The sequence below is a fragment of the Alkalibacterium putridalgicola genome, assembly GCF_900109825.1.
Classification (GTDB): Bacteria; Bacillota; Bacilli; order Lactobacillales; family Carnobacteriaceae_A; genus Alkalibacterium; species Alkalibacterium putridalgicola.
Genome location: NZ_FOBL01000001.1, coordinates 1 through 115343, shown reverse-complemented (window position 1 = coordinate 115343; position 115343 = coordinate 1). Strand labels below are relative to the sequence as shown.

The window sequence follows — 115343 nt, the reverse complement described above, 5'->3', positions numbered from 1 at the left end:
ATGGCTGCTGAACAGGCTACGGACGTCATTGAAGCCGAAGCTGCCGTTGTTCCTACACGCACCATTCAGCAGGGACTGACAGCCATGCTGGGGTATAACCCGGGACAGGACCTTGAAGCGAATAAATCAGCCATGTCTGATGAAATCGAGATGGTCAAATCCGGTCAGGTGACGTTTGCGGTCAGAGATACTGAGTTGAATGGATTGACTATCAAAAAAGATGATTACATGGGAATCATTGATGGAGATATCAAAGTAACGGCTCCCGAACTCTTTGAAGTCACTTTAGAGACAGTTAGAGCGATGCTGGACGACGAAAGCGAAATCGTGACTGTGCTGATAGGCGAAGAAGGTTCTGAGGAAGACGCGGAAAAATTAGCTGAAATCCTGGAAGATGAATTTTCTGATATCGAAGTGGAGATCCATCAGGGTGGACAGCCGGTCTATCCTTATCTTATTTCTGTAGAATAAAAGGAGACAAATAGAGAAACGACTTGAACGTCCGTTGTTTTCTCTATTTTTCTTTATTTAAAAAGAAAGGAGGAGCCTATGACTCTGTCGATGGAAGATTCGGTTGCACGTTTGAGCGGAGTCGGAGAAAAAAGAGTGGAAGCGTTGAATGAGCTGGGAATAATCACAATCCTCGATCTGCTGACGTATTATCCTTTCCGCTTTGAAGATCTGACAGCTAAAGCGATCGAAGAGATCGAAGACAATGAAAAAGTCGTTCTGGAAGGAACAGCAATATCGGAAGGAACAGTTTCTTATTTTGGCAGAAAAAGAAACAGGCTGACTTTCCGGATGAACTGTGATCATGTCATCGTCTCGGTCACCTTCTTCAATCAGCCTTATCTTAAAAAGCAGATCGAAGCGGGGAAGGAAATCAAGGTCTTCGGTAAATGGGATGGGCATAGAAAGCAGCTGAGCGGAATCAAGATCCTTTCTTCCGACTCTGCGAATGACCAGGAAGCTATCTATCATTCCTCGAAAAAAATCAGACAGTCTACGATCTTTAAATTGATCGAAAAGGCCTGGGAAATTTACAAGGACATCATACCGGAAGATATGCCCGTGCCCCTTCGCCGGCAGCACAACCTCCTGTCACGCAGAGAAATGATCTATCACATGCATTTTCCTTCTGACAGTAGAGAGCTGGAGGAGGCCAGATATTCTGTGATCTTCAGGGAGTTCTTCATTTATCAGTTAAGGATGGCCTGGATAAAACGACAGACTAAACTGACACAGAACGGACTGACGATCGATTATGATGTCAGACAGTTGAAGGCATTTTTTGATACACTCCCATATGAGCTGACCCAGGCTCAAAAGCGGGTCGTGAATGAAGTATGCAAAGATTTGAAAATACCAGGACAGATGTTCAGACTCCTCCAGGGAGATGTAGGGAGCGGGAAAACGGTCGTTGCAGCTTCAGCTATACTGGCAGCCAAGACAGCAGGGAAACAGTCAGCTTTGATGGCACCGACAGAAATCCTGGCAACCCAGCATAAACAGTCACTGGATGAGATGTTCGAAAAAACGGCAATCAATGTGGAACTGCTGACTGGATCGACCAAACGCAAAGAACGGGAGAAGATTTTAGAAAGGTTGAGAACAGGTGATATCGATTGTATCATCGGTACACATGCTCTGATCCAGGAAGATGTCGTGTTTCACTCGCTGGCTTTAGTGATCACGGATGAACAGCACCGGTTTGGGGTCAACCAGCGCAGAACACTGAGAGAAAAAGGCTTGAACCCTGATGTGCTGTTTATGACAGCCACGCCGATCCCCCGAACCCTTTCCATTACCGCATACGGGGAAATGGATGTCTCGGTCATCGATGAGATGCCTCTTGGAAGGAAGCCGATCTCGACTTACTGGATCAGGCCGAAGCACTTTGACCGAATGACCGGTTTTTTGAAGAAAGAGCTGGCAAAAGGACATCAGGTTTATGTCATCAGCCCGCTGATCGAAGAGTCGGAAATGATGGATCTGGAAAATGTCACAGCACTTTATCACACTTATAAGGAAATCCTTGGCGATTCATTTACCGTCGGGCTGCTCCATGGGAAAATGTCTGCTGCAGAAAAAGAAGCGACCATGGACGAGTTTCAGCGTAATGCTATCCAAGTGCTTGTGTCCACAACAGTTATTGAAGTAGGTGTCAACGTCCCGAATGCGACGCTGATGATCATTCATGATGCCGACCGCTTTGGACTGGCCCAGCTTCATCAGCTGAGAGGACGCGTCGGACGAGGGGAGCAGGAATCCTACTGTATTCTAATCGCGGATCCCAAAGGTGAAAAAGGGGCAGAACGAATGCAGATCATTACCGAAACCTCAGACGGCTTTGCCTTGAGTCAGCGGGATCTGGAAATGCGCGGACCGGGTAATATTTTCGGCAAAAAACAATCGGGTCTCCCTGAATTTAAAGTGGCGGATATCGTTGAAGATTTCAGTATACTTGAAGAAGCCAGGATGTCAGCCCAGCAGGTGATCCAATCTTCAGAGTTTTTCCAGAACACTGAGTTTGAACCGCTGAGAACCAGTCTGGGTATCACTGGAGAAAACGAAATGATACTGGACTAGAATATATCGAGGAGGAAAATAATATGAGAATAGCCGTAGATGCGATGGGTGGAGACAATGCCCCATCAGAAATCGTAAAAGGGTGTGTAAAGGCCGCCCGTGAATTTAGTGATGTCACGCTGGTATTATATGGAAAAGAAGACCTTATCCGTAAAGAATTGGATGAGTCACTGACCAATATAGAGATCGTGCATACGGATGAGAAAATATTAAGTGAGGATGATCCTGTCCGTTCGATCAGAAGAAAAAAAGAGGCGTCTATGGTCAAAGCCGCTTTATCAGTGAAAAACGGTGAAAACCATGCGTTGTTCTCAGCTGGGAACACAGGTGCACTTCTGGCAGCCGGGACATTGCTGATCGGGAGGATGAAAGGCGTCGACCGCCCTGGACTTTTAGCCACTTTCCCGTCGCTTTCTGACAAACGATCTGTCTTTCACATGATAGATGTAGGAGCTAATGCTGATTCCAAGCCCGTGAATATCGATCAGTATGCAACTTTAGGTTCACAGTATGCCAGATTTGTCCATGGCATCGAATCCCCGACTGTCGGTCTATTGAATAATGGCACAGAAGAAAACAAAGGGAGCATGCTGACCAAAGAAGCGTATCAGTTATTAGAAAATAATAAGGATATTAATTTTGTTGGCAATGTCGAAGCCAGAGAACTCCTGAATGGTGTCGCCGATGTCATCGTGACAGATGGCTTTACCGGCAATGCTGTATTGAAGACGATCGAAGGGACCGCCATGTCTATGATGACTGTTCTGAAAAATTCCATTTATAATAATGGGATAAAGTCTAAAGTCGGCGGACTACTGCTTAAAGACAGTCTGAAAGGCATGAAAGACTTACTGGATTATTCAAAATACGGTGGAGCGGTTCTTTTCGGTGTCAAAGCCCCGGTCATCAAAACACACGGGTCCGCTACATCTGAGCCAGTTTATCATACGATCCGTCAAATCAGAGAGATGCTGGATTCTCAGCTTCTGGAAGAATTGATCGGTCACTTTGAACAGAATGAAGAGTGAAAGCGGCTCAGACCCTTCGACAGTTATGAAGAAAAATATATTTTTCCCAAAAAAGATGGAAATTGAAAAAAGAATGCGCTACAATTACAATTGTGCATTAAATGATAATTTGATAACAGGCTTATGAAAAAAAAGTAACAGATCACTATTACTCTTCAAAGGAGCGAAAAAAATGACAGAACAAGAAGTTTTTGAAAAAGTACAAGCAATCATCGTTGAACGATTAGGTGTAGATGAAGATAAAATTTCTAGAGATACAACCTTTAAAGACGATTTAGGTGCCGACTCTCTGGATGTAGTTGAACTCGTTATGGAGATGGAAGATACATTTGGCAGAGAGATTTCTGATGAAGATGCAGAACAGATCACAACAGTTGGGAAAGCAGTCGATTACATATATTCAAACCTATAATATTTAGTTGAACAAAATTTGACTATTATAATATAATGAGAAATAAATGATAATAAAATGCTTGAATTTTAAACCAATTGTTATAAAATGAGAAATAAGCATTGATATGCTAATAAATACAGTGTATAATTCAATTTATATTATTAAGCTTTTGATTAAAAAAGAATAAAAGTTTGGTAATCTTCTTTCGGGGAGTTTTAAATCACTTTTCGTAGAAGGAAAGCATAGGAGGTTAAGTAGTGGCCGTCGAACGTAGTTTGTTAGAGGTTAACAACTTAGAGACAGGGTTTCGTTTTGGTGATGTGTATCATAACGCAGTAGATGGTGTTTCATTAACATTAGAGAACAATGAAATACTTGCTATCGTAGGAGAATCCGGATGTGGGAAATCCACACTGGCTACATCCATTATGGGGCTGCATGATCCAAAGAATACCGAAATCAAGGGAGAAGTTATCTATAAAGATTTAAACCTTCTTGATTTGAACGAAAAGTTGTATAACCGTATCAGAGGAAATGACATTGGAATGATTTTCCAGGATCCGCTTGGCTCATTGAATCCATTAATGACCATATATAATCAAATTTCGGAATCACTTGAATATCATTCAGATTTAAATGAACAGCAGAGAAAAGATAGAGTATTAGAATTACTCAATCAGGTCGGCATTCCAAGACCTGAACAAATCATGAAAAATTATCCGCATGAATTATCTGGCGGGATGAGACAAAGAGTAGTCATTGCCATTGCTCTCGCGAACAAGCCCCCAGTCATTATTGCAGATGAACCGACAACAGCCTTGGATGTTACGATTCAAGCTCAGATCCTTGACTTGATGGTCGATATCCAGGATGAAACAGGCTCTGGAATCATCCTGATCACCCATGACTTAGGTGTTGTTGCAGAAACAGCAGACAGAGTAGCAGTTATGTATGCGGGACAAATCGTGGAAGAAGCACCAGTTGAAGAACTGTTTGCCAATCCTAAACATCCATACACGCGTTCACTCTTGAATTCCATTCCACACGAACTGGAAGATGACGATGATGAACTGCATGTCATTCATGGCACAGTTCCATCATTACAGAAGCTGCCTAGAAAAGGGTGCCGATTCGCTCCACGTATTCCGTGGATACCAGAAGAAGCACATGAAGAAAATCCAGTCTTGCACGAAATCAGTCCCAACCACAAAGTGAGATGTACGTGCTGGAAACATTTCCACTTTGAAGGGGAGGATAAATAATATGGCTTTCTTAGAAGTACAGAATTTAAAAGTACATTACCCGATCCGCGGAGGTATCTTGAATACGATCCAGGATCATGTCAAAGCGGTCGATGGTGTCAACTTATCCATTGAAAGCGGAAAAACATACGGTCTAGTTGGTGAATCCGGTTCAGGAAAAACAACGATCGGTAAAACGATCATCGGACTGGAAAAAGCAACAGCCGGCAAGATCATATATGAAGGTGAAAACGTAACAAATAAAGCGCGCAGTCGTAAACAGAAATACGCCAATTACAATAAAGATGTTCAGATGATCTTCCAGGATGCAACCTCATCCATGAATCCAAAAAAACGTATTATCGATGTCATGGCTGAACCTATGCAGAACTATTTTGACTATACACCTCAGGAAACAAAGAAACGTGTGGCAGAATTACTGGAAATCGTTGGGATGAATGCTGAAGCAATGTACAAATATCCTCATGAGTTCTCAGGTGGACAGAGACAGAGGATCGGCGTCGCCCGAGCGGTGGCAAGTGATCCGAAACTGATCATCGCTGATGAGCCGACTTCAGCACTCGACCTGTCAGTACAAGCTCAGGTTCTGAACTTTATGAGACGTATTCAGAAAGAATATGGATTGAGCTACCTCTTTATTTCACACGACTTAGGTGTCGTTCAGCATATGTCAGACGATATAGCGATCATGCACAGAGGCCGTTTCGTTGAGCAGGGCTCTAAAGAGAACATCTACAACAACCCTCAGCATATCTACACGAAACGACTGCTGTCTGCTATACCGGATATGGATCCGACGACACGCGATGCTCACAAAGTCGAAAGACAGCGCGTGGAAGCAGAGTATGATGCTCAGGAAACAGAGTACTACGATCCTAAGGGACGTGTCTACGACCTTCAACGATTTGACGAAGATCATTATGTTGCTTTGAAGCCTGAAGAACCTAATGCATCGCTGCAGAATGAAAAAGTCAATAGAGGGGGAGGGAATTAATCATGTGGAAAACAATTATAAGACGTATACTCTTGATGATCCCTCAGATCCTGATTCTGAGTATTCTGATTTTTGTTATTGCTGACTTCATGCCGGGAGATCCGTTTACAGGACTGATCGATCCGAACTTGGATCCGGCTCAGCTGGAAGCGATGAGAGAAGCCTATGGTTTGAATGATCCGCTGCCCGTTAAGTATGTCAGATGGATGCGAAATGCATTCCAGGGCGATTTTGGCCGCAGTTTCAACTACCAGCAGCCAGTCACAGCAGTTATAGCCGGACGTATCGGCAACACGATAAGATTATCGCTATTGTCAGTTATTTTAACTTACCTTATCGGTCTGCCCCTCGGTATACTAGCTGGTCGTTATAATGAATCAGTACTGGATAAGACGGTCCTTGTTTATAACTTTGTCAGTTTCGCTGTTCCGATCTTCGTACTAGCTTTACTTATGGTATGGATCTTCGGTTACAACCTGAACTGGTTCCCTGCTCGAGGAAGTATCAGCATCAATGCTGAAACCCAGTGGGAAATCTGGATGAGTCAGCTTTACCACTTGCTGCTGCCGTCTATCACAACAGCAATTCTCGGGACCACATCGATTATCCAATATTTAAGAAGTGAGATCATCGATGCTAAGGTTTCTGACTATGTTAAAACAGCACGCTCTAAAGGTGTGCCGATTCAAAAAGTTTATACTAAACATATTTTCAGAAATGCATCATTGCCGATCGCATCAGGATTTGGCTATACTATCGTCAGTTTATTTACAGGGTCGATTTTCATCGAACAGATCTTCACGTACCGCGGGATGGGATATTTATTCCTCCAATCAATCAATACGCGAGATTACAGTGTCATCTTTGTCTTAGTCTTATTCTATGGTTTCATGGCTTTAGTAGGAACCTTGTTATCTGACTTGATCCTTATGGCTGTAGATCCACGTATCCGAATTGATTAATCCGAGATTTTTAAGAAAGGAATGAATATGTCTTATGGCAACAAATAAAGATGCTGAAGCAGTTGTATCTGATGATATGGCTGCATCTGCCCCACCGATGGGAATGAAAGTGATTGCTCGTGAATTCATGAGAGATAAGCTTGCCTTAGTTTCTCTGATCCTGCTGATTCTGATTTTAGCTACAGTCTTTATCTGGTCATTTATAGTCGATCAGGACGTCGTACAGACGGTCAGCTTATGGGATTCATACTTACCGCCAATGTCTATGAGTGAAGACCCTATGTTTGAAGGGACAAGGTATATACTAGGAACAGACTCGGCCGGACGAGATATTTTCGGACTGCTGCTGATCGGAGCACGCAATTCCCTTATTTTAGGGTGGAGCGTAACTGTCGTATCTAGTACGATAGGAATCGTTGTTGGTATTCTGGCAGCATATTATGCAGGCTTAGTGGATAATATCATCATGCGTATAATCGATTTTATCATGATTTTACCTCAATTGATGATCATCATTATTTTTGTTACGATCGTACCTAATTACAATGTTGTTTCATTTGCAGCTATTTTAATTCTATTCAGCTGGCATGGACAGGCTCGATTTATTCGTGGACGAGCCCTGACTGTTGGGCGCCTGGATTTCATAAGCGCTTCTAAAACGATGGGCACACCGTCACTTGTCATTATGCTTCGCGAAATGATGCCTAATATAAGTTCACTGATCATCGTCAACTTGACACTGAACTTTGCAGGCAGTATCGGCTTAGAAACAGGGTTATCCTATCTTGGATTCGGTCTGCCGACCGGTACACCAAGTTTAGGTACGTTAGTTTCCTATGCCACTAATCCAGATATTCTGGAGAATAAAGCTTGGGTTTGGTTACCAGCTTCAACCTTAATACTTGTGTTGGTGCTGTGTATAAACTACGTCGGTCGTGCGCTACAACGTGCAGCAGACGCTAAACAAAGATTAGGATAAGAGAAGGGGAGAAAGAATATGTCAAACAAGAAAAGATATAGCATGTTAGCAAGTACTGCTGCAGTAGCATTTATTTTAGCAGCTTGTGGCAACGGGGATACAGAAGATACAACAGAAGAAACTGGTAACGGAACGGATACTTCTGAAGAAGTTGAAGATGAATCTGGCGAAGATGCTTCAGCCGGGGATGAAGTCGAGCCAGTTGAATTTGACACACGTGTTGAAAATGAAGGAGAAGCTATTGACGGGGGTACATTAAGTATTGGTTACGTCTCTGACTCTCCATTCACTGGTATTTTCTCAACAGAACTTTACACAGGTAATCCGGATGCAGTCGTAATGGGCTACATGATCGGTACATTACTTGGTTATGATGAAAACTATCAAATCGATGATTCAGGTGCGGCAACGTTCGAACTGGATCAAGAAACAAATACTGTAACAATGACGATCAAAGATGATGTATTATGGCATGACGGCGAACCGCTTAAAGCTGGCGACATCGCTTTTGCACATGAAATCATCGGTCACCCAGACTACACAGGTGTTCGTTACAGCGGAGACCTTGCTAACATCGTAGGTATGGAAGCTTTCAAAAACGGCGAAGCAGACAGCATCGAAGGTATCACAGTCGTAGATGACAAAACGATCGAAATCGAATATCAGTCTGTGGGCGTTCAAATGCTTCAAGCCGGCGGCGGCGTATGGGGTTATGCTGCACCACGTCACTACCTGGAAGGTATTCCAGTTGCAGAACTTGAATCTGCTCCAGAGATTCGTGAGAACCCGATCGGATTCGGACCATTCAAAGTGGACAACATCGTTCCTGGGGAATCTGTTTCTTATACTGCATTTGAAGACTACTACCGCGGTGCACCGAAACTTGACCGTATCGAATTAGAAACTGTTCCTACATCAACTGCTGTTGCTGCTATGGAAAATGCTCAGTATGACATATTCGAAGGTATGCCTACTGACCAGTATGAGAACTATGAGAACATTCCTGGCTACACTAACTTAGGTGTTGACGATACAGCATACACTTATATCGGATTCAAACTAGGTGAGTGGCAGGAAGCTGAAACAGACGAAGACGGTAACATCGTTGAACCAGCACAGAACGTTTACAACGAAGATGCTAAAATGGCAGACAAGAACCTACGTCAGGCCATGGCTTACGCTATCGACAACGATGCTGTAGGTTCACGTTTCTACCAAGGTCTGCGTCGTCGTGCCAACTCTCCGATCATCCCTAACTTCTCAGACTACTATGCAGAAGATCTAGAAGGCTATCCATTCGATCCGGATCGTGCAAACGAGATCCTTGACGAAGCTGGATACAAAGATACAAATGGTGACGACATCCGCGAAACACCTGAAGGCGAAGAGTTAGTCATCAACTTTGCTTCTATGTCAGGCGGAGAAGTTGCTGAACCGATCGTTGAGTACTACATGCAGTCATGGGAACGTGTCGGCTTGAAAGTAGAACTTCTTGATGGCCGTCTGCATGAGTTCAACTCATTCTACGACCGTGTTGAAGCAGACGATCCAGATATCGACATCTACCAAGGTGCTTGGGGAACTGGATTTGACCCAACACCAGAAGGATTGTATGGTCGTTTCGCTCCATTCAACTACACACGTTGGGCAACTGAAGAAAACGATGAGTTGATGGAAGCTATGACAAGTACTGAAGGCTTCGACATCGAATGGCGTGCCGAGAAGTTCAAAGAATGGCAAGAATACTTCATGGATGAGCTGCCTGTCATTCCTACACTGTTCCGTAAAGCTGTAACACCGGTCAACAACCGTGTCGGTGCTTACGACATCACTGTTGGTGAAGATCCAGACACTGAAGGTGTAGGACTACACACGCTTTACCTGATCAGCGAAGACCGAGCAACTGAATAATCGTTGTACCAGTTAGAAAGTAAATCTTAATACAGCAAAAACCACCCGGAGTTTTCGGGTGGTTTTTAATATTAAATATTTGAAGTTATTTATACATTCATGTAATATTAAAATTAGATTTCGTGTTTTTTTCACAAAAAACTTCGAATTAAAACTAAAGAATGATGAGGGTTACATATGTTCTTAGCATGGCGAGAAATAAAGTATTCAAAAACACGTTTTGCATTGATCATAGGCGTGGTTATTTTAATTGCTTATCTGGTTTTCTTTTTGACCGGACTGGCATACGGTTTAGCTCAGGAAAACCGTATGAGTATCGACAAATGGGATTCTGACGGCATCGTGCTGGCAGATGAATCTAATTTAAATATCAATATGTCGATGTTTCCAAAGGAACAGATCGACGACATCGAAGCATCTGAGAAAGCGTCTCTGGGTGTCGCATCCAGTGTGGTGCAGCCAGCGGATGAGAGTGACGAAGAAAGTAAGATAAATGTCACGTTTTTCGGTATCGATAAAGAAGAATTCATTTTCCCGGAAGTCGTTGAAGGGGAAGAATTTGAAAGCAACAGGGAAGTTATTGCAGATATAAGCTTGAGAGAAGAAGAAGGTATCGAGATCGGAGATGAATTGTCATTAGCCGGAATGGATCTTACTGTCGAGATCGTTGGCTTTACTGAGAATGCGAAGTTCAGTGTCGGTCCTGTCCTTTACACAAACCATCCAACATATCAGGAAATAAGAGCGAGCGGCTTTGGTGAAAGAGAAGAAGAAATTATCAGTGCCATAGTGGTCCGCAGTGATTCAGAAGAACTGGCTGATGTCGAGACAAACAGCGAAGACCTGAATGTCTACTCTACAAGCGAGTTCATTTCTAACTTGCCCGGCTACACAGCTCAGGTATTGACGTTTGGATTAATGATCGGCTTTTTAGTTCTGATAGCAGCCATGATCATCGGGATCTTCATTTACGTTCTTACTTTACAGAAATCATCCATGCTTGGGGTAATGAAAGCCCAGGGGATATCATCCAGCTATATTGCTAAATCTGTAATAGGTCAGACGTTCCTGCTTTCCTTTATAGGTGTATTCACAGGCTTGGGATTGACCCTGCTTACTGGATTACTTTTACCGGCAACTGTACCGTATCAGAACAACTTTATCTTTTTAGCTTCGATTACAAGCTTACTGATAATAGTAGCTGTGGCGGGAGCCTTTTTCTCAGTTAGAACGGTAGTTAATATAGATCCACTAGAAGCGATAGATTAGGAGATTGTTATGAAGCTGATTGAATTGAAAGATGTAAAGAAAACCTTCCAGGATGGGAGAAAAACGATCGAAGCATTAAAACCGACAAATTTCTCAGTAGAAGAGGGAGAATTTGTTGCAGTCATCGGGCCAAGCGGATCGGGGAAAAGCACCTTTCTTACGATCATTGGAGGCTTGCAGACACCAACTGAAGGAAATGTTTTTATCAGAGAAGACAAATTCAGTGAGTTAGATGAAAAAGAACGGGCAAAAAAAAGGTTTGATGAAATAGGATTTATCCTGCAGGCATCTAATCTCATCCCCTTTCTGACGGTTAAAGATCAGTTGAAGTTAGTCAATAAGATAGAAAAATCAAAACTCGATGAAGATAAAGTACAAAATTTGTTATCCGAACTAGGGATCGATCATTTAATGGATAAATACCCAAGTGATCTCTCGGGTGGCGAAAAACAGCGTGCGGCGATCGCCCGGGCGATGTATCATAATCCTGCCGTCATACTGGCTGATGAACCGACAGCCAGTTTGGATACCGATCGTGCGTTTGAAGTGGTGGAAATACTGGCTCGAGAAACAAAGAAGGAAAAGAAAGCGACTATCATGGTCACTCATGATGAACGGTTGACCGATTATTGTGATGCCGTTTATACAATGAAAGATGGCGTATTAACAAAAAATCAGAAAAAGTAGGCGATATAAATGGCAAAAACAGTAAGTGTTATTGGGGCCGGTGTGGCCGGTCTGGCAAGTGCTATCCGTTTACAGAATCAAGGTTATGACGTAACGCTATACGAAAAAGAAGCCTTGCCGGGCGGAAAAATGAATCAGATAAAAAAGGACGGCTTTACGTTCGATGTGGGTCCGAGTATCGTCATGATGCCGGAAATTTATAATGAAGTATTTGAGGTGGCCGGACGCGACCCCAAGGACTACATACCGATGACACGACTTGATCCTATGTATTCTGCTTATTTCGAAGACGAGCGTATCGATGTATCCAATGATCTGGTTAAGTTGATCGACCATTTAGAAGGGATAAGCGATGAAGATGCGGTCGGTTTCCTTGCTTATCTGAAAGATATATATGAACGGTTCATCATTGCTAAAAAGTATTTTATCCAGCGTCCATTCAGGAATGCGAGTGATTTTTATAACCCATTCATGATCCGACAGGCAATGAAACTGAAGACCTTTGACAGTGCCAACCATTCGATTGGTAAATTCGTGAAAGACAAACGTCTGCAGCAGATTTTAAGTTTTCAGACACTCTATATCGGTATATCGCCCTCAAACGGCCCTTCCCTGTATACCATCATTCCTATGATCGAATACCTGTATGGTATCTGGTTCATTAAAGGCGGAATGCATACGATGGCAAGTTCAATGGAACGTCTGTTTTTAGAACTGGGCGGCACAGTGAACTACAATACACCGGTAGACGAAATCGTTATCGAAAATAAAAGGGCAACAGGCATCAAAGTCAACGGTGAAAAAATACTTTCTGACTATGTCATGTGTAACGCCGATTTTCCTTACGCAATGAAAAATCTGGTGAAAGATAAAAAGGCAAAAGGCAAGTATACAGATAAAAAAATAGATGAAATGAAGTATTCATGTTCCTGCTTTGTCATGTATCTTGGTATGAACAAAAAATATGATGATGTGGAAAACGTTCATAGTTTTATCTTCTCTCAGGAACTGGACCAGAACCTGGAAGATATTTTCGAAGGGAAACTGCTGGAGAAGGCCTCATTCTATGTGTACATCGCTTCGAAGATGGACGAAGATCTGGCACCTGAAAATAAAGACGGTATCTATGTACTGCTGCCTGTTTCGGATCTGGCCACGGCGAATTACGAATGGACAGAAGAAACGAAAGCTTATTACCGTGATCAAGTACTGTCCAAGCTTAAAACCATTGAAGGTTTCGAAACGGTCGAAGAAGACATCATATCTGAAAGTTATATGACGCCAGTCGACTTTGAACAGAAATACAATGCCTACAATGGAGCGACCTTTGGATTAAGACCGACCTTGACTCAAAGCAACCACTTCAGACCCCAGGCTAAAGCCAAACATACAGAGAACCTTTACTTCACTGGAAGCAGCACGCATCCTGGAGCAGGGGTACCGATCGTTCTGACTTCTGCCAAAATTGCCACAGACGAATTGATCAAAGACGATAAATAGAATATTAAAAAGGAGGACAGAGCCGAGGCTCTGTCCTCCTTTTATGGACTATAATTTAAAATAGTTTTCTAAATACTCAGCCAGTCCATCTTCGTGGTTAGAATGTCTGGTAAGATCATTACTTATTGACTGTAGACGTTCAGAACCATTTGACATAACGACTCCGTGTCCGGCGTACTGGATCATTTCATAATCATTTTCCTGATCACCAAAGGCCAGTATGTCCTCACGGGCGAAATGATAGTATCTGGCTATGCGTTCCAATCCCATGGCTTTCTGTACACCTGCAGCTACGACTTCAAGACATGGCGTATTGCCGCCCCACATACGGACCTCTACCGAATTTTTGTAAGTATCGATGATTTTCTGCTCGATTTCCGGCTGAAAATTTCGGGTAGTGGTAAATACGCCGACAGAAGTGGGATCTTCCAGCAGGATCTCCGGTCTCAGTTGTCTGCTCATATGGATCCCTTCAGGAAAGAAGTCAGGATAAGGAACATATTGTCCTTCAATATAAATGGCTGTCTGGGATTCAGCTGCTATAAGTTGAACTTCCGGATTATCCTTAAGAGACAGCATGGACAAAGCAAGGTCTTTGCTTAGTGTCTTATGGTAACCATGATCCCAGTATTTCTGTGAAGGATTATGTAACCAGGCCCCATTGAAATTCACGATCGGCGTATCCAGTTCAAGCTGTTTGTAGTAATAATAACTGTTCCTATAAGGCCTTCCTGTAACGATAGAAACGATATGGCCATCTTTTCTTAGTCGCTGTATTGTCTGTAACGTCCTGTTTGATATTTCAGACTGGTCGTTAAGGGTCGTACCATCCAAATCCAGGGCAATTAATTTTCTTTGCATATTATATCATCCTTTTAGTTCATCGCTTTTCAGTATCTTTATCAGTATAGCAAAGCTGCATGAAAATGTATAATAGTAATTATAAAGGAAAGCTACTCCTGATTTGATTAAAAAAGTCAGACATATGTATGAATTCTCAAGCATGAATATGGTAAAATATAGGAGTGTAAGGAGGAAATTTCATGACTGAAAAGAAATCAGTATGGACTGAAGAAGAAATTGAAGATATAAAAAAACGCATAATGGAAGCCATGGAGCAGGTTATTGACCCGGAACTCGGAATCGATATCGTTAATTTAGGCTTAGTGTATGAAGTGAATGTATTTAACGGCGGTTATTGCGAAATCAAAATCACACTGACCACTATGGGCTGTCCACTAGCTGATGTCATAACTGGAGATATTCTAAACGCTATGAAAAACATACCTGAAGTAACAGAAACTGATGTTAAATTAGTATGGTATCCGGCTTGGGATACCTCCAGAATGAGTCGCTATGCACGTATTGCTTTAGGAATCAGATAATCCATACTCTCAGTAAAGTCCAGGAATCGTTTTTTTATTCCTTAGGCTTTAATGAGAGTTTTTTACTGTTATAATAAAAGATGAAACCTGCCGATAAAGGAAAATGTAAAGAGGTGAAACCATTGTTGAACTACATACCCTTGAATATAATAAGTGCTTATTCTTTACTGGAAAGCACAGTTACTGTCAAACAGCTGGTGTCCAGGGCCAAAGAGCTCGGATACAGTACGATCGCACTCACGGATAATGAAGTCTTGCATGGGGCAGTTGAATTCTATCAGGAAGCAAAAAAACAGGATGTTAAGCCGATCATTGGTATAACGGTCGATATATACGAGAACGAGGGGACAGAAAAAGGTTTATCTGCTGTTTTACTTGCTGAAAATGACGAAGGATATCAGAACCTTCTGTCCTTATCCAGTAAAATAAAAGTCGATCACGTAAGAGTTACAGCCGATATATTGAAGGCTCATGCCAGTCATTTAACGGCCATCGTTGCTTTTCAAAGTTTAAATGAACTTCTTTCTGATAAAGATGCCCGTCTGAGGGAACGTTTAGAAAGAATCAGCAGAGAGATCAGTCATACTTATTTAGGGGTGGCCTATAACGGAAAAAATAATGATGACGTAAAGAATATTATTAAATTTGCTGAAGAAATCACTATGCCTACTGTGGTCAGTGAACCTGTCAAGTCACTGGAAGCAAAAGACTCCCTGTCGCTGAAGGTTCTGAATGCAATAAAAAATCAGACTACGCTGGATTCTGATGAGCATCAGGATGAACTTCCTTTCTTTTTTTTCAAGCAGCCGAAAAATATAGTTGACAAATACACGCAGATCGGTTTAAATGACGCATTGACCAACTCAGTGAGGATTGCTGATTCGATAAATCTGGAGTTGAGCTGGGAGAGTGTCCTTCCTCAATTTGATACACCAGATGGAAAAAAATCATCCCATTACCTTAGGGAAATAGTCTATTCTCATTTAGATGATAAATTACCTGGACATTCTGAAGTATATGACCATCGAATCGAGAAAGAACTCGATGTGATCATCAAAATGGGATTTGCTGATTATTTTCTGATCGTCTGGGATCTGATGAAGTATGCACACGGCAAGGGAATCGTTACAGGAGCGGGAAGAGGATCGGCAGCCGGTTCACTGGTATCCTATGTACTGAACATAACAGATGTGGATCCTGTTGCGTACGATCTGCTTTTTGACCGTTTTCTTAACGAAGAAAGATATACAATGCCCGATATCGATTTAGATTTTCCTGATGATAAGCGGGATAGTATATTAAACTATGTCTTAAATAAATATGGGAAAGAACATGTTGCCCAAATCGCCACGTTCGGAACGTTTGCTGCCAAAATGGCTGTCCGGGATACTGCCCGAGTGTTTGGTTTTTCAGCTGTCGAACTCAAAAAGTGGTCTGATGCTATACCGAGTTCTCTGGGAATAACTTTAAGAAAAGCCTATAAAGAGTCGGGAGAACTTCGAAAACTAGTCAATGAGAATGATAAAAACAAAGCACTATTTAAAACAGCATTAAGTTTAGAGGGCTTACCTAGACATGTATCGACGCATGCAGCAGGCGTCGTCATTTCCAGAGATCCTCTTGTTAAAACGTCCCCTCTGCTGGAAGGGAATGGAGCGATGCCGCTCACTCAATTTACAATGAATGATGTCGAAGCGGTCGGGTTACTTAAAATGGACTTCTTAGGTCTTAAAAATCTGTCTATCTTAGCCGATTGTCTCAATAATGTGAGGGAGTTAAGAGGTGGTGTCAGAGAGAAACTGGCAGCCATTCCACTCGATGACCAGAAGACCATGGATTTATTCAGAAATGGCGATACAAATGGTATTTTTCAATTTGAATCGAGAGGCATACGGAATGTCCTGAGAAAACTTCAGCCGACAACTTTTGAGGATATAGTGGCGGTCAATGCACTGTATAGACCAGGTCCCATGGAACAAATCGATGTGTATATCCGAAGAAAAAATGAAGAGGAAGATATCGCGTATATTCATGAGGATCTTAAAGAAATCCTGGAAGTGACGAATGGGGTTATGGTCTATCAGGAACAGGTCATGAAAGTAGCCTCTAAAATAGCGGGCTATAGTTTGTCGGAAGCCGATATTTTGAGACGAGCGATATCTAAAAAAATAAAATTGGAGATAGATGCAGGGCGCAAACAGTTTGTTGCAGGGGCCAAACGTAAAGGGTACAGCCCAGATGTTGCTGCTCGTATATATGAACACATCGAGCGTTTTGCTGACTATGGCTTTAACCGATCGCATGCCGTGTCTTATTCTAAACTTGCTTTTCAGCTTGCTTATTTTAAAGCAAATCATCCGGCCGCTTTTTTCGTTTCGCTTATGCGTGCCTCGACAAACAATAAAGATAAATTAAGTGCTTATCTATTGGAGGCAAAACAGAGACATATCGAACTTGTCCATCCTGATATCAATAAAAGTGATGAGAATTTCAAAGTTGAGAATGGCAAGATCTGCTTCGGCTTCAACTCGATCAAAGGTATGCGAAAAGATTTTGTGCATCACATTCTGTTCGTGAGAAGAAAAAAGGGAAAGTTCAAGGACTTGCTATCTTTCATAAATAGTATCGATGAAAGATGGAGAAAAGAACAACTCATTCTGCCTCTCATATATGCAGGAAGTTTTGACAAGTTGGCGTACAACCGGCGTACATTGGTCGACTCATTGGAATCGATGCTGAATAGTGTGAATATGAGTAGCGGGAATATCGAGCTGTTCGAATCGCTCGCGCCAAAAATACATGAAAAACAGGAATACAGTTTGGAAGAACGTCTGAAACAGGAATTTGAAGTCACAGGTTTTTATCTCTCGGGGCATCCAGCGGATAAATTTATGGATATGAGAGATAACAGACAAATCATCTATATAACTGATTCTATTCAGAATAAAGTGCAGACATATATTGTCTCTGTTCAGGGAATCAAGAAAATACAAACAAAAAGAGGCGAACCCATGGCCTTTTTAGAAGTGACTGATGCCTCTGGAGAAGCGACATGCGTTTTGTTTCCAGATGTATATAGAAGATACTCAAAAGTGCTTGAAAAAAACAGTATATTCTTAGTGAAAGGCAAAGCTGAATTTAAAAAAAATAAGTGGAACGTGCTCGTGTCACAGATGCAGGATCCTGGATCCATTACTAAAGCCGTTCAAAAGTATTTATATTTAAGATTTGAAGACCTGAAAGAACAAAGAGAAGTATTTAATGAAATTTTAGAAATATTGGAAAAAGATCAAGGGGATACAGAAGTTATTATTTATGATCAGTCGCTGGACAAAAAAGAAAAACTGAAAGCAAAATATAAGGTGGATAGCCATACGACAAGTGTTAACTCGATTGCAGAAATTTTGGGTAAAAAGAATGTAATTTTAAAATAATTATAAAATTTTCGCTGTATATCTGTATTTTATAAGACAATTAGACAAAAAAGTGATAAGATAAGAGATGGATGAAATAAAAATGATGATTTTGAAGTTTCTTGAGTGGAGAGAGAGTTTTCTTTACTCAAGGTGTTTTACATATCTTTACCGGATTGTCCGGTGAGTGTGGAAAGAAAAATTGCATTGAAGGTGGATATAAAGATGAAAAGAATTGGAGTTCTTACAAGTGGAGGAGACGCTCCGGGAATGAATGCTGCTATTCGGGCAGTTGTCCGAAAAGCACTTCATGAAGGTATGGAAGTTTACGGTGTTAATTATGGTTTTGCCGGACTTGTAGCTGGAGACATTAGAAAACTGACCAGAAGAGATGTAGGTGATATGATCCAGCGTGGAGGAACATTCCTTTATTCCGCGCGTTATCCTCAATTTGCTACAGAAGAAGGACAATTAAAAGGTATCGAACAACTTAAACGCTTTGGGATAGAAGGATTAGTTGTCATCGGTGGAGACGGATCATATAGAGGTGCTTACGCACTGACTAAACACGGTTACCCTTGTGTCGGCGTCCCGGGCACGATCGATAACGACATTCCGGGTACGGATTACACTATCGGTTTCGATACGACCATTAATACCGTCCTTGAGGCATTGGACAGAATCAGAGATACAGCAACTTCTCACATTCGTACGTTCGTCATCGAAGTAATGGGAAGAGATGCCGGTGATATTGCCTTATGGTCAGGTGTGGCCAGTGGTGCTGAACAGATCATCATTCCTGAGAAGGAATTTGATATCACTGAAGTTGCAGATACGATTCGCGTAGGCCGTGAAAAAGGTAAAAAGCATTCCATTATCGTTCTAGCCGAAGGTGTTATGGACGGGCAGGAATTTGCTGAAAAACTGGACGCGATCGATAATTTCCATGTCAGAGTAACGGTTTTAGGGCATGTACAACGAGGCGGTTCACCAACTGCTAGAGATAGAGTCCTTGCTTCGCAATTCGGTGCCAAAGCTGTCGAGGCCCTGAAAGATGGACATGGCGGAGTATGCATAGGGTTAGATAGAGAAGAATATGTTGTCAGAGATATCGTCGATACATTAGACAATATGAAACACAAACCTAACCTGGACTTGTATAAGCTGAATGAAGAGATTTCAAATTAATCAGCGATATATTTTTTCACGACTTTAAATCATCATTAATATATAAAAAATAAATATATAGGAGAGTTAACGTATGAAAAAAACAAAAATTGTTTGTACCATAGGTCCAGCTAGTGAATCGTTAGATACACTGGTAAAGTTAATCGAATCAGGAATGAACGTTGCACGCTTGAACTTCTCTCACGGAGATCACGCAGAGCATTTAGCTCGTATTGAAAATATCCGTAAAGCTTCTGAAAAAACCGGGAAAATGGTCGGGATCATGCTCGATACTAAAGGTCCTGAAATCAGAACGAACAATATGAAAGACGGAGCCATTACCTTAACTAAAGGTGATACCGTTCGTATTTCCATGTCAGAAGTTGAAGGAACCAAAGAAAAATTCTCAGTCACTTATTCTGACCTGATCAATGATGTGACACCTGGTTCCAGCATCCTTCTTGACGACGGTCTGATCAACCTGCAAGTCACTGACATTGAACATGACAATGGCGAAATCGTAACGACAGCTCAAAATACAGGCATCCTTAAAAACAAAAAAGGTGTCAACGTGCCTGGCGTTTCTGTCAACTTGCCAGGTCTTACAGAAAAAGACCGTTCAGATATCCAGTTCGGTCTAGACAACAATATCGACTATATCGCAGCATCATTCGTCAGACGTCCTTCAGATGTATTGGAAATCACTGAAATTCTGGAAAAACAAGACAAAATGCATGTTCAGATTATTCCTAAGATCGAAAACCAGGAAGGTGTCGACAACCTTGAAGAAATCCTGGCTATTGCAGACGGATTGATGGTTGCCCGTGGTGACTTAGGCGTGGAGATCCCGACTGAGGACGTGCCGATCGTTCAGAAACGCATGATTTCTCTATGTAATAATGCCGGCAAACCGGTCATTACTGCTACTCAAATGCTGGACTCCATGCAGGTCAACCCTCGCCCGACAAGAGCTGAAGCTTCAGACGTCGCTAACGCTATATTTGACGGAACAGATGCGATCATGCTTTCTGGTGAAACGGCTGCCGGGGATTACCCTGTAGAATCAGTACAAACCATGTACAACATCGCTATACGTACGGAATCGTCACTGGTCAACCAGGATGCCTTTGCTCTTAAAGCATATGACAGAAATGATATGACAGAAGCGATCGGTCAAGCTGTCGGACACACAGCAAAAAATCTGAACATTCACACGATCGTTGCAGCGACTGAATCCGGACACACTGCACGTATGATTTCTAAGTTTAGACCAAAAGCTGATATTTTAGCCGTAACATTCAGCGAAGAAACAGCAAGAGGTTTGGCTCTGCAGTGGGGCGTTCAACCGACTGTTTCAGAAAAACCTACATCAACTGATGATATGTTCAACTTGGCCACTCAAACAACAGTTGAAAAAGGCTTTGCTAAAGAAGGCGACCTGATCATTATTACAGCCGGCGTACCTGTTGGAGAACGCGGAACTACGAATGTGATGAAGATCCAATTGATCGGATCAAAACTGACAAGCGGCCAAGGTGTCGGATCTGAATCCGTTATCGGTAAAGCGATCGTGGCTGAAACAGCTGACGAAGCGATCGAACGTGCGATCGAAGGCGGCATTTTAGTCGTGAAGAGCACAGATAAGGATTACCTGCCAGCAATCGAGAAATCTGCTGCTATCGAAGTAGAACAAGGCGGACTGACTTCACATGCAGCCGTGATCGGTATTGCTATGGGAATTCCGGTAATCGTTTCTGCTGAAAATGCAACAGAATTGATCGAACAGGATGAATTGATCACTGTCGATGCTCGTCGTGGTATTATCTACCGTGGCGCAACTACAGCAATTTAATCCATCGATTAAACTAGAAAAATAAGTTATAAATGAGACAATGGTTGATAGAATTCGTAGGATTGATGTTCTTGAGCATCTTCGAAATGACATTCAATCATTGTCTCATTTTTTATTTTTACTTTATAGTTACAAAAAGGAGACAGACATGAATAAAGATTTGGCAACAATCATTACAGCTATCGTCACAGACAAGAATGATAAAGAAGCATTTGTGCAGAAGAATGGGATCACATACAGAGTCGTTTCAGAAGATGAGGTTTCTGTTGGTGATACATTAAAAGGATTTGTATATATCGATAAACAGGATCAGGCAGTATTTACGACAGATCTCCCTGAAATCAATAAAGAAACGTTCGGCTGGGGGACAGTCGTTAAGGTGAACAGAAAATTAGGCGTTTTTGTAGATGTAAACTGGCAGGATAAGGATGTTGTCGTTTCCATGGATGATCTGCCTGCAGAAGGGCGTCTCTGGCCAAAAGAAGGGGATAAGCTCTTCGTTTCCATTAAAGTAGATGACAAGGATCGCATATGGGGTGATCTGGCAGACGAAGAAAAATTCTTTGAAGACTACGTCGAAGGCACGAAACAAATGCATAATCAGGATGTTACGGGTATCGTCTTCCATCTTAAGAAAAGCGGGACCTACATTATTACAGAAGACAAATACATTCTATTTGTTCATCCGAGTGAACAGGATCAGGAGCCAAGACTAGGTCAGGAAGTTTCAGGTCGGATCATCGGGGTAAGAGAAGACGGCGTCCTTTATGCTTCCAGACAACCGCGGGCTCATGAAGTCATTGAAGATGATGCACTTATGCTGCTTGAGATGCTGAAACGTTCTGAAGATGGTCGTATCCCATTCCATAATAAAACGGAGCCGGAGCTTATCAAAAAGCAATTCGGGATCAGTAAGGGACAATTTAAGCGTGCTGTCGGCAGACTGATGAAAAAAGGGTTAGTCACTCAGGACGAAGAAGGTACAAAATTGATCAAAGATCCCGCAGATGAACAATAAACAGGTTGAGACTTTGGAGATATTCTTTTATACTTATTCTAATGAGGAATAGGTATAGTAGGGTATAGATAAGAATCAATATAATCTAAGGGAGTTCGGCATGAATAAATTAGACTCTTCGTTTAAAGTAATAAAAAAGAAGTTGCAAGAGGCAGGGTTCAAACTGACCCCTCAAAGAGAGCTGACCGTTGAGGTTTTGCTTGAAAAGGAAAAAGACCACTTGAGTGCCGAAGAAGTGTACCTTTTGGTGAAATCAAAAAACACCGGTATCGGACTGGCGACAGTTTATCGTACGCTTGAGATCCTGACCGAGCTTCAGATCATCAATAAGCTGACTTTTCAGGATGGAATCGCTCGATATGACCTCAATATGAATGGTGGTAAACATCAACACCACCACTTATTGTGTCTGAAATGCGGGAAGATCGAAGAAGTGAAAAATGATATGCTCCTGGAAATCGAAATGGAGATCGAGAAGGAATATCACTTTATAGTGAAAGATCATCGCCTGACTTTCCACGGTATTTGCAGCAATTGTACCAGTAACCAATTGAGTAAATGAGGTTGAGTGTATGTTGAATAGAGAACCATTTGATGACTATATCGTCTTTCTTAAAATCGAAAAAGGCTTATCTGTTAATACAGTCAACAGTTACAGGAGAGATATCGAACAATACATCAGTTACCTGGATGAACATGAAATAATGTCGTGGGAGGGGATAGACCGCTATCTCCTTCTCGCTTATTTCAGTGATCAGAAGAACATGAATAAGGCAGACAATACGATCATCCGTATGTTTTCAAGTATCAGAAAATTTCATCAGTACTTAAAGCAGGAAGGATATACGCAGGAAGACCCCATGCTGTACGTGAAAACGCCTAAGAAGGCAGATAGCTTGCCTAAAATCGTATCCATGCAGCAGATCGATCAGCTCCTGCAGACACCAGACATTACCAGACCATTAGGTATTAGGGATCGCGCGATACTGGAAGTGATGTATGCCACGGGCCTGCGCATTACCGAATTGATCGAGTTGACGACCAATGACATTCATATGTCCATGAAGCTCATTCAAATAGTCGGCAAGGGAAACAAAGAACGGCTGATACCCATCGGTGATATGGGCTGCAAGTGGCTGGACTACTACATGACCACGACCAGACCGAAACTGCTGGAAAAAGCGAAGCAGGAGACTGCTGTTATTTTTTTGAATTCTCGTGGAAGCCCTTTAAGCCGGCAGGGCGTCTGGAAAAACATAAAAAAAATCGCTCAAAAAGCCGGGCTGAAAAAATCGATTACGCCACATACGCTGAGACACTCTTTCGCCACTCATCTACTTGAGAACGGTGCGGATCTGAGAGTGGTACAGGAGCTTTTGGGCCATGCGAATGTTTCCACGACCCAGATCTATACACACATAACCAAGCACAGACTGAAAGATGTCTATACGACCTACCACCCGAGGGCTTGACAGTAATAATGAGTGTAATCTAAAAATGTTATCATAAAAGCGCTGAACACCGCGTCATTCTTGCATTCTTAAGAAGAAACATATATTCTAAAAGTATGAGAAAATAAAAGGAGGAAGTTTTTTTATGAATTTTGATCGTGTCCATTTAGTCGTTTTAGATTCAGTCGGTATCGGTGAAGCACCCGATGCTAAAGATTTCAATGATGAAGGCGCACACACGTTAGGCCACATTGCAGAAGAGGCAGGCTTAAGTGTCCCGAACATGCAGTCTTTAGGTTTAGGAAATATTGCACCTTTAAAAGGGATCGATCCCGTCGATTCAGCAAAAGGCTACTATACAAAACTGGAAGAAAAATCTGTAGGTAAAGATACGATGACGGGCCACTGGGAATTAATGGGTCTGCATATCAAAACACCGTTCAGAGTCTTCCCTGATGGCTTTCCTGATGACTTGATCAAGCAGATCGAAGAGCACACAGGAAGAAAAATCGTCGGCAACAAACCGGCGTCTGGAACGGAGATCATTGATGAGCTCGGTGAACACCAGATGGAAACAGGTGACCTGATCGTTTACACATCTGCTGACCCTGTTCTCCAGATCGCAGCACATGAAGAGGTGATCCCTCTGGAAGAGCTATACGAGATCTGTGAATATGTCAGAGAAATCACAAAAGATGATCCTTATATGATCGGTCGTATCATTGCCCGTCCATATGTGGGCGAACCTGGTGATTTCAATCGTACAAGCAACCGTCACGACTATGCATTAAGTCCTTTCGGTGATACGGTACTGGATTCTCTTAAAGAAGACGGTAAAGATGTCATTGCAGTCGGCAAGATCAATGATATCTTCAACGGCAAAGGCATTACAGAATCTGTACGTACGAAATCCAACATGGATGGTGTGGACCAGCTGTTAAAAGTCATGAAAAAAGATTTCAACGGTATGAGCTTTACTAACCTTGTTGATTTTGATGCTCTTTACGGCCACAGAAGGAATGTTGAAGGATATAGAGACGCTCTTGAAGCTTTCGATGCCCGCATGCCGGAAATCTATGATGCTCTAGAAGATAACGATCTTCTGATCATTACGGCTGACCATGGTAACGATCCGACAGCTTCTGGAACAGATCATACGAGAGAGTACGTTCCTGTTCTGATTTATTCTCCAAAATTTAATACTGGAGAAGAATTACCTCAGGGACTGTTTGCAGATATCAGTGCAACGATCGCAGACAACTTCAACGTCAAAGCCACTGGTTTCGGCGACAGCTTCCTCGGCAAACTAAAATAAACATTTAAAAGGAGAAAAATGAATGACTGAAAAATATACTGAAGCAATTGAGAAAGCATCTTCATTCCTTAAATCTAAAGGGATGGAAAAACCCGAAATAGGACTGATCCTGGGATCCGGTTTAGGAGAGCTGGCAAACGAAGCAGAAAATGCTGTTGTTGTTCCTTATGAAGATATCCCTGAATTCCCTGTTTCCACAGTTCAAGGACATGCCGGCCAGCTGGTTTACGGTGACCTCGGCGGGAAAAAAGTCCTGGCTATGCAGGGACGTTTCCACTACTATGAAGGCTATTCCATGCAGGAAGTTACGTTCCCAGTCAGAGTAATGAAAGCTCTTGGCGTAGAATCACTGGTTGTTACGAATGCCGCAGGCGGAGTAAATGAAGACTTTACACCAGGCGATCTGATGATCATTACTGATCACATCAACATGATCGGTGTGAACCCGCTGCACGGGCCGAACGATAACGATCTAGGTCCAAGATTTACTGATATGAGCAGTGCCTACAACAAAGAATATCAGCGTCTGATTGAAGAGGCAGCTTCTGAACAGGACATCAATGTTCAAAAAGGTGTGTACATGGGCTTTTCAGGTCCGACGTACGAAACGCCAGCTGAAGTCCGAATGGCGCGTACTTTAGGCGGAGATGCTGTCGGTATGTCAACTGTGCCTGAAGTGATCGTTGCTAATCATGCCGGACTTAAAGTTGCAGGTATTTCATGTATCACGAACTATGCTGCAGGCATGCAGGAAAATCTGAATCACGACGAAGTGGTAGAAGTCACCACGCGTGTAAGAGAGACATTTAAGTCCCTAGTCAAATCAGTCATTTCAAAACTTTAAACCGTTTGGACTAAGTCATATCGGGAGAAAGAGCGAAAGTGTAGAAGCTTTCGCTCTTTCTCTGTCTGTATATCAGTATCTGTTTGATTTTTGAGTGATAAGTAGGTATGATTATCATGAATGATTTTCTTTCGTTGTAAACAACCAATTTAACAAGGAATGTGGGAAATGATGAATAAACAGACTTATAATAAACGAATGATGAGCAACATGGGAGTCAACAGTCAGAATCATTTAGTCATTGATGGTGTGGATACAGTAGATATCGTCAATAAATACGGCACGCCTGTCAATGTCTATGATATTTCTTTGATCAAACAGAAAATCAGTGCATTTAAAGAAGCCTTTAAAACGTATGAAAACAAAACGCAGGTTGCTTATGCCAGTAAAGCGTTCTCTTCGCTGGCTCTTTATGAAATACTGGCTAAAGAAGATGTATCCCTGGACGTTGTATCCGGCGGTGAACTTTTTTTAGCTCTAAAAGCTGGCTTTCCAAAAGAGCGTATTCATTTCCATGGAAACAATAAATCACATGAAGAACTGGAAGCTGCTATATCCGAACAGATCGGCTGCATAGTGATCGATAATTTCTATGAAATCGGCATGATCGAAGAGCTTACAAAAAAACTCGATACAACAGTGGATGTCCTGATACGAGTCACTCCAGGTGTAGAAGCACATACGCATGAATATATCACAACTGGACAGGCAGATTCTAAGTTCGGCTTTGATTTGGCATCCGGTCAGGTCGAAGCAGCCATCAAAGAGATCAAGTCCATTGACAGGATCAATATGATCGGTCTGCATGCTCATATCGGTTCTCAGATTTTTGAGGTCGACGGGTATCAAGCAGTGATAGAGAAACTTATAGGTAAAGCTAAAGAGTGGAAAGAGGCCTATGACTTTAAATTAGAGGTTCTGAATGTAGGTGGAGGATTCGGTATACGCTACACGGATGAAGATGCCCCTCTTCCGCTGGATGAGTATGCAAAAGCTATTATGAGTGCTGTGAGAAATCATGCAGACGTGAATGATTTGGTCTTACCCGAGATCTGGATCGAGCCGGGAAGAAGTATCGTCGGCGAAGCAGGGACGAGTTTGTATACCATTGGAACGCAAAAAACGATCCCCTCGATCAGAAAATATGTGTCTGTTGACGGTGGGATGGCAGATAATATCAGACCAGCCTTATATCAGGCAGAGTATACAGGCGTATTGGCAAACAGAGTCAACGAAGAGGAAGAAGAAAAAGTCTCCATTGCCGGAAAAGCCTGCGAAAGCGGAGATATGCTGATCTGGGATATCACCTTACCGCAGCCGGACCAGAATGATATCCTTGCTGTCTTCAGTACGGGTGCTTATGGCTATTCTATGGCTAGCAATTACAATCGTCTTCCAAGACCAGCTGTTGTATTTGTAGAAAACGGGAAAGACTTTTTAGCGATTCGACGAGAAACAGTTCAGGATTTCCTGAAGCTGGAAAATAGTATGGAAAACTGGAACTAAAATAGGAGGGCTTTTATGCTCATCAGATACAAAGCTGATTATCAGAAAATAACGATGGGATTACTGTCCTACGTTCCTGATTTAAAAGAGACAGCTCGTTTGACAAAGGAAATGGAATGGTACAATCAGGAAGATAACAGGCAGCTGTTTTTATGGAAAAGTGAGGAAACAGGAGATTTAGCCGGTGTTGTCGGTATAGAAGAGGATGAAGAAATCGTTCTCTTGAGACACATTGCGGTCAATCCTTCCTATCGTGAAGAAGGGATGGCATACCGTATGCTGACGGCGCTGTCAAAAATCTATGCATCGAAGCGTATTGTCGGTACACTTGAAACGGCCTCGATTGTTACGAAATGGCAAAAAGGAACAGATCATCAATAACACAACAAAGTAGGAATCCGAATGAGCGAAAAATGGAAAGTAAACTTGGATATATTTGAAGGTCCACTTGATTTGCTGCTTCATTTGATCAATAAACTGGAGATAGATATCTATGATATCCCCATCAAAGAAATAACTGAACAGTATTTAAATTATATCCATGCCATGCAGATGCTCCGGCTGGACGTGGCAGGGGAATATCTTGTCATGGCCGCTACTCTGATGTCGATCAAGAGTCAACTGCTTCTTCCAAGAAATGAATCATGGGAAGAAGAAGGGGAAGAGTATGCCGTTGAAGAAGATTCCATCGAGAATCTTCAGCAGAAACTCCTCGAGTATCGCAAGATAAAATATGCATCGACTAAACTGAATGAGCACCGGAAAACCAGGGAGCAGCATTACTCGAAACCACATGAAGACTTGACCCATTTTCAGCAGTTTGTTCCTATGGAAGCGGGAGAACTGGAACTGAGAGATCTTATTGGAGCTTTCGGTGAAATGTTTAGAAGAAAAGAATGGCTGGATCCCGCACCCAGCACGATCGATCTGGAAGAAATCACAGTGAATGAGAAAATCGAGTGGCTTGAAAGAAGGATGCTGAAAAGCACACAGGCCATTCCTTTTAGACTGCTCTTTTCCAGACCGACCAAAAGAGAATATGTCGTCACCTTTCTGGCTCTGCTGGAGATGATGAAGGACAACAGGGTCATCATCAAACAGAGTGAGAGCTTTGGTGAAATTTATTTATCACGTGTACAGCAGGAGGAGAAAGGACTGAGTCAGCCAGATGAATGAGTTTGCTACATATGAAGCTTTATTATTCATAGCCGGGGAAGAGGGGATGAGGCTGAATGATTTGGCTCAGTTGACCAAATCGACCCCCGAGCATGTTAAAGCGTGTCTTGAAGAACTATCTGAACGTTACTTGAACGAGGAAAACAGCGGTCTCAAGCTTATAGAAACTGCAGAAACCTATCGTCTGGTCACGAAGAAAGAATTTTCAGCGGTCATCGAACAGTATGCTCAGTCTCCTTTATCGAAAAAATTAAGCAAGGCTTCAGTTGAAACCTTAGCCGTCATTGCGTATAAGCAGCCGATCACGCGAATGGAAATCGAAGATATCAGAGGCGTTCAATTGTCTTCAAGTCTTCAGAAACTGAAACTAAGAAATCTGATTCAAGAAATAGGACGTGTGGAGGCGCCCGGACGTCCGGTACTTTATGGTACGACCGACTATTTCCTGGATTATTTTGGATTGAATGATCTGACAGAATTACCTGAACTTGAAGTCGAAGAAAAAATCGAAAATCAGCGTTTATTTGATGAAGAATTAGAATTTTAAAGGAGATTATTATGGAACGTCTACAAAAAGTTATGGCACATGCGGGAATCGCTTCCCGTAGAGGCTCAGAAAAATTGATCAAAGAAGGCCGAGTACAAGTTAATGGTAAAGTGGTTACCGAGATGGGGCTGAATGTAAGTCATGCGGATACGATCGCAGTAGACGGTGTTCCGATCACTAAAGAAGAAAAATTATACTTCATATTGAATAAACCTAGAGGAGTCATCTCAAGTGCTGATGATCCTAAAGGCAGAAAAACAGTGGTCGACTTTTTCTCTCACGTCGATCAGCGCGTTTATCCTGTTGGTCGTCTGGATTACGATACAACTGGTGTGCTTTTATTAACGAATGACGGTGAACTGACCAACCAGCTTACTCATCCCAAATACGGGATAGAGAAAACGTATATTGCTAAAGTAGAGGGACTTATTCATAAATCATCCATTTCAAAACTGGAAAAAGGGCTCGAAATCGATGGCTACAAAACGCGCCCTGCTAAGGCGAGGATTATAGATATCGATATCAAAAAGAATAAGAGTATGGTCGAGCTGACCATTCACGAAGGAAAAAATCATCAGGTCAAAAAAATGCTTAAGGCAGTGGGACATCCTGTTGAAAAACTGAACAGAGACCGGTATGGCTTCTTGACGACTGAAGGGCTGCAGTCTGGAGAATGGCGTGAACTGAAAACATTCGAAGTGAACAAGCTGAAACAGCTCGTTAAAGAAAACTCTTAAAAGCGAATATATTGGCGGAATCAAAGCGCATTCGTTATAATAGTTATAGATGATATTTGCTGAGCAGATGAGATACTAGCAATGACTAAAGTATGAATTAGAGGAGTGTCTAAACGTGACCGAAGAGACTAATCAAGACAACAAAAAGAAATTGCTAGTAGTTGATGATGAAGATAGAATCAGAAGACTACTAAAAATGTATTTGGAAAAAGCTGATTACAGCATTGAAGAAGCTGAAAATGGACAAAAAGCTTTGGATTTGGCTCTCGAAAATGATTATGATCTGATCCTTCTGGATGTCATGATGCCGGAAATGGACGGACTTGAGGTAGCAGAAGAAATCAGAAAAGAAAAAGAAACCCCGATCATGATGCTGACGGCGAAAGGGGAAGAATTGAACCGTATACAGGGCTTTGAAGCGGGTGTGGATGATTATATCGTCAAACCATTCAGTCCAAGGGAAATCGTCCTGCGTGTGGCCGCCATTATCAAACGGACAAAAAGTGAATCGCCTGCCGGAACGAACGGAGATGTTTCAGATACATTGACACTGCCTCATCTGGAAATCGACAATGATTCCAGAAGAGTAACAGCAGACGGGAAATCGGTCAATTTGACGCCTAAAGAGTACGACCTGCTGCATTATCTCATGTCGTCGCCGGATCAGATTTTTGGAAGGGAACAGCTGCTCCGAGAAGTGTGGAAGTATGAATTCTTCGGAGATCTGAGGACGGTGGATACACATATCAAGCGTCTGAGAGAAAAGCTCAAAAAGGAATCAGAAGTCGCATCTAAGATGATCGAAACCGTTTGGGGATTAGGGTACAAACTGAATTCTTATCCAGACGAAGAGGAGTAAGCGTATGAAGATAAATGTAGTGGCAATCAGGATCTGGCTCATTACGTTTGGGATCACGTTATTGTCATTCGTCTTCACAACTGTATTTTACGGTGTTTTCTATTCTCAGGAGATCAAAGAGAACTATATGGATGAATATGAACAGATCATAGAAAATGTGGAACGCCTGGCAACTGCGGATCCGCATTTTTTATTGGAAAATATCGAGCCGATCAATAATTTTCATTCACAAGTGAATTTCGCCTTGTTACTAGAGGATACTTACACCCCGAACGACGATGAGTGGGTCTTACCCTTTGATGAACAGGAACAGGAAATGATCGCTGAGGAACCAGGGATCATGGACGTTATTGATTCCAGTGAGTCCGTTAAGATGCGCTCAGACCAAAATGACGAATACGATGCTACGATCCCCTATGTCTTTCACATACAGCCAACGGTCATCGATGGGGAAGATGCGCTGCTGTATTCCTGGGCAGACTTGTCTTTTCTTGTAACGCTGGAAAGACGCATCAGTTATCTGCTTACCGGTCTTGTGCTGGCGCATATCTTTGCGGCTGTATATTATTATATCTACCTTAAACGAAATGTTTCAGAACCGATCAACGCCATGACTAATATCGCTTTCGACTTTGCGCGGGATGATTTCAGTCATCAGCTCCCGATCTCAGGACGGGATGACTTGTCTGAGCTGGCCATGGCGATGAATAAGATGGGACATTCTCTTGAGACGAACCGGATGGTCGTTAAACAGGAAAAAGAATTATTGTCTCATATACTGGATAATATCGAGACCGGGATCATCTATTACGATTCTGATAAAACGCTTCTGTTATCCAATCCTGTTGGTGATCTGTTTCTCACACATTATCAGATCGAAGAATCGAATTTTTCAGATCAGGATGAATTTGTTGATATAGAAGCAAAACTGGATGAAGTCATTCAAGAGAAAGCATCAGTCGAATTTACCATTGAGATGGAAGAAACGTATTATGTGGTAACTGTGCTGCCTCTACTGGAAAGTGAAAGCCAGGATCTCCGTGGTCTGGTCGTTTCCACAAAAGATCTGACTAAGGAACATCGTCTGGACAGGATGAGAGTCGACTTTATCAATAACATCTCTCATGAATTACGTACCCCTCTAGTGATGGTCCAGGGCTATAGTGAAGCCATACTCGATGACGTAGCGGAAAGCATAGAAGAAAAGAAAGAAATGGCTCAGATCATTCGAGATGAATCTCAGCGTATGAACCGGATGGTGAACGAAATGCTGGACTTGTCACGGATGGAAGCCGGCTATATTGAATTGCAGAAGACGGAAGTCAATATGAACAGTTATCTGCGTAATCTTCTGTTCCGTTTTGATAATATGGCGAGTGATGTTGAGGTGTCACTCCAGATGGAAGCGCCGAAAGAAACGATCCACCAGATGCTTGACAAAGATAAAATGGATCAGGTTTTTGTGAACTTGATCAATAATGCAATCAGACATACCAGCATGACAGAGAAAAGTGAAAAAATCGTCACCCTTCAGCTGCTTAAAGAAGAAGAATTGGATGAAGTGGTGATGATCGTTAAGGATACCGGGACAGGCATACCCGAAGACGATCTGCCATATATCTTTGACCGGTTTTTCAAAGCAGATAAGTCTCGGAATAATTATTCGTCCAATGCCAAAGGAACAGGTATCGGCTTGTCTCTGGTCAAGAATATCATTGAAGCTCATGGTGGATTCATTGAAGTGGAGTCGACATTTGGTGAAGGTTCTGCCTTTATCATCCACATCCCTATGTCTGACGAGGAAGACGATTCAGAAGAGTGACCGGAATGTCAATTCAAACACTTGACTAATTCTGTTATTCCATTATAATAAGTAGTGAAAATAAAATAATTATGATTCATCTTCAGGGGCAGGGTGCAAATCCCTACCGGTGGTATAGTCCACGAGCGAGTAAAATTGCTGAACTGGTGTAATTCCAGTACCGACAGTATAGTCTGGATAAAGAAGATGGAGCTTTTTGACTGAATATAAATCTGTCTATAGCTCTGTTTGCTTCCTGAAATATGGAGACAAGCAGAGTTTTTTTGTTTCTTCATCTTTCGGGGGCAGCAGCATGTCAGTGGTATTCAGTGGAGTTCACCCTAAGTAGGATGGATCCTTTCAGGAGGATTTATTATGTCAAACAGCAAGACGAAGAAATTAGTAGGTGTCGCCATGTTAGCATCATTAGCCTGGGTGATATCCATGTTAGCTTTTCCGGTACTGCCTGGTTCACCATTTTTGAAGGTGGATTTCAGTGATTTAGCCGTGTTATTCGGCATGTATGTATATGGGCCAGCAGCAGGAATCACGATCGCGTTTATTCGCTCACTCTTATCCTATGCCCAAAAAGGTGGAGAAATGGGATTCCCGATCGGTGATACTGCGGCATTTATAGCTTCAGTTTCGTTTACACTGCCGATCTACCTTGTACTCATCAAACATGGTTCATCGTTAAAAAATAAAATAGCGGGTATCTTTTCATCAACGTTGTCCTTGACAGTCATGATGTCGGTACTGAACTGGCTGTTTATTGCTCCAGCCTATATGGCTGTTATGGGATTCGATGTCGGTCCTATGCGTACGTATCTACTATTAGCCGTGGTTCCTTTTAACTTGATCAAAGGTGTACTGGTTGGACTTGTTTTCTACGTTGCCTTTAGCAAACTTAAACCTTGGCTGGATAAAACGAAGAAAAAATATGAAAAAAAGCGGGCGCACAGAATGGTCGCTAATGAAACGCACTAATTAAAAAAACTTTTTCTAAAAGAGAATAAATCATACCCGATTGATTCAAGGTATGGTTTGTTCTCTTTTTTTGTTTTGACAAAAGTCATATTTCTCATTAAGACATTCTTGAAATAATGTTATAATAGGAATCAAATATGCAAGGATATCCGCGGAGGTGTCATAAGAGTGAGAGAAGATTTTATTTTCAAATTCATACTGAGCTTGTTTAACGAGCAAACGCGTGTGACAGCTAAACAGCTCAGTCTAATCGCGGGAGGAAAGCGTACCCCTTCAGTCCTGTTTAATGTTGAGAAAAATAAGCTCTACACTCTGTTTGGCCTATTTCCGGAGCTTTCTTTAAGAGAATGGGAGAGTCTGACAAATACTCTTCTTGAGAACGAGCTCGTTGATTTGAATGAAGGGAGTCTGTGCCAGACTGCGAAGGGGGCGAAAGTCAAAGAAACTTTTACGGATGCTTTTCCAGTGAACAACGAATTGGATCAGTTGCGCTATTCGGCGACTAAGCCGCTTTTTTGGCATCGTCTGATTTTTACAACACAGGTCTTCTCAGAGTACAGTAATAATAATAAGCATTACCTGCCTTATCTTTCGTCACTGGATGATCAGCAAAGCCTGAAAAAGTGGCTGGGAGAACAGGGGAGGTCAATGGATGAATTGACTGCAGACTGGTTCAAAGAGCTGAGAGCCTTCTTCCAGACGTTGCTGCCCAAAGAGGCTGACTTTATTGCCGGCCATCTCACTGGTTACAATGTCAGCGGGAGTACCAGCCGTCAGATGCAGGAAACATTTGGATTATCCCAAAAACACTATGCCGTCTTCATTGATCAGCTCAGTTACAAATCAGCTCGATTAGATGGAGACCGATATCCTCTGCTTAAGTCACTATGGGAAACGACACATATGGATTGTGATGAGGGATTAAGTCACAGTGCAAGAATATCAAAGCATCTGCTTGAAGAAGGTAAGGGCATAGAAGAAATTGCCAGAAGAAGAAAACTGAAAGCTAATACCATTAAAGAGCACATACTGGAATGCGTTCTGATAACCGACTGGCCGTACTTTAAACGGTATATCCGAGCTCAACACTTTACTGCCTGCCATGAATTACTTGAAACAAATCCCTCGGTGAAATATGCTGAAGCGAAAACTCTGATCGATGATCTGGATTTTTTCACTTTTCGTTTAGTCGAGATCGAAAGGATGCGACGTTATGGATGACTTACTTGAAAAACAGATGTATGAGAGGCTCGAATCAAGGTTCGGTTTTACTTCATTCAGGCCGGGACAAAAAGAGGCGATCGAAACGGCTTTGACTGGATATCATTCTCTGGTCATGTTGCCTACAGGAACAGGGAAGTCACTTTGTTATCAGCTGCCGTCCTATTTCCTGCCCGGAGCTACGCTTATTGTTTCGCCACTGCTTTCTCTTATGGAAGACCAAGTCGAAACGATGAAAAAGAACGGGGAGAAGTCAGTCGTTGCTTTGAACAGTTTTATGTCTCAAAAGGAAAAAAAGATGGTCGTCAGCTCTCTACATACGTATAAGTTTATTTTCATGTCTCCGGAGATGCTGCAGCAGGAGTGGATTCTTGACCACTTGAAGAACTTGACCGTTTCTTTGCTTGTTGTAGATGAAGCGCATTGTATTTCTCAGTGGGGTATGGACTTTCGCCCCGATTATCTGAAACTGGGAGAGTTAAGAAACCATTTAAACGATCCTTTGACTATGGCGCTGACGGCGACTGCTGTGAAAACGGTCAGAGATGAAATCATCGAAAATCTGAATCTCCATGGAAAGGTCAAGGAAGTGATTTATTCTGTTGATCGGCCATCAATACAATTAAGAGTGGAACAGTGTACGGGAGATAAAGATACCAGGCTCTTTAATGCGATCGAAGCATTCGGACGTTCAGGCATCATATATTTTTCCAGTAAAAAAGGTGCAGATGCGATCGCCAGAATGATCAGAGAAACCACCGAATATACTGCTGAAAGTTACCACAGTGATATTGAAGCAAAAGACAAGAAAAAAATACAGGCACAGTTTCTGACGAACGAGCTGGATATCATCTGTGCAACGAGTGCCTTTGGGATGGGGATCGACAAACCCGATATCAGGTACGTGATCCACTATCATATGCCAGCAAATCCAGAAATGTATCTTCAGGAAATCGGCCGGGCAAGCAGAGACAGGAAAGGCGGCATTGCGCTGCTCCTTTATGAGAACGGGGATGAATATCTTCAGAATAGGCTGCAGGAAGAGTCACTGCCTGAAGAGAACGAATTGAGATATGCCTATAGACATCCAAAGGCACTGGAAGCTCTGAATGATGACAGCAAAACCAGACTCGCAAAATACTTTATAAATCAAAATATAGATATCAATGAAGCATTAAATCGTATATCAGAACGAAAACGGTATAAAAAACAACAGTTGAGTGTCATGGTTCAGTATGCTTCTGTAGACAGATGTAAACGAAAAATGCTATTGAATTATTTTAACGAAGAACTCAACGAATATCCCGGTGACTGTTGTTCTAGCTGTGACTCTCAATTAAGCTTACCTTATCAGCGGCAGCCTGGTCATATAGAACAAAAGAGAGAACTGGCCTGGGAAGTGATTTTGAACAAATTATTTAAATTTAACGAGCTGCCTAAAAAGTAATCGTATCTATGCTATAATAAATATCGAATCGTATGAGAGGAGTCACACTATGGGGAAAAAAGATCGTCAATCCATGGAAGAGCTTTGGTCAAAACGCTTTGACGAAGAAGTTGAATCCAATGAAGAAGAGCCACTGTCAAGAAAAGCTAAACGCGAAAGAGAAAAAAGCATTTCTCCGATCCTAACTGCCTTTTTAGTCTTTTTGCTGCTGCTTGCCATCCTGCCGATATCCGCTTATCTCTGGTGGTCAAGTAGAGACAGCTTGTCTGAAGAACCAACAAGTCCTGCGGTCGAACAAGTCGCAGAAAATGAGCAAAATGAAGAGCCAGAGGAATCAGATGATATAGTACTTGAAGACACCGAGGAATCAGATACAAGAGATTCAGAGGAAGAGGAATCACAGAACGAAAGCGAAGTGGCTGCAGAAGCTGACGACGGATCCGATGAAGAATCAGGTGAAGCCGTAACCGGCACTGAAGAAGGGTCTGAACCAGCAGCCAGCTCAGATGAGACTGGTTCCGATGAAGAAACAACGGACAGTTCGCAGGAAGAGATCGGCAATACCGGATTTTCCGATACAGTGCCCGCTGCTGAAGAAGAACCGGCAGAAACAGGGGATGCTACTTATTATACTGTTGAAGCGGGAGATAATATGTACCGCATTGCACTCAATCATGGGATGAGTACGGAAGAACTCATGCAGCTGAATGGCATCCAGGATGAAACCGTGTATGTAGGGCAGGAATTGAGAGTAAACTAATCAGATAACGAAAGTGTGGAGAGAATGGACAATAAATCATTAACCATTGCTATAGACGGACCGGCTTCTTCAGGTAAAAGCACAGTAGCTAAGAGGATCGCGGCCGACCTGGGCCTTATCTATGTGGATACGGGTGCGATGTATCGGACATTGACGTTTGAAGCGTTAAAAAACAATGTGAATATAAAAGACCAGAAGGCTTTGGTCGATTTGCTGGAGAAAACTGAGATCACATTTGAACCGGATGAAAAAGGCCAGTCTGTTTTTTCAAATGGCGTGGATGTCACATATGGCATCAGAGATAATAATGTGACAAACACCGTTTCTGTTGTTGCCGCACATCCCAAAGTCCGTCAGTTGATGGTCAAGCGACAGCAGGACATGGCCCAGGATAACGGCGTCGTCATGGATGGCCGTGATATCGGTACGGTCGTATTGCCGGATGCCGACCTTAAAATCTTTTTAGTGGCCAGTGTCAAGGAAAGAGCTGAACGCCGGCACAAGGAAAATAAGGAAAAAGGCATTTTTTCTGATCTGGATCAGCTGAAGAAAGATATTGCAGAAAGAGATTATAAAGACTCCACGCGTGATTCATCTCCTTTGAAGCAGGCAGAGGATGCGGTCAGGATCGATACGACAAAAATGACGATCGATGAAGTCGTCGATACTATAAAAAATTTGATCAAAAAAGCCTGATTTCAAGGATTTACACAAGATAGTATGTTTTAGTGGAAATTATTTTATATATTCGGTACAATTAAAGATGTAGGAATTATTGGTTTTGGGAGGCAAATATTATGACAGAAGAAAATAGAAACGAAGTAGAGAACACAGAGGTGACTGAAGAAGAAGCAGTCGAAACTGCAAACGAGCAGGTACAGGTCAATACACCTGGCGACACTTCTCCTGAAGATGTCATGGCTGAGAATGAAGAAGCAGATGTACAGCCTGCAGTGGAAACAGATAATGCAGCATCTGAATCAATGTCAGATGTCATGAACGCCGTCGACGATATCACTCCTGGTGATCTTGTCAAAGGTGAAGTATTGACTATTGATAAAGATAAACAGGTCATTGTCGGTTTAGAAGGTGGACAGGAAGGCGTTATTCCACCAAGAGAACTGGCAACTGAACGTTTCGACCATCCGTCTGATGTTGTGTCCATTGGTGACACTATCGATGTGGTCGTTTTAAGAGACGTCAAGGATAAAGAGCAAGGCAGCTTTATTTTATCTAAAAAACGCGTCGACCAGCGTAAAGTATGGGAAGAACTTCAGCAGAAATACGATAACGATGAAGTCATCGAAGCAACTGTTTCACGCGTCGTTAAAGGCGGTCTGACTGTTGATTTAGGCGTAAGAGGTTTCGTTCCCGCTTCACAGATCGACACACACTTTGTCAGTGACTTGAATCAGTTTGAAGGCAACACCTATGACTTTAAAATCATTGAAATCGACCCTAAAGAACGTCAGCTGATCCTTTCCCGTAAAGTCCTTCTTGAAAAAGAACAGGCTGCAGAGAGAGAAAAAGCGCTTGAGAACCTTGAAGAAGGATCAGTTGTTGAAGGTGAAGTCGTTCGTCTGACTAACTTTGGTGCTTTCGTAAATGTCGGTGGCGTAGACGGACTGGTTCACATTTCTGAAATCGCTCATGAGCGTATCGATTCTCCTAAAGATAAACTATCTAAAGGGGACAAAGTCGACGTGAAAGTCCTTAAAGTAGACAAAGAGCAGGAACGTGTTTCTCTATCTATTAAAGAAACTCTAGCTGGACCTTGGGATAATCTTGAAGAAGAACTCCCGGCCGGTACAGTAACTAAAGGCACGGTCAAACGTGTGACTGACTTTGGTGCGTTTGTTGAAGTCAAACCGGGTGTTGAAGGACTTGTTCATATTTCTGAAATGGCACACAAACATGTGGAAACACCGCATGAAGTGGTAGCTAAAGATGAAGAAATCGAAGTCAAAGTCTTGAGTGTCAATCCTGAAGAAGAACGTATTTCTCTAAGCATCAAAGCTTTAGAAGAAAATACGAATGAATCAGCGGACACTGAAAAACCAAAAGAAAAGTCAAACAAACAGTCTAAAAACAAACCTGAAATCAAACAGCCGTCACTGCGTGATGATGAAGACGATGAAGGTGCATTCACATTAGGCGATCAGATCGGTGATCAGCTTTCAGGCTTCATGACTGATGAAGACGAAGAGTAATAAATAAAAGGGTATATTTTACCGCACCCAACTGTATCTAGGTATAATGCCTATTTCAGTTGGGTGTGCTGTTTTTACTGAGTAAATTAGAAATGAGAAAGAAGGTGTTTTAGTAGTGAAACCAACTGTAGCAATTGTAGGTAGACCGAACGTAGGGAAATCAACGATTTTTAACCGTGTTGTAGGTGAACGAATATCCATCGTCGAAGATACATCCGGCGTGACGAGAGACAGGATTTATGCCGATGCTGAATGGCTCGGTCGCGAATTTGCTTTAATAGACACGGGCGGCATCACTTTGGAAGATGAGCCGCTGAATGTTCAAATCAGACAGCAGGCACAGATCGCCATAGAAGAAGCCGACGTCATCATCATGATGACAAGTGTGAAAGAAGGCGTCACATATGAAGATCAGCAGGTTGCTCCGATTTTATTCAAGTCCGGAAAACCTGTTATTCTGGCAGTCAATAAAGCCGACAACCCTGAGTTGAGAAATGATGTGTATGAGTTTTATTCTTTAGGCCTGGGAGATCCCTATCCTATATCAGGCTCTCATGGTTTGGGTCTTGGAGATGTTCTGGATGAAGTCATCAAGCACTTCCCGGCTGACAATGAAAGTGACTATGATGAATCAACGATCAAATTCAGTGTCATCGGACGTCCGAATGTAGGAAAATCCAGTCTGGTCAATGCCATTATCGGCGAGGAACGCGTGATCGTTTCCAACATCGCCGGTACGACACGTGAAGCTGTCGATACACGTTTTCAGACCAATGAAGGACGAGACTTTGTCGTCATAGACACGGCCGGGATGCGTAAAAAAGGCAAGATCTATGAAACGACTGAAAAGTACAGCGTTTTAAGAGCGCTTAGAGCCATTGAGCGTTCCGATGTCGTCTTATGTGTCATCAATGCTGAAGAAGGTATCAGAGAACAGGATAAGCGAGTCTTTGGCTATGCACATGAAGCAGGCAAAGGAATCATCCTTGTTGTGAATAAATGGGATACCGTTGAAAAAGAAACAAATACCATGAAAGAGTTTGAACTGGATGTCAGAGATGAGTTCCAGTATCTAAGTTACGCACCTATCGTGTTTGTTTCCGCATTAACGAAGAAACGTCTGCATTTATTGCCTGAACGTATCGAAGAGGTCTTTATGAACCGCAACCTGCGCATACAGTCATCTATCCTTAACGACGTAGTCATGGATGCTGTCGCGACCAATCCGACACCAACGGACAAAGGCCGACGTCTTAAAATTTATTATACGACGCAGGTGTCTGTTTCACCTCCGACGTTCATTATTTTCGTCAACGACCCAGATCTGCTCCACTTTTCATATGCACGTTTCCTGGAGAACAGATTCAGAGATACGTTTAATTTTGAAGGAACACCTATTCGGATCATTCCCCGCAGACGAAAATAGAAAGAATAGAAAATCCTTAAAAGTCAACTATATTTTCTTCTCTAAATTAGCTATAATTTCAAGAGAATAGTATAAAAGCATTGCAGTATCAAGGATTCTATGGTATCTTTTTAATTGAAATGTCATAACAGACTATTTCACCCAAGTGCATTTTTATAAAAGAGAGTGCAGTAAGATCGCACGTTAATTCCTTAAATTGGCATGCATCGATCTTCTTTTGAGGAGGTGAAAGATAACGATGGCAAATAAAGCAGAATTAATCGAAAAAGTAGCAACTTCAGCTGACCTTACTAAAAAGGACGCAACAGCTGCAGTAGAAGCAGTTTTCGAATCAATCAAAGATACATTAGCTGACGGCGAAAAAGTACAAATCATTGGTTTTGGTAACTTTGAAGTACGCGACCGCGCAGCACGTAAAGGACGTAATCCTCAAACTGGGGAAGAAATCCAAATTCCTGCAACTAAAGTTCCAGCATTCAAAGCTGGTAAAGCTTTAAAAGACGCAGTTAAATCATAAAAGTTTAATACTTTTTAATTGTCGAGATCAACCGATCTCGACTTTTTTTTGTATACACTCATCATCGCAGAGTAAAGGTCTTTAATGCCATGTTAACTGAGAATCAGGAAATGATGGCCGAGACGGAGGAGAGCGAGAGGTGTAGTCGGTGTTTTTCGCTGAAATCTAAGGGATTTTTGAAAAAAAGAGAAATTAATTGACAAATAAATAAGATGTACGTACTCTTAATAATGAAGAAGATCAAACAATCTGAAAGGATGATGAATGGACAATGTCCTCCAATCGAAAAGAGGAAATCAAGAACGAGGCAAAAGAGAGAAACGTCAGGTTTTTGAGGTTGATGTTTACGGATATAGATGGGGTCATCAAGAATGTGGAGGTTCCTATCAGTCAGCTTGATAAAGTTATGGACAACGAAATGGCTTTTGACGGTTCTTCTATAGATGGTTTTGTGGAAATCGATCAAAGTGATATGAAATTGCACCCGGATCTGGATACATGGCTGATTTTTCCTTGGGAACTTGATTCAAGTGACGGCCGTATCGCACGTTTTATCTGCGATGTTTATATGCCTGCTGGAGAACCGTTTGAAGGGGATCCGCGAAGCAACCTTAAACGTGTCTTGAATGAAATGGAACATATGGGATTCACTGAATTCAATTTAGGACCTGAACCCGAGTTCTTCCTGTTTAAACTAGACGAAAACGGGAATCCAAGCAAGAATCTGAATGACCACGGAGGGTATTTCGATCTGGCTCCCACTGATTTGGCTGAAAACTGCCGAAGGGACATCGTTTTGGAACTGGAAGCACTGGGCTTTGAAATCGAGGCCAGTCATCACGAAGCCGCACCCGGACAGCACGAAATCGACTGGAAATATGCGGATGCCGTAGAAGCCTGTGATAATATCCAGACGTTCAAGCTGATCGTCAAAACGGTTGCCAGAAAACACGGACTCCATGCCACGTTCATGCCTAAACCGATTGAAGAAATCAGCGGCTCGGGCATGCATTTCAATATGTCTTTATTCAAAGACGGAAAGAATGCCTTTTTCGATGAAAGCAATGAAGATGGGCTGAGCAGGACTGCCTATCAGTTTATTGCGGGACTATTGGATCATGCACAGGCCTATACAGCTGTATGCAATCCGATCATCAACTCCTATAAACGTCTCACGCCTGGATTTGAGGCGCCTGTGTACGTTGCCTGGTCTGGAACGAACAGAACCCCTCTGATCCGTGTACCGGCGTCTAGAGGACAATCTACGCGTGTTGAGCTGAGAAGTGTCGATCCGACAGCCAATCCTTATCTCGCTCTGGCTGTTCTCTTAAAAGCAGGGATGAAAGGTATAGCTGAAGCTAAGAGTGCACCCAGCCCAGTAAATAAGAACATCTATAACATGAGTCAGTTTGAACGGGATGAAAACCAGATCCAGTCACTGCCAAAAACCCTTGCTGAAGCTCTTGAAGCATTGAAAAAGGACGAGACAATTAAAGATGCCATTGGTCAGCACATCTTTGAACGGTTTGTGGCTGCCAAAGAAGCAGACTGGAGAAAATATTCCACCGCTGTATCTCAATATGAAATGGACCGTTATTTTAAACTTTACTAAAAAATTCAAAATGAGAAAATGCCCTCTGAAAGAAGTTTTCTATGCTTCTTTCAGAGTTTTTTTTATGATCAGGTGATCGATAAAAAATCAGACATTTTTTCTTGCACTCTAAAAGTAAAAGTGGTATCATTCAAAAGTACTTATTAACAAAGGCATTAAAAGCGATAAAAATACATTGGTATACACGAGGAGAGATTGAGATGAATGAAATAACTAGAGAAAAGATCGTCGATGACGTCAAGAAAGAGAATGTCCGTTTTTTAAGGCTGATGTTTACAGATATACTGGGGATCATTAAGAATGTAGAAGTACCTGTGAGTCAGCTCGAGAAAGTATTGGATGGAAAAATGATGTTTGATGGTTCTTCGATCGAAGGCTTTGTCCGAATCCATGAATCAGATATGTATTTAAAACCGGATCTGGATACCTGGCTCGTTTTTCCATGGGAAATCGAAACGTCAAGAAGTGGTCGGGTGGCACGCCTGATCTGTGATATTGCCAATCCAGACGGCTCGCCTTTCTCTGGTGACCCGCGTACCAATCTGAAAAGAATGATGAACGAAGCAAAAGAAATGGGCTTTACTTCATTCAATCTTGGGCCGGAACCTGAATTTTTCTTGTTTAAACTGAATGAAGAGCATGAGATCACAGAAAACTTGAATGACAAAGGCGGGTATTTTGATTTGGCCCCGACCGACTTAGCTGAAAACTGTCGTCGTGATATCGTGCTGGAACTGGAAGATTTAGGTTTTGAGATCGAAGCAAGTCATCATGAAGTTGCGCCTGGTCAGCACGAGATCGACTGGAAGTATGCAGATGCAGTAGAGGCCTGTGATAATATCCAGACGTTCAAGCTGATCGTCAAGACAGTCGCCCGTAAATATGGGCTGCACGCTACTTTCATGGCGAAGCCCTTATTCGGTATCAATGGTTCAGGAATGCACTGTAATATGTCTCTGTTTAAAGAGGAAAAGAACGCGTTTTATGATGAATCGGATGAAAGAGAGCTGAGCCAAACGGCCTATCAGTTTTTGGCGGGCCTGCTGCACCATGCGCCAGCTTACACAGCGATAACTAATCCAACTGTCAACTCATACAAGCGACTTGTTCCCGGTTATGAAGCACCTGTATATATCGCCTGGTCTGGTAGTAACCGTACACCAATGATCAGGATCCCTGCTTCAAGAGGCTTGTCTACACGACTGGAAGTACGTTCTGTCGATCCGACAGCTAATCCTTATCTGGCATTGGCAGTGATGCTGAAAGCAGGCCTTGACGGCGTGAAAAACGAGTGGATGCCGCCAGAAGAAACGTGTGACAATATTTATGAAATGAATGAGCATGAGCTGGAAGAACATGGCATCAAGTCTCTACCTACGAGTCTGCATAGTGCCTTGAAAGTGCTGAAAAGCGATGAAACAATACAGTCAGCTTTAGGCAATCATATATACAAAAACTTTTATCAGTCTAAAATGGTGGAATGGGATGCTTATAAAGCTTCTATCAGTCAATGGGAGAAAGACAACTACCTGCATTTATATTAAAAAGTTGAAAAAACATGATCCTTCTCTGAGGGGTCATGTTTTTTGTTTGCTAAGACTAGGGTAAAAGCATTACAATAAAAGGTATTATGATGAATGTATGGGGTGCTAGAATGAAAATATATACTGGTAGAGGAGATCATGGCAATACGAATCTGATCGGCGGCCAGACGGTCAGGAAAACGGATGTAAGGGTGGATGCCTATGGGAGTATTGATGAATTGAATGCCCAAGTGGGATTGCTTGCCAGTCTGGTCGATGAGGAAAAGACTGTATCGAGGAATATTATCAAAGAATCACTGAGTCGGATCCAGCACAACTTATTTGATATCGGCAGCATTCTGGCTGATAAGGGGAATAAACTGGGGATGCAGTTTGACCTTTCTGAGATCCAAACGATCGAACAGGAAATCGATGAACTGACAGAAAAAGTAAGTGAAATCAACTATTTCATCTTGCCGGGAGGAGCAAAACAGGCGTCGCAGGCTCATATAGCGAGAACAGTGACACGCCGGGTCGAACGAACAGTCCTGAAGTTGAATGAAAAAGAACCTGTGGCGGAACCTCCCTTGATTTACCTTAACCGCTTGTCTGATTACTTTTTTGTATTAGCCAGATACTTGAATAAACTGGCTGAAAAAGAAGAAGTGTATTATACAAAAACAGGAAAAGTTTTTCATAATGACGAACGTCCTAAAAGGAAAGACGAGAAGTAAGTGAAAACAGGTTCGGGCAAATAGCTCAAACCTGTTTTTAATCAGATAGAATGGGTAGAACCAAGATAGCAGTGCTGTTTTCCCATTAAATACATATAGAATAGAAAAAAGAGGAGGAGACTTTCGTCTCCTCCTCTTTTTTCTATTTTGATCATTGACGTTCTGGGAGGGATTCGAACCCCCGACCGTTCGCTTAGAAGGCGAATGCTCTATCCAGCTGAGCTACCAGAACAATTTTACCAACAGAATTTATTATATAGTGATTTTATGGAAAAGTCAATAACTATTTTTAGATCATAAAACGACCGGGACGGGCAAAGAATGGTTCTGTTCGAACAACAATCTAATATCGTTTCAATCACACCGGTTTTTCGCTATAATATATAGGAACTGATAATCAAAGGAGAATGAAAAATGGATTGGTTTATTACTTTGCATCCTGTACTACAGGCCCTGCTGGCCACATTATTTACCTGGGGCGTTACAGCACTTGGTGCATCTTTAGTCTTTTTAGTGAAAGAAATGAACAAAAATCTTTTAACGGCAATGCTTGGTTTTGCAGCCGGCGTAATGATTGCAGCCAGTTTCTGGTCTTTGCTCGCTCCGGCCATTGAGCTGGCAGAAGCGACAGGTGTTCCTGGATGGATCCCTGCTGTCGTGGGCTTTTTATCCGGCGGACTGTTTCTGTTCATCACGGATAAGCTATTGCCCCATCTGCATCCGAGTTTAAATGATAGCAATGGGAAAGAAGAAGGGATAAAAACAGACTTGAGACGCAGTGTCCTGCTCGTGTTGGCTATCACACTGCATAACATTCCAGAAGGACTTGCCGTAGGGGTGGCTTTTGGCGCTGCTGCTGCCGGCTTTCCCGCCTCTACGGTAGCGAGTGCTATTGCCCTTGCAGTGGGGATCGGACTGCAAAACTTCCCGGAAGGTGCTTCGGTATCCCTTCCTTTACGAAAAGAGGGGTTCAGCCGGTTTAAAGCCTTCGCTTATGGGCAAGCTTCAGGGATCGTCGAACCATTTGCCGGTGTCATTGGGGCGGCCTTAGTCTTATCCATGCGCACGCTCCTGCCTTACGCCTTATCTTTTGCTGCCGGGGCCATGATTTATGTTGTGGTTGAAGAGCTGATTCCTGAAGCAAAAGTTGAACGGCATAACGATATCGGGACGATAGGAGCTATGATCGGCTTCACAGTCATGATGTTTTTAGACGTCGCTTTAGGTTAGTGATCATCTGCTCCAGTTGTTATAGTTGGTGAGAGCTCATCAACTCTGTTAAAATTATAGTGAAGAACAGCAATTCATAGGAGGAATCAGAATGAAATTTTTAAAGGCTCAGCAGCAATTAGGCCATATGGTGTCGGATATCGAAAGATTCATTCAAGAGGGACATTACTCAAAAGATGAGCTGGTACTTATTTGTACAGAGGAAGAAAGAGCGAACTGTGAAGCGATGGTCGATATCGTTGTGGAAACCGTCAGCAGAGAAAAATTGGATAAAGAGAGTGATCATCCGCTGGAAAAGTACCATCTTGAAGAGAAGGACATGGCTGTACACGAAGATACGATCGGCAGAGGCGGATTCATCCTTCTAGCCAAAGATGCTTCAACCTCTCCACACAGGAACGACAAGGACGCTAGGCTGGACAGCGACCAGTCAGGCGGGGCAGACGACTCTCATACAAAAGAGATAAAGAAGACCTCAGACGAATCAGATATGTCTTCGGCGGAAGATCTCACACCTCCGGGCTTCGGCGTTGATTTCAACGTGCCACAGTCTTATGCAGAGACCCATGAAGATGTATTTAACCCGGAAGATCCCGATCCTGATCACTATAGAGAATGATTAGACAGGAGACTGCATACCGAACCCATTCAGTGTGCAGTCCCTTTTCTTTTTTTCATTGAAATAAGTCGGGAAATTAGATATACTAGAGCTTGTAAGTGCGAGAGTTACCCAAGTCCGGCTGAAGGGGACGGACTCGAAATCCGTTAGGCGGCTTTGTGCTGTGCGAGGGTTCGAATCCCTCACTCTCGGTATACAATTGAAAGGAATGATGATATGGCTAAGAGAGACTGGTTTACAATACCGAATCTTCTATCTTACTTTAGGCTTATCCTCATTCCTTTTTTCGTGTATTATTATGTCATTGCAGATACACAGGCGGATTATATGCTGGCGACAGGGATCCTGCTTATTTCAGGCATTACAGATGCGGCAGACGGATTTATTGCCAGAAAATTCAATCAGGGGACGAAGATCGGACAGCTGCTCGATCCAATTGCAGATAAACTGACACAGATCGCCGTCGTTGCGGTATTGATGATGAAGTGGCGGGCATTTATTTTTCTGTTCAGCTTATTCCTGATCAAAGAAACCTATATGACGGTCCAGAATATCCGCTTATACCGGAAAGACAAAAGGCTCGACGGGGCTGAATGGTATGGAAAAATTGCCACGATCGTTTTCTATCTGACGATGTTCATCGCCGTCTTTTTCCCTAATCTATCGGATGTGACCGTGACTTCATTAGTTGTACTGGCCAGTGCCTATCAGCTGCTTGCGTTTTTCTATTACGCCAGACTCTTCAAACAAATGCACAAAGGATGAAAGAATGAGACAGTTATTTTTATCACCTCTCATTTATGGTAAAATATGATTTGCTGATCTTCTGACTAAGTAAAGTCAGCGGCAGAAACAGTTAAAAATTCGTCAACATACAAAGGTGATTAAAAGATGACTATAAATCAGGATGAACTGAAAGCACTAACGATACTATTAAAAGCGTCTTCGAGCGTTGAAAAGGTAGTCAAGAAAGACATGTCTTCATACGGACTCAACGCCACAGAATTTACGGTACTTGAACTCCTGTACAGCAAAGGGAGACAGCCGATACAGAGAATCGGTCAGCAGGTTTTGCTTGCGTCGAGCAGCATCACTTATGTGGTCGATCGTCTGGAAGAAAAGAAATTCGTCAACCGTGTGGCTGATGAAAGCGATAGACGGGTCACCTTATGTGAACTCTCTGATGAAGGGGAAACGTTGATGCAGGAGATCTTCCCGCGACACGCAGAGAAGATTGCTGAGATATTCGAATCCTGTACCGAAGAAGAAGTGCTGGCTTTACAGTCGACACTGAAAAAAATCGGATACAAAGCGGCTGATTTACTGAAGTAAACATCAGTCGTTTTTTCTTTTGATCCTTACTATCAATGGCCCGGAAGTGTTTAGTCGATAAACACTTTTTTTTATGGTATAATGGTTAAAGGTATATAAAAACTTTATGAAAGAATTGAGGGATGAAAGTGGCAAAAGTCGAAATAACCGCTGAAGTTCAAGAACTAGTGGAAACAGAACTTCGAAAAGGCGCCAGCAATTCCCGTATTGCTAATCTACTGGATTTGCCTTACAAAGAAGCAGTTGAAATCATAGATACGATCAAAGAAAATCTCCGACCAGATGTAGGGGATGAGATCATTTTTACTTTTCGTGAAGAACCGATGGAAGGTAAGATCGAAAAACTGCTGACGAACAGTGCGATAGTAAAAATCAACTGGACACATTCAGCTGAACGTATGCATGATTTAGTTGAAGAAAAAACAGTTGTCAATTTCAAAGATATCGAAGGATTCAAGAGTCAGATCAACGATGATGACGAACAAGAAGAATAACTTTTCGATAAGCCATTATAGTGATGGCTTATTTTTTTTGGAATCTTTTCTTGACAGCAGATGAAATCTGAGTTAGTATTTTGATTGTCAAATAGTTTGATGTTCAAACAATATTTGAAAGTTGAGATTTGGAGGGGTTGATGTGGATCAACGAATAAACGAAGTCAATGGATACTTGGTATCCATCTTCAATGATGTCCTTATGATCGAAGAACGTACTTTACAAATGAGTCAATTCAAAGATGTCTCAATCAAAGAAATGCACACGATAGATGCGATCGGCATGTATCAGGAACACACCACAAGTGAAGTCGCCAAAAAACTGGGGATCACAGTGGGGACCTTGACTGTTTCTGTCAACAACCTGGTAAGAAAAGGGTATGTTGATCGGGTGAGAAGCGAAACAGACCGCCGCGTCGTTCAACTGGCTTTGACTAAACGAGGTCGGCTGCTTTATCGTCTGCATGATAAATTCCATCGTGATATGGTAAAAGAAACGATCAATGAGATGGGTGAAAAAGAATCTGAAGTACTCATGCAAGGGTTGAAAAATCTACATGGGTACTTGGAGCGTACAAAGGAGCAGTTACCAGACTAATGAAAACCTTTGGAGTGACGATCCACTCAACAGGCAGATATGTTCCTGATAATGAGGTCTATAACGAGACGCTGACTCATTGGATGGAGACATCTGATGAATGGATCAGAAAAAGAACTGGGATCAAAAAAAGACACCTTTCAACAGGTGAGGATACAAGTGATTTATGTATCCGCGCCAGTCAGGCTGCTCTTTCGAAACAAAAAATAGATGTCAGTCAGATCGGTCTCGTCATTGTCGCAACCATGACGCCTGACAGTCAGTCGCCATCTGTTGCAAGTAAAGTTCAGGCAGCTATCAAAGCTGAGAATGCGGTCGCTTTTGACTTGAGTGCCGCCTGTTCAGGCTTTATCTACGGTTTGTCTGCAGCAGAAAAAATGCTGCGCCACATGTCCCATCCTTATGCACTTGTGATCGGCGGGGAAGTCATGTCAAAAACACTGGACTGGAGCGACCGAAAAACATCGGTCCTGTTCGGCGACGGAGCCGGAGCTGTTCTGTTAAAAAGAGATGGGGATACAGAGGCTTTCATTGCTGAAGATCTACACACAGACGGTGGGAAAGGGAGTGCCCTGGTCTCAGGAGAACAGGAAGTGACCAATCCCGTCTGTGCAAGAGATGCTAAAAATGGTTTTCTGACGATGGACGGCCGGGCTATTTTCAACTTTGTAACTAAATCGATCCCAAACAGTATCACGCAAGTAGTGAAAAAAGGATCGATTGACCTTGAGGAAGTGGATTTTTTCCTGCTTCATCAAGCCAATGCAAGAATTATAGAAATCGTTTCAAAGAAAATAGACAGACCATTATCTAAATTTCCGATGAATATCGAAAATTACGGTAACACCTCTGCTGCCAGTTTACCTATCCTGCTGGACGAATCCATCGAAAACGGGACGATCAGACTGGGCAGTGGGCAAACAATCGTTTTAAGCGCGTTCGGCGGGGGATTGACCTGGGGAACGCTGTTAATAAAAATATAAAAATTCAAACAACATAAATGGAGGAAATTAAAATGACAACATTCGAACAAATACAGGAAATCATCGTGGATCAGTTAGACAAAGAAGAAAGCGAAGTACAATTGGATACAAACTTCAGAGATGAACTTGAAGCTGACAGCCTTGATCTGTTCCAGATCATCAACGATATCGAAGATGAATTTGACATCAAAATCGAATCTGAAGAAGGCTTGAACACTGTAAAAGATCTCGTTGATTACGTAGAAAAACAAAAAGAAGCAAAATAATTCTGGAAGGAGCTCCTAGATGAATCAATCATTAATAGAACAGATAGGGATCGATTATCCTATCATACAAGGAGCCATGTCTTGGGTAGCTACACCGAGTCTCGCAGCAGCCGTCTCTAATGCCGGTGGTTTAGGTATGCTGGGGTCAGGTCATGAGCCGAGCGAAGTGATAAGAAAAGCGATCAAAGAAACGAAAGAAATGACAGACAAGCCTTTTGGCGTCAACGTCTTACTCTTATCTCCATACGTGGATGATGTGGTGGATGTCGTGTGTGAGGAAAACATTAAAGTCGTCACCACAGGCGCAGGCACACCGGGTAAGTACATGAAACGATTTAAAGAAGCCGGAGTCACTGTTATTCCGGTCGTTGCCTCTGTAGCCTTGGCCCGCCGCATGGAAAAAGAAGGTGCGGATGCTATCATCTGCGAAGGAATGGAAGCCGGTGGTCATATCGGTAAACTGACAACGATGACCCTTGTTCCTCAAGTGGTCGATGCTGTAGATATTCCGGTCATTGCAGCTGGTGGCATAGCAGACGGACGTGGAATGGCAGCAGCAATGTTTCTTGGAGCTGCAGCTGTTCAGTTAGGCACCCGTTTTGTCGTTGCTCATGAAAGTATCGCACATGATACTTTCAAACAGCGTATCATCAAAGCCCGTGACATCGATACGGTCGTTACTGGACAGATCACCGGACATCCAGTAAGGGTCTTGAGAAATAAACTGACTAGAGAATATTTAAAAGTAGAAAAAGAAATGTCGAGTGATGAGAATCCTGACTTTTCCCGTCTTGAAGTACTGGCTAAAGGTGCTTTGAGAAAAGCGGTCGTTGAGGGAGATAAAGACGGCGGCTCATTCATGTCCGGTCAGATCGCTGGACTGGTCAAAAAAGAGCAGAGCTGTCATGACATCATTCAGGAACTAATGAGTGAATATGATGAACTGGTTAGACATCCGAGACTTTTTTAGACTATTACTTTGATTATCAAACTAATAACGAGTAAGCTTATCAGAATGAAGTTGACTAAAAGAACAGGAGCGATAGCTTGAAAACAGCGTTTTTATTCAGTGGACAAGGTGCACAGTATAATGAGATGGGGAAAGACTTCTATGATGAATTCAGTGAAGTCAGAGAAATCTTTGATTCAGCAAGCAGACAGCTGGATACGGACCTAGCTGAGATATGTTTCAATAGTGATGTCCGACTCAACGAAACACCTTTTACACAGCCTGCTATATTGACTGTCAGCTATGCGATCGAACACATCCTGAAAAAGTCTATGGACATTACGCCGGATGCTGTCGCTGGGTTGAGTTTAGGTGAGTATACAGCTCTGGTATCTTCTGGAGCTTTAAGTTTTGAAGAAGCGGTGCCGCTGGTGCACAAGCGCGGATCCTTGATGGAGAAAGCTGTCCCGGCTGGTGAAGGGGCAATGGCTGCCATTCTTGGTCTGAAAGCTGAAACACTGATTCAGATATGTGACGAAGTATCCAAAGAGTCCTATGTGGCCATCGCCAACTTCAATACACCCGCCCAGCTGGTTATTTCCGGTAAGGCCGCAGGTGTTAAAAAAGCCATGGAAAAAGCAGTGGAACAGGGAGCGAAAAGAGCCATCCCACTTAATGTGAGCGGACCTTTTCATACTGAACTACTGGAGCCGGCAGGACAGGCCTTTTCAAAAAGCCTTGAAAAAGTCGATTTCAGAGCATTCACTGTCCCTGTTTATTCTAATGTAACGGCAGACGTTTATCCGGATACAGAAGCGATACAACCACTTCTGACCCGACAGATCTCTTCGCCGGTGAAGTTCGAACAGATGGTCAGCCAGATGATTTCTGATGGAGTGACGACCTTTATCGAAATAGGACCAGGAAAAACACTGCGTTCATTTGTTAAAAGCATCGATAAAAGTGTCGCAGTCAAGAACATAGAAAAAGTCAAACAAATAGATACGATCAGGAAAGTAATACAGTCTTAAAGGAGTCGAGTATGGACAATAAAAAAGTTGTTATTGTGACGGGGAGTTCAAGAGGTATAGGTAAAGCGATCGCGACCTTGTACTTAAAACAGGGACATACGGTCGTCGTCAATGGTCGAAGCGAGTTCACGCCTGAACTGATGGACTATTTTAACAGTCTCGGAGGAGAAGTCCACCCGATCGTTGGAGATATCAGTGATGAGTCGTTTGTCAAGGAGATGATAAAAGAAACGAAAAAAACATATAAGAGAATCGATGTCCTTGTGAATAACGCCGGACGTACCAAAGATAATCTGCTTATCCGCATGTCGGAAGAAGATTTTGATTCTACACTGACCGTCAACCTGAAAGGGACCTTCTTTACCGCAAGAGAAGCAGCAAAAGTGATGCTGAAACAGCGTTCCGGACATATCATCAATATTTCAAGCGTTGTCGGTACAGTCGGAAATGTCGGCCAGGCGAATTATGCAGCCAGTAAAGCTGGAGTCATCGGCTTCACTAAATCCATTGCAAAAGAACTCGCACCACGTGGAGTCGTTGCCAATGCGATCGCACCTGGATTTATAGAATCGGACATGACTGAGAGCTTAACGGATGATATCAAGGAACAGGCTTTACAGTCCATACCACTTAAACGGCTGGGTACAGCAGAAGAAGTTGCGGAATTAGTGAACTTTTTGAGCGACCAGAAATATATCACCGGTCAAGTCCTGCACGTTGACGGTGGAATGGTCATGAATGGTTAAATCTAGGAGGATATAAATGGAAAGAGTTGTCGTTACTGGGCTAGGGGCTATTACTCCTTTAGGAAACTCAGTTGAAGAATTTTGGACAGGATTAAAGACTGGCAGGAACGGTATCGTTCCTTTAACTAAATTTGATGGAGAAGCCATTAATGTAAGTGTTGCCGGCGAAGTGAAAGATTTCGTGGCCAAGGAATTAATGGACAGAAAACTGGCTAAGCGAATGGATCCCTTCTCGCAGTATGGTGTCGCAGCGGCACTTGAAGCGATGAGAGACAGCGGTTTGGATGATTATGCATTCGATGCCGACCGTTTAGGCGTGATCGTAGGATCAGGTATAGGCGGATTGTCAGCAATGCAGAGTCAGATCATTAAAATGCATGAAAAGGGTCTCGACAGAGTCGAACCGCTTTTTGTGCCGAAAGCCATCGGTAATATGGTCGCCGGAAACATTTCTATAGCAACAGGCGCCAAAGGACCAAATTTATCCATCGTGACGGCATGTGCCTCAGGGAATAATTCCATTGGCGAAGCCTTCAGACAAATCAAACATGGCTATGCAGACTATATGCTGGCCGGCGGCTCGGAAGCCAGTGTGAATGAAATCGGCATGTCGGGTTTTGCCGCACTGAATGCCTTGTCAACAAGTGAAGATGTCAATGCTGCTTCAATACCTTTCGATAAAAACCGTCATGGTTTCGTCATGGGCGAAGGGGCGGGCGTGATCATTCTTGAGAGCCTGACCTCTGCTAAAGAACGGGGCGCACATATCTATGCCGAGATCGTCGGATACGGTGCAACGGGAGACAGCTTCCATATGACAGCTCCTACACCAGACGGCGAAGGAGCTGCTAAAGCGATGAAACTGGCAATGAAAGAGGCCGGAATCGAACCTGGTGAAGTTGGGTACATCAATGCGCATGGCACATCGACACCGGCAAACGACTCCGCTGAAACAAGTGCGATAAAAATGGCTCTTGGTGAAGCAGCGTCCAAAACGGTGGCTGTCTCAAGTACGAAGAGTATGACAGGTCACTTGTTAGGTGGAGCAGGTGCGATAGAGGCTATTGCAACTGTGATGTCTCTGCAGGAAAGCATCTTGCCTCCAACTATCAACACGAAAGAACTGGATGAAAACTGCGATCTGGATTATATCCTTGGAGAAGCCCGCGAAAAAGATTATCTGTTTGCCTTAAACAACTCTCTAGGTTTTGGCGGACATAATGCTGTGACCTGCTTTAAAAAATGGAGTGACTCTGAATGAACAACAAAGAAATAAAAGAACTGATCCATCTGATCGACCAGTCGAGCCTGATGCATTTTGAATTTGAGAATGCATCGGCTTCATTGACGCTCAGTAAGCGTGAATCAGGCGAAGACAGTCAGAAAATCGAATCATCCAGATCCGATGATCAGACTGCATTAACTAGACCGGAAAGCTCTATGCAGCAATCAGATAGAGTGGAAGTAGAAGCTGATTCAGTTGACGCAGTCAATGCAGAAGACGAACACTTTCATCTAATCAACTCACCGATCGTCGGTACGAGTTACCGGTCCAGTTCACCGGACTCTCCAGCTTTTATCAAAGTAGGAGATACCGTTGAAGAAGGACAGACGATTCTGATCATCGAAGCCATGAAAGTGATGAACGAGATCAAAAGTGATGTCCAGGGGACGGTAGAGGAAATACTTGTCGAAGACGGACAGGCCATCGAATTTGATCAGACCCTTGTAAAAATCAAAGCCAATTAAAAGGAGAATACAATGACAACAATGAATATTGCGGAGATTCAGAAACTGATCCCGAATCGTTATCCCATCTATTATATTGACAAAGTGACTGAACTGATTCCTGGAGAACATGTGACAGCGATCAAGAATGTCACGATCAACGAAGAATTTTTCCAAGGTCATTTCCCGGGAGACCCTGTCATGCCTGGTGTATTGATCGTGGAAAGTCTGGCTCAAGCCGGATCGATCCCGCTTTTGAAACTGGATCGCTTCAAATCTCAGACTGCTTATCTGGGCGGCCTGAACAAAGTCAAGTTCAGAAAAAAAGTCCAGCCGGGTGATGTCCTGGAACTTAAAGTGGACATCGTTAAGCTGAAAGACTATGCTGGTATCGGTAAAGGTGTTGCATATGTGGACGGCAAAAAAGTATGTGAAGCAGAACTGACATTCATTATCGGAAGATGATCTGTTTGACGCTTAAAAATGTATAAGGAAGGTATGTGCATGTTTCAAAAAATACTTATAGCCAATCGAGGAGAAATCGCTGTCCGGATCATTCGGGCATGTCAGGAAATGAATATAAAAACAGTGGCTGTATACTCAACGGCGGATAAGGATGCTCTTCATATGCAGCTGGCAGATGAAGCGGTGTGCATAGGCCCTTCTAAAGCAAACGAATCCTACTTGAATATACATAATATTCTAAGTGCAGCGGTTCTGACCGGCGCAGAAGCGATCCATCCTGGCTTTGGTTTTCTTTCGGAAAACAGTACGTTCGCGGCCATGTGTGAGGAAGTCAATGTCGCGTTCATCGGTCCGAAAAAAGAAGTCATCGATCAGATGGGCAACAAATCCAATGCACGGGATATGATGAAAAAAGCCGATGTCCCGGTCGTTCCGGGAAGTGATCATGCCATCACAGAATTCAAAGATGTCAAAGAAATGGTCGATGAGATCGGCATGCCCGTCATTATTAAAGCTGTAGCCGGAGGTGGCGGAAAAGGTATGCGGATGGTCTTTGAGGAAAAAGACCTTGAAGCGAAGTTCCTCCAGGCTCAGTCTGAATCGAAAGCGGCTTTTGATGATGACCGGATGTATGTCGAACGGATCATCACACCGGCGAAACATATCGAAGTACAGATATTAGCCGATCATTTTGGGAATGTCATCCATCTTGGTGAACGTGACTGTTCGCTGCAGCGGAATCATCAGAAAATACTGGAAGAAGCACCAAGTCCGACATTATCGGAAGAAACAAGGCAGCGTATTTGTCAGAGTGCTGTGGATGCAGCTGAAACAGTGGGGTATGAGAATGCCGGCACGATCGAATTCCTGGTGGATACGGATGAGAACTTCTATTTTATGGAAATGAACACCCGGATCCAAGTGGAACATCCGATCACTGAAATGATCACTGCTTTCGATATCGTTAAAGAGCAGATCAGGATCGCTTCCGGCGAACGTCTGTCCATCACCCAGGACGATGTGACATTAACGGGACATGCGATAGAATGCCGGATCAATGCTGAAAATCCGTTGTTCAATTTCGCGCCGTCTCCAGGGAATATAGACTTTCTGAACATACCTTCGGGTGGCTTAGGGTTGCGTGTGGATACAGCGATGTTTGCCGGATCTGTGATCCCGCCGTACTATGATGCGATGGTAGCTAAAGTCATCACCCATGGCAACACGAGGGATGAAGCAATCAGTAAGATGAAACGTGCCTTGAATGAAATGGTGATCGAAGGGATCCAGACAAATCTGGACTTTCATATCGATCTGCTTCATGATGAGCACTTTAGAAACGGCCGATACACCACTGACACGCTTTCACAAGTCATTATTCCCGACTGGCTGAAAAGCAAGGAGGCTAATGGATGAGGTTATTCAAGAAACGGCCTTATATATCCCTGCAGAAGACCGAGGCACAGAATGGTCCTCAGGTACCGGACGGCATGTTTGAAAAATGCCCGAACTGTCAGAAACCGATCTATGTCAAATCATTAGGTAAAGCAAGACGGTGCCCGAACTGTCACTATACTTTTCGGATCAGTGCACAGGAAAGACTGGCCATCACGGTGGATGCTTCTTCATTCAATGAATGGGATACGGAAGTCACGACAGGTAATCCGCTTGATTTTCCTGACTATGAAAATAAAATAGCCAAAATACAGATCAGAACGGGTCTGCGTGAAGCAGTGATGACAGGAGAAGCGCGTATAGGTGGACATGAAACGGCTATCGGCATCATGGATTCTCATTTCATTATGGGGAGCATGGGGCAGGCTGTCGGGGAGAAAATCACCCGCTTATTCGAACGAGCAGCTGAAAAAAATCTGCCGGTCGTGCTTTTTACCGCTTCAGGCGGAGCACGGATGCAGGAAGGGATCTTTTCTCTAATGCAGATGGCCAAGACGAGTGCAGCGATCAAACGCTTTTCCGATAAAGGGCTGTTTTATCTGACTGTACTTACCGACCCGACAACGGGCGGTGTAACGGCGAGTTTTGCCATGGAGGGCGATATCATTTTAGCTGAACCAGGTGCTCTCGTGGGATTTGCCGGCAAGCGTGTCATCGAACAGACGATCAAAGCTTCTTTGCCGGATGACTTTCAGCTAGCAGAAACAGTCATGAAAAACGGGTTTATCGATCAGATCGTCGAGAGAGAGAAACTCAAGCAAGTCATCACAGATCTCATCGATATGCATACGTATCCAACTGGAAAAGAAGGTGATCACGATGAGTAACGCAATGGACATCGTCAATCAGGCCCGCAGAACGGACCGGCTCAGCATGAAGGATATAACGACTGGATTAGTTGAAGGATTCATTGAGCTGCATGGTGACCGGCTCTATAAAGACGATGAAGCCATCATCGGTGGCATAGGTAAAATCAGCGGCATGCCGGTAACGGTCATCGGAAATGAGAAAGGGACGGACGTCAATGAAAGTGTCAGACGCAATTTCGGTTCCCCTCATCCCGAAGGCTACCGCAAGTCTTTAAGACTGATGAAGCAGGCTGAAAAATTCAATCGTCCCATCGTTAATTTCATCAACACATCCGGTGCTTACTGTGGTGTGGAAGCGGAAGAACGGGGACAGGGCGAAGCCATTGCCACCAATCTTTTTGAGATGAGCAATCTTAAGGTACCAGTTCTCTCCATCATCATGGGAGAAGGCGGGAGTGGTGGAGCGCTGGCTTTAGCCCTGGCAGATGAAGTGTGGATGATGGAATTTTCCATTTACTCTATCCTGTCTCCAGAAGGGTTTGCCTCTATCCTGTGGAAAGACGCCAAACGGTCATCTGAAGCAGCCGATCTGATGAAGCTGACGAGTTACGATTTAAAAGAACTAGGGATCGTAGAAAAAGTCATCAATGAGAAAAATAATGATCAGTGGATCGACAAACAGCTGCTGATGAAACAGATGAAAAGTGACATCACAAAAAAACTGAATGAACTTGCAGCACTGCCAGTAGAGTACTTACTCGAAAACAGATATCAGAGATTCAGAAACTTTTAAGCAATGGGGCAGCACGATCCTGTTGCTTTTTTTCGTCTCTTCTAGAAAAAGATATGATACACTAGTTAAGAGGTGAAAGAAAACATGGGAGAACAGATAGAATTTCCAAAAAACTTCAACATGTATATGTCACAGGTCATGGAACACTTAAGAAAAGGGAATGTTGTAGAGGCCATTGACTATATGAAAAAAGCTTACACCATCAGAGATGAAGACAGCTTGAATGTCCTGCTCGTCTCTTCACTTCTGCAGGCGGGCGAGTATGAAGAGGCACTGCGGCTGGCCGATGAGAAGAATGACTTTTATACATCCGATGAAAAAAGACTGCTCATCTACGTCGAGGTACTGCTGGAGAACAACCAGATACTCCAGTCAGAAAAACACATAAAAGAGCAGCTGGAGAGTACGGCAGTCAAGTATGCCGACTCCTGGAATCGCCTGGACAGTCAGCTTGCTGAAATAAAAAGAGTGCAGGAAGAGAACAAACGAAAAGAAGAAGACAGGATCGTTAAGCAGCTCTTCTCCTTAGCATCGCTGAATACGCTTGAACAATTTTCTGCGATGAAAAACGTCTACACTTTGCCGAATGCCAAACTGAAACAGCTCGCACCGCAGCTACTGATCAATCCTTATGTTCATCCGCTGGTCCGTGCGACCTTATTTTCTCTACTGGCAGAAAGGGGCGTGGATGACTCTTATCCGTATCTCTGGTTTGGTGAGGTCAAAGAAGCGACCCCTAGCGAAACCTATCCCCTGGAGCAGCATCCGACTGCCAAAGCGATCGCTGCCGATCTGAACGAATGCCTGTCTCAAAATCCGTCGCTGTATCAGCTGGCTGAAAATGAGGTCGATACGGTCTTGTTGATGCTGTATCCGTTCGAGGCTGAAATCATTGCTCCGGGGGAAGAAAAAGCATGGGTCACGTCTGTTATCCGGACGATCGATCCGACTTTCGAATCCGCTGAGATGAATGAAAGTAGGGATTCTGATCATATTTTAAGCTGGATCGAAAAAATCCATAGCGAATTGCTTAGATTTGAGTAACCACAGTTTACATCTGTGCTTAAATATTGTATGATATGTAAGTATGTTTAATTAATATGTGTAATAAATCGATCGTAACTGGAAAGAATTTTGTCCGGATACATCCTTTTATAACGTTTAAAATAAAAACAATGTCGGAGGTTAATAGTAATGGAAACAAATTTTGAAAAAACTGGGCCAACTACTGGTCGCTTAGAATTTACAATTGATCAGGAAACAGTTAAACAAGGGTTGGACAAAACCTTTAAAAAAGTTCAGAAAAACCTGAATGTCCCTGGTTTCCGTAAAGGACGTGTCCCACGCCGTATCTTCAATCAAATGTATGGTGAAGCAGCGTTATATGAAGATACATTAAATGATCTTTTACCTGATGCTTATTCTAAAGCACTCGATGAAGTGGATGTTGAACCAGTGGCTCAGCCCAATATCGATATCAAATCAGTAGGTAAAAACCAGGACTGGGAATTAGTCGCTGAATTGACATTGAAACCTGATGTTGAATTAGGTCAGTACAAAGACCTGGATGTTGTCAAACAAGACAGAGAAGTAACAGAAGAAGAAGTTGAAGAAAGCATCGAAAGACGTCGTCAAGGCATGGCAGAACTTGTCATCAAAGAAGACGCTGCAGAAGAAGGCGACACAGTCGTCATCGACTACGAAGGCTTTAAAGGTGAAGAAGCATTTGAAGGCGGCAAAGGTGAAAACCATTCACTAGAGCTGGGATCAAATTCTTTCATTCCCGGATTTGAAGAGCAGTTAGTTGGCGTTAAAGCCGGTGACGAAAAAGAAGTCAACTTGACTTTCCCTGAAGAGTATCATTCAGATGAATTAGCTGGACAGGAAGCAACATTTAAAGTCAAAGTACATGAAGTCAAATCTAAAGAATTACCTGAATTAGATGATGAATTCGTTAAAGACTTGGACGAAGACGTTGAAACTGTGGATGAATTAAAAGAAAAAGCTCGCAAAGAGCTTGAAGAGCGTAAAGAAACAGCTGCAAATGATGCCCGCGACGATGAAGCAATCAGAAAAGCTGTAGAGAACGCAAAAATCGAAGAAATCCCACATGAAATGGCACACGAAGAAGTGCATCGTCAAATGGAAATGTTCCTGAACAACTTGAAACAGCAAGGTATCTCAGCGGACATGTACTATCAGATGACAGGTTCTACGGAAGCTGACCTGCACAAGCAGTTCGAAGGCGAAGCTGAATTCAACGTTCGTACAAACTTAGTTCTGGAAGCAATCGTTGAAGAAGAAAACCTTGAAGCGACTGAAGAAGACATGGAAAAAGAAATTTCCGAATTAGCTGAACAATATAATATGGACGTTGAACAGGTACGTAATGTTCTTTCTCCACAACTTTTAAATAGAGATATCTCATTGAAAAAAGCCATCGATCTGATAACATCAACGGCTAATGAAACTTTAGAATCTAAAGAAGATTCTGACTCTGAATAATTTTTTAAATAAAATGGGGGATGCTGATAAAGCATTCCCGTTTTTCTTAATAGGAACAAAAAATCAAGGAACAAACTTGAAACGAGGTGACCAAAAAAATGTTTGATGATGAAGGACAAAACGGCAATATTTCATGTTCTTTTTGCGGAAAATCACAAGACCAAGTGAAGAAAATCGTCGCTGGTCCCGGAGTGTACATCTGTAATGAGTGTGTGGATCTCTGCCAGGAAATTATGGAAGAAGAGTTCAGTAAGCAATCGTTTGAAGGCGACATGACTGTACCCAAGCCATTTGAAATCAGAGAGATTTTAAATGAATACATTATTGGTCAGGAGTCTGCCAAGAAAACGTTATCTGTAGCCGTATATAATCATTACAAGCGTATCAACAGCATGGTTGATGCGGAGGACGATGATATCGAACTGCAGAAAAGCAATATCTGTCTGATCGGTCCGACTGGGTCTGGTAAGACCTATCTGGCTCAGACACTTGCCCGTTTATTGAATGTACCGTTTGCTATCGCAGATGCGACGAACTTGACGGAAGCTGGATATGTCGGTGAAGATGTCGAAAATATCCTGCTCAAACTCCTGCAGTCTGCTGATTATGATGTAGAAAGAGCTCAGCACGGCATCATTTACGTGGATGAAATCGATAAAATCGCGCGTAAATCAGAAAACGTCTCGATCACACGTGACGTGAGTGGTGAAGGGGTCCAGCAGGCGCTCTTGAAGATTTTAGAAGGCACGACAGCCAGCGTTCCTCCTCAAGGCGGACGTAAGCACCCGCATCAGGAACTGATCCAGATCGATACGACGAATATCCTATTTATCGTCGGTGGAGCTTTTGACGGTATCGAAACGATCGTTAAAAACCGTTTAGGTGATAAAGTCATCGGTTTTGGGGCGTCAACGCAACGTAAAGATGCTGAAGATAAAGGCAGCATCATGCAGCAGATCATTCCGGAGGATCTCCTGAAATATGGACTGATCCCAGAGTTTATTGGCCGTCTGCCGATCACTGCTGTTCTTGATAAGCTGGATGAAGATGATTTAGTCGAGATTCTGACTAAACCGAAGAATTCGCTCGTCAAGCAGTACAAAAAACTCCTTAAAATCGACGATGTCGACCTGGAATTTGAAGAAGATGCTTTGCGCAGCATAGGCAGAAAAGCAATCGAACGAGACACAGGCGCACGAGGTCTACGCTCGATCATTGAAAGCATCATGATGGATATCATGTTCGAAGTACCGAGCCGATCAGAAATCAAGAAAGTCCGTATCACTGAAGAAACGGTCGAAACAAAGAAACATCCTGTTTTCTATAACGAAGACGGAGAAATGGTCAGTTAAGTGACTAGACTTTAACGAAAAAAGCCCTGCTTATCCGATTGACGGAGAAGCAGGGCTTTTTCAAGTCTCAGCTGTAAAAATAGGATAAATCACTGGCAATGGTCGGGTAAGCAAACACAATGTCTGACAGCTCTTCAGTTTTCACTTTTTTATTTATAAGTATACTGAAGTAGTTGATCAGTTCATCTGCTTCGCTGTTCAGGCAAGTCGCTCCGACCAGCTGTCCGGATCCTTTCTCAGTGATGACCTTTGCTTTGGATACCGGTTCATTTTTTCTTGCGTAACTGAACCAGCTCGTTGCATCGATCTCTGAACATTCATACGTGTCGTCCGCTTCTGCTTCTTCTACCGTCACACCGACTTGAGCCAGTTTAGGGCTCGTAAAGACGATGCTTGGGATAGTTGGGTAAACGAGGGGGTCCTCTTTCTTACCTGTAAACTGAGAGAGGATAAAGCTGGCTTCCAGACTTGAGACAGGGGTCAGTTTAGGCTGTTTTTTAGACAAGACATCACCTATCGCATACACGGCAGGATTGCTCGTCTGGAGATGATCGTTGACTTTGATACCCGTTTTATCATAGCCGACTCCGGCTTTTTCCAGATTCAGTTTTTCGACACTGGGCACGCGGCCAGTCGTGCCGAAAACCAGGTCTGTGTGGAGTGAAAAATTGTTGTTGCCACTCAGCAGATACCCGTCCGCCTTGGTACTGATCTCAGTAACGTTGGTATCTAAATGAAAGGTGACACCTTTGGATTCCAACTGATCCATGATTTCTTTTACAAATACCTGATCATATTCTTTAAGCGGTGTGGAGTTATGCTGGATCACATGCACCTTTGCTCCGGCAGCAGAAGCGATCGCCGCAAATTCAAAGGCGATATAACCAGCACCAATAAATGTGATGGTTTCCGGCATGTCAGCCAGAGACAGAAAGTCATCACTCGTGAGGAAATGTTCGTTTCCCCTGATATCTAAAATAAACGGGTGTGCACCTGTAGCAATAATAAAGCGTTCAGCTTCCAGTACATCGTCATTGATTTGAAGAGAAGTTTCGTTTAGGAATTCGGCCGTACCGGTATAGACATCTGCCCCGGCAGACTTCAGACTCTCTTTACTCCGTTCAGGTACAGGATCTGTGAAGGTCTTTTTGAACGCCATCAGATCCGGCCAATTGACTGGAGGTGTATCGGTGACTCCTTTTCCTTTCATCTGTGCCGCCATGGTTTGAGCCTCTACTGCAGAAACGAGGACCTTTTTGGGGTCACAGCCGCGATTCGGACACGTTCCTCCCCAAAGGTCATTTTCAATGACAGCTACCTTTCTTTGAGTAGAAGCGAGCCCCGATGCGGCTGCCTTTCCGGCAACACCACTGCCGATCACAACGATATCATATGTCTTTTTCACCGTATCATCTCCTTGATTGTAGTTGAATGAAGGGTCTCCATGAAAAGCTAGGTTAGTCTTAAAAGCGTCCGATGTCTGATCGGATAGTAAGTTGTGTCTAGTATCTTAAACGTGTGATATTTGCGCAGAGACCTGATATGAAAAAGACACGAACTGTTAGTATTATATAGGGGAGATTGATCTTTCTCTCGACTAACTCTTTTAATTGAAACCCTTATTTTTTGTTGACAGACGCATCATAAATGGATTCGATTGCTTTTCTCAATGACTCATTGAATTCCTCATCGGACTGGTCGACACGCAGATCCTGTGTGAGTGCTCTTGAAAAGCTGGCGATCACGCCTTCATTATGTCTGAGTTTTTCATTTGCTTCTTTCCGTGTATATCCGCCTGAGAGGGCAACGACTCGAACCACACGAGGGTGTTCGGTGGCTTCCTTATAGAGATTTGGTGTCTCTGGAAGTGTCAGTTTCAACATGACTTTTTCATCTTCAGCCAACTTATCAAGATGTTTCATGATCTCATCTTTTAAGATATTTTCGGCTTCTTCTTTTTCTTTACTGTGGATATTCACTTCCGGTTCAACGATAGGGACCAGGCCGGCATCGGTGATCTCTTTGGCAAATTTGAACTGCTGATCCACGATTTCTTTGATTCCTTCGGCATTTGCTTCATGTATCACTGAACGCATTTTTGTACCGAAGATATGACGTTCGTTGGCACGAACAAGCATGTCTTTCAAGTTCGGGATAGGTTTCATCATCTGAACGCCTTTAGATTTTTCGGCCAGTCCATTGTCGACTTTAAGGAAAGGGGCGATCCCTTTTTCCTCCGCCAGATAATCCGCCGTATATTTTCCTTCTATTTTGCTGTCCATCGTCTGCTTGAACAGGATGGCACCCAAAATATGTTCCGAATCAAAGGCGGGGGCCGTGATGATCCGCGTTCTCATTTCATGGATAAGATCGAACATTTCGTCTTCAGTAGAATAGGCCTCTTCCATGACGCCGTATGCTGCAAGTGCTTTTGGTGTGCTGCCGCCACTCTGATCCAAAGCTGCTATAAAACCTTTACCATTTGAAACGTTATCAAAATGATTCTCTCTCATTATATCCGCTCCTTTAGAGTTTGTGTGTTCCTGTAAGTGATGAAAGAAAAATCTCCTAATCTCAGTTTATCACTAGTCATAAAAAACGTGTAGTAAAGCACATTACAGGTCGCATTTAGTCTATAGAGCTGACTGCTGTGGAGATGGCTTCCGGGTTTTAAGAAGAAACAGATCGGGTATAGAATAGCTCTGGATCGTCAAATGGTTTTTGACACTGTTTTGTAACAGAAAACATATTTGTCATTAATATTTAATATTTATCTTTATGTTTTTCGAAAATGTGGTATACTAACAAGTGATTTATTAAACGATTCAAGGAGAGATGACAATGAATAGCAATAAAATAGATTATGCTGAAATAACAATAAGTGCAGTTTCTCCTACTCAATATCCGGAAGATGGCTTACCAGAAATCGTATTAGCAGGACGTTCCAACGTCGGGAAATCTTCATTTATAAATACAATGGTCAATCGAAAAAAGCTTGCGCGAACTTCCGGAAAACCCGGGAAAACAAGAACTCTGAATTTTTTCAATATTGAAAACGAACTCTTCTTTGTAGATGTTCCCGGTTATGGCTATGCCAAAGCTTCTAATGCGGAGCAGGAAAAGTGGGGACGCATGATGGAAGATTACTTTTCCACTCGTGAAGAACTGGTGCTGGGGATACTGCTCGTCGATTTCAGACATGAACCTTCAGAACACGATATCTTGATGTATGATTTTTACAAACATTATGATGTGCCGGTGTTTGTTGTGGCTACAAAATCAGATAAAATTAAAAAATCTAAATACAACAAACATGAGAGTTTGATCAGAAAAACGCTTAAGATCAGTTCTGAGGACAAATTCTTCACGTTCTCTTCGTTTACAAGAGAAGGAAGACAAGAGGTCTGGGATGCTATTCTGGCACATATATCAAAGGATGAGAATGCATGAAGCTGATTATGTATGGTGTGAACCGGGATACTGTTTCTTCCGTTGACATTCATAAGTATGGACTGGATGAATCGCTGCGCATGCGTCATTTAAATGACATCAGTCGATTTGACGGGGTTTCTGAAATCGTTCTGGTCACTACAGATAATAGAAACGAATATTATTTATACATCGATGAACAGAGTTTCAGGCATGGTGACTTGCTGAGATATCTGTCTTCTCACACAGGGAAGTGTTTGGAAGAAATCATCCTGGAGACTTACAGTAAATTCAATCACGATGTGGTGAAGCATTTATTCACTTTGACTAGTGCTGCAAATGAACAGTCAGAGTCGGTGAATGTACTGGAGCAGGCCTTATATGAGAGTAGTATCCAGGGAACAGCCGGAGACACACTGACCGGTCTGTTCAAGAAGGCCATAGAGTTCTCGCTTTCACTGTTTGATAATGAAACCTTATATCCGATCGTGAGCGGATATGAAACCAGGACTATTCAGTCACTAAAACAGTATTATCCCATAAAAGAGGATATGAATTTCCTTATAATAGGAAACAATGACAGTATAAATCAGATAACCAAGTACATTATTGGAAAAACGAGTGCCTACTTGACCTTTCTGGAAAAGAATGAAAAGTCGAAAGCAATGGTAGCAAATATAAAAAAATGGATGAGCCTTACCAGTGACAGCCGATGGGAAAGCGAGATCCAGTCCGTTGAATTGAGTCAGCTGGTCTATCGTTTATCAAAAGCCGATATAGTGATCATAGGACCGTCTATTCAAAATGCCTGGCTTTCTGAAGAACTGCTGGATGATATGTTCGAAATGAGGCCGACAGCAAAGAAACAGCTGATCATAGATTTGTGCGGGTCTCAGGATGAAACACTCTTTTCTGATTATCCTGCCTTAAAGTATACTCAAATCGGTGACACTCCTGAGCAGGACTATTCCCTGGAGAAGATCGAAGAAGCCAGAACGTATTATGAGGAGTATTTAAGCAGTAAGACGAATGAATTCATGGAAATCTTCAATCGGAAAAATGAAGATAAAACCAGATTATTGCCTTTGCGAGAGCCGGCCAGTCATAATGTCAGCTTTATCAAAAGAATAAGTTATAAAGTATAAGAAGAGTCAGCCGATGACTCTTCTTTTTTCGTAATAAATCCAATTAGATATCACCTGTCATTTAGTGTAAAATGAATAGATGGTAGAGAAGTGTTTTATAGAAAGAAGGGATATAAGTGTCTATGTTTTTGGATCAAGTTAAAGTTAATGTAAAAGCTGGTAATGGCGGAGACGGCATGGTAGCTTTCAGACGTGAAAAATATGTACCTGACGGTGGACCCGCAGGTGGAGACGGTGGCGAAGGCGGAGATGTCATTTTCATCGTTGATGAAGGATTAAGAACGCTAATGGATTTTCGGTACAATCGTCATTTTAAAGCAGAACATGGTGAAAACGGTATGTCTAAAGGCATGCACGGTAGAGGAGCAAAAGATCTGTTCGTTAAAGTTCCTCCCGGTACGATCGTTAAAGATGCGGTCACAGGAACGATGTATGCTGATTTGACGGAACATGATCAGAAAGCAGTGATTGCTAAAGGTGGACGCGGAGGCAGAGGCAACATCCGATTTGCTTCTCCAAGAAACCCTGCTCCGGAAATTGCTGAAAACGGCGAACCCGGGGAAGAAAAAGAAATCGAGCTGGAATTGAAAGTGTTGGCAGATGTCGGTCTGATAGGTTTCCCTTCCGTTGGGAAATCAACTCTATTATCAGTCGTGTCTGCAGCCCGTCCTAAAATAGGGGCTTACCACTTTACAACACTCGTTCCCAATCTTGGAATGGTCAAAACAGAAGACGGACGAAGCTTTGTCCTGGCAGATATGCCTGGATTGATCGAAGGAGCTTCTCAAGGTGTCGGCTTGGGTATTGAATTCCTGCGCCACATCGAGCGAACCCGTGTCCTTCTGCATGTGATCGATATGAGTGGAGTGGAAGGCAGAGACCCTGTCGAAGACTACTACACGATCAATCAGGAACTAGAAGAATATGATCTGAAACTGCGTGAAAGACCTCAGTTAGTGATCGCTAATAAAATGGATATGCCTGACTCGCAAGAGAATCTGGCGAACTTCAGAAAAGCTCTTGAGAAAGATGATCAGGATGTTGAGATATTCGAAGTTTCCGCCCTGACTCAAACAGGTCTTAACACTGTGATGTCAAGGACGGCTGAGCTGCTGGAAACCACACCTGAATTTCCTATGTATGAAGAAGAGACGGAGAAAGAAGAACGAGTCCTTTATAAATTCATACCTGAAAATAAAGAATATGCTATTACAAGAGAACCTGATGGTACATGGGTGATATCTGGTGATAAAGTCGAGAAACTTTATCAGATGACCAATTTCCAGTTCGATGAGTCTGTTATGCGATTTGCCCGTCAGCTAAGAGGGATGGGGATCGATCAGGCACTTAGAGATCGAGGTGCCCGTAATGGCGACACAGTCAGAATCGATAACTTTGAATTTGATTTTGTAGAATAAAGAAAGTAAAGGAATGTTTTATGGAATTATTATTTTTAGGTACCGGGTCAGGCGTTCCAGCGAAACACAGAAATTTGTCAAGCATTGTACTGAAACTGCTTGATGAAAGAAACAGTATGTGGCTGTTTGACTGCGGAGAATCTTCGCAGCATCAGATCCTGAACACAACGGTCAAACCACGGAAAATCGATAAGATATTTATCACGCATATGCATGGTGATCATATCTTTGGTTTGCCGGGACTTTTAAGCAGCCGTGCGTTCCAGGGGGGAGACACCCCGTTAACGATATATGGACCTAAGGGGATAAAACAGTACGTAACCATGACGTTAAAGTTGTCCCAGTCTGGTTTGAGATACGGTATACGCTTTGTTGAGATCGAAAAGGATGGCGTATTGTTTGAGGATGAACAGTTTGTTGTTACAACTAAGCGATTGCATCATGGTATACCATCCTATGGATACCGGATCGTCGAAAAGGACCGCGAAGGTGAACTCATGGCAGATAAACTGCATGAGATAGGTGTGCCTTTTGGTCCCTTGTTCGGCCGGCTGAAAAAAGGTGAAACGATCACTTTGGATAATGGGCAGGAAATCAGTGGCAAAGACTTTATCGGGGCCAAGCAAAAAGGGCGCATCGTCACTATTCTTGGAGATACTAAGTACAGTGAAAGCAGTATCGAACTGGCTCAAAATGCTGATGTTCTTGTACATGAAAGTACGTTCATGCATAAAGATAAAGATCTGGCACACAGTTACAATCATTCGACTAATCTCGAAGCAGTCACGGTTGCTCAAAAGGCCGGAGCAGCTAAACTTCTGTTGACGCATATCAGTGCACGCTATCTTTATGCTGAAAGTAAACTGATGGAGAAAGCTGCACAGGAGAAGTTTCCAAATGCCTTTGTCATGAACGATTTAACAGAAGTTTCTATTCCACTAAAAAGAGAAGAGGGATGAGATGCGTTCATTAAAAGATAAAACAGTATGGATAACAGGAGCATCTTCAGGTATAGGAGAGGCGCTTGCTTATGGGCTGGCTGAAGAAGGTGCCATCCTCATACTTAGTGCCAGAAGAAAAGAAGAGCTGGAACGTGTGAAACAGGAATGTGTCAGGAGATACGACGCTCAGGTGATCGTCTGTCCGCTGGATGTTTCAGACAGAAGCGAGATCGATCGTGTGATGGACATCCTTTATTCAAAACTGGATAAGATCGATGTGCTGATCAACAATGCAGGGTATGGACATACTGAGAACTTTATCGATTATGATTTTTCCAAGGTCGAAAATATGTTCAAAGTCAATGTACTGGGACTGATGTATATGTCACAGCAGGTTGCCGGTAAAATGGCGGACCGCCGTTCCGGTCATATCATCAACATTGCTTCGATCGCCGGAAAAATTGCTACACCCAAGTCTGCAGTCTATTCATCTTCCAAGTTTGCAGTGATCGGATTCAGTGATGCATTGAGACTGGAACTCCGTAAACACAACATTAAAGTGACGACCATCAATCCGGGACCAGTGGATACAGCTTTCTTTGATACATTCGATCCTGAAGGAAGTTATCTGGAACGAGTGGAACCGTTCGTGCTGACTCCTGAAAAAGTAGCAGAAAAGACGATTGCTGTTATTGGAACGAACAAGAGAGAAGTCAATATACCGAAACTGCTGGAAGTATCTTCCAAATTTTATTCTCTCTTTCCTGTTCTGGGCGATTTTTTTGTCGAGCACGTATTCGATAAAAAGTAATATATATCAATGTAATATCTAAAAAATATGTGTTATTCTTATGTATATAAAGTGGTGTATTGGAGGAGAACGAAATGAAAAAACAATGGAGTATGGTTGGTGCTATCATATTGTTTTTAGGGGTCGCTATTCTATCTGTATTAAATGTTGATCCTGTACCTGTTAATTTCGGATTTGCTGTCGTGGAATGGCCATTGATCGTCATAATATTCGTATCCGTTTTACTTGGAGCACTGATCGCAACCTTGCTGTCTACTTACAAAGCATTCAAGGATCAGCGTAAAAACAAACACAAAAACTCAACTGATAAGACAGATGCCAGTGAGGGGCCAGGACTAAGAACGACACGTTCAGATAAGAGTGCCAAGGATAAACTGAATAGCGATGAGCCTGATTCAAAGTCCAAGTCACAGGATGATGACTTAGTGTAAAGCTGAAAATTATGGTAGGGGGAATAAGCATGAATGAAAATAAAATTGCTATCTTAACTGATTCAGGGTCAGATGTACCTCAAGAAATCAAAGAAAAGTATGATGTGAAAGTCATTCCGCTGAAAATCATTTTCAGTGATGGGGAATATATCGACAAAAAAACCATCACAGCTCAGGAAGTTTATGATCGTATGGAAGAGGAAATTCCAAAAACGTCGTTGCCTGATGGTGAAATGATCAAAGAAATGTTTGATGAAATCAAAGCTGAAGGCTATGAAAAAGTGGTTGCCGTGACTATTTCAAGTGGCTTAAGTGGAACGAATAACATGGTAAGAGTCGTTGCCGAACAATATGAAGGTCTTGATGTCTTCGTGCTGGATACGAAAAATATTGGTATTGGCTCTGGGTTTTCTGTAGCAGAAGCTGCCATACAGGCCAACAGCGGAGTCGAATGGGAAACACTCAAAACGAACCTTAAAGAAGGTGTAGACAAGGCGAAAATCTTTTTCCATGTCCCTACACTTGAATATCTCCAAAAAGGTGGAAGAATCGGACTTGTTCAGTCTATTGTCGGAAGTATGATGAATCTGAAACCTATTATTACGTGTAATGACGAAGGCATTTATCATACTGTCGCTAAAGTCAGAGGAAAGTCTAAATCAGTGAAGAAAACACTTGAGCTCGTACAGGAATTTGCTGAAGGGTCTCAAAAATATAATTTAGCTATCGCTTACGGTGGGGAATCCGCACGTGAAGAGTCTGAAGCGATCAGGGAAGAAATGAAAGAGTTATTACCGCACTACGAACATTTTTACTATGATCAGGTCAGCCCTGCTTTAGGTGTCCATACTGGTCCTGGACTGATCGGTATCGGGGTACAGATTCTCGATTGATCAGTCTGAAAATAGAAATGTTTCAAGACACAATGAAGTCTATTCTTTATTGTGTCTTTTTTTTGTTATAATATAAGTCTGTGAGTAATACGAGGAGTGACAGAATGCAAAATAAAAAAACTGTATGGAAATTGAATAAACAGATAGACGAAGCAAAACGTGATCAGCTGGCATCAGAACTTGGTCGATCAAAAACATTCGCAGAGCTGTGCTTGAAAAGAGGCTTGGAGACGAAAGAGGCGGTCGAACAGTTTATTACCCCCAGTATGGATCTGATCGGAGACCCTTTTTTATTTTATGATATGGAAAAAGCAGTAGAGCGGATAATGGCTGCTGTGGGAAGTCATGAGCAGATAACTGTTTATGGTGATTATGATGCCGATGGCGTAACGAGTACGGCCATTCTTTATGAAGCCATCGAACTGCTCGGGGGACAAGTCGATTATTTTATTCCCAACCGATTCAAAGAAGGCTATGGTCCGAATGTCGAAGCATTTGATCAGTTAATTGATAATGGAACACACTTGATCGTGACCGTGGATAACGGTGTATCTGGTCATGAGGCTATTTCACATGCTCGGTCCAGAGGCGTGGATGTCATTGTGACGGATCACCACGAATGTCCGGATGTTCTCCCGGAGGCCTATGCGGTCATACATCCTAGACATCCGGAACAACATTATACAACACCGGACCTCTCCGGAGCGGGAGTCAGTATGAAAATGGCACAGGCTCTGCTTGGTGAAAATTCAATGGAGTTTCTTGAACTGGCAGCTATCGGTACGATCGCAGATCTGGTTTCTTTGACCGGAGAAAATAGAGCGATCGCTTACTATGGTTTAAAAGTCCTGCAGCAGACGCAGCGTCTGGGACTGATCGCTTTGATGCAGGCCAGTAATATCAAACCTGAATCAGTGGATGAAGAAACAGTAGGCTTTCAACTGGCTCCCCCCATCAATGCAGTGGGACGGTTAGGGGATGCCTCGTTGGTCGTAGATTTGCTGACCACCTTCGATGAAGAAAAAGCACTTAAATTGAGCAATGAGATCCTGGCGAAAAATAATGAGCGGAAAGCTATTGTCGAGGCGATTACTGAAGAAGCGATGATCATGGCTGAACATAAAAAAAATCAGTCCCTGATGGTTCTGGCAAAGAAAAACTGGCACGAAGGTGTTTTGGGGATCGTTGCAAGTAAGATCACTGAGAAATTTCATAAACCTGTACTCGTTCTAACAGTCAATGAAGCTGAAAACAAAATAAAAGGTTCCGGCAGGAGTATTGAAGGGTTCAATCTTTATGAGTGCGTTAATGACTTCAGGGATAAACTTCAAAGTTTTGGCGGGCACGAAATGGCCTGCGGTCTCAGCCTGGATCGAAGTTACTTGTCAGAATTCACAGAAGAAGTCAACAAAAAAGCGGAACAGCTGTCAGGTTCACTTAAAAGTGAAAAAACGTTTCATATCGCAACTGAAATCGACTGGAGAGATATCGATACGCAAACTATCGAAGACATCGAGCAGCTGAAACCGTTCGGACAGGATAACACGAAACCACTGGTGAAAATCGGGTCAGTTTTTCCTGAAAATACAAAAAAAATCGGCGCGAATCAGACGCATTTCAAAGCCACTTTACAAAAAGACGATAGCCAGCTGGACATGATCGCCTTTAACAGCGCAGACTGGTCTGACATCCTGAAGTCCTCGCCGGAAATCGATATCATCGGTTACTTGTCGATAAATGAATGGAACGGATTCAGAAAAGTACAGCTTCAGGCTCTCGACTACAAGTCAAAAGAACCCTTGATCATTGATCAGCGGAAAAGTGCCATTCAGGACAAGATGTTTAAAGCATCAAATGTTCATTTCATCTTTTTCCAGAAAGCAATTGCCGCACAATGGACGCCACGTATCGATAGTGGGTCCACTCATCAAATCGCAGACAGTGAATCAGAATTAAAAGAAATTCCTTCCGGGACGCCGATCATCATCGTGGATACCCCAGAAGATGTTGAACATTTCAAATCGATTTATCAGACGTATCAGTCACATCCGATCTACCTCTATTTTCATTCGCCTAATGACTATTATCTGAAGGGGATGCCCAAAAAACAGCATTTTCAGAAATTATACAAGTGGTTGATGAAAAAGCAGGAAGTCGTTCTGTCTAAAGACACGAAACACATGGTGAAAAGTATGAATTTAGATAAAGATACATTAAAATTCATGTTAATGGTGTTTTTAGAGAACGAATTTGTTACAATGGAAGATGGGAAGTTGAGTTTAGTGTCGAATCCGAGTAAAAAACAGCTGGAAGATACGCTGACTTATAAAAAAAGGCTGAAGCAGATAGAAGCAGAAGAAGTACTTGTCTACAGTTCTTTTAAAGAGTTGCTTGCTTACCTGAAAAAATAATGATGAACGATTCAAATGATGGAGGAAGACAAATGGATTTTAAGAAATATATTGCGGATGTTCCTGATTTTCCGGAAAAAGGTATCATATTTAGAGATATTTCACCATTGATGGCAGATGGGGAAGCCTATAAGGCCGCAACGGATAAAATCGTTGAATATGCTAAAGACAAAGGCGTTGAAATGATCGTAGGTCCTGAAGCAAGAGGCTTTATCGTAGGATGCCCAGTAGCTTATGAGCTGGAAATTGGTTTCTCACCCTGCCGTAAAAAAGGGAAGCTGCCAAGAGAAACGATCGAAGTAAACTACGGTCTTGAATACGGTACCGATGTTTTGCAATTACACAAAGACTCTATTAAACCTGGTCAGAAAGTGCTGATCACAGATGATCTTCTCGCAACTGGTGGGACCATCGCTGCTACGATCGAACTCGTAGAGAAACTTGGAGGCGTCGTCGTTGGTGCAGCATTCTTTATTGAATTGGAAGAGCTTAGAGGCCGAGACAAAATCAAAGGTTACGATATCTTCACATTGATGAAGTATTAATAGATATTCTGAAATCTGCAGGTAAAGACCACGAGGGTGGTTTTTACCTGTTTTTTTTATTTAAGCATAGTAAGGGGAAAGAGGTCTTAAAGAAGGCTTAGAGTTAGAGTCTGAACCTAAAAAGCTTCAGCTTTTCAGCTGATTCGGTAAGTACGATTTGGGTTACGAAAAGAACTTGCCGAAGTTCTCAATATTCAGTAAGTAGGGAATAAAGAGCAGCACCTAATTACCGAAGTGGACCTGTACTCGACACATTGAAACTCATCCTGTCAACCTAATTACCGAAGTGAGCCTTCTTCGGTAATTAGGTTACTGCCAGCTAACCCTATCGACCGAATAACAGTAGAATTCGACAGTTAGAAAAAAATATAACCAGCCTATCTGTCGAAGTTTGCTTTATTCGTCACTTAGGAAAACGATACCTGATCCTAATCGTCTAAGGCGGCTGGAGCGATCAAGAGTAACCTTAACGGAAATAGCTTTTATAGCCCTGCAGGAGATCTAGCTATCTCATGTAATACGGCAAAGCATCGACTTACGATAAAGCGGAAGACGGACTGGTTTTTATCACGCGTTTGCGGGAGGAATCGATAAGGAAACACGAAAGAGGCTGGGACATTTCTGCCCCAGCCTCTTTCCTACGTTTAGTCAAGGAAAAACATTCCTCCTGCAGTTTTGTAACCAGTTCACACCGTAAATTTACAGGAAGTAGTCACAATAACGTTTTAGTGACCAGTTTATGCTGTGATTTTACAGGAAGTAGTCACAATAACGTTTTAGTGACCAGTTTATGCTGTGTTTTTACAGAAAGTAGTCTCAATCCCCTTATAGTGACCAGTTGATACCGTGATTCACTAGGAAGTGGTTGTCATGCAGCGAAATCACTCATCTGAATGTCCTCACTCTCCAACAGTTTCAAAAAAGCAAAAAGGCCGGGAGTTTTTATCCCAGCCTTTTTCATTTCGTATGATATTTCTTAAAAAATGTGACTTCTGTATAATGAAACAACTTTCCCAAGGATTTTTACATCATTAAGTATGATAGGAGCCATCGTTTCATTCTCCGGCTGTAATCGGATATGATTGGCTTCTTTGTAGAATCGTTTACAGGTCGCTTCATCTTCATCAGTCATAGCGATAACGATATCACCATTATTGGCAGCTTCCTGTTTTCTGACAATGACCTGGTCGCCGTCTAAAATGCCGACATCCATCATACTGTCTCCGCGAATGGTCAGCATGAACAGATTGCCTTTTTCTATCTCAAGGTCATTGGGGATAGGGAAGTAGTCCGTTGCTTCTTCGATCGCAAGGATCGGTTCCCCGGCTGTGACGATACCCAGAAGGGGGATCTTATCCTCGTCCGGGTCGATGCCCAGCTTATCCAGTCCTAAAGGAGTAAATTCAATGGCTCGCGGTTTAGAAGGGTCACGCAGGATAAAGCCGTTTTTTTCAAGTCTGGCCAGGTGTCCGTGCACTGTAGAGGTAGATGATAGTGCCGTGGCTTCACCGATTTCTCTAACAGTAGGTGGATAACCTTTCTTTTTTACTTGTTTATAGATGAAATTCAGGATCTCCAGCTGTTTCTCACCTTTACGCCCTCTTGTCGTCATACTAAAACCCTCTCTGTTATTTGTTCAGTATATGGAACAACCGTTCTATATTTTATTAAAGTATAGCATAGTATATACCCTGAATCAAACGAATGTTCGAATAAAAGGAGGGGAGTGGAATTCTTAGAAGCTATACCTGGAAAAATGTCATTATTTTGATAAATAAATGAGAATGCTATCTATAACTACCACTTTATTGTCACAAATGGTATGATAGGTAATGTGAGAAATAAATGACTTAAATGGTGTAAGGAGGATAACATGCTTGAGAAACAAAAGCTCGACCGCATCAATGAATTAGTAAGAAAAGAGCGCAATGACGGCTTAACTGATGAGGAAAAGCAGGAACAAAAAGGTTTAAGAGACGAGTACATCAAAGCGTTCCGTTCTGGTATGAGAAACCATATAGAAGGCATGAAAATAGTAGATCCTGACGGAAACGATGTGACTCCTGATAAAGTGAAGGAAATCCAGAAAGATAAAGGCCTTCACGATCGTGGGTGAACGCCACTTACGTTTTCTTCTATTGATAGAGTTTACATTGAAATGAAAGCGTAATGATAGTACACTAATATAGTGAGTTTAAATTTTAAACAAACGGAAGGAATGAAGTTCATTGTTCGATAAAACCGATCAAATGGCAGTCGATACGATTCGTACATTAAGTATCGATGGCGTACAGAAAGCAAATTCAGGTCACCCGGGGTTACCTATGGGGGCAGCACCAATGGCGTATACATTATGGACACGTCACTTGAATGTCAATCCTAAAAACCCGAGATGGTTCGACCGTGACCGTTTCGTATTAAGTGCAGGACACGGTTCTATGATGCTTTACAGCTTGCTTCACTTGTCTGGCTACAAGGTCAGTGTTGACGATCTTAAAAATTTCCGTCAACTTGAAGGCAATACACCAGGGCACCCAGAAGTACATGTCACAGACGGCGTGGAAGCAACAACTGGACCGCTTGGACAAGGTATCGCGAATGCGGTAGGTATGGCAATGGCTGAAGCACACTTATCAGCTACTTACAATAAAGAGGGCCATTCTATCGTCGACCATTACACCTATGCATTATGTGGAGACGGCGATCTTCAGGAAGGTGTATCTCAAGAAGCTGCATCTCTTGCCGGACACCTTAAGTTGGGTAAACTGGTTATGTTATACGATTCCAACGACATTCAGCTGGACGGACCAACATCTAAGGCTTTCACGGAAGATGTCGGCCAACGCTTTGAAGCTTATGGCTGGGAACATATCTTAGTCGAAGATGGCAACGATCTGGACGCTATCGACAAAGCGATCACAAAAGCAAAAGAATCAACAGACAAACCAACCTTGATCGAAATCAAAACAGTTATCGGCTTCGGAGCGCCCAACGCTGGAACACATAATGTCCACGGTGCACCATTAGGACCTGAAGGCGTTGAAGCAGCTAAAAAAGCTTACGGATGGGAAGGCGAAGATTTCTTCGTCCCTGAAGAAGTAGCTAAACGCTTTAAAGAGCACATGATCGATAAAGGCGATAAACTTGAATCAGAATGGAACAAAAAGCTTGAAGACTATCGCAATACCCATTCAGATCTAGCTGCCCAGTTTGAAGATTCATTGTCTGGTAAATTACCAGAGAACTGGGATAAAGAACTGCCAGTCTTTTCAGAAGGCGACGGGGCTGCTGCTACACGTTCAACAAGTGGTGAAGTGTTGAATGCCATCGCTAAAGCTGTTCCTAACCTATGGGGCGGATCTGCCGACTTGTCTGGATCTAACAAAACAACCATCGACGGTGTTGAAGATTTCCAGGCTGGACAATATGAAGGACGCAACATCTGGTACGGTGTACGTGAATTTGCCATGGCTGCTGCCTTAAATGGTATCATGCTGCATGGAGGGACTAAATCTTACGTCTCAACATTCTTCGTATTCACTGACTACTTGAGACCAGCTGTCCGTTTAGCTGCCTTATCAGAAATCCCAGCTATTTATGTCATGACACATGACTCTATTGCTGTAGGTGAAGACGGTCCGACACACGAGCCTGTCGAACAGCTTTCAAGTTTCCGCGGCATGCACAACTTATCTGTTGTGAGACCTGCTGACGGCAACGAAGTAGCAGCTGCATGGGAAGTTGCACTGACTTCACAAAGCAGACCAACCATGCTTGTGTTGACTCGTCAAAATCTTCCAGTCCTTGCCGGTTCAAAAGAATTGGCTAGAGAGAACCTTAAAAAAGGTGCCTACGTCCTGTCACCAGCTGACAAAGAAACACCGGACGGCATCCTGATCGCGACTGGGTCAGAAGTTTCATTGGCAATGGATGCTCAAAAAGAGCTTAAAGCACAAGGCAAAGACGTATCAGTCGTCTCAATGCCAAGTTTCGACTTGTTTGAAGATCAGTCTGACGAGTATAAAGAGTCAGTTCTTCCAAGTGCTGTTAAAAATCGTGTAGCGATCGAAATGGGCTCATCATTCGGCTGGCATAAATATGTCAAAGATGCCGGTAAAGTGATGGCTATAGATAAATTCGGTGCCAGTGGTAACGGCGAAGCAGTTGTTGAAGCTTACGGCTTTACACCTGAGAACGTTGTGAACACTTTTCTATCTTTAAACAGCTAAATCGTTCAAATACTGAATAAAGATCTGGAAAACTTCCTTTCAATTTCTTAATTGAAAGGAAGTTTTTTAAAAATCAAATCTTGAATCAAACGTATAATATACACTAAATTACGTTTATAGGTTTATTTTTCCATGTTAATTGTGTAAAATAGTTCAGTGAGCAGTTTTATTGGAATGTATAAAACGGGCGACAGGTTTATTAGTAACAAGTAATAGCTGAGAGGAGTGAATATGTATGGATATGTGGTTAGCGATAGTATTAATTTTATTGGCACTGATCGGTGGACTTGCTGGTGGATTCTTCATTGCCAGAAAATATATGATGGACTACTTTGAGAAAAATCCTCCTATCGATGAAAACATGCTGCGCATGATGATGATGCAGATGGGTCAGAAACCTTCTGAAAGAAAAATCAATCAGATGATGAGCCAGATGAAGACGCAACAGAAAAGTAAAAGTACAAAAAACAAAAAGAAATAGGTTGAATTGACGGACAGATAGCCTGTCCGTTCAACTTTAACCCAATATGACATATTGTCACATTGAAGAATGTAACCGGTAGAAAAATGTAAAATGTGGGAGATTAGAATTATGGATATATTTAAACGGTTAGGATGGTTTTTCAAACAAGAGAAAAAATCCTATTTATTAGGGGTCGCAGGTTTAATGATCGTGGCTGTTCTGCAGCTGATACCGCCTCGGATTATCGGGATCGTGGTAGATGAGATCGAGACAGATGTCTTGACTGAACAATCATTATTGCAGTGGATGCTCATTTTGACTTCTACAGCTGTGCTTCAGTATATTTTGCGGTACATGTGGCGTGTGAATATATGGGGGAATGCCGCCAAGCTGGAACAAATAGTCAGAAAACAGTTATACGACCATTTTACAAACATGGATAATACATTTTTCCAGAAATACAGAGCCGGCGATTTAATGGCGCATGCAACCAACGACTTGCGTGGACTGCGCATGGTCGCCGGTGGGGGAGTCCTGACGATGGCAGATGCCATAAGCGTAGGGCTGACAACGCTTTTGGCTATGCTGTTCGTCGTTGACTGGCGTCTGACACTGATCGCCGTCATTCCTTTGCCATTTCTGGCACTGACGTCACGTATTCTAGGCCAGCGTCTGCACTTGCGGTTTAGGGATGCTCAAGCTGCCTTTTCTCAGTTGAATGATAAAGTCCAGGAAAGCATTCAAGGGATCAAAGTCATGAAGACGTTTGGTCAGGAAAAGGAAGATGTCGAGAAATTCGAGAATCAGACGGATAATGTCGTTTTGAAAAACAAAGCAGTTTATAAAATCGATTCGCTTTTTGACCCGGCTATCACGCTGATCATGGGGCTCTCTTATGTCCTGACGATCATTGTCGGTGGATACCTTATTATGGGAGATGAAATTTCTATCGGTGATTTTGTCACCTTCATCAATTATATCGGTATGCTGGTCTGGCCGATGTTCGCTATCGGACGTTTGTTCAACATCATCGAACGCGGATCGGCAAGCTATGACCGTATTGAAAATCTTTTAAGAGAAGACAGTGCGATCAATGAAAGACAAGGGGCGATCGATGAACCTATTTCAGGCACACTTTCATTCGATATCGAAGCTTTCAGTTATCCGGACGACGAAATGGTTGCTCTGCATCATGTGTCATTCAATATCGAACAGGGGCAGACTTTAGGGATCGTCGGTAAAACCGGTGCCGGCAAAACGTCGATCATGAAACTGCTCCTGCGCGAATATGATAACTATAAAGGAACGATCCGTTATGGCGGGTACGATATCAAGGATTACACACTTGATGCTCTTTTAAAACAGATCGGTTATGTCCCACAGGATAACTATCTCTTTTCGACAACGATCAGAGAAAACATCCGCTTTGCTGATCCGACATTGTCCCAGGAAGCTGTCGAAGCAGCTGCTAAACTGGCTGATATTCATGACGATATCATGGAATTGCCAGAAGGCTATGATACCGAAGTAGGAGAACGAGGCGTCTCTCTTTCTGGCGGTCAAAAACAGCGTATTTCCATTGCGCGCGCCATTCTGATCAACCCTGAGCTCATGATCCTGGATGATTCATTATCTGCAGTGGATGCCAAAACCGAGGAGTCGATTTTATCGGGCTTGAAAGAGATCCGGGAAGGTCAGACAACGATCATTGCGGCGCACCGGATCAGTTCCGTCATGCATGCCGAAGAAATCATCGTTATAGAGAAGGGCACGATCATCGAGCGAGGCACGCACAGCGAACTGCTTGCTCATGGCGGCTGGTATGAAGATATGTATAATCAGCAGCAGCTGGAACGTAAACTGGAAGGAGAGGATTACTAATGATGGAACAGAAAGAGTTGTCAGTTAGACGATCCATACCTTTCAAAGAGCAGATGCATATCCTGAAACGCATCATGACCTTCGGCAAGCCATATAAGAAGCAGTTTGCTGTTGCTATCTTTTTCAGTGTCGCTCTTGCTATATCGACAGCTGCACTACCGCGTATCATTCAGCTGTTTATCGACAATCATTTGACGACAGGCGATTTGTCACTTTCGATCATTCTAACCTTTGCAGGGCTGCACTTTGGTGTGACGCTGATCCGGTTGACTGTCTGGTATCTGGAATTGTATCTTTTCAATATGGCTTCAGAGAAAACGGTCCAGAACATCCGTAATCAGCTTTTTGAAAAGCTTCATACACTGGGGATGCGCTTCTTTGACCAGACCTCGACAGGCTGGCTCATCACGCGTGTCACTAATGATACGGAAGCGATGAAAGATTTCTGGAATGTCTTTTTGAACATCATGCAGGGAGTCTTTGGTGTCGTCATTTCATTAGGAGCGATGTTCCTCTTGGATGTGACCGTGACACTTTGGATCCTGATTTTTGCACCGGTATTACTCATCGTGATACGTATCTATCAGGTTTACAGTTCAAAGACATACAGTGAAATGAAGTCGAAACTGAGTCTGCTGAATACGAAGCTGGCTGAGACGATCAATGGGATCTCGATCATCCAGCAGTTCCGTCAGGAGAAACGTCTTCAGAAGGAATTCGAGGAGACGAACCAGTCTTACTTTGATTCGCGTTTTTCAATGACGAAAATCAATGCCCTGCTTTTGAGCCCGGTCATCAATCTGCTTTATACCTTGTCAGTCGTCGTTATTTTGACGATTTTTGGGCTAGAAGCACTGACGGGTCCGGTCGAAGTCGGGATCATTTATGCATTCACGACTTACGCCAACAACTTTTTCCGGCCGCTGACACGCCTTATGGACAGCATGAGCTTGTTCCAGGACGGTATCGTTTCAAGCAGCCGGATCTTGACGGTCATGGACAATGAGCAGTATGCACCGGCGCAACTGGATAAGGAAGACGCGCATATCGAAGAAGGAAAAATTGAATTCAAGAATGTATCATTTTCTTATGATGGCAAGAACAACGTACTGAAAAATATTTCCTTCACCGTCAATCCAGGCGAGACCATCGCTCTGGTCGGCCATACGGGAAGCGGGAAGTCTTCCATCATCAATGTACTGATGCGTTTCTACGATTTTGATGAAGGGGAAGTCCTGATCGACGGCAGATCGATCAAAGAGTTTCCCATGCGTGAACTGCGTCAGCGTACCGGACTCGTCCTTCAGGATTCCTTCCTTTTCTACGGAACAATCAAAGATAATATCCGTTTGCTGAATGAATCGATCACCGACAGAGAAATCATTGAGGCGGCACGTTTCGTTCAGGCAGATAAATTTATCGAAGAACTTCCGGGACAGTATGATGCCAAAGTGGTCGAACGTGGAGCCAGCTTCTCAAGTGGACAGAAGCAGCTGATCTCGTTTGCCAGTACGATCGTCAGAGATCCGAAGATCCTTATACTGGATGAAGCGACGGCCAATATCGATACGGAAACCGAAGCACTCATTCAAGAAGGTCTACAGCGAATGAGAAAAGGGCGTACCACAGTTGCGATCGCTCACAGATTGTCGACGATCAGAGATGCTGATCAGATCCTCGTACTGGATAACGGACATATCATTGAACGCGGCACACATGATGAGCTCATCGATAGCGGTGGACAATATAAAGACATGTACGAACTTCAGAATCTTGGGTTACAGACACAATAAAAGAATAAGAACGCATGACTGCAGCGGAACGTCATCTTAGGATGAACGTTCCGCTGCTTTTTTGCTGGTTCTGAAGTTCAGACGGCAAAGTGAGCAGGATTTATTGGATGACTTTGTCTTTTTATGCTCGGAATGACAGTGTCAGGCGTCGAATGTTGCCGAGCTTGTCATTCTAAGCTTGAAATGACCAGGTGGAGAAGGAAAATATTTTGAGCCGGTCATTTTGAATCAGAAATGGCAGAGTCATGGTTAAAATATTTTTGAGCTTGTCATTTTGGAATAAATATGACAGAGTCGAGGATGGGAGTCATGATGAGCTTGTCATCGTACCCCTGAAATGACAAGCCCAGAGTGAAACTATTCCTGACTGTGCTATTTTGCGTCAAGAATGGCACAGTCAGGAATAAAGCTTAGATGAGCTTGTCATTTTATGCTGCAAATGACAAAGTCATCGCCGGAAATCTGACGAGCTGGTCATATAAAGAGGGGGGAGTGATGAAAAGTGTCAAATCAAAGAGATACTGTGAGCGGGTGCAACATCATGAAGCAGAATATGTTCACTCATGGTTCAGACGCTTACCGAGCACGACATTCTGAAGAGGAAACTGCTCACTGATGAGAGTAGTGGTCCGTGAGTACGACAATCGGAAGCAAAAACTGTTTACTGGATAGAGGTGTGGTCTGTGAGCACGACATTCTGAAGAGGAAACTGTTCACTGGGGGGAGTCGTGGTTCGTGGGTGCGACATCATGAAGCAGAAAGTGTTCACTCATGGTTCAGATGCTTACCTAGCACGACATTTGAGAGCGGAATCTGTTCACTGATGAGTGTAGTGGTCCGTGAGCGAACAATACCGTCATAAATAGAAGGAAATACTGATATATAGCGCAACGATCGTTTCATTATTTCAGCATAAATGAACCTTTATAATGAAACAGGCTGACGCAGCAGCGCCAGCCTGTTCTGATCAAGTATAAGATTCTAGTTTCGGTCGAGTTCTTCAAACGCCTGCTGGATCTTTTCAGAATAGTATGCGTTCGTGTCTTTAATGCCTTCGACTTTACGTTCCACATAGAAAGGCTCGCCGATACGGACAACAGCTTTTTTACGTTTCACCAAGTCACTGAAGGTTAAAGGACCGCTGTATACAGCAGGGACGATCGGTTTCTTGCTCAACTTGGCTATAGTCACGGCGCCACCTTTCAGTTCATTTGAATGCCGAGTGCCGCTTGGGAAGATAAGCAATCCCAGATCGGTTTCTTTTAAGGATTTGACAGGGGTTTTGATGGCGCTTGGGCCGGGATTGTCTCTATCGACCGGGAAAGCATTCATGTGCGTAATGATCCATCTGAAAACTGGATTCTTGAACAGTTCTTTTTTGGCCATGACACTGAACTGCTTGGGCGTGGTCGCCAGAACAAGATAGACCGGATCGATCCATGAACGATGTGGGGCGATTAAAATGTAATTGTCATCCTGTGGGAGGTTCTCTTTGCCGATCACCTTAAACTTGCCATTCAGTATCCAGACAAGTACCAGAATGATACTGCGTACAAATGAGAAAAACATAGTCGTCACTTCCTTTTCATATTTCTTCTAATAGTATGCGATAGGTTAGTCGAATTAGCAAGATTTTTTTAACACTTTATTGCATTATGCTGATGAATGTTGTATACTTAATGGCGGTGCATAACGCACTGATTTCACACCTTGACCGATGCCTTGAATGGTGCTCTGTATGCCATGGAGTGTTCAGGCAGATGACGTCAGGGGAGGAAAATACAAAAACCAAATGGAGGAATGACAAATGGCAGTAGTATCAATGAAACAATTATTAGAATCAGGGGTACATTTCGGACACCAGACTAGACGCTGGAACCCTAAAATGAAACCTTTCATCTTTACAGAAAGAAACGGTATTTACATCATCGACTTGCAGAAAACTGTTAAGCTGATCGACAAAGCTTACAACTATGTACGCGAAGTTGCAGAAGATGGCGGAACTGTTCTTTTTGTAGGAACTAAAAAACAAGCTCAAGATGCGATCAAAGAAGAAGCACAAAGAGCCGGCGCTTTCTACATCAACCACCGTTGGTTGGGTGGAACGTTAACTAACTGGGACACGATCCAAAGACGTATCAAACGTTTGAAAGATTTAGAAAAAATGGAAGAAGACGGAACATTCGAAGTCTTACCTAAAAAAGAAGTTGGTCTATTGATCAAAGAACGTGACCGCTTAGACAAATTCTTAGGCGGAATCAAAGACATGCCTGGCAAACCAGATGTCTTGTTCGTTGTAGATCCTCGTAAAGAACACATTGCAGTTAAAGAAGCTCAAAAATTGAACATTCCTATCGTTGCAATGGTAGATACAAACTGTGATCCAGATGATATCGATGTCATCATCCCTTCAAACGACGACGCTATCCGTGCAGTTAAATTATTAACTAAAACAATGGCTGACGCTGTTATCGAAGGTAACCAGGGAGAAGAAGGCTTTGAAGAAGAAGCTAAATCTGATTCTTTAGATGAAATCGTTGAAGTTGTAGAAGGCGACAACGAATAATTTAAACTTACAGGTTAGAATCATAATCTACTGAGGAGGAAGAAAAATAGTGGCAAATATTAAAGCGGCTCAAGTTAAAGAATTACGTGATAAAACAGGCGTAGGTATGATGGATGCGAAAAAAGCATTAGTGGAAACTGATGGCGATATGGACGCAGCTGTTGACTACCTAAGAGAAAAAGGCGTTTCTAAAGCAGCTAAAAAAGCAGACCGTATTGCGGCTGAAGGATTAGCAAACATTCACGTTGAAGGTAATGTTGCAGCGATCGCTGAAATCAACTCTGAAACGGACTTCGTTTCTAAAAACGATAAATTCCAGAACCTAGTTAAAGGTATCACTAAAACAGTGGCACAGGAAAACCCTGCTTCTGTTGAAGATGCTTTGAAACTGGAAATGAATGGTGAAACGATCCAGGACACGATCACTGAAGCAACAACAACGATCGGTGAAAAAATCACTTTCCGTCGTTTTGCAGTCGTTGAAAAAACAGACAACGATGTGTTTGGTGACTACGAGCACATGGGTGGACGTATCACTGTGTTGACTGTATTAGAAGGCGCTGACGAAGAAGTAGCACGTAACGTTGCCATGCACGTTGCAGCTATCAATCCTAAATACATTACACGTGAAGATGTAGCTCAAGAAGACAGAGATCACGAATTAAGTGTATTGACTGAACAAGCTAAAAATGAAGGCAAACCAGCAAACATCGTTGAAAAAATGGTTCAGGGACGTTTGAACAAATGGTTGGCTGAGGTAAGCTTGGTCGATCAGCCTTACGTTAAAAATCCTGACTTGACAGTTGGAGAATACTTGAAAGAGAACAACTCTTCAATCAAATCATTCATCCGCTATGAAGTCGGAGAAGGAATTGAAAAACGTTCTGAAGACTTCGCTGCTGAAGTACAAAGTCAATTAGGTAAAAAATAAGAAGAGTAAAGCAGGGATAGTTAACTATCCCTGCTTTTTTTTAGAGTGATAACGCTATGATTGTAAGATTTATTAATGACGCTACCTGTTAAATATGGTAAAATTATTGTGTATGAATGATGGAGGGAAAGATTTTATGGATGAGCCGAAATACAAACGCGTTATATTGAAACTAAGTGGTGAAGCACTTGCTGGTGATACCGGATTTGGTATACAACCACCAACCATTCACGAAATTTGTCAGGAAATTAAAGAAGTACATGAACTGGGCATTGAGATAGCTATCGTAGTGGGTGGCGGAAATATCTGGCGCGGTCATGTTGGGGCAGAGATGGGAATGGAACGTTCTCAGGCAGATTATATGGGAATGATCGCTACGATCATGAACGGACTGGCACTGCAGGATTCTCTTGAAAACATTGGTGTACCTACACGTGTACAGACATCGATCGAAATGCGTCAGGTCGCAGAACCTTATATCAGAAGAAAAGCATTGAGACATCTGGAAAAAGGCAGAGTCGTGATTTTTGCCGGAGGAACGGGAAGCCCGTACTTCTCTACAGATACAACGGCGGCACTCAGAGCTGCTGAAATGCAGGCGGATGTCATCATGATGGCTAAGAACAATGTGGATGGGGTCTATTCTTCGGATCCGAACATCGATGTCGATGCCGTTAAATATGAGGAACTGACTTATCTCGATATTATAAATAAATCACTTCAGGTCATGGATACAACGGCTTCATCATTAAGCATGGACAATGATATCCCTCTAGTCGTATTCAAGTTGAATGAAAAAGGAAATATCAAGCGTGTTGTTCTGGGAGAAACGATCGGAACAACTGTCAGGAGGAAAAAATAATGACACAGGAAATTTTGAAAGAAACACAGGCACGTATGAAACAATCAGAACAGGCTTATATTAGAGAATTAGGTTCGATCAGAGCCGGGCGCGCTAATCCAAGTTTGTTGAACCGTGTAAATGTCGAGTATTATGGGGCACCGACACCACTTAACCAGCTGGCACAGATTTCTGTTCCTGAGCCTCGTGTGCTTCTGATCACGCCTTACGATAAAAGTGCTTTAGGTAACATTGAAAAAGCGATCAACCAGTCGGATGTCGGTATTCCACCTTCCAATGACGGGAACGTTATCAGATTAGTTGTTCCTGCGCTGACTGCAGAACGCCGTAGAGAAATTGCCAAGCAAGTGGGCAAAGAAGCTGAAAATGCAAAAATCGCGGTACGTAACATTCGTCGTGACGCCATGGATTCACTTAAAAAAGCAGAAAAATCGGGCGATCTGACTGAAGATGATCTTCGCCAGTATGAAGAGGAAGTTCAGAAACTGACAGATGCAAGTGTCAAAGCTATCGACAAATTATCTTCCGAAAAAGAAAAAGAAATTATTGAAGGTTAAGATCGAAGGTTAAAAAAGTAAGGAGAGTAGCACAGGGAAACTTAACAGAATGCCCGTTCAAGGTGTCATTCTCTAAGTTTATGAGCTTACTCTCCTTTTTCTTCTTTTTGATTACAGTTTATCGATGATGTATTTATTGACGAGTTTAGTGACAACAGCCGTCACAACTAAACCCATCAGGTATTTACTTATACGTTTCATGTGGGCGTTCCTCCCTTTATAAACTTTTTAAAACGACAATATTTCTACATATAGTATAGCAAACCAGCCTTTTCTGATAAACTATTAGGATCAGGACGGTTTATTCTTATATAATATTTAATGGTAATTCATGCTTTTTTTTACTACAATAGAAGAGATGTCACAGACTTTAGGAGGTATGGTGCAGTTAGTCTAAGCACCGATTATTATGAGTGAACAAGAAAAAAACATTCCAGATCACGTTGCAGTCATTATGGATGGCAATGGCAGATGGGCTCAAAAGCAAGGGAAGCCTAGAAAGTTTGGACATGAAGAAGGTATGGAAGCGATACGCAGAGTAACGATGCGTGCGAGTGAACGAGGAGTAAAAGTGCTCACGCTATATGCTTTTTCAACTGAAAACTGGAAAAGGCCTCCTCAGGAAGTTCATTTTCTCATGCAGCTGCCTATCCGCTTCTTTGACCGTTTCGTACCTGAACTGCAGGAAAAAAATGTTAAAGTGAATATGATCGGGTTTGAAGAAAAAGTTCCTCATTCTACTAAGAAAGCGATCAGCAGAGCAATGGATCAGACCAAAGACAATACAGGAATGGTACTGAACTTTGCCTTCAACTATGGTGGACGAGCTGAAATCGTCGAGGCGACACAGGCTCTGTGCCAGAAGGTTTTGAATAAAGAAATCTCCTGCAGTGATATTTCTGAAGAACGCATTGAAGAACATTTATTTACACGATCGATCGCTCCATACCAGAATGTTGATTTGCTCATCAGAAGCAGCGGCGAACAGAGGTTAAGTAATTTTCTACTGTGGCAGAATGCCTACAGTGAATTTTATTTTACAAACTTACTGTGGCCTGACTTCGATGGTGAAGTTTTTGATCAGGCTATCCTGGAATACCAGAAAAGACAAAGACGATACGGAGCAATTTAACATACAGAAAGCTGAGGATTGCATATGTTTACTAGAGTCATTACAGCGCTCATAGCTGTAGCACTGTTTATACCATTGATATGGATTGGGTCATGGCCGCTTGTTATCGGAATGGCCATACTAGCTGTCATTGGTCTTTCAGAATTTCTTCACATGAAAAAAATGAAAATGTCTTCACCCCCTGCGGTACTTTCTTTGATCGGCGTAGCCCTTATGGTTCTCTCTATTTACTTTCCGATCCTCTTTGCAGTGGAAGTATTCTCGCGGATCATTATTTTAACCATGGTGCTGCTCTTTTTATATTCACTCGCTTTTCAGGAAACGACCACAAAGGATGTCGCAGAGATGATCCTGATGATGATCTATATTGGGATAGGCTTTTATGCCTTTGTCTCATTGAGACTCACTAATGTATCCCTGCTCGTTCTGATCCTGCTGGTCATCTGGGCAACCGACTCCGGAGCCTACCTGATCGGCAGAAAAATAGGCAGAACAAAACTGGCTCCAGCAATCTCCCCCAATAAAACGGTGGAAGGTGCGCTGGGAGGTACGGTATTGGCGTCAGTGCTGGTCTTCATTTTTCTTCAGTACTTCCCTCAGTCAGAACATGTCTTTGCTACATTTTTACTGATGGTCGTAATATCCATTACTGGACAAGTTGGAGATCTACTTGAATCCAAGATAAAAAGAGAGTACCATACTAAGGATTCCGGCACGATATTGCCGGGACATGGAGGCATACTCGATCGTTTTGACAGTCTGCTCCTTGTTTTGAATGTGTTGTTTATTCTTGGTGTCGTATGATCTATAAAGGAGTTTTGATATGATTCAAAATATTTTAGCATTTATTTTAGTTTTTGGGATCATCGTAGTGGTGCATGAGTTCGGGCATTTTTATTTTGCCAAGCGAGCCGGCATACTTGTACGTGAATTTGCGATCGGTTTCGGACCGAAACTTTTTTATCACAGAAAAGGGGAGACGACCTATACTGTGCGCATGCTGCCGGTCGGCGGGTATGTCAGAATGGCCGGTTATGAAGAAGAGGCCGATCTGAGACCCGGGATGGCTGTCCAGCTGTCACTTGATGCAGAGGACAATGTTGAAAAAATAGACATTCAGGGCTCTGACGAATCGGTCGATTCAGTGCCTGTTGAAGTTTCCTCTTTTGACTTTGATGAAAAAATGTATCTGACGGGACGAGTCGGCATGGATACAGAAGAAACCACCTTCAATGTCAATCGCGATGCCCTGCTGGTGGAAAAAGACGGAACGATCCTACAGATCGCGCCTAAAGACAGACAGTTCCAGAGTGCCTCGTTGCCTAACCGCATGCTGACGAACTTTGCAGGTCCATTGAATAACTTTATATTAGCTATTGTTGCTTTTACACTCTTGGCTTTTGTTCAGGGCGGTGTACGCTCGGACGAAGCTAGGTTCGGGAATGTGGAAGAAAATACCCCTGCGGCCGAAGCTGGCGTCGAAACAGGAGATAGAGTCTTGTCTATAGATGGTCAGGACGTCGATTCCTGGAATGAAATGGTCATGATCATTCAGGAGAATCCGAACGAAGAACTTTCCTTTACCCTGGAAACTGAAGAAGGTGACGTCTATGAAGAGACGATCGTGCCTTCAGGGGTGGAGGTAGAAGGAGACACCGTTGGAAGGATCGGAGTAGAAGCCTACATGGAAGACGATTTCGGAGCCAAACTGACTTATGGTTTCACTGAGACCTTCTTTATCATCAGTCAGATCTTTACGCTGCTTGCGTCCTTCTTTACCGGAGGGTTCAGTGTCGATCAGCTTGGTGGTCCTGTTGCGATCTATGCTACGACAGAACAGGTCGTGCAGGCTGGAACCGTTGGACTGATCAGCTGGCTGGGCTTTTTAAGTGTCAATCTAGGCATTATGAATCTTCTGCCGATACCGGCTTTAGATGGCGGCAAGTTGTTACTCAATATTATCGAAGGCGTCCGTAAAAAGCCTTTGAGTCAGGAAAAAGAGGGTTATATCACATTGGTGGGCGTTTTATTCCTGCTTATCCTCATGCTGCTTGTCACATGGAATGATATACAGACATTCTTTTTAAATTAATCATTGAAGGAGATATCAGTTTATAATGAAGCAGTCAAAATTATTCGCACCTACATTAAGAGATGTTCCAAATGATGCTGAGGTCATCAGTCATCAGTTACTATTACGCGCGGGGTATATCCGTCAGCTGTCATCAGGTATCTACAGTTATCTGCCGCTGGCCAACCGCGTACTGGAAAAAATCAAAACGATCATTCGGGAAGAACTCGATGCGATCGACGGGGCTGAAATGCTGCTGCCGGCTTTACTGCCTGCAGACTTATGGAAAGAATCAGGCCGTTATGAGACCTATGGCGAAGATCTGATCAAGTTAAAGGACCGCCACGAACGGGATTTCATCCTCGGTCCGACACACGAAGAAACCTTTGCCAAGCTGATCAGTGAAGAAATCAAATCTTACAAAAAACTGCCGCTGCTCTTGTACCAGTTTCAGACGAAATACCGTGATGAAAAGCGTCCGCGTTTTGGTCTGATGCGAGGAAGAGAATTTATCATGAAGGATGCTTATACCTTCCATGACAGTTATGAGAGTCTAGCTGACTCTTATGATGCGATCGCTCAGGCATATACGAACTCATTTACGAGACTTGGACTGGATTTCCGAGCCATCATCGGTGATGCAGGGGCGATGGGCGGGAGAGACTCCATTGAATTCATGGCACTGGCTGACGCCGGGGAAGATACCGTCGTCTATTCCGATTCAACGGATTATGCTGCGAACCTGGAAATGGCTGCCAGTTATTATAAAAAATCACCCAAAACAGATGTCCAGCTGGAACTTAAAGAAGTGGACACACCTGACACAAAAACGATCGAAGAAGTTTCTGACTACCTGAAAGTGGCTAAGGAAAAAATCTTCAAAAGTGTGTTATATATGGCTGACAAGGAGACCCCTGTTCTGGCCATCGTACCTGGAGATCAGGAAGTCAATGATGTGAAGCTGCGCATTGCTCTTGATGCTGAAGAAGTCGAACCGGCTACTGAAGAAGAGATCGAAAGTAAATTTAAATCGTACCCTGGCTACGTCGGACCTGTAGGCTTGGATAAAGAAGTCAAGATCGTTGCTGATCTTCATGTTCAGGACATGGTCAATGGTGTCACTGGAGCCAACAAGGAAGACATGCACTACACGAATGTCAATACGGATAGAGATTTTACCGTCGACACTTATGCGGACATCCGCGTCGTTAAAGAAGGCGATCCGGCTCCTGACAACAAAGGGACTCTTCGTTTCACTAAAGGAATCGAGATCGGACACATCTTCAAGCTGGGCACACGCTACAGCGATGCCATGAATGCGACTGTACTGGATAACAACGGCAGACAGACCTCTGTCATCATGGGAAGTTATGGTATCGGCGTGAGCCGTCTGTTGTCGGCCATCGCAGAGCAGTATGCTGATGACAAAGGTCTCGTATGGCCATCTGCTGTCGCACCGTTTGACGTGCATATCATCCCTGTCCAGGTCAAGAAAGCAGAACAGATGGATCTGGCTCAAAAGCTGACTAAACAGTTCGAGGAACGCGGCTACTCTGTACTGATCGATGACCGCAAAGAGCGCCCCGGCGTCAAGTTCACGGATGCTGAACTGATCGGGATCCCCGTACAGATCACTGTCGGTAAAAAAGCTTCAGAAGGTATTGTTGAAGTAACGATTAGAGAATCTGGAGAGATGGTCGAAACGAAAGTGGATGATCTATTCCATACCGTCGAGATCCTGACTTCCAGTACAAACCAGAAATAAGCAAAGAGAGAACTGAGGCATTTTATGTCTCAGTTTTCTATGCTATTATCTTAAGACGAGCGAAGACTTTAGAAAGAAGGATCGAATGTGAGCTTAAGTAAACAGGAATTATTTCAAACCCTCTTGAAACAAATCGGATTTTCTCCTTCTCCAGAGGAAGCGGAATGGCTGAGAGAAGGAAAAGTAGAATCCGTGACCGTATATAAAAAACAGAGAAAATGGCACATCACCTTAAAACTGATGAACATTTTGCCTTTTTCTCTCTTCTTGTCTCTGAAAAATGCATTAAAAGCCTCTTTTGATGTTTTATCCGAGATCGAATTGTCCATACAGACGGAAGAGCCGGTAGTCACTGAAGAAAAAGTCCAGCATTACTGGAAATATGCCTGTCACCTGAGTGGGGTGGATTCGCCGATCTGTAACCGGGCATTTGCGGAAAACTATCCGACGAAAGACGGCAATCACTGGGTCTTTCTGATCGATCAGGAACTGGCTAAAGATAAATACGAGAATGACTTTCTTCCTAAAATCTCTCAGAGTTATCATCAGCTGGGCTTCCCCAAGCAGTTCAAACTCACACCTGTCGTCGATTCCCATGCTCACCAGAAAAAAGTCGAGCAGTTCAAGCTTCAAAAAGAAGAAGACGACCAGATCATGGCGCAGGAATACACGCGTCTGGTAGAAAAAGCTGAAAAGAAAAAAGAAGAGAACAAAGAAATCAAAGCGGATGGTCCGATAAAGCTGGGACGACCGATCCCCGCGAATGAAGAAATCAAACAAATGATAGCCATTGAAGAAGAAGAGCGTCGCGTCACCCTGGAAGGGTATGTCTTCGATTCGGAAATCAGAGAACTGCGCTCAGGCCGCAAGTTGCTTATTTTTAAGATCACAGATTACTCCTCGTCCTTCTCATGCAAACGATTTTCCAATAATGAACAGGACGAAGCCATGTTCGAACGGATCAAACCGGGGACTTGGGTCAAGGTCAGAGGAAGCATTCAGGAAGACACCTTTATGCGCGATCTGGTCATGAACGTCCAGGATATCACTCAGACTTTTCATGCGAGCCGAAAAGATACATATCCGGAAGATAGAAAACGGGTCGAGCTGCATGCGCACACGAACATGAGTCAGATGGATGCCACACCAAGTGCAACAGATCTTGTCAAGCAGGCGGCTGAGTGGGGACACAAGGCTATAGCCATAACGGATCATGGTGTTGCTCAGTCGTATCCGGAAGCTCATTCTGCCGGCAGCAAGAACAATGTCAAAATCATTTACGGCGTGGAAGCCAATCTGGTGGATGACGGTGTGCCCATTGCCTATAATGAATCAGAAGACGATCTGCATGAAGCCACCTATGTCGTGTTTGACGTGGAGACCACAGGCTTGTCAGCTATTTATGACAACATCATCGAGCTGGCCGCTGTCAAGATGCATAAAGGGAACGTGGTGGCAGAGTTTCAGGAATTCATCGATCCTGGACATCGTTTATCGAATACGACTATCAATCTGACAGGGATCACGGATGAAATGGTCCGCGGGTCGAAATCGGAAAAAGACGTGCTGGAACAGTTCAAGGCCTTTTCAGAAGGCAGCATTCTAGTTGCCCATAACGCAACCTTTGATATGGGCTTTTTGAACACCGCCTATAAAAAGCATGATATGCCGATGTCTGAACTGCCGGTCATCGATACCCTTGAATTTTCACGCTTCATCAATCCGACCTTTAAAAGTCACCGCCTGAACACCCTTGCGAAAAAATTCAAAGTGAATCTGGAACAGCATCACCGGGCCATTTACGATTCACAGACGACGGGACAGCTGCTCTGGATCTTTGTGAAAATGGCAAAGAAAGAATATAATATCGAACGCCACAGTGAACTGAACCAATATATGGGCGGGGGAGATGCTTATAAAAAATCTCGTCCCAGTCACGTCACGATCTGGGCAAAAGATCAGGCCGGGCTCAAAAACCTGTTCAAGCTAATTTCCGGTTCGCTGGTCGATTATTTCTACCGGGTGCCTCGGGTACCGCGGTCATTTTTGGACAAGTACAGAGAAGGTCTGATCATAGGATCCGGTTGTGCACAGGGCGAAGTCTTTGAAGCCATGATGCAGCGCGGGTATGAAGAAGCCAAAAAGAAAGCTGCTTATTACGATTACCTTGAAATCATGCCTAAAGAAGCCTATTTGAATCTCATCAACCGCGAACTGGTCAGAAATAAAGATGACCTGGAAGACATCATCACAAATATCGTGAAGCTGGGTAAAGAACTGGACAAAAAGGTCATCGCGACCGGAAACGTGCATTTCGTGAACCCGGAAGACGGTGTCTACCGCGATATCCTGCTTGAAACACAAAATAAATCGCATGTCAGCCAGCATAAGAATCCGCCGGTGTATTTCCGGACCACGGATGAAATGATGGAAAGCCTGGCCTTTTTAGGCGAGGAAACAGCAGAAGAAGTGGTGATCACCAATCCGAATGAATTTGTCGACAGTGTCACGGATGATATCACACCTGTGAAACAGGACCTGTACACGCCGAAAATGGAAGGGTCCGAAGAAGAGATCCGTAAAATGAGCTACGATAAGGCGCATGAACTGTATGGTGAAAATCTACCGGAAATCATCGAAGCCAGGATCGAGAAGGAACTCGACAGTATCATCGGGAATGGCTTCTCGGTTATTTACCTGATTTCTCAGAAACTGGTGCATAAAAGTGTGGAAGACGGCTATCTGGTTGGTTCCAGGGGGTCGGTCGGCTCCAGTCTGGTCGCTACCCTGACAGGGATCACCGAAGTCAATCCCATGCCGCCGCATTACCGCTGTATTGGATGTAAGCACTCTGAATTCTTTACGAACGGTGAATACGGCTCCGGTTTCGATCTCCCTGAAAAAGCCTGTCCCAAGTGTGGAGAGTCTTTATACAGAGATGGTCAGGACATTCCCTTTGAGACATTCCTGGGCTTTAATGGAGACAAAGTTCCCGATATCGATCTGAACTTCTCCGGTGAATACCAGGCGAGAGCCCACTTGTATACGAAGGAACTGTTTGGAGAAGAGTATGTTTATCGTGCCGGCACGATCGGTACCATTGCCGACCGGACAGCATTCGGCTTCGTCAAAGGCTACGAACGCGACCATCAGCTGAATTACCGTTCGGCTGAAGTGGACCGGTTGTCCAAAGGTCTGACTGGTGTCAAACGGACGACAGGCCAGCATCCGGGCGGGATCATCGTTATCCCGGACTATATGGATGTCTATGATTTCTCTCCGATCCAGTTCCCCGCGGACGATCAGGAGTCCGAATGGAAAACGACCCACTTTGACTTCCACTCGATCCATGACAATGTCCTGAAACTGGATATCCTGGGTCACGATGATCCGAGTATGATCCGTATGCTCCAGGACTTATCGGGGATCGATCCATTAGACATCCCGGTCAATGATCCGGATGTCATGAAACTGTTCAGCGGGACAGAAGTTTTGGGCGTTACAGAAGAGCAGATCTTCTCAAAAACCGGAACGTTAGGCGTCCCCGAGTTCGGTACGCGTTTCGTTCGTCAGATGCTGGAACAGACGAAACCGACGACCTTTGCGGAACTGCTCCAGATCTCAGGTTTGTCTCACGGGACCGATGTATGGCTTGGGAATGCTGAAGAACTGATCAGACAGCACAATATCCCCTTGTCGGAAGTTATCGGGTGTCGAGATGACATCATGATCTATCTGCAGCATAAGGGATTGGAAGACGGTCTGGCCTTTCAGATCATGGAATATGTCAGAAAAGGTCGCGGGATCCCTGATGACTGGCAGAAAGAAATGCGAAACAATGACGTCCCGGAATGGTATATCGCTTCCTGTCTGAAAATCAAGTACATGTTCCCTAAAGCCCATGCCGCTGCCTATATCCTTATGGCTCTGCGTGTGGCCTACTTTAAAGTGCACCATCCTTTATATTATTACGCGGCTTACTTTTCGATTCGGGCCAGTGACTTCGACCTGGAAGCCATGTCCAAAGGGAAAGAAGGCATCAAAGCTTGTATGAAGGAAATCACCGCTAAAGGCATGGATGCATCGACGAAAGAGAAGAACCTTTTAACTGTGCTTGAAATAGCGAATGAAATGGTCGAACGCGGTTTTTCATTCAAGATGGTCAACATCGATGAATCGGACGCGAAAGATTTTCTGATCCAGGACGATGCCCTGCTGGCACCGTTCAGAGCTGTCCCTTCGCTTGGTGGAAGTGTGGCCAATGCTATCGTGGAAGCCAGAAAAGACGGACCTTTCTTGTCTAAAGAGGACTTATCCAGAAGAGGGAAAGTCTCTAAAACAGTCATGGAATACCTGGAAACCAATCAGGCGCTGGTAGGCCTGCCTGATGAGAATCAATTATCGTTATTTGATTTGTAATGTAAAAGTGTCAAAGTTGCGACAGCGTCGTATCTATGGTACACTGATAACGAATCGAGCGAGATAGACTGAGGAAAGAGTGAGCGAATCCGCTCACTCTTTTTCACAGCCTTTATTTAAAAAGAAATTAACCGGACAGTATGTCTGAGAGGAGTGAAGATGTCGTTGAATACAGTGGAAAAAGTGAAAGAATTATCTCGACCTGTGGCAGCAGACCTTGGGTATGAGCTAGTCGATGTCGAGTATGTAAAAGAAGGTAAAAACTGGTTTTTACGTTTATATATCGATAAAGCAAACGGCGTAGATCTGGATGATTGTGCTCTGTTCAGTGAAAAAGTTGGAGAAATGTTGGATGCGATCGAACCAGACCCGATCCCTCATGCTTATTATCTGGAAGTCTCTTCTCCAGGTGCTGAAAGACCGCTTCGTTCAGACGAAGATATGAAAAACGCAGTGGGTCAGTATATCCATGTCAAGTTACATGGTGAAATAAATGGCCAGAATGCCTATGAAGGCACACTGAAAGAGTGGCACGACAGTCATATCATATTGACCATCAAAGATAAGACCAGACGTAAAGATTTGGAGATCGAAAAGAAACACATAGCTAAGGCTCGATTAGCTATCGAATTTTAAATCCACACTGCGTCAGGAAATGATTAAAAGGAGTAAAAATATGAGTAAAGAATTAATATCTGCTCTTGAGACTTTAGAAAAAGAAAAGGGTATTTCTAAAGAGGTTGTTATCGATGCACTTGAAGCTGCCCTTGTATCAGCGTATAAGCGCAATTATGGGACGTCTCAGAACGTTGAAGTCGATTTCAATGAGAAGAAAGGCTCGATCACTGTTTATCAGGTCAAGGAAGTCGTTGAAGATGTCTATGACTCACAGCTTGAGATCAGCTTGGAAGAAGCGCGTGAACGCAAAAAAGCGTATGAAATCGGAGACAAGATCAAATTCGAAGTCACGCCGAACAACTTCGGACGTATTGCTGCTCAGACGGCCAAGCAGGTCATCATGCAACGTATGAGAGAAGCTGAACGCTCGATCATATACAATGAATACATTCAGTATGAAGACGACCTGATGACTGGGACAGTAGAACGACAGGACAACAAGTTCATCTACATCAACCTAGGTAAAGTTGAAGCCGTTCTGTCCAAGCGTGACCAGATCGAGAATGAAACCTATGAAACGCATGACCGCATCAAAGTCTACGTCAGCAAGGTCGAAAACTCGACGAAAGGCCCGCAGGTTTTTGTCAGCCGTACACATCCTAACCTGATCAAACGTCTGTTTGAACAGGAAGTGCCGGAGATATATGATGGCATCGTTGAAATCGTGTCGATCGCCCGTGAAGCCGGCGACCGTTCCAAGATCGCTGTCTTCTCCCGTGATGAGAACGTTGATCCGGTCGGTACCTGTGTCGGGCCAAGAGGCTCACGTGTACAAGCTATTGTAAACGAGCTGAACGGTGAGAACATGGATATCGTTGAATGGGACAAAGATCCTTCAGTCTACATCAAGAATGCTCTGAATCCAGCGCAAGTCGTTGATGTTCAGTTTGACGAAGACCAGCACTCCTGCGTCATCGTCGTTCCGGATTATCAGCTGTCGCTGGCGATCGGCAAGCGCGGTCAAAATGTGCGTCTGGCAGCGAAACTGACAGGATTCAAGATCGATATCAAATCTGAATCCGACATGGAAGCTCTGGCGGAAGAGTCTGATGAATTGAAAGATGATTCATTCTTTGAAGCGTTGAGTGAAAACGATGCGGATGCAGCGAATGACCTTGAATCGATCTCTGAGGCACCTTCACTATTTGAAGATGACGAATCTACAGATGTAAAAGCCTACAATGATGACAATGTATCGGATGATGCAGATTCAACTGTATTAGCCGAAGACAGTAATCAGATGGACAGACAGCCTGGAGAACCAGTCATGGAAACAGACTTTCAGACCGGCGAACTTGATCCCAATGATACCGAAGACTTGATCGAATTCGCAGAAGAAAGAGACGGCATGGGCGAAGAAGAAGGTTATGAAGCGTCAATGGAAGAAGTTGAAGAAGCGACTTTTTCAGAAGACGATGAGCCGACACCTACAAGCGGTGGACAAGGCGAACCGCCGTTTACTGATAACGAGGAAAGAAGATTCCCGGAGAATCAGGAGACGACCTTCTCAGATGATGAAACGATTGGAAAATAATATAAAGCTGAATAAGGTGGGGAATTATGCAGAAGCGTAAGATACCTATGAGAAAATGTGTTGTCTCTGGCGAAATGAAACCAAAGAAAGAAATGGTCCGCATCGTCAGAAACAAAGAGGGAGAAGTTTCCATCGATCCGACAGGCAAGAAAAACGGACGCGGGGCTTATGTTTCCCTTGACACTGAACTCGTGAAAAAAGCAAAGAAAAAGAAAAGCCTTGACCAGGCACTCAATGCACAGGTCGATGATTCTTTCTATGACGAACTCGTCGACTACATTGAATACAAGCAGGCAAGAATGGAAATCGAAAATGAACAATAAAGAACGAGGTTTGAATCTTTTAGGATTAGCGCAGCGTGCTGGCAAACTGATTTCAGGTGAAGCATTAGTTCTTCAATCCGTAAGATCGAACAAGGCGAAGATCGTCTGTCTTGCGTCTGACGCAAGCGACAATACGTCAAAACAATTTTTGAATAAGTGTGAGTATTATGATGTGCCCCTCGTAACAGCATTTACGCGGGAACAGATCTCTCATGCTTTGGGGAAGGACCGGACAGTATGTGCCCTCATGGATGATGGTTTCAAGCATTCCCTTCAAAAATTGCTCTAATTAAGAACGGGAAGGTGATTATATGGGCAAAAAGAGAGTCTATGAATTCGCAAAAGAAAACAACATGGCTAGCAAAGACGTGTTGGATAAAGCAAAAGACATGGGATTCAACTACAGCAGTCATATGACGTCGATGGAAGACAACGAGGTCAGAGAACTGAAGAAAGCTTTCAGCCAGAAAGAGACTAAAAAGGACACGAAAAAAGAGACACCGGCTAAGCAAGAGAGCCAGTCTAAAAAACAGGGTCAGCCGAAACAGAACAAGCCGGCAAAGCAGTCGAGTGACTCAAAAAAACCGGCCGGCAAACGCGACGCGCGTCAAAATACGAATCAGCGTCAAAATAGTCAGTCCAAACCGGCTAACAAAGCAAAACAAACATCCCAGTCTAACCAGTCAAACAAAAATAATGAGAAAAATTCTCAACACAGTAAAGGAAAAAAGAATATAAATAATAAAAAAACGTCATCTCAACCAAAAAACACTACAAAAAAAGCAGCGCCTAAGGCCAGCAAGAGCCAGACGCCGGAATTGCCGAAGCGTACGACTGATGAGAAGCAGAAACAGTCATTTGAAAACAAACGCAGACGTAACTCCAGACAGCACAGAGGGATCCATGGCGGACCTGCCGGTGCTAGAAGACGCAAAGGCAGAAAGAATCAGAAGCCGCAGACGCCTGCGACACCGCGTAAGCATAAAGAGCTGCCGGACGTGCTGGAATATACTGACGGCATGACCATTGCTGAATTAGCGAAAAAGCTTCACCGTGAACCGGCTGAAATCGTGAAGAAACTCTTCATGATGGGTGTCATGGCTACACAGAACCAGTCGCTGGATAAAGACACGATCGAACTTCTGGCTACTGAATACGGCATTGAAACAGAAGAAAAAGTACAGGTCGATCTGACTGACTTCGATACGTTCTTTGATCAGGAACCGAATGAAGAAAACATGGTCACACGTCCACCGACTGTTACGATCATGGGGCACGTCGACCACGGTAAAACGACCTTGCTTGACAGCCTGCGTGAAACCAAAGTCACCGAAGGCGAAGCCGGCGGGATCACACAGCATATCGGTGCCTACCAGGTCAAAGAGAACGGCAAGACGATCACATTCCTTGATACTCCTGGACACGCGGCGTTCACAACAATGCGTGCACGCGGTGCAGATGTCACGGATATTGCGATCATCGTCGTTGCTGCCGATGACGGCGTCATGCCGCAAACCGTTGAAGCCATCAACCACGCTAAAGCTGCCGAAGTACCAATCATCGTTGCAGTCAATAAAGTGGACAAGCCGGGAGCAAATCCGGACCGTGTGATGCAGGAATTGACTGAATATGGTCTCATTCCAGAAGCGTGGGGCGGAGAAACGATTTTCGTTCAGATTTCAGCTTTATTCAACCAGAACCTGGATGAACTGCTTGAAATGATCCTGCTTGTTGCTGAAGTTGAAGAACTTAAAGCAGATTCTAAGCGTCTAGCTATCGGTACAGTGATCGAAGCCCGTTTAGACAAAGCGCAAGGTTCTATTGCCACGCTGCTTGTACAAGAAGGTACACTCCGCCAAGGTGAACCGATCGTTGTCGGAAATACGTTCGGTCGCGTGAGAACGATGACCAACGACAAGGGACGCCGAGTAAAAGAAGCAGGACCATCCACACCAGTTGAAATCACTGGTTTGAACGACACACCTCAAGCTGGAGACCGCTTCGTCGTCTTTGAAGATGAAAAGACAGCGAGACAAGTCGGTGAAGCCAGAGCAGCTGCTGCAACAGAAGCGCAGCGTGCAACGACGAATAAAGTCACACTTGAGAACCTGTTTGAAAGTCTTGAAGAAGGCGAACTGAAGTCAGTTAATGTTATTATCAAGGCTGACGTACAAGGTTCAGCTGAGGCTTTAGCAGCCAGTCTTGAGAAAATCGAAGTCGAAGGTGTCAAGATCGATATTATCCACACAGGAGTCGGAGCGATCAACGAAAGTGACGTGACACTTGCCTCTGCAAGTTCAGCGATCATTATCGGATTCAATGTTCGTCCAACCGTTCAGGCCAAAGAAAGCGCGAGCCGTGAAGAAGTAGATATCAGAACGCATAATGTTATCTATAATGCCATCGATGAAATCGAAGCGGCAATGACGGGTATGCTCGATCCGGAATACGAAGAACAAGTGACTGGTCAAGTTACTGTTCGTGAAACGTATGACGTAACTAAAGTCGGAACGATCGCCGGTTGCTTCGTTACAGACGGTGTCATCAAGCGCAGCAGTTCTATCCGTCTGATCAGAAACGGCGTAGTGAAGCATGAAGGCGAACTTTCAAGTCTGAAGCGTTTCAAAGATGACGCGAAAGAAGTCAGAAACGGCTACGAATGTGGTCTGACGATTGAAGGATACAATGATATCGAAGTCGATGATGTTATCGAAGCCTTTGAAATGGTCGAAATCAAAAAATAAGACGAAGAAATTAAGGACAGGTGAATAATATGCCTAACTATAGAGTGGGTAGAGTATCACAGGAAATACAGAAGGAAGTCACTGACATCCTGCGCAAGCGTGTCCGTGATCCGCGTGTCGAAGGTGTGACCGTAACGGGCGTTGATGTTACAGGTGATCTGCAGCAGGCAACGATCTATTACAGCACACTTTCTGACGACAAAGACAGCGTCAATCAGACACAGACGGGTCTTGAAAAAGCGACAGGTCTGATCAGGAAAGAATTGGGTAATCGACTGTCTCTTTATAAGACGCCTGAATTAACGTTTGCCCGCGACGAATCTGTTGCATACGGCAGCAAGATCGATCAGTTATTGAACAAAATAAAAGAAGAGCAAGACGAATAAGTCTATAAGTAAGATTTGAAGTCGTTTTTCTTAGCAAAAGAAAAGAGGAGAATCTTTGTTTAGTGAACATTGATTCTCTTTTCTTTTGTAAATTTTTAATATGGAATAGATCAAGGAGGATACGATGGAAGGATTATTACCTATATGGAAAGAAAGAGGCATGACAAGTCACGATTGTGTTTTTAAATTAAGAAAAATACTTAAAATGAAAAAAATCGGCCATTCCGGCACGCTGGATCCGGATGTTGACGGAGTCTTGCCAGTAGCGATCGGTAAAGCAACAAAAGTCATCGAATACATGATGGATTCTGAAAAGATCTATACCGGAGAGATCACGCTTGGATTCTCAACGACGACAGAAGACCGTTCGGGCGAGATCGTTGAAAAGGAACCTGTGAGCAGTGAAATCGATGAAGCGTCTATCGACAGGGTATTATCCGAATTCGATGGGGTCATCACGCAGACACCTCCGATGTATTCCGCAGTGAAGATAAACGGCAAACGCTTATATGAATATGCCAGAGAAGGAAAAGTCATTGACAGACCTTCCAGAGAAGTGATGATCCATTCCTTCGACCGGACATCCGACGTAAAGAGGGATGAGGAGAACGCCACATTGTCTTTTTCTTTCAAGGTCGTATGCGGCAAAGGAACCTATGTGAGGACCCTTGCAGTCGATGTCGGCAGAAAACTGGGTGTTCCATCACATATGTCAGATCTGACCAGAGAAGCAAGCAGTGGCTTTGACCGAGAAGAAGCATTGACGCTCACTCAGATCCAGTCACTGGTCGATGCTGGCAGCATTGATGATCACATTCTTCCGCTTGAACGTGCACTCGTTCATATGCCGAGATATGATCTGACTAAAGAAGAATACCTTCTGGTCAAAAACGGAAGCCGTCTTGAACGGGAGAAGTATATGAAAAATAAAGAAGACGAAATCGTCTTCTATTATATGGACAAGGCCGCAGCCATTTATAAGGTCCACCCGACCAAGAAAGACCTTATAAAACCGGCAAAGGTTTTGAGAAATGAAATGGTGGTGTAAAGATGGATATCAGAAGAATTCATCATCCCTATAAAAAAGAAGAGATAGGCAGCGAAGAAATCGTTCTGGTCTTAGGTTTTTTTGATGGCGTACACCGAGGGCATCAGGCGGTTATCAGCCAAGGTGTAGAAATAGCAAAGGAAAAAGGACTGAAATGTGCTGTCATGACGTTCAACCGGCACCCTGCTTTTGTCTACCGCAGTTTCGATCCGGATAAACATACGTATCTGACGCCTCTTGATCGTAAAGAAGAGATCATCAGAAATTTAGATGTCGATATTCTTTATGAAGTGGCGTTCACTGCACGCTTTGGCCGCTTGTCTCCTCAGGACTTTGTCGATCAGTATATCGTTGGATGGAATGCCAAAGTCGTTGTCGCCGGCTTTGATTATACCTACGGAAAAGCAGCAGAAGCGAATATGAACACCATGCCGGTATATGCAAAAGGGCGATTTGAAATCGTCAAAGTGGATAAAAAAGTCGATGCAGAAGATAAAATCAGTTCAACGCGTATCCGCCGGTATATCAGTGAAGGAAAACTGAAACAGGCGAATGAACTCCTCGGTTATATCTATGAAACGAGCGGATTCGTCATTCACGGAGATGCCAGAGGAAGAGACCTTGGATACCCGACTGCAAACATCTATCCTCACCCCTATGTTATGGTACCTAAACGCGGAGTTTATGCCGTTAAATTATGGGTAGACGGAAAATGGCTGGATGGGATGGCATCGATCGGTTACAACCCAACATTCGGACATCGACCAAGTTATTCCATAGAAGTACATATCTTTGAGTTCAATGAAGATATATACGGCGAGGACGTCAAAGTGAAATGGGTCGATTATCTGAGAGATGAAGTAAAATTCAATTCTGCCGAAGAGCTGATCGAAAGACTGGACCAGGATGAACTGGATGCTAAAGAAAGTTTGTCAAAGGTCAAAATAAATCAGATTTAATTGTTGACAGTAATCAATAGATTTGTTAAATTATAGATGTGTTAGCACTCGATAACTTCGAGTGCTAATTTAATGAAAGCTCACAGAAACAAAGCGCAGAGGACCTTTACTGTGCTTTGCCTAGTCTCTAATGATGCAGGATGCATCAAGGAGTGATTACACATGTTAACAAAGAGACAATTAATTATTCTAGATGCTCTCATTCGACTGTATACATCAACGGGTCAGCCGATCGGTTCGAAAACCATTCTGATCGACACGGCTATCGAAGCCAGTTCAGCTACGATAAGAAATGAACTGAGTCAGCTTGAAAAGCTGGGATTCATTCAGAAGACACATTCGTCGTCTGGAAGAATACCTTCTCTCAAGGGATACCGTTTCTATATCGACCATCTTATGCGGCCGCAGGAAGTGGCTAAGGATAAGATGAAGATCATCAGTGACGTATTAGGGAACCATGTAAAGCAAATGGACGATATCATGCATCAGTCGGCTCAGCTATTGTCTGATCTGACAAATTACACGGCTATTGTCTTGGGACCAAGGGCTGAAACAAGTCGCCTGACTGGGTTTAGACTTCTGGCATTGAATGACAACCATGTCATGGCTATCATTCAGACAGACAAAGGGACGATAGAAAATAAAGTATTCCGCATGCCTAAGACGATCAATGAGGCTGATCTGGTAAAAGTCACTAACATATTCAACCACCATTTAGTTGGTCATACGTTAACTGAAGTGGCCAGAAGACTCCAGCGTGACATTCCTCTCTTGATCAGGAAATACGCGTCAAATGCCGCAGAAATGTTTTTATCCATCGAATCAGTCTTTAAAGAATCAACTGAGTCGAGACATCACATTTCCGGCAAACTGAATATTCTGGATTTTTCTGAGAATATTGACACCCAAAAACTGAAATCGTTGTATACGATGCTGGACAGCAGTGGCGATCTATACGCGCTGGTCGATCAGATCAATGATGACTTCGTTGTAAAAATCGGGGAAGAAATAAATCATGACTTACTGAAAGACTTCAGTCTGGTCACGACGACCTACAACGTGAGAAGCTATGGAAAAGGTGTCATCGCAGTACTTGGACCAACGAGTATGGCTTATGACGAAACGTTCGGTGTACTTGATGTGTTTAGAAAACAGTTGACACACACACTACTGGAGTATTATTTAGAATAATCAGGAAATGAGGAAGAGTTGTGAAAGATAATAAAGAGAAGCGCAAGCAGGAAGAGACAGACGAAACGTCACAGGAAGATGCTGCTGAGAAAGAATCAGTGATCATCGAAGAAGAAACAGCAGGCACAGATCCAGCTGGAAAATCAGAACAGAGTGAACTGGATAAAGTTTACAAAGAACTGGATGACGTGACTGACCGTTACCTTAGACTTCAGGCAGAACTGGCTAACATACGCAAGCGCCAGGAGCGTGAACGTCAGGATCTGCGTCGTTTCAGCTCTCAGTCACTGGCCAAGGAACTTATTCCTGTTCTGGATAATCTGGAAAGAGCCTTGACGATAGAAGCTGATACTGAAGCTGGAGAGAACCTGAAAAAAGGAATCGAAATGGTTCACAGCAGTTTCCTTCAGGCTTTTGAAAAAGAAGGGATCGAAGTGATCGATCCGTTGGGCGAACCGTTCGACCCTAACTATCATGAAGCCTATACGCAAGTACCGGCTAATGAAGGTCAGGAAAGCAATGAAGTCGCTCAAGTATTTGAAAAAGGATATAAACTGCACGAACGTGTCTTACGTGCTGCAAAAGTATCTGTTACATTATAAAAATCAAAGTAAAGGTGAGATAAATCATGGGAAAAATCATTGGTATCGACTTAGGAACAACAAACTCAGCAGTTGCCGTTTTAGAAGGCGGAGAAGCTAAAATCATCCCTAATAAAGAAGGGAACCGTACAACACCATCTGTCGTTTCATTTAAAAACGGCGAAGTACAAGTGGGCGAGGTTGCTAAACGTCAGGCGATCACTAACCCGAACACGGTCAGCTCGATCAAACGTCACATGGGTGAAGACTACAAAGTTGAAGCAGAAGGCAAGAGCTATTCACCACAGCAGATCTCAGCATTCATTTTACAGCACATCAAAGATTATGCTGAAGACTATCTAGGTGAAACAGTAACAAATGCTGTTATTACTGTCCCTGCTTACTTCAACGATTCACAGCGTCAGGCAACTAAAGATGCCGGTAAGATCGCTGGACTTGAAGTAGACCGTATCGTTAACGAACCAACAGCTGCATCACTGGCTTATGGTCTGGATAAAGTAGAAAAAGATGAAAAAATCCTGGTCTTTGACTTAGGCGGCGGAACATTCGACGTTTCTATTCTTGAACTGGGCGACGGTGTCTTTGAAGTTATGGCTACTGCCGGTGACAACCACCTGGGTGGAGATGACTTTGACGAGAAGATCATCGATTATCTTGTTGCTGAATTCAAAAAAGAAAACGGCGTAGATCTGTCTAAAGACAAAATGGCTGTTCAGCGTTTGAAAGATGCTGCTGAAAAAGCTAAAAAAGACTTGTCAGGTGTTTCTCAAACACAAATCAGCCTGCCGTTCATTTCTGCCGGCGAATCAGGTCCATTGCACCTGGAAATCACTCTGACACGTGCTAAATTTGATGAAATCACAGACAGCCTGGTTGAACGTACGAAACAACCTGTCCGTCAAGCATTGAAAGATGCCGGTTTATCAAAATCAGACATTGACGAAGTTATCCTTGTTGGTGGATCCACCCGTATCCCAGCAGTCGTTGATACAGTGAAAAAAGAAACAGGAAAAGAGCCTAACCGTTCAGTCAACCCTGACGAAGTTGTAGCGATGGGTGCTGCGATCCAGGGCGGCGTCATCTCAGGTGATGTGAAAGATATCGTCCTGCTTGACGTTACACCGTTATCATTAGGTATCGAAACTATGGGCGGCGTATTTACTAAACTGATCGACAGAAACACAACGATCCCTACAAGCAAGTCACAAGTCTTCTCAACAGCTGCTGACAATCAGCCAGCCGTAGATGTACACGTGCTTCAAGGTGAACGTCCAATGGCTAAAGACAACAAAACACTTGGACGCTTCCAGTTAACGGATATTCCACCAGCACCACGTGGCGTTCCTCAAATCGAAGTATCTTTCGATATCGACAAAAACGGTATCGTCAACGTATCTGCGAAAGACTTAGGTACAGGTAAAGAGCAGAAGATCACGATCAAATCTTCTTCTGGTCTATCTGATGAAGATATCGAACGCATGGTCAAAGAAGCGGAAGAAAATGCTGAAGCAGACAAGAAACGCAAAGAAGAAGTAGAACTGCGCAACGAAGCTGATCAGCTAGTCTTCCAGATCGACAAGACCTTGAAAGAACTGGAAGGTAAAGTCGACGAAGCAGACGTCAAAAAGGCTGAAGAAGCCCGCGACGAACTGAAAGCAGCCTTGGAAAATGATGACACTGAAGAAATCAAGACGAAACGCGATGCCTTGAACGAAATCGTTCAAGAAATGTCAGTGAAATTATACGAACAGGCAGCTGCTCAGCAAGAAGCTGAAGGCGCTCAAGCTGGAGACTCAGCTGAAGCTGGTTCTTCTGACGATGTCGTAGATGCAGACTTCGAAGAAGTAGACGACGAAGAATAAGAAAGTCGATAACAAAAAGGAGAAAGCACTTAGTTTAAGTTTTCAAAAGTGCTTTCTTTCTTTTTGGTATCCATCTGATCGTTCTTTATCGACGTGAGAGATGGTTTACCGGATCGATCATAACGATGGAGGAATACTATGGCTGAGAAAGAAGATTTTTATGACCTGCTTGGTGTCTCGAAAGATGCCTCCCAGGATGAAATAAAAAAAGCTTACCGCAAGCTTTCAAAGAAATATCACCCGGATATCAACAAAGCAGACGATGCGGAAGATAAGTTCAAGAAGATATCTGAGGCATATGAAGTATTAAGCGATGAACAGAAACGAGCAGCATATGACCAGTATGGACATGCATCTACCGATCCGAACTTTGGAGCCGGCGGCGGTTTCGGTGGTGGTTTCGGAGGCGCTGGCGGCGGATTTGGCGGCGGCGGTTTCGAAGACATCTTTGAACAATTCTTTGGCGGTGGCGGAAGACGAAGAAATCCGAACGCTCCGCGTCAAGGTGAAGATCTGCAATATGTAATGGATCTGGAATTTAAAGAAGCGATCTTCGGAAAAGAAACAACAATCCGCTATAACCGAGAAGAAGAATGCGATAACTGTAACGGCAGTGGAGCAAAACCTGGAACAAGTCCACAGACCTGTTCAACCTGTCATGGTGCCGGGCAAGTGAATGCTGAAAGAAACACACCATTCGGCCGTGTCATGACACAGCAAGTCTGTCCGACATGTAATGGAACAGGAAAAGAAATAAAAGAAAAATGCCCGGTCTGTCACGGTGACGGACACACGAAACAGCAGCATTCTGTAAAAGTGACGGTACCTGCCGGTGTGGAAGACGGTAATCAGATGCGTCTTCAGAATCAGGGAGATGCGGGTGAAAACGGCGGACCTTACGGCGATCTGTATGTCATTTTCAGAGTGAAAGCATCGAAAACATTCGAACGCAGAGGGTCAGAGATCTACTATGAACTGCCGATAAACATGGTGCAGGCGACTCTGGGTGACGAACTGGAAGTGCCGACCGTACATGGCAAAGTCAAGTTTAAGATACCGGCTGGAACCCAGCCCGGCACGACTTTCCGTTTAAGAGGAAAAGGCGCACCACGCCTTAGAGGAACGGGCAACGGGGATCAGCACATCAAAGTGAAGGTCGTCGTACCGGACAAGCTGACTCAAGACCAGGCTGAACACTTGCGAAAATTTGCTGAAGCCAGTGATTACGATAACGTCGTTGAACAAGGAGACAGCTCATTTTTTTCGAAAGTAAAAGACGCCTTTAAAGACAAACGCTGAATTTCAGGAAAAGCGTAACAAGCCGTTTTGACCTCGACAAAAATTGCTTTTCAACTAGCATGTTCCTACTTAGTTGAAAAGTACCAGGGGAGCATAGCGACCGTGGTTACCTTTTAATCGATCACAAAGCTTGATATTGTTTCACTAGTGTAGTCGGTCAACATGCATAAACTGGTAGCATATTTCTCTTTTTTGTGAGAGGTCAGGCTAGTTTTCGCTGGACAGGAAAAGCGAAACAAGGTAAATAACATGTTATTTGAAAAGAAGAGGCCACTCTTAGCGATTTTGAGAGTGTTCCCCTTCTTTTTGTCTTAGTGAAAGTAATTGTACTCTGCCTTAATCGTTGGTATAATAGGATGGAATGTTTTAGAGGAATGAGGAAACAGAGAAATGGATAAAAAACAAGCGCGAGCACGACAGAAACAAATCAGAAACTTTTCTATCATCGCACATATCGACCATGGGAAATCGACCCTTGCTGACCGTATTCTTCAGCTGACACACACCGTTGCTGACCGTGAAATGCAGGACCAGTTACTTGATTCGATGGACTTGGAACGTGAACGTGGTATCACGATCAAATTGAATACAGTTGAAGTGATCTATAAAGCCAAAAATGGCGAGACCTATATCCTGCACCTTATCGATACACCGGGGCATGTGGACTTTACGTATGAAGTGTCCAGAAGTCTGGCTGCCTGTGAAGGGGCCGTTTTAGTCGTCGATGCAGCTCAGGGCGTGGAAGCACAGACTTTAGCCAACGTTTATTTAGCCTTGGATAATGATCTGGAGATCCTGCCAGTCATCAATAAAATCGACTTGCCCGCTGCCGATCCGGAACGTGTCCGTAAAGAAGTCGAAGACGTTGTCGGACTCGATGCCAGTGAAGCCGTATTAACGAGTGCCAAGACCGGGATCGGTATCGAAGAGATCCTGGAACAGATCGTCGAGAAAGTTCCCGCACCTGAAGGGGATATCGACAACCCACTGAAAGCTCTTATTTTTGACTCAGCTTACGATCCTTATAGAGGCGTCGTTTTAAGTATCCGTCTGATGGATGGCACACTGAAAAAAGGCGACACGATCAAACTGATGAGTAACGGCAAGACCTTTGAAGTCACAGAAGTCGGGGTATTCTCGCCTAAGCCGATCGAACGGGATTACTTGATGGTCGGTGACGTAGGATATGTCACAGCGAATATCAAGACCGTTCGTGAAACACGTGTCGGTGATACGGTGACTTTAGCCAACAACCCAACAGAAAAAGCACTTCCAGGTTACCGTCACATGAATCCGATGGTATTCTGCGGAATGTATCCGACTGATTCTTCAAAATATGAAGATTTAAGAGAAGCGCTTGAACGCCTGCAGCTGAATGATGCAGCTCTGCAGTATGAAGCAGAAACATCTCAGGCATTAGGCTTCGGTTTCCGCTGTGGTTTCTTAGGTATGCTGCATATGGATGTTGTCCAGGAACGACTGGAACGTGAATTCAACTTGGACTTGATCACGACCGCGCCTTCCGTTATCTACAAGATCAATAAGACGGACGGTGAAACGATCATGGTTTCCAATCCGTCAGAAATGCCGGAACCTCAGGAAGTCGAGACGATCGAAGAACCGTATGTCAAGGCCACCATCACAGTTCCCAATGATTACGTTGGAGCAGTCATGGAGATCTCTCAGCGTAAGCGTGGAGAATTCTTGACAATGGAATATCTTGATGACGTCCGAGTGAATGTCATGTATAACATTCCGCTTTCTGAAATAGTTTATGACTTCTTTGACCGCCTGAAATCAAGTACCAAAGGCTATGCCTCGCTTGATTACAGTGAAGCGGGGTACCGTCAGAGTAATCTTGTGAAGATGGACATCCTGATCCATGGAGAAAGAGTGGATGCATTGAGCTTTATCGTGCATAAAGACTTCTCCTATGACCGCGGACGTTCAGTCGTTGAACAGTTGAAGAAAACCATTCCACGACAGCAGTTCGAGATCCCGATCCAGGCGACTATCGGACAGAGCATCGTCGCCCGTTCGACTGTTAAAGCTTACCGTAAAGATGTTACAGCCAAGCTGTACGGCGGGGACGTCACACGTCGCCAGAAACTTCTGAAGAAACAGAAAGCCGGTAAGAAACGCATGAAGAATGTCGGGAATGTAGAGATCCCGCAGGAAGCTTTCATGGCCGTTCTTGACCTGGATGAAGACTAAACGTTGATATATCAATAGATTTGACAATTGATTAACCTTATAAATTGGAAACTTCCATCATTTTGCCATCATTAGACGGCGATTGGTGGAAGTTTTTTGGTTGTACAATAAAGGACGTTGGTGAGAGAGAATCTCACTAACGTCCTTTTATCTATATTAGAAAACAAGTGAGTTCTCCTGTAGAATAATAGTCGACGAAAACATCACCTAAGGAGGAACTCACTTGCCTACTACAAATGATATGCGAAACATTCTAGATATTCAAGATAAACATCTCACTTTTTTTGGTAATTGTGTCACCAAAGGTGACTTTAAGGGGAGGAAATGTAATTTCATTGACTGCACATTGTCTTATGTTCCTGAAGAATGTTCACGTAGGCTGCAGTATCTATAAAAACGGCACTCAGACCTCTCGGGTAATCTTTCCCATGGCGGGGATCTTGCCTACATACTTGCGTATCAGAAAACAGCGCTTTATGTGCAAGGGCTGTGGTAAAAGTTTTACCGCTCGGACACCCATCGTTGAACGTAATTGCTTCATCTCGAATTACATAAAAGTACAAATTCTGACTCAATCCGGTGAAACCCGATCGATCAAAGATATAGCCAAGGAAACGAATGTATCAGAAGCGAGTGTTCAGCGTGTCCTTACAGCAGAAGATGAACGTTACCGGCCACATTACTATTCACTTCCCGAAAACTTGTCTTTTGACGAATTTAAATACGCCAGTGGGCGCATGGCCTTCGAATATATTGATGCGGAGACGGGCGATATTATGGATATTTTGCCCTCTAAAGACAGTCGTTTTGTCACTCAACATTTCTTGTCTCGGTACAGCCTCAAGCAAAGAAGCGAAGTGAAGACGATAACGATAGACATGAATGCCAGTTATATGAGCTTCATACCCACTCTATTTCTTAACGCTCATGTGATCATCGATCGTTGCCACATTATCCAACATATTAATCGCTCCATGAATAATACACGGGTGACAATAATGAACCAACTGAATAACTCAAATGGCGAAGATCAGAAAAAGTATCGACGGTTAAAACGCTACTGGAAGAAGCTACTTAAGAAAGAAAACAATATCACTTATACTACCTATACCTTCTACCGCCTGTTCGGTCAACGAACTGAAGCAGCTATTCTATCGGAAATACTTGATTACGATTCAACGCTCAAGGCCACCTAATTGTTGAGTAAATTAAAATACATTGGCTTGAAGGTAGTCATATGTGACCAGCTTTTTTATTTTGTCAAGACAGGAGTATGCTATGGGGGAAAATCTGACAATCTATATAGAAAAAAAGTTAAATAAATACAAAGTGTTTGTTAAAGTTGGAGGTGTCATGGAGGATGTAGAAATTCATAACGAAAAAACATTAATTATATTGGCGAAATCTTCAGATGAGGCCATCAATAAATGGTTAGAAAAATATGACCTTAATAATAGCGAATATCTAAGTAAAGGAAAGGACGGCGTTGGTTGGAGTTACTATTATCCTATCATATGTGAAAGTATTTAAAAGTGAATCAGCGTATAGTATACTTCTATTATGGAGGGAACTATATGAGTATAGAAAAATATGGTGTTCAATTGAGCGAGTATCTTTTTAATGTAGAAATACACGAACTTTTAGATAAAATTGATTCTTTTAAAAAACTAAATACAAGAAAAATGAAGCGTCAGGATATCACTAATGAAATTAATAAAGTACTTTCATTTGATAATAAAAGTGTTCTTTTATCTTTTATTAGTAGTATTCCAGAGGGAACTGCTCTTTACAGAATTAGAAAGCTAGAAAACGCAGAGTTTCCAAATAAAGATTTTAAAATATTACAAGATGCATGGAATCCACCTGGAAAATTTGTCAAGAGACAGAGACTCAATAAAACTTTTGAATCCCTGTTATATACTTGTTTTGATTTAGAAACTGCTATCGAAGAAACCGAAGTTCATGAGGAAGATGCTTTTGCTCTCATCTGTTATGAATCTATAGATGAAATAAAAGCAATCAATATAGGCATTGAAAATGACTATTCGTCATTTGATAATGGTGAGAGATTAAAATTAAGAATATTGAGTGGTTTTTTAAAAGAAGAGTTTACTAGAGATGTAGGTAAAGGTAAAGAACACTTATATGAGGTTTCTGAGATAATTGCTAAGTTTTATTTTGATCTCCCACCAAGGGATGTTCAAGATGCATGGCTGTATCCATCTGTAGCTAACAAGCCAACACACAATCTATGTTTAAGACCCGACATCGCAAAAGAAAAATTAAAATTACAAAATGTATTGATAATTGATGGATACAAAAACGTGGACAGCGATATCTTAATTAATGTGAGAAACAACTTAATAGGTCAAGGTAAAGGTTTTGTATCTATAATGAAAAATTAAAAATGTATGATCACATAACAAGAGGAAGTTTCAACTCAAACTGTGAGGCAAATGAATAAACCGCCTTTTTCAAGGCGGTAAGGTATATTCATATATTAAAGTGTAACTAAACTAATTGGGTAGATGTTTTCTTCAACATAATAAAAATACATTTCATCATCACTATCTATGTTAGACATTTTGTGAATGCAATTAGTTATATGATAATTATGATCAAGATAATCATCGGGTGTTAATGTGTAAACAAACTCAACTAATTTTGATAATAAAATTGATGGATTATCAACAAGAGTTTTGAGCTTCTTTTTATCTTCATCTACATGTGCCATTCTTAAGAACCTATCTCTAATAAGTTCATCCATATCATTTTCTTTAAATAGCAAAATATGATCTTTGAGTTCGTAACCTTTAATGGGATGAGACTTGAAAGCTAAGCGCTTAGTAGATCCTCCGTTTTTTACTTTTTGTAAGAAATTTCCAGTGTAGAGAATGTTATCAATTTTGAAGACCAACGCTAAATCAAATCCATCTTGTTCATAGTTTATTATGTCTAAAACATGCTCTAAAAGAATCATCTGTTTAAAATTCATTATTTCACCTCCTTTTTATAGTAAGTACTTACCAATTTTCTTGTTTTTTCGTGCTGTTTTAATGCAACTATCGTTGCTCTATCAATTAAAATGCAAAAAGGCACCTCTTCCCCCCTTAATCTGATAAAATGAAGTTCACCAAAACAAACATTCATCACTTAAGGAGTGAAAAGAGATGCCTAATCTACTTCAGATTATCATGTATTTAGTTAATAAAATCAAGTGGCAAAACAGTTTAATTCAACTTTTAAATGATTATATTACCTGGCTGGAAGATGCGGGTGATCGTCAACCTAAAGGGACAGATATCACAAAGCTTGATTACAACAAATTGACCCTTGATGATCCACCGAAAGTTGTCACAATTGAACGGGCAG

At 43.0% G+C, this 115343-nt stretch carries 103 protein-coding genes, 2 tRNA genes, 2 pseudogenes and 1 riboswitch (1 of these 108 running past the window's edge); of the genes and pseudogenes, 100 read left to right on the top strand and 7 right to left on the bottom strand.

Annotated features, from left to right (window positions below; genetic code table 11):
• From BMX84_RS00540 to BMX84_RS00485, 12 genes are all read left to right on the top strand, one after another.
• A protein-coding gene (locus tag BMX84_RS00540) for a DAK2 domain-containing protein (protein WP_091485914.1) crosses the window boundary here: on the top strand, positions 1-471 show its final stretch. 1200 nt of this gene lie to the left of the window's left edge; only the last 471 of its 1671 coding nucleotides appear in the window; its start codon lies off the left edge, out of view; the stop codon is at positions 469-471.
• Between the two features lie 84 nt (positions 472-555).
• On the top strand, positions 556-2589 hold the full coding sequence (gene recG / locus BMX84_RS00535; RefSeq protein WP_371860930.1) for an ATP-dependent DNA helicase RecG: 2034 nt from the start codon (positions 556-558) through the stop codon (positions 2587-2589).
• 23 nt (positions 2590-2612) lie between these two features.
• Complete coding sequence (gene plsX / locus BMX84_RS00530; protein ID WP_091485909.1) at positions 2613-3617, top strand: phosphate acyltransferase PlsX; 1005 nt, start codon at positions 2613-2615, stop codon at positions 3615-3617.
• A 172-nt stretch (positions 3618-3789) separates the two neighbouring features.
• The gene (acpP, locus tag BMX84_RS00525) at positions 3790-4029 is read left to right on the top strand and encodes an acyl carrier protein (protein WP_091485906.1); all 240 of its coding nucleotides are present in this window, start codon (positions 3790-3792) and stop codon (positions 4027-4029) included.
• Between the two features lie 239 nt (positions 4030-4268).
• Positions 4269-5273 (top strand): ABC transporter ATP-binding protein, encoded by a 1005-nt coding sequence (locus tag BMX84_RS00520; RefSeq protein ID WP_091485904.1) that lies wholly within the window; start codon positions 4269-4271, stop codon positions 5271-5273.
• A gap of 1 nt (position 5274) precedes the next feature.
• A complete protein-coding gene (locus tag BMX84_RS00515) occupies positions 5275-6267 on the top strand; it encodes an ATP-binding cassette domain-containing protein (RefSeq protein WP_091485901.1) in 993 nt (330 codons plus the stop codon).
• 2 nt (positions 6268-6269) lie between these two features.
• Positions 6270-7229 (top strand): oligopeptide ABC transporter permease, encoded by a 960-nt coding sequence (opp4B, locus tag BMX84_RS00510; protein ID WP_091485899.1) that lies wholly within the window; start codon positions 6270-6272, stop codon positions 7227-7229.
• A 34-nt stretch (positions 7230-7263) separates the two neighbouring features.
• Positions 7264-8208, top strand: a complete 945-nt coding sequence (locus BMX84_RS00505) for an ABC transporter permease (RefSeq protein WP_091485896.1) — start codon at positions 7264-7266, stop codon at positions 8206-8208.
• Between the two features lie 18 nt (positions 8209-8226).
• Positions 8227-10119: an oligopeptide ABC transporter substrate-binding protein gene (locus BMX84_RS00500; RefSeq protein ID WP_091485893.1), complete on the top strand. Its 1893-nt coding sequence runs from the start codon at positions 8227-8229 to the stop codon at positions 10117-10119.
• 177 nt (positions 10120-10296) lie between these two features.
• Positions 10297-11388, top strand: coding sequence for an ABC transporter permease (locus BMX84_RS00495; protein ID WP_091485891.1), 1092 nt, complete (start codon positions 10297-10299; stop codon positions 11386-11388).
• 9 nt (positions 11389-11397) lie between these two features.
• Positions 11398-12075, top strand: a complete 678-nt coding sequence (locus BMX84_RS00490) for an ABC transporter ATP-binding protein (protein WP_091485888.1) — start codon at positions 11398-11400, stop codon at positions 12073-12075.
• Positions 12076-12084: 9 nt separating this feature from the next.
• Positions 12085-13575 carry a phytoene desaturase family protein gene (locus BMX84_RS00485; protein ID WP_091485886.1) on the top strand — a complete coding sequence of 497 codons (1491 nt, stop codon included), beginning with the start codon at positions 12085-12087 and terminating at the stop codon, positions 13573-13575.
• Between the two features lie 48 nt (positions 13576-13623).
• Here the strand turns inward: BMX84_RS00485 and BMX84_RS00480 are convergent, their stop codons facing one another.
• Entirely contained in the window at positions 13624-14436 is an 813-nt protein-coding gene (locus BMX84_RS00480; RefSeq protein ID WP_091485883.1) for a Cof-type HAD-IIB family hydrolase, read from the bottom strand.
• Between the two features lie 182 nt (positions 14437-14618).
• Between BMX84_RS00480 and BMX84_RS00475 the strand changes: the two genes are divergently transcribed.
• The 27 genes from BMX84_RS00475 to BMX84_RS00345 all read left to right on the top strand — a co-directional run bounded on the left by BMX84_RS00475 (position 14619) and on the right by BMX84_RS00345 (position 45083).
• On the top strand, positions 14619-14960 hold the full coding sequence (locus tag BMX84_RS00475) for a metal-sulfur cluster assembly factor (RefSeq protein WP_091485880.1): 342 nt from the start codon (positions 14619-14621) through the stop codon (positions 14958-14960).
• Between the two features lie 122 nt (positions 14961-15082).
• On the top strand, positions 15083-18394 hold the full coding sequence (dnaE, locus tag BMX84_RS00470; protein ID WP_177165404.1) for a DNA polymerase III subunit alpha: 3312 nt from the start codon (positions 15083-15085) through the stop codon (positions 18392-18394).
• Positions 18395-18598: 204 nt separating this feature from the next.
• Complete coding sequence (gene pfkA / locus BMX84_RS00465) at positions 18599-19561, top strand: 6-phosphofructokinase (RefSeq protein ID WP_091485875.1); 963 nt, start codon at positions 18599-18601, stop codon at positions 19559-19561.
• Positions 19562-19634: 73 nt separating this feature from the next.
• A complete protein-coding gene (gene pyk, locus BMX84_RS00460; protein WP_091485872.1) occupies positions 19635-21392 on the top strand; it encodes a pyruvate kinase in 1758 nt (585 codons plus the stop codon).
• A 148-nt stretch (positions 21393-21540) separates the two neighbouring features.
• On the top strand, positions 21541-22410 hold the full coding sequence (locus BMX84_RS00455; RefSeq protein WP_091485870.1) for a CvfB family protein: 870 nt from the start codon (positions 21541-21543) through the stop codon (positions 22408-22410).
• A gap of 100 nt (positions 22411-22510) precedes the next feature.
• Positions 22511-22972: a ferric iron uptake transcriptional regulator gene (fur, locus tag BMX84_RS00450; RefSeq protein ID WP_091485867.1), complete on the top strand. Its 462-nt coding sequence runs from the start codon at positions 22511-22513 to the stop codon at positions 22970-22972.
• Between the two features lie 10 nt (positions 22973-22982).
• Entirely contained in the window at positions 22983-23882 is a 900-nt protein-coding gene (gene xerD, locus BMX84_RS00445; protein WP_091485865.1) for a site-specific tyrosine recombinase XerD, read from the top strand.
• A gap of 124 nt (positions 23883-24006) precedes the next feature.
• The gene (gene deoB, locus BMX84_RS00440; protein ID WP_091485862.1) at positions 24007-25176 is read left to right on the top strand and encodes a phosphopentomutase; all 1170 of its coding nucleotides are present in this window, start codon (positions 24007-24009) and stop codon (positions 25174-25176) included.
• A 22-nt stretch (positions 25177-25198) separates the two neighbouring features.
• A complete protein-coding gene (locus BMX84_RS00435; RefSeq protein WP_091485859.1) occupies positions 25199-26020 on the top strand; it encodes a purine-nucleoside phosphorylase in 822 nt (273 codons plus the stop codon).
• A gap of 168 nt (positions 26021-26188) precedes the next feature.
• Positions 26189-27526 carry a diaminopimelate decarboxylase gene (lysA, locus tag BMX84_RS00430; RefSeq protein WP_371860927.1) on the top strand — a complete coding sequence of 446 codons (1338 nt, stop codon included), beginning with the start codon at positions 26189-26191 and terminating at the stop codon, positions 27524-27526.
• A 15-nt stretch (positions 27527-27541) separates the two neighbouring features.
• The gene (locus BMX84_RS00425; RefSeq protein ID WP_091485857.1) at positions 27542-27907 is read left to right on the top strand and encodes a GNAT family N-acetyltransferase; all 366 of its coding nucleotides are present in this window, start codon (positions 27542-27544) and stop codon (positions 27905-27907) included.
• Between the two features lie 21 nt (positions 27908-27928).
• A complete protein-coding gene (locus BMX84_RS00420) occupies positions 27929-28702 on the top strand; it encodes a segregation/condensation protein A (RefSeq protein WP_091485854.1) in 774 nt (257 codons plus the stop codon).
• Positions 28695-29249: an SMC-Scp complex subunit ScpB gene (gene scpB, locus BMX84_RS00415; RefSeq protein ID WP_091485851.1), complete on the top strand. Its 555-nt coding sequence runs from the start codon at positions 28695-28697 to the stop codon at positions 29247-29249. Before BMX84_RS00420 ends, scpB begins: the two co-directional genes overlap by 8 nt.
• An 11-nt stretch (positions 29250-29260) precedes the next feature.
• Positions 29261-29986, top strand: a complete 726-nt coding sequence (locus BMX84_RS00410; RefSeq protein WP_091485848.1) for a pseudouridine synthase — start codon at positions 29261-29263, stop codon at positions 29984-29986.
• Positions 29987-30101: 115 nt separating this feature from the next.
• The gene (locus BMX84_RS00405) at positions 30102-30845 is read left to right on the top strand and encodes a response regulator transcription factor (protein WP_281282294.1); all 744 of its coding nucleotides are present in this window, start codon (positions 30102-30104) and stop codon (positions 30843-30845) included.
• Between the two features lie 4 nt (positions 30846-30849).
• Positions 30850-32667 (top strand): HAMP domain-containing sensor histidine kinase, encoded by a 1818-nt coding sequence (locus tag BMX84_RS00400; protein WP_091485846.1) that lies wholly within the window; start codon positions 30850-30852, stop codon positions 32665-32667.
• 74 nt (positions 32668-32741) lie between these two features.
• Positions 32742-32859: riboswitch (FMN riboswitch) on the top strand.
• 162 nt (positions 32860-33021) lie between these two features.
• Positions 33022-33633, top strand: coding sequence for an ECF transporter S component (locus BMX84_RS00395; protein ID WP_371860928.1), 612 nt, complete (start codon positions 33022-33024; stop codon positions 33631-33633).
• A 168-nt stretch (positions 33634-33801) separates the two neighbouring features.
• On the top strand, positions 33802-34854 hold the full coding sequence (locus BMX84_RS00390; RefSeq protein ID WP_091485841.1) for a helix-turn-helix domain-containing protein: 1053 nt from the start codon (positions 33802-33804) through the stop codon (positions 34852-34854).
• Positions 34847-36301 carry a RecQ family ATP-dependent DNA helicase gene (locus tag BMX84_RS00385; protein ID WP_091485838.1) on the top strand — a complete coding sequence of 485 codons (1455 nt, stop codon included), beginning with the start codon at positions 34847-34849 and terminating at the stop codon, positions 36299-36301. Before BMX84_RS00390 ends, BMX84_RS00385 begins: the two co-directional genes overlap by 8 nt.
• Positions 36302-36350: 49 nt before the next feature.
• Positions 36351-37061, top strand: coding sequence for a LysM peptidoglycan-binding domain-containing protein (locus BMX84_RS00380; protein ID WP_091485836.1), 711 nt, complete (start codon positions 36351-36353; stop codon positions 37059-37061).
• Positions 37062-37085: 24 nt separating this feature from the next.
• The gene (cmk, locus tag BMX84_RS00375; RefSeq protein WP_091485833.1) at positions 37086-37757 is read left to right on the top strand and encodes a (d)CMP kinase; all 672 of its coding nucleotides are present in this window, start codon (positions 37086-37088) and stop codon (positions 37755-37757) included.
• A 101-nt stretch (positions 37758-37858) separates the two neighbouring features.
• Positions 37859-39271, top strand: a complete 1413-nt coding sequence (gene rpsA, locus BMX84_RS00370) for a 30S ribosomal protein S1 (protein ID WP_425528533.1) — start codon at positions 37859-37861, stop codon at positions 39269-39271.
• Positions 39272-39356: 85 nt separating this feature from the next.
• Entirely contained in the window at positions 39357-40697 is a 1341-nt protein-coding gene (der, locus tag BMX84_RS00365; RefSeq protein ID WP_091485831.1) for a ribosome biogenesis GTPase Der, read from the top strand.
• A gap of 238 nt (positions 40698-40935) precedes the next feature.
• Positions 40936-41214 (top strand): HU family DNA-binding protein, encoded by a 279-nt coding sequence (locus tag BMX84_RS00360; protein WP_091485828.1) that lies wholly within the window; start codon positions 40936-40938, stop codon positions 41212-41214.
• A 271-nt stretch (positions 41215-41485) separates the two neighbouring features.
• Positions 41486-42826, top strand: coding sequence for a type I glutamate--ammonia ligase (gene glnA, locus BMX84_RS00355; protein ID WP_091485825.1), 1341 nt, complete (start codon positions 41486-41488; stop codon positions 42824-42826).
• 194 nt (positions 42827-43020) lie between these two features.
• On the top strand, positions 43021-44370 hold the full coding sequence (glnA, locus tag BMX84_RS00350) for a type I glutamate--ammonia ligase (RefSeq protein WP_218142316.1): 1350 nt from the start codon (positions 43021-43023) through the stop codon (positions 44368-44370).
• 110 nt (positions 44371-44480) lie between these two features.
• Positions 44481-45083 carry a cob(I)yrinic acid a,c-diamide adenosyltransferase gene (locus BMX84_RS00345; RefSeq protein ID WP_177165403.1) on the top strand — a complete coding sequence of 201 codons (603 nt, stop codon included), beginning with the start codon at positions 44481-44483 and terminating at the stop codon, positions 45081-45083.
• Positions 45084-45241: 158 nt separating this feature from the next.
• Here the strand turns inward: BMX84_RS00345 and BMX84_RS00340 are convergent.
• Positions 45242-45315: transfer RNA gene (locus BMX84_RS00340), tRNA-Arg, on the bottom strand.
• A 182-nt stretch (positions 45316-45497) separates the two neighbouring features.
• Between BMX84_RS00340 and BMX84_RS00335 the strand changes: the two genes are divergently transcribed.
• The 21 genes from BMX84_RS00335 to clpX all read left to right on the top strand — a co-directional run bounded on the left by BMX84_RS00335 (position 45498) and on the right by clpX (position 62438).
• The gene (locus BMX84_RS00335) at positions 45498-46313 is read left to right on the top strand and encodes a ZIP family metal transporter (protein WP_091485816.1); all 816 of its coding nucleotides are present in this window, start codon (positions 45498-45500) and stop codon (positions 46311-46313) included.
• 91 nt (positions 46314-46404) lie between these two features.
• Entirely contained in the window at positions 46405-46932 is a 528-nt protein-coding gene (locus BMX84_RS00330; protein ID WP_091485814.1) for a hypothetical protein, read from the top strand.
• Between the two features lie 101 nt (positions 46933-47033).
• Positions 47034-47124 (top strand) — tRNA-Ser (locus tag BMX84_RS00325).
• 24 nt (positions 47125-47148) lie between these two features.
• Positions 47149-47697, top strand: a complete 549-nt coding sequence (locus tag BMX84_RS00320) for a CDP-alcohol phosphatidyltransferase family protein (protein ID WP_091485811.1) — start codon at positions 47149-47151, stop codon at positions 47695-47697.
• A gap of 126 nt (positions 47698-47823) precedes the next feature.
• Entirely contained in the window at positions 47824-48264 is a 441-nt protein-coding gene (locus tag BMX84_RS00315) for a MarR family winged helix-turn-helix transcriptional regulator (RefSeq protein WP_091485808.1), read from the top strand.
• Between the two features lie 128 nt (positions 48265-48392).
• Positions 48393-48758 (top strand): DUF2187 domain-containing protein, encoded by a 366-nt coding sequence (locus BMX84_RS00310; RefSeq protein ID WP_177165402.1) that lies wholly within the window; start codon positions 48393-48395, stop codon positions 48756-48758.
• Positions 48759-48900: 142 nt separating this feature from the next.
• Positions 48901-49356: a fatty acid biosynthesis transcriptional regulator FabT gene (fabT, locus tag BMX84_RS00305; protein WP_371860929.1), complete on the top strand. Its 456-nt coding sequence runs from the start codon at positions 48901-48903 to the stop codon at positions 49354-49356.
• Positions 49356-50339: a beta-ketoacyl-ACP synthase III gene (locus BMX84_RS00300; RefSeq protein WP_091485803.1), complete on the top strand. Its 984-nt coding sequence runs from the start codon at positions 49356-49358 to the stop codon at positions 50337-50339. Before fabT ends, BMX84_RS00300 begins: the two co-directional genes overlap by 1 nt.
• 32 nt (positions 50340-50371) lie before the next feature.
• Positions 50372-50605 (top strand): acyl carrier protein, encoded by a 234-nt coding sequence (locus BMX84_RS00295; RefSeq protein ID WP_091485801.1) that lies wholly within the window; start codon positions 50372-50374, stop codon positions 50603-50605.
• A 19-nt stretch (positions 50606-50624) separates the two neighbouring features.
• Entirely contained in the window at positions 50625-51575 is a 951-nt protein-coding gene (gene fabK / locus BMX84_RS00290; RefSeq protein WP_091485797.1) for an enoyl-[acyl-carrier-protein] reductase FabK, read from the top strand.
• 77 nt (positions 51576-51652) lie between these two features.
• Positions 51653-52585 (top strand): ACP S-malonyltransferase, encoded by a 933-nt coding sequence (fabD, locus tag BMX84_RS00285; protein WP_091485794.1) that lies wholly within the window; start codon positions 51653-51655, stop codon positions 52583-52585.
• 11 nt (positions 52586-52596) lie between these two features.
• A complete protein-coding gene (gene fabG, locus BMX84_RS00280) occupies positions 52597-53331 on the top strand; it encodes a 3-oxoacyl-[acyl-carrier-protein] reductase (protein ID WP_091485792.1) in 735 nt (244 codons plus the stop codon).
• Positions 53332-53347: 16 nt separating this feature from the next.
• The gene (gene fabF, locus BMX84_RS00275) at positions 53348-54592 is read left to right on the top strand and encodes a beta-ketoacyl-ACP synthase II (RefSeq protein ID WP_091485789.1); all 1245 of its coding nucleotides are present in this window, start codon (positions 53348-53350) and stop codon (positions 54590-54592) included.
• The gene (gene accB / locus BMX84_RS00270; RefSeq protein ID WP_091485787.1) at positions 54589-55080 is read left to right on the top strand and encodes an acetyl-CoA carboxylase biotin carboxyl carrier protein; all 492 of its coding nucleotides are present in this window, start codon (positions 54589-54591) and stop codon (positions 55078-55080) included. Before fabF ends, accB begins: the two co-directional genes overlap by 4 nt.
• A 21-nt stretch (positions 55081-55101) precedes the next feature.
• Positions 55102-55524: a 3-hydroxyacyl-ACP dehydratase FabZ gene (fabZ, locus tag BMX84_RS00265; RefSeq protein ID WP_177165416.1), complete on the top strand. Its 423-nt coding sequence runs from the start codon at positions 55102-55104 to the stop codon at positions 55522-55524.
• Positions 55525-55563: 39 nt separating this feature from the next.
• Positions 55564-56940, top strand: a complete 1377-nt coding sequence (locus BMX84_RS00260; RefSeq protein WP_091485782.1) for an acetyl-CoA carboxylase biotin carboxylase subunit — start codon at positions 55564-55566, stop codon at positions 56938-56940.
• On the top strand, positions 56937-57806 hold the full coding sequence (gene accD / locus BMX84_RS00255) for an acetyl-CoA carboxylase, carboxyltransferase subunit beta (protein ID WP_091485779.1): 870 nt from the start codon (positions 56937-56939) through the stop codon (positions 57804-57806). The genes BMX84_RS00260 and accD overlap by 4 nt, the downstream gene beginning before the upstream one ends.
• Positions 57790-58581 (top strand): acetyl-CoA carboxylase carboxyltransferase subunit alpha, encoded by a 792-nt coding sequence (locus BMX84_RS00250; RefSeq protein ID WP_246119071.1) that lies wholly within the window; start codon positions 57790-57792, stop codon positions 58579-58581. The genes accD and BMX84_RS00250 overlap by 17 nt, the downstream gene beginning before the upstream one ends.
• An 84-nt stretch (positions 58582-58665) precedes the next feature.
• Positions 58666-59625: a hypothetical protein gene (locus BMX84_RS00245; RefSeq protein ID WP_091485773.1), complete on the top strand. Its 960-nt coding sequence runs from the start codon at positions 58666-58668 to the stop codon at positions 59623-59625.
• A 150-nt stretch (positions 59626-59775) separates the two neighbouring features.
• The gene (gene tig, locus BMX84_RS00240; protein ID WP_091485771.1) at positions 59776-61086 is read left to right on the top strand and encodes a trigger factor; all 1311 of its coding nucleotides are present in this window, start codon (positions 59776-59778) and stop codon (positions 61084-61086) included.
• A 98-nt stretch (positions 61087-61184) separates the two neighbouring features.
• Positions 61185-62438 carry an ATP-dependent Clp protease ATP-binding subunit ClpX gene (gene clpX, locus BMX84_RS00235; RefSeq protein WP_091485768.1) on the top strand — a complete coding sequence of 418 codons (1254 nt, stop codon included), beginning with the start codon at positions 61185-61187 and terminating at the stop codon, positions 62436-62438.
• A gap of 67 nt (positions 62439-62505) precedes the next feature.
• On the opposite strand, the gene BMX84_RS00230 is transcribed toward clpX, so the two are convergent.
• Both BMX84_RS00230 and BMX84_RS00225 read right to left on the bottom strand, forming a co-directional pair.
• Entirely contained in the window at positions 62506-63843 is a 1338-nt protein-coding gene (locus tag BMX84_RS00230; protein WP_091485766.1) for a dihydrolipoyl dehydrogenase family protein, read from the bottom strand.
• 214 nt (positions 63844-64057) lie between these two features.
• Positions 64058-64951 (bottom strand): fructose bisphosphate aldolase, encoded by an 894-nt coding sequence (locus tag BMX84_RS00225; RefSeq protein WP_091485763.1) that lies wholly within the window; start codon positions 64949-64951, stop codon positions 64058-64060.
• A gap of 322 nt (positions 64952-65273) precedes the next feature.
• On the opposite strand from BMX84_RS00225, the gene yihA reads away from it, so the two are divergent.
• The 9 genes from yihA to BMX84_RS00180 all read left to right on the top strand — a co-directional run bounded on the left by yihA (position 65274) and on the right by BMX84_RS00180 (position 74462).
• Positions 65274-65888, top strand: a complete 615-nt coding sequence (gene yihA, locus BMX84_RS00220; RefSeq protein ID WP_091485761.1) for a ribosome biogenesis GTP-binding protein YihA/YsxC — start codon at positions 65274-65276, stop codon at positions 65886-65888.
• Positions 65885-67012: a Rossmann-fold NAD(P)-binding domain-containing protein gene (locus BMX84_RS00215; protein ID WP_091485758.1), complete on the top strand. Its 1128-nt coding sequence runs from the start codon at positions 65885-65887 to the stop codon at positions 67010-67012. The genes yihA and BMX84_RS00215 overlap by 4 nt, the downstream gene beginning before the upstream one ends.
• Positions 67013-67134: 122 nt before the next feature.
• Complete coding sequence (gene obgE, locus BMX84_RS00210) at positions 67135-68430, top strand: GTPase ObgE (RefSeq protein WP_091485756.1); 1296 nt, start codon at positions 67135-67137, stop codon at positions 68428-68430.
• Positions 68431-68450: 20 nt separating this feature from the next.
• On the top strand, positions 68451-69389 hold the full coding sequence (rnz, locus tag BMX84_RS00205; protein WP_091485753.1) for a ribonuclease Z: 939 nt from the start codon (positions 68451-68453) through the stop codon (positions 69387-69389).
• Between the two features lies 1 nt (position 69390).
• On the top strand, positions 69391-70182 hold the full coding sequence (locus BMX84_RS00200) for an SDR family NAD(P)-dependent oxidoreductase (RefSeq protein ID WP_091485750.1): 792 nt from the start codon (positions 69391-69393) through the stop codon (positions 70180-70182).
• 74 nt (positions 70183-70256) lie between these two features.
• Positions 70257-70613: a LapA family protein gene (locus tag BMX84_RS00195; protein WP_091485748.1), complete on the top strand. Its 357-nt coding sequence runs from the start codon at positions 70257-70259 to the stop codon at positions 70611-70613.
• A gap of 29 nt (positions 70614-70642) precedes the next feature.
• Positions 70643-71506: a DegV family protein gene (locus tag BMX84_RS00190; RefSeq protein WP_091485745.1), complete on the top strand. Its 864-nt coding sequence runs from the start codon at positions 70643-70645 to the stop codon at positions 71504-71506.
• 104 nt (positions 71507-71610) lie between these two features.
• Complete coding sequence (gene recJ / locus BMX84_RS00185; RefSeq protein ID WP_091485743.1) at positions 71611-73917, top strand: single-stranded-DNA-specific exonuclease RecJ; 2307 nt, start codon at positions 71611-71613, stop codon at positions 73915-73917.
• Between the two features lie 32 nt (positions 73918-73949).
• The gene (locus tag BMX84_RS00180; protein ID WP_091485740.1) at positions 73950-74462 is read left to right on the top strand and encodes an adenine phosphoribosyltransferase; all 513 of its coding nucleotides are present in this window, start codon (positions 73950-73952) and stop codon (positions 74460-74462) included.
• 976 nt (positions 74463-75438) lie between these two features.
• Here the strand turns inward: BMX84_RS00180 and lexA are convergent.
• Entirely contained in the window at positions 75439-76074 is a 636-nt protein-coding gene (lexA, locus tag BMX84_RS00175) for a transcriptional repressor LexA (RefSeq protein ID WP_091485738.1), read from the bottom strand.
• A 261-nt stretch (positions 76075-76335) separates the two neighbouring features.
• Between lexA and BMX84_RS00170 the strand changes: the two genes are divergently transcribed.
• The 5 genes from BMX84_RS00170 (at position 76336) to BMX84_RS00150 (ending at position 82828) form a co-directional block, all read left to right on the top strand.
• Positions 76336-76578, top strand: coding sequence for a DUF896 family protein (locus BMX84_RS00170; protein WP_091485735.1), 243 nt, complete (start codon positions 76336-76338; stop codon positions 76576-76578).
• 112 nt (positions 76579-76690) lie between these two features.
• Positions 76691-78691, top strand: a complete 2001-nt coding sequence (gene tkt / locus BMX84_RS00165; RefSeq protein ID WP_091485732.1) for a transketolase — start codon at positions 76691-76693, stop codon at positions 78689-78691.
• Between the two features lie 235 nt (positions 78692-78926).
• Positions 78927-79172 (top strand): YneF family protein, encoded by a 246-nt coding sequence (locus tag BMX84_RS00160; protein WP_091485730.1) that lies wholly within the window; start codon positions 78927-78929, stop codon positions 79170-79172.
• 111 nt (positions 79173-79283) lie between these two features.
• Positions 79284-81035 (top strand): ABC transporter ATP-binding protein, encoded by a 1752-nt coding sequence (locus tag BMX84_RS00155; RefSeq protein ID WP_091485727.1) that lies wholly within the window; start codon positions 79284-79286, stop codon positions 81033-81035.
• Positions 81035-82828 carry an ABC transporter ATP-binding protein gene (locus BMX84_RS00150; protein WP_177165401.1) on the top strand — a complete coding sequence of 598 codons (1794 nt, stop codon included), beginning with the start codon at positions 81035-81037 and terminating at the stop codon, positions 82826-82828. Before BMX84_RS00155 ends, BMX84_RS00150 begins: the two co-directional genes overlap by 1 nt.
• 981 nt (positions 82829-83809) lie before the next feature.
• Here BMX84_RS00150 and BMX84_RS00140 read toward each other — a convergent pair.
• Positions 83810-84397, bottom strand: coding sequence for a lysophospholipid acyltransferase family protein (locus BMX84_RS00140; RefSeq protein WP_091485722.1), 588 nt, complete (start codon positions 84395-84397; stop codon positions 83810-83812).
• A 238-nt stretch (positions 84398-84635) separates the two neighbouring features.
• Here BMX84_RS00140 and rpsB point away from each other — a divergent pair, with 238 nt between their 5' ends.
• The 25 genes and pseudogenes from rpsB (at position 84636) to BMX84_RS00015 (ending at position 114376) form a co-directional block, all read left to right on the top strand.
• Complete coding sequence (rpsB, locus tag BMX84_RS00135; protein WP_091485719.1) at positions 84636-85394, top strand: 30S ribosomal protein S2; 759 nt, start codon at positions 84636-84638, stop codon at positions 85392-85394.
• Between the two features lie 49 nt (positions 85395-85443).
• On the top strand, positions 85444-86325 hold the full coding sequence (tsf, locus tag BMX84_RS00130) for a translation elongation factor Ts (RefSeq protein ID WP_091485717.1): 882 nt from the start codon (positions 85444-85446) through the stop codon (positions 86323-86325).
• Between the two features lie 136 nt (positions 86326-86461).
• A complete protein-coding gene (gene pyrH / locus BMX84_RS00125) occupies positions 86462-87187 on the top strand; it encodes a UMP kinase (protein WP_091485714.1) in 726 nt (241 codons plus the stop codon).
• Positions 87187-87744, top strand: coding sequence for a ribosome recycling factor (gene frr, locus BMX84_RS00120; protein WP_091485711.1), 558 nt, complete (start codon positions 87187-87189; stop codon positions 87742-87744). Before pyrH ends, frr begins: the two co-directional genes overlap by 1 nt.
• Before the next feature lie 409 nt (positions 87745-88153).
• A complete protein-coding gene (gene uppS, locus BMX84_RS00115) occupies positions 88154-88876 on the top strand; it encodes an undecaprenyl pyrophosphate synthase (RefSeq protein ID WP_091485709.1) in 723 nt (240 codons plus the stop codon).
• Positions 88877-88900: 24 nt separating this feature from the next.
• Positions 88901-89680, top strand: a complete 780-nt coding sequence (locus BMX84_RS00110; protein ID WP_091485706.1) for a phosphatidate cytidylyltransferase — start codon at positions 88901-88903, stop codon at positions 89678-89680.
• Between the two features lie 22 nt (positions 89681-89702).
• Complete coding sequence (gene rseP / locus BMX84_RS00105) at positions 89703-90968, top strand: RIP metalloprotease RseP (protein WP_177165415.1); 1266 nt, start codon at positions 89703-89705, stop codon at positions 90966-90968.
• A 25-nt stretch (positions 90969-90993) separates the two neighbouring features.
• Entirely contained in the window at positions 90994-92712 is a 1719-nt protein-coding gene (locus BMX84_RS00100) for a proline--tRNA ligase (RefSeq protein ID WP_091485701.1), read from the top strand.
• 87 nt (positions 92713-92799) lie between these two features.
• Positions 92800-97131 carry a PolC-type DNA polymerase III gene (locus tag BMX84_RS00095; protein WP_091485698.1) on the top strand — a complete coding sequence of 1444 codons (4332 nt, stop codon included), beginning with the start codon at positions 92800-92802 and terminating at the stop codon, positions 97129-97131.
• Positions 97132-97296: 165 nt separating this feature from the next.
• A complete protein-coding gene (rimP, locus tag BMX84_RS00090) occupies positions 97297-97767 on the top strand; it encodes a ribosome maturation factor RimP (protein ID WP_425528532.1) in 471 nt (156 codons plus the stop codon).
• Between the two features lie 40 nt (positions 97768-97807).
• Positions 97808-98843: pseudogene (gene nusA, locus BMX84_RS00085) on the top strand (transcription termination factor NusA); the annotation flags it as partial.
• 526 nt (positions 98844-99369) lie between these two features.
• Positions 99370-99666, top strand: a complete 297-nt coding sequence (gene rnpM, locus BMX84_RS00080) for an RNase P modulator RnpM (RefSeq protein WP_091485690.1) — start codon at positions 99370-99372, stop codon at positions 99664-99666.
• Complete coding sequence (locus BMX84_RS00075) at positions 99656-99955, top strand: YlxQ-related RNA-binding protein (RefSeq protein ID WP_091485687.1); 300 nt, start codon at positions 99656-99658, stop codon at positions 99953-99955. Before rnpM ends, BMX84_RS00075 begins: the two co-directional genes overlap by 11 nt.
• 22 nt (positions 99956-99977) lie before the next feature.
• Complete coding sequence (gene infB / locus BMX84_RS00070) at positions 99978-102410, top strand: translation initiation factor IF-2 (protein WP_091485685.1); 2433 nt, start codon at positions 99978-99980, stop codon at positions 102408-102410.
• Between the two features lie 29 nt (positions 102411-102439).
• Entirely contained in the window at positions 102440-102796 is a 357-nt protein-coding gene (gene rbfA / locus BMX84_RS00065; RefSeq protein WP_091485682.1) for a 30S ribosome-binding factor RbfA, read from the top strand.
• A gap of 124 nt (positions 102797-102920) precedes the next feature.
• On the top strand, positions 102921-103844 hold the full coding sequence (truB, locus tag BMX84_RS00060; protein ID WP_091485679.1) for a tRNA pseudouridine(55) synthase TruB: 924 nt from the start codon (positions 102921-102923) through the stop codon (positions 103842-103844).
• Between the two features lie 2 nt (positions 103845-103846).
• Complete coding sequence (gene ribF, locus BMX84_RS00055; protein ID WP_091485676.1) at positions 103847-104803, top strand: riboflavin biosynthesis protein RibF; 957 nt, start codon at positions 103847-103849, stop codon at positions 104801-104803.
• A 162-nt stretch (positions 104804-104965) separates the two neighbouring features.
• The gene (hrcA, locus tag BMX84_RS00050; RefSeq protein WP_091485673.1) at positions 104966-105994 is read left to right on the top strand and encodes a heat-inducible transcriptional repressor HrcA; all 1029 of its coding nucleotides are present in this window, start codon (positions 104966-104968) and stop codon (positions 105992-105994) included.
• Between the two features lie 20 nt (positions 105995-106014).
• A complete protein-coding gene (gene grpE, locus BMX84_RS00045; protein WP_091485671.1) occupies positions 106015-106596 on the top strand; it encodes a nucleotide exchange factor GrpE in 582 nt (193 codons plus the stop codon).
• Positions 106597-106622: 26 nt separating this feature from the next.
• A complete protein-coding gene (dnaK, locus tag BMX84_RS00040; RefSeq protein ID WP_091485668.1) occupies positions 106623-108458 on the top strand; it encodes a molecular chaperone DnaK in 1836 nt (611 codons plus the stop codon).
• A gap of 138 nt (positions 108459-108596) precedes the next feature.
• Positions 108597-109757 (top strand): molecular chaperone DnaJ, encoded by a 1161-nt coding sequence (dnaJ, locus tag BMX84_RS00035; protein WP_091485665.1) that lies wholly within the window; start codon positions 108597-108599, stop codon positions 109755-109757.
• Between the two features lie 390 nt (positions 109758-110147).
• Positions 110148-111971: a translation elongation factor 4 gene (gene lepA / locus BMX84_RS00030; RefSeq protein WP_091485662.1), complete on the top strand. Its 1824-nt coding sequence runs from the start codon at positions 110148-110150 to the stop codon at positions 111969-111971.
• 223 nt (positions 111972-112194) lie between these two features.
• A pseudogene (locus BMX84_RS00025) lies at positions 112195-113164 on the top strand (transposase); the annotation flags it as partial.
• A gap of 85 nt (positions 113165-113249) precedes the next feature.
• On the top strand, positions 113250-113501 hold the full coding sequence (locus BMX84_RS00020; protein ID WP_091485655.1) for a hypothetical protein: 252 nt from the start codon (positions 113250-113252) through the stop codon (positions 113499-113501).
• 44 nt (positions 113502-113545) lie between these two features.
• Positions 113546-114376, top strand: a complete 831-nt coding sequence (locus BMX84_RS00015) for an RES domain-containing protein (protein WP_091485652.1) — start codon at positions 113546-113548, stop codon at positions 114374-114376.
• A gap of 95 nt (positions 114377-114471) precedes the next feature.
• On the opposite strand, the gene BMX84_RS00010 is transcribed toward BMX84_RS00015, so the two are convergent.
• Complete coding sequence (locus tag BMX84_RS00010; protein ID WP_091485649.1) at positions 114472-114966, bottom strand: hypothetical protein; 495 nt, start codon at positions 114964-114966, stop codon at positions 114472-114474.
• Between the two features lie 175 nt (positions 114967-115141).
• Here BMX84_RS00010 and BMX84_RS00005 point away from each other — a divergent pair.
• On the top strand, positions 115142-115343 hold a 202-nt coding region (locus BMX84_RS00005; protein WP_143058645.1), incomplete at its 3' end, for a hypothetical protein.

Coding starts and splice junctions, on each gene's coding strand:
- BMX84_RS00380 (WP_091485836.1), top strand. CDS start 36,351: ATGGGGAAAAAAGATCGTCAATCCATGGAAGAGCTTTGGTCAAAACGC.
- opp4B (WP_091485899.1), top strand. CDS start 6,270: ATGTGGAAAACAATTATAAGACGTATACTCTTGATGATCCCTCAGATC.
- obgE (WP_091485756.1), top strand. CDS start 67,135: ATGTTTTTGGATCAAGTTAAAGTTAATGTAAAAGCTGGTAATGGCGGA.
- yihA (WP_091485761.1), top strand. CDS start 65,274: ATGACAATGAATAGCAATAAAATAGATTATGCTGAAATAACAATAAGT.
- dnaK (WP_091485668.1), top strand. CDS start 106,623: ATGGGAAAAATCATTGGTATCGACTTAGGAACAACAAACTCAGCAGTT.
- BMX84_RS00495 (WP_091485891.1), top strand. CDS start 10,297: ATGTTCTTAGCATGGCGAGAAATAAAGTATTCAAAAACACGTTTTGCA.
- accD (WP_091485779.1), top strand. CDS start 56,937: ATGAGGTTATTCAAGAAACGGCCTTATATATCCCTGCAGAAGACCGAG.
- cmk (WP_091485833.1), top strand. CDS start 37,086: ATGGACAATAAATCATTAACCATTGCTATAGACGGACCGGCTTCTTCA.
- BMX84_RS00300 (WP_091485803.1), top strand. CDS start 49,356: ATGAAAACCTTTGGAGTGACGATCCACTCAACAGGCAGATATGTTCCT.
- scpB (WP_091485851.1), top strand. CDS start 28,695: ATGAATGAGTTTGCTACATATGAAGCTTTATTATTCATAGCCGGGGAA.
- glnA (WP_091485825.1), top strand. CDS start 41,486: ATGTCCTCCAATCGAAAAGAGGAAATCAAGAACGAGGCAAAAGAGAGA.
- BMX84_RS00225 (WP_091485763.1), bottom strand. CDS start 64,951: ATGAGAGAGAATCATTTTGATAACGTTTCAAATGGTAAAGGTTTTATA.
- rbfA (WP_091485682.1), top strand. CDS start 102,440: ATGCCTAACTATAGAGTGGGTAGAGTATCACAGGAAATACAGAAGGAA.
- BMX84_RS00190 (WP_091485745.1), top strand. CDS start 70,643: ATGAATGAAAATAAAATTGCTATCTTAACTGATTCAGGGTCAGATGTA.
- BMX84_RS00490 (WP_091485888.1), top strand. CDS start 11,398: ATGAAGCTGATTGAATTGAAAGATGTAAAGAAAACCTTCCAGGATGGG.
- pyrH (WP_091485714.1), top strand. CDS start 86,462: ATGGATGAGCCGAAATACAAACGCGTTATATTGAAACTAAGTGGTGAA.
- ribF (WP_091485676.1), top strand. CDS start 103,847: ATGGATATCAGAAGAATTCATCATCCCTATAAAAAAGAAGAGATAGGC.
- BMX84_RS00425 (WP_091485857.1), top strand. CDS start 27,542: ATGCTCATCAGATACAAAGCTGATTATCAGAAAATAACGATGGGATTA.
- BMX84_RS00195 (WP_091485748.1), top strand. CDS start 70,257: ATGAAAAAACAATGGAGTATGGTTGGTGCTATCATATTGTTTTTAGGG.
- uppS (WP_091485709.1), top strand. CDS start 88,154: ATGAGTGAACAAGAAAAAAACATTCCAGATCACGTTGCAGTCATTATG.
- rnz (WP_091485753.1), top strand. CDS start 68,451: ATGGAATTATTATTTTTAGGTACCGGGTCAGGCGTTCCAGCGAAACAC.
- fabK (WP_091485797.1), top strand. CDS start 50,625: ATGAATCAATCATTAATAGAACAGATAGGGATCGATTATCCTATCATA.
- BMX84_RS00505 (WP_091485896.1), top strand. CDS start 7,264: ATGGCAACAAATAAAGATGCTGAAGCAGTTGTATCTGATGATATGGCT.
- rpsB (WP_091485719.1), top strand. CDS start 84,636: ATGGCAGTAGTATCAATGAAACAATTATTAGAATCAGGGGTACATTTC.
- BMX84_RS00180 (WP_091485740.1), top strand. CDS start 73,950: ATGGATTTTAAGAAATATATTGCGGATGTTCCTGATTTTCCGGAAAAA.
- BMX84_RS00215 (WP_091485758.1), top strand. CDS start 65,885: ATGAAGCTGATTATGTATGGTGTGAACCGGGATACTGTTTCTTCCGTT.
- infB (WP_091485685.1), top strand. CDS start 99,978: ATGGGCAAAAAGAGAGTCTATGAATTCGCAAAAGAAAACAACATGGCT.
- BMX84_RS00475 (WP_091485880.1), top strand. CDS start 14,619: ATGACTGAAAAGAAATCAGTATGGACTGAAGAAGAAATTGAAGATATA.
- pyk (WP_091485872.1), top strand. CDS start 19,635: ATGAAAAAAACAAAAATTGTTTGTACCATAGGTCCAGCTAGTGAATCG.
- accB (WP_091485787.1), top strand. CDS start 54,589: ATGAACAACAAAGAAATAAAAGAACTGATCCATCTGATCGACCAGTCG.
- lysA (WP_371860927.1), top strand. CDS start 26,189: ATGATGAATAAACAGACTTATAATAAACGAATGATGAGCAACATGGGA.
- rnpM (WP_091485690.1), top strand. CDS start 99,370: ATGCAGAAGCGTAAGATACCTATGAGAAAATGTGTTGTCTCTGGCGAA.
- tig (WP_091485771.1), top strand. CDS start 59,776: ATGGAAACAAATTTTGAAAAAACTGGGCCAACTACTGGTCGCTTAGAA.
- BMX84_RS00015 (WP_091485652.1), top strand. CDS start 113,546: ATGAGTATAGAAAAATATGGTGTTCAATTGAGCGAGTATCTTTTTAAT.
- BMX84_RS00500 (WP_091485893.1), top strand. CDS start 8,227: ATGTCAAACAAGAAAAGATATAGCATGTTAGCAAGTACTGCTGCAGTA.
- recJ (WP_091485743.1), top strand. CDS start 71,611: ATGCAAAATAAAAAAACTGTATGGAAATTGAATAAACAGATAGACGAA.
- BMX84_RS00315 (WP_091485808.1), top strand. CDS start 47,824: ATGACTATAAATCAGGATGAACTGAAAGCACTAACGATACTATTAAAA.
- BMX84_RS00455 (WP_091485870.1), top strand. CDS start 21,541: ATGAATAAAGATTTGGCAACAATCATTACAGCTATCGTCACAGACAAG.
- BMX84_RS00245 (WP_091485773.1), top strand. CDS start 58,666: ATGGGAGAACAGATAGAATTTCCAAAAAACTTCAACATGTATATGTCA.
- deoB (WP_091485862.1), top strand. CDS start 24,007: ATGAATTTTGATCGTGTCCATTTAGTCGTTTTAGATTCAGTCGGTATC.
- BMX84_RS00020 (WP_091485655.1), top strand. CDS start 113,250: ATGGGGGAAAATCTGACAATCTATATAGAAAAAAAGTTAAATAAATAC.
- BMX84_RS00110 (WP_091485706.1), top strand. CDS start 88,901: ATGTTTACTAGAGTCATTACAGCGCTCATAGCTGTAGCACTGTTTATA.
- BMX84_RS00395 (WP_371860928.1), top strand. CDS start 33,022: ATGTCAAACAGCAAGACGAAGAAATTAGTAGGTGTCGCCATGTTAGCA.
- BMX84_RS00170 (WP_091485735.1), top strand. CDS start 76,336: ATGCTTGAGAAACAAAAGCTCGACCGCATCAATGAATTAGTAAGAAAA.
- BMX84_RS00260 (WP_091485782.1), top strand. CDS start 55,564: ATGTTTCAAAAAATACTTATAGCCAATCGAGGAGAAATCGCTGTCCGG.
- BMX84_RS00485 (WP_091485886.1), top strand. CDS start 12,085: ATGGCAAAAACAGTAAGTGTTATTGGGGCCGGTGTGGCCGGTCTGGCA.
- hrcA (WP_091485673.1), top strand. CDS start 104,966: ATGTTAACAAAGAGACAATTAATTATTCTAGATGCTCTCATTCGACTG.
- lexA (WP_091485738.1), bottom strand. CDS start 76,074: ATGACGACAAGAGGGCGTAAAGGTGAGAAACAGCTGGAGATCCTGAAT.
- BMX84_RS00330 (WP_091485814.1), top strand. CDS start 46,405: ATGAAATTTTTAAAGGCTCAGCAGCAATTAGGCCATATGGTGTCGGAT.
- BMX84_RS00010 (WP_091485649.1), bottom strand. CDS start 114,966: ATGAATTTTAAACAGATGATTCTTTTAGAGCATGTTTTAGACATAATA.
- clpX (WP_091485768.1), top strand. CDS start 61,185: ATGTTTGATGATGAAGGACAAAACGGCAATATTTCATGTTCTTTTTGC.
- BMX84_RS00155 (WP_091485727.1), top strand. CDS start 79,284: ATGGATATATTTAAACGGTTAGGATGGTTTTTCAAACAAGAGAAAAAA.
- frr (WP_091485711.1), top strand. CDS start 87,187: ATGACACAGGAAATTTTGAAAGAAACACAGGCACGTATGAAACAATCA.
- fabZ (WP_177165416.1), top strand. CDS start 55,102: ATGAATATTGCGGAGATTCAGAAACTGATCCCGAATCGTTATCCCATC.
- xerD (WP_091485865.1), top strand. CDS start 22,983: ATGTTGAATAGAGAACCATTTGATGACTATATCGTCTTTCTTAAAATC.
- BMX84_RS00435 (WP_091485859.1), top strand. CDS start 25,199: ATGACTGAAAAATATACTGAAGCAATTGAGAAAGCATCTTCATTCCTT.
- dnaJ (WP_091485665.1), top strand. CDS start 108,597: ATGGCTGAGAAAGAAGATTTTTATGACCTGCTTGGTGTCTCGAAAGAT.
- BMX84_RS00150 (WP_177165401.1), top strand. CDS start 81,035: ATGATGGAACAGAAAGAGTTGTCAGTTAGACGATCCATACCTTTCAAA.
- BMX84_RS00100 (WP_091485701.1), top strand. CDS start 90,994: ATGAAGCAGTCAAAATTATTCGCACCTACATTAAGAGATGTTCCAAAT.
- acpP (WP_091485906.1), top strand. CDS start 3,790: ATGACAGAACAAGAAGTTTTTGAAAAAGTACAAGCAATCATCGTTGAA.
- BMX84_RS00320 (WP_091485811.1), top strand. CDS start 47,149: ATGGCTAAGAGAGACTGGTTTACAATACCGAATCTTCTATCTTACTTT.
- fabG (WP_091485792.1), top strand. CDS start 52,597: ATGGACAATAAAAAAGTTGTTATTGTGACGGGGAGTTCAAGAGGTATA.
- BMX84_RS00345 (WP_177165403.1), top strand. CDS start 44,481: ATGAAAATATATACTGGTAGAGGAGATCATGGCAATACGAATCTGATC.
- lepA (WP_091485662.1), top strand. CDS start 110,148: ATGGATAAAAAACAAGCGCGAGCACGACAGAAACAAATCAGAAACTTT.
- BMX84_RS00400 (WP_091485846.1), top strand. CDS start 30,850: ATGAAGATAAATGTAGTGGCAATCAGGATCTGGCTCATTACGTTTGGG.
- BMX84_RS00410 (WP_091485848.1), top strand. CDS start 29,261: ATGGAACGTCTACAAAAAGTTATGGCACATGCGGGAATCGCTTCCCGT.
- BMX84_RS00075 (WP_091485687.1), top strand. CDS start 99,656: ATGAACAATAAAGAACGAGGTTTGAATCTTTTAGGATTAGCGCAGCGT.
- BMX84_RS00335 (WP_091485816.1), top strand. CDS start 45,498: ATGGATTGGTTTATTACTTTGCATCCTGTACTACAGGCCCTGCTGGCC.
- BMX84_RS00480 (WP_091485883.1), bottom strand. CDS start 14,436: ATGCAAAGAAAATTAATTGCCCTGGATTTGGATGGTACGACCCTTAAC.
- BMX84_RS00420 (WP_091485854.1), top strand. CDS start 27,929: ATGAGCGAAAAATGGAAAGTAAACTTGGATATATTTGAAGGTCCACTT.
- fur (WP_091485867.1), top strand. CDS start 22,511: ATGAATAAATTAGACTCTTCGTTTAAAGTAATAAAAAAGAAGTTGCAA.
- plsX (WP_091485909.1), top strand. CDS start 2,613: ATGAGAATAGCCGTAGATGCGATGGGTGGAGACAATGCCCCATCAGAA.
- fabF (WP_091485789.1), top strand. CDS start 53,348: ATGGAAAGAGTTGTCGTTACTGGGCTAGGGGCTATTACTCCTTTAGGA.
- truB (WP_091485679.1), top strand. CDS start 102,921: ATGGAAGGATTATTACCTATATGGAAAGAAAGAGGCATGACAAGTCAC.
- BMX84_RS00295 (WP_091485801.1), top strand. CDS start 50,372: ATGACAACATTCGAACAAATACAGGAAATCATCGTGGATCAGTTAGAC.
- BMX84_RS00140 (WP_091485722.1), bottom strand. CDS start 84,397: ATGTTTTTCTCATTTGTACGCAGTATCATTCTGGTACTTGTCTGGATA.
- BMX84_RS00200 (WP_091485750.1), top strand. CDS start 69,391: ATGCGTTCATTAAAAGATAAAACAGTATGGATAACAGGAGCATCTTCA.
- BMX84_RS00160 (WP_091485730.1), top strand. CDS start 78,927: ATGGATATGTGGTTAGCGATAGTATTAATTTTATTGGCACTGATCGGT.
- pfkA (WP_091485875.1), top strand. CDS start 18,599: ATGAAAAGAATTGGAGTTCTTACAAGTGGAGGAGACGCTCCGGGAATG.
- BMX84_RS00385 (WP_091485838.1), top strand. CDS start 34,847: ATGGATGACTTACTTGAAAAACAGATGTATGAGAGGCTCGAATCAAGG.
- BMX84_RS00515 (WP_091485901.1), top strand. CDS start 5,275: ATGGCTTTCTTAGAAGTACAGAATTTAAAAGTACATTACCCGATCCGC.
- BMX84_RS00360 (WP_091485828.1), top strand. CDS start 40,936: ATGGCAAATAAAGCAGAATTAATCGAAAAAGTAGCAACTTCAGCTGAC.
- rpsA (WP_425528533.1), top strand. CDS start 37,859: ATGACAGAAGAAAATAGAAACGAAGTAGAGAACACAGAGGTGACTGAA.